The sequence below is a fragment of the Gluconobacter oxydans genome (assembly GCF_006539685.1).
GTDB lineage: Bacteria > Pseudomonadota > Alphaproteobacteria > Acetobacterales > Acetobacteraceae > Gluconobacter > Gluconobacter oxydans.
The window spans coordinates 1-90569 of the sequence record NZ_BJNM01000010.1 but is presented as its reverse complement, the minus strand read 5'-3'; the positions used below and the strand labels follow the sequence as shown (position 1 = coordinate 90569).

The 90569-nt window shown below is 61.4% G+C and carries 87 protein-coding genes, 5 tRNA genes and 1 other RNA gene; 43 read left to right on the top strand and 50 right to left on the bottom strand.

Annotation, left to right across the window (positions count from 1 at the left end; genetic code table 11):
* The 6 genes from GOX01_RS12990 to GOX01_RS06300 all read right to left on the bottom strand — a co-directional run.
* Window positions 1-702: MerR family transcriptional regulator (locus GOX01_RS12990; RefSeq protein ID WP_255314060.1), on the bottom strand; the 702-nt coding region annotated here is incomplete at its 3' end.
* A complete protein-coding gene (locus tag GOX01_RS06320) occupies window positions 692-1018 on the bottom strand; it encodes an integration host factor subunit alpha (protein ID WP_011251712.1) in 327 nt (108 codons plus the stop codon). The genes GOX01_RS06320 and GOX01_RS12990, both read right to left, overlap by 11 nt.
* Window positions 1019-1092: 74 nt before the next feature.
* Window positions 1093-2067, bottom strand: coding sequence for a beta-ketoacyl-ACP synthase III (locus tag GOX01_RS06315; RefSeq protein ID WP_011251713.1), 975 nt, complete (start codon window positions 2065-2067; stop codon window positions 1093-1095).
* Window positions 2068-2072: 5 nt separating this feature from the next.
* Window positions 2073-3182, bottom strand: a complete 1110-nt coding sequence (plsX, locus tag GOX01_RS06310) for a phosphate acyltransferase PlsX (protein ID WP_011251714.1) — start codon at window positions 3180-3182, stop codon at window positions 2073-2075.
* 72 nt (window positions 3183-3254) lie between these two features.
* Window positions 3255-3467 (bottom strand): 50S ribosomal protein L32, encoded by a 213-nt coding sequence (gene rpmF, locus GOX01_RS06305; protein WP_011251715.1) that lies wholly within the window; start codon window positions 3465-3467, stop codon window positions 3255-3257.
* A 153-nt stretch (window positions 3468-3620) separates the two neighbouring features.
* The gene (locus tag GOX01_RS06300) at window positions 3621-4202 is read right to left on the bottom strand and encodes a DUF177 domain-containing protein (protein ID WP_011251716.1); all 582 of its coding nucleotides are present in this window, start codon (window positions 4200-4202) and stop codon (window positions 3621-3623) included.
* A gap of 107 nt (window positions 4203-4309) precedes the next feature.
* On the opposite strand from GOX01_RS06300, the gene GOX01_RS06295 reads away from it, so the two are divergent.
* On the top strand, window positions 4310-4882 hold the full coding sequence (locus GOX01_RS06295) for an outer membrane protein assembly factor BamE (protein WP_062269748.1): 573 nt from the start codon (window positions 4310-4312) through the stop codon (window positions 4880-4882).
* A 6-nt stretch (window positions 4883-4888) separates the two neighbouring features.
* Here GOX01_RS06295 and GOX01_RS06290 read toward each other — a convergent pair whose 3' ends face one another.
* The 4 genes from GOX01_RS06290 to def are packed head-to-tail and all read right to left on the bottom strand — an operon-like array spanning window position 4889 to window position 7950.
* Window positions 4889-6280, bottom strand: a complete 1392-nt coding sequence (locus GOX01_RS06290; protein ID WP_011251718.1) for an ATP-binding protein — start codon at window positions 6278-6280, stop codon at window positions 4889-4891.
* Window positions 6258-6956 carry a response regulator gene (locus tag GOX01_RS06285; RefSeq protein WP_011251719.1) on the bottom strand — a complete coding sequence of 233 codons (699 nt, stop codon included), beginning with the start codon at window positions 6954-6956 and terminating at the stop codon, window positions 6258-6260. Before GOX01_RS06285 ends, GOX01_RS06290 begins: the two co-directional genes overlap by 23 nt.
* Window positions 6953-7426 carry a MarR family winged helix-turn-helix transcriptional regulator gene (locus tag GOX01_RS06280; protein ID WP_011251720.1) on the bottom strand — a complete coding sequence of 158 codons (474 nt, stop codon included), beginning with the start codon at window positions 7424-7426 and terminating at the stop codon, window positions 6953-6955. The genes GOX01_RS06285 and GOX01_RS06280 overlap by 4 nt, the downstream gene beginning before the upstream one ends.
* Window positions 7427-7437: 11 nt before the next feature.
* Complete coding sequence (def, locus tag GOX01_RS06275; protein WP_011251721.1) at window positions 7438-7950, bottom strand: peptide deformylase; 513 nt, start codon at window positions 7948-7950, stop codon at window positions 7438-7440.
* 188 nt (window positions 7951-8138) lie between these two features.
* Here def and rpsU point away from each other — a divergent pair, with 188 nt between their 5' ends.
* Window positions 8139-8342 carry a 30S ribosomal protein S21 gene (gene rpsU, locus GOX01_RS06270; RefSeq protein WP_011251722.1) on the top strand — a complete coding sequence of 68 codons (204 nt, stop codon included), beginning with the start codon at window positions 8139-8141 and terminating at the stop codon, window positions 8340-8342.
* Window positions 8343-8462: 120 nt separating this feature from the next.
* Here the strand turns inward: rpsU and GOX01_RS06265 are convergent, their stop codons facing one another.
* The 6 genes from GOX01_RS06265 to GOX01_RS06240 are packed head-to-tail and all read right to left on the bottom strand — an operon-like array spanning window position 8463 to window position 15517.
* Window positions 8463-10580 carry a prolyl oligopeptidase family serine peptidase gene (locus GOX01_RS06265; protein WP_011251723.1) on the bottom strand — a complete coding sequence of 706 codons (2118 nt, stop codon included), beginning with the start codon at window positions 10578-10580 and terminating at the stop codon, window positions 8463-8465.
* 52 nt (window positions 10581-10632) lie between these two features.
* Window positions 10633-11499, bottom strand: a complete 867-nt coding sequence (motA, locus tag GOX01_RS06260; protein ID WP_011251724.1) for a flagellar motor stator protein MotA — start codon at window positions 11497-11499, stop codon at window positions 10633-10635.
* A 26-nt stretch (window positions 11500-11525) separates the two neighbouring features.
* Window positions 11526-12461 carry a flagellar motor protein MotB gene (locus tag GOX01_RS06255; protein ID WP_011251725.1) on the bottom strand — a complete coding sequence of 312 codons (936 nt, stop codon included), beginning with the start codon at window positions 12459-12461 and terminating at the stop codon, window positions 11526-11528.
* A gap of 50 nt (window positions 12462-12511) precedes the next feature.
* Entirely contained in the window at window positions 12512-13912 is a 1401-nt protein-coding gene (locus tag GOX01_RS06250) for an ArnT family glycosyltransferase (RefSeq protein WP_024717282.1), read from the bottom strand.
* 4 nt (window positions 13913-13916) lie between these two features.
* Window positions 13917-15023 carry a glycosyltransferase gene (locus GOX01_RS06245; protein ID WP_062269746.1) on the bottom strand — a complete coding sequence of 369 codons (1107 nt, stop codon included), beginning with the start codon at window positions 15021-15023 and terminating at the stop codon, window positions 13917-13919.
* Between the two features lie 11 nt (window positions 15024-15034).
* Window positions 15035-15517 carry an Lrp/AsnC family transcriptional regulator gene (locus GOX01_RS06240; protein ID WP_062269744.1) on the bottom strand — a complete coding sequence of 161 codons (483 nt, stop codon included), beginning with the start codon at window positions 15515-15517 and terminating at the stop codon, window positions 15035-15037.
* A 98-nt stretch (window positions 15518-15615) separates the two neighbouring features.
* Here GOX01_RS06240 and trxB point away from each other — a divergent pair, with 98 nt between their 5' ends.
* Both trxB and GOX01_RS06230 read left to right on the top strand, forming a co-directional pair.
* A complete protein-coding gene (gene trxB / locus GOX01_RS06235) occupies window positions 15616-16590 on the top strand; it encodes a thioredoxin-disulfide reductase (RefSeq protein ID WP_011251729.1) in 975 nt (324 codons plus the stop codon).
* Window positions 16591-16708: 118 nt separating this feature from the next.
* Window positions 16709-17608, top strand: a complete 900-nt coding sequence (locus tag GOX01_RS06230; RefSeq protein ID WP_024717280.1) for a LysR family transcriptional regulator — start codon at window positions 16709-16711, stop codon at window positions 17606-17608.
* A 455-nt stretch (window positions 17609-18063) separates the two neighbouring features.
* Here GOX01_RS06230 and GOX01_RS06220 read toward each other — a convergent pair whose 3' ends face one another.
* The 3 genes from GOX01_RS06220 to GOX01_RS06210 form a co-directional block, all read right to left on the bottom strand.
* Window positions 18064-18369, bottom strand: a complete 306-nt coding sequence (locus GOX01_RS06220) for an integration host factor subunit beta (protein WP_062269742.1) — start codon at window positions 18367-18369, stop codon at window positions 18064-18066.
* 40 nt (window positions 18370-18409) lie between these two features.
* Window positions 18410-19246 (bottom strand): signal peptide peptidase SppA, encoded by an 837-nt coding sequence (sppA, locus tag GOX01_RS06215; protein ID WP_174787472.1) that lies wholly within the window; start codon window positions 19244-19246, stop codon window positions 18410-18412.
* A 198-nt stretch (window positions 19247-19444) separates the two neighbouring features.
* Entirely contained in the window at window positions 19445-19912 is a 468-nt protein-coding gene (locus tag GOX01_RS06210) for a MucR family transcriptional regulator (protein WP_011251733.1), read from the bottom strand.
* 544 nt (window positions 19913-20456) lie between these two features.
* Here GOX01_RS06210 and GOX01_RS06205 point away from each other — a divergent pair.
* Together GOX01_RS06205 and GOX01_RS06200 are read left to right on the top strand one after the other, a co-directional pair.
* Window positions 20457-21374: a UdgX family uracil-DNA binding protein gene (locus tag GOX01_RS06205; protein ID WP_231139137.1), complete on the top strand. Its 918-nt coding sequence runs from the start codon at window positions 20457-20459 to the stop codon at window positions 21372-21374.
* 27 nt (window positions 21375-21401) lie between these two features.
* Window positions 21402-23645, top strand: a complete 2244-nt coding sequence (locus GOX01_RS06200; RefSeq protein WP_062269739.1) for an FUSC family protein — start codon at window positions 21402-21404, stop codon at window positions 23643-23645.
* 25 nt (window positions 23646-23670) lie between these two features.
* Here the strand turns inward: GOX01_RS06200 and GOX01_RS06195 are convergent.
* Window positions 23671-23760, bottom strand: a tRNA-Ser gene (locus GOX01_RS06195).
* A gap of 290 nt (window positions 23761-24050) precedes the next feature.
* Here GOX01_RS06195 and rplU point away from each other — a divergent pair.
* The 4 genes from rplU to proB all read left to right on the top strand — a co-directional run bounded on the left by rplU (window position 24051) and on the right by proB (window position 26909).
* Window positions 24051-24365, top strand: coding sequence for a 50S ribosomal protein L21 (rplU, locus tag GOX01_RS06190; protein WP_011251736.1), 315 nt, complete (start codon window positions 24051-24053; stop codon window positions 24363-24365).
* A gap of 33 nt (window positions 24366-24398) precedes the next feature.
* Window positions 24399-24665: a 50S ribosomal protein L27 gene (rpmA, locus tag GOX01_RS06185; protein ID WP_008851550.1), complete on the top strand. Its 267-nt coding sequence runs from the start codon at window positions 24399-24401 to the stop codon at window positions 24663-24665.
* Window positions 24666-24765: 100 nt separating this feature from the next.
* On the top strand, window positions 24766-25776 hold the full coding sequence (gene obgE, locus GOX01_RS06180; RefSeq protein WP_011251737.1) for a GTPase ObgE: 1011 nt from the start codon (window positions 24766-24768) through the stop codon (window positions 25774-25776).
* Entirely contained in the window at window positions 25773-26909 is a 1137-nt protein-coding gene (proB, locus tag GOX01_RS06175) for a glutamate 5-kinase (protein ID WP_062269737.1), read from the top strand. The genes obgE and proB overlap by 4 nt, the downstream gene beginning before the upstream one ends.
* A gap of 24 nt (window positions 26910-26933) precedes the next feature.
* Here proB and GOX01_RS06170 read toward each other — a convergent pair whose 3' ends face one another.
* Both GOX01_RS06170 and GOX01_RS06165 read right to left on the bottom strand, forming a co-directional pair.
* Complete coding sequence (locus GOX01_RS06170) at window positions 26934-27530, bottom strand: hypothetical protein (RefSeq protein ID WP_062269735.1); 597 nt, start codon at window positions 27528-27530, stop codon at window positions 26934-26936.
* A gap of 69 nt (window positions 27531-27599) precedes the next feature.
* Window positions 27600-27866, bottom strand: coding sequence for a DUF2312 domain-containing protein (locus GOX01_RS06165; protein ID WP_011251740.1), 267 nt, complete (start codon window positions 27864-27866; stop codon window positions 27600-27602).
* Window positions 27867-28147: 281 nt separating this feature from the next.
* Here GOX01_RS06165 and zwf point away from each other — a divergent pair, with 281 nt between their 5' ends.
* Window positions 28148-29617: a glucose-6-phosphate dehydrogenase gene (gene zwf, locus GOX01_RS06160; protein ID WP_011251741.1), complete on the top strand. Its 1470-nt coding sequence runs from the start codon at window positions 28148-28150 to the stop codon at window positions 29615-29617.
* 6 nt (window positions 29618-29623) lie between these two features.
* Complete coding sequence (locus GOX01_RS06155) at window positions 29624-30094, top strand: hypothetical protein (RefSeq protein ID WP_011251742.1); 471 nt, start codon at window positions 29624-29626, stop codon at window positions 30092-30094.
* Window positions 30095-30118: 24 nt separating this feature from the next.
* On the opposite strand, the gene GOX01_RS06150 is transcribed toward GOX01_RS06155, so the two are convergent.
* Window positions 30119-31114 (bottom strand): alpha/beta hydrolase, encoded by a 996-nt coding sequence (locus tag GOX01_RS06150; RefSeq protein ID WP_062269734.1) that lies wholly within the window; start codon window positions 31112-31114, stop codon window positions 30119-30121.
* Between the two features lie 75 nt (window positions 31115-31189).
* On the opposite strand from GOX01_RS06150, the gene rnpB reads away from it, so the two are divergent.
* The 24 genes from rnpB (at window position 31190) to GOX01_RS06030 (ending at window position 59380) form a co-directional block, all read left to right on the top strand.
* Window positions 31190-31608: RNase P RNA component class A (gene rnpB, locus GOX01_RS06145), an RNA gene on the top strand.
* A gap of 290 nt (window positions 31609-31898) precedes the next feature.
* On the top strand, window positions 31899-32393 hold the full coding sequence (gene mraZ, locus GOX01_RS06140; RefSeq protein WP_011251745.1) for a division/cell wall cluster transcriptional repressor MraZ: 495 nt from the start codon (window positions 31899-31901) through the stop codon (window positions 32391-32393).
* On the top strand, window positions 32390-33361 hold the full coding sequence (gene rsmH, locus GOX01_RS06135; protein WP_011251746.1) for a 16S rRNA (cytosine(1402)-N(4))-methyltransferase RsmH: 972 nt from the start codon (window positions 32390-32392) through the stop codon (window positions 33359-33361). Before mraZ ends, rsmH begins: the two co-directional genes overlap by 4 nt.
* The gene (gene ftsL / locus GOX01_RS06130) at window positions 33358-34149 is read left to right on the top strand and encodes a cell division protein FtsL (protein WP_011251747.1); all 792 of its coding nucleotides are present in this window, start codon (window positions 33358-33360) and stop codon (window positions 34147-34149) included. Before rsmH ends, ftsL begins: the two co-directional genes overlap by 4 nt.
* Before the next feature lie 81 nt (window positions 34150-34230).
* Entirely contained in the window at window positions 34231-36216 is a 1986-nt protein-coding gene (locus tag GOX01_RS06125; RefSeq protein ID WP_011251748.1) for a peptidoglycan D,D-transpeptidase FtsI family protein, read from the top strand.
* Between the two features lie 8 nt (window positions 36217-36224).
* Window positions 36225-37685 (top strand): UDP-N-acetylmuramoyl-L-alanyl-D-glutamate--2,6-diaminopimelate ligase, encoded by a 1461-nt coding sequence (locus GOX01_RS06120; RefSeq protein WP_011251749.1) that lies wholly within the window; start codon window positions 36225-36227, stop codon window positions 37683-37685.
* Window positions 37682-39055 carry a UDP-N-acetylmuramoyl-tripeptide--D-alanyl-D-alanine ligase gene (locus GOX01_RS06115; protein WP_024717277.1) on the top strand — a complete coding sequence of 458 codons (1374 nt, stop codon included), beginning with the start codon at window positions 37682-37684 and terminating at the stop codon, window positions 39053-39055. Before GOX01_RS06120 ends, GOX01_RS06115 begins: the two co-directional genes overlap by 4 nt.
* A complete protein-coding gene (gene mraY / locus GOX01_RS06110; RefSeq protein WP_011251751.1) occupies window positions 39055-40146 on the top strand; it encodes a phospho-N-acetylmuramoyl-pentapeptide-transferase in 1092 nt (363 codons plus the stop codon). Before GOX01_RS06115 ends, mraY begins: the two co-directional genes overlap by 1 nt.
* Window positions 40143-41489 carry a UDP-N-acetylmuramoyl-L-alanine--D-glutamate ligase gene (murD, locus tag GOX01_RS06105; protein WP_024717276.1) on the top strand — a complete coding sequence of 449 codons (1347 nt, stop codon included), beginning with the start codon at window positions 40143-40145 and terminating at the stop codon, window positions 41487-41489. Before mraY ends, murD begins: the two co-directional genes overlap by 4 nt.
* 4 nt (window positions 41490-41493) lie before the next feature.
* Window positions 41494-42687 carry an FtsW/RodA/SpoVE family cell cycle protein gene (locus GOX01_RS06100; protein WP_011251753.1) on the top strand — a complete coding sequence of 398 codons (1194 nt, stop codon included), beginning with the start codon at window positions 41494-41496 and terminating at the stop codon, window positions 42685-42687.
* Window positions 42684-43781, top strand: coding sequence for an undecaprenyldiphospho-muramoylpentapeptide beta-N-acetylglucosaminyltransferase (gene murG, locus GOX01_RS06095; RefSeq protein ID WP_011251754.1), 1098 nt, complete (start codon window positions 42684-42686; stop codon window positions 43779-43781). Before GOX01_RS06100 ends, murG begins: the two co-directional genes overlap by 4 nt.
* A 39-nt stretch (window positions 43782-43820) precedes the next feature.
* Window positions 43821-45254: a UDP-N-acetylmuramate--L-alanine ligase gene (gene murC / locus GOX01_RS06090; protein WP_011251755.1), complete on the top strand. Its 1434-nt coding sequence runs from the start codon at window positions 43821-43823 to the stop codon at window positions 45252-45254.
* Window positions 45251-46171 (top strand): UDP-N-acetylmuramate dehydrogenase, encoded by a 921-nt coding sequence (murB, locus tag GOX01_RS06085; RefSeq protein ID WP_062269542.1) that lies wholly within the window; start codon window positions 45251-45253, stop codon window positions 46169-46171. The genes murC and murB overlap by 4 nt, the downstream gene beginning before the upstream one ends.
* Window positions 46168-47079, top strand: coding sequence for a D-alanine--D-alanine ligase (locus tag GOX01_RS06080; protein ID WP_011251757.1), 912 nt, complete (start codon window positions 46168-46170; stop codon window positions 47077-47079). Before murB ends, GOX01_RS06080 begins: the two co-directional genes overlap by 4 nt.
* Window positions 47079-48014, top strand: coding sequence for a cell division protein FtsQ/DivIB (locus tag GOX01_RS06075; RefSeq protein WP_011251758.1), 936 nt, complete (start codon window positions 47079-47081; stop codon window positions 48012-48014). Before GOX01_RS06080 ends, GOX01_RS06075 begins: the two co-directional genes overlap by 1 nt.
* Window positions 48011-49408 carry a cell division protein FtsA gene (gene ftsA, locus GOX01_RS06070; RefSeq protein ID WP_011251759.1) on the top strand — a complete coding sequence of 466 codons (1398 nt, stop codon included), beginning with the start codon at window positions 48011-48013 and terminating at the stop codon, window positions 49406-49408. The genes GOX01_RS06075 and ftsA overlap by 4 nt, the downstream gene beginning before the upstream one ends.
* A gap of 57 nt (window positions 49409-49465) precedes the next feature.
* Entirely contained in the window at window positions 49466-50998 is a 1533-nt protein-coding gene (gene ftsZ / locus GOX01_RS06065) for a cell division protein FtsZ (protein WP_011251760.1), read from the top strand.
* A 116-nt stretch (window positions 50999-51114) separates the two neighbouring features.
* Complete coding sequence (gene lpxC, locus GOX01_RS06060; protein ID WP_011251761.1) at window positions 51115-52146, top strand: UDP-3-O-acyl-N-acetylglucosamine deacetylase; 1032 nt, start codon at window positions 51115-51117, stop codon at window positions 52144-52146.
* Window positions 52147-52253: 107 nt separating this feature from the next.
* Window positions 52254-53114 carry an outer membrane protein assembly factor BamD gene (locus GOX01_RS06055; protein WP_226986660.1) on the top strand — a complete coding sequence of 287 codons (861 nt, stop codon included), beginning with the start codon at window positions 52254-52256 and terminating at the stop codon, window positions 53112-53114.
* Between the two features lie 45 nt (window positions 53115-53159).
* Window positions 53160-54881 carry a DNA repair protein RecN gene (recN, locus tag GOX01_RS06050; RefSeq protein ID WP_011251763.1) on the top strand — a complete coding sequence of 574 codons (1722 nt, stop codon included), beginning with the start codon at window positions 53160-53162 and terminating at the stop codon, window positions 54879-54881.
* Window positions 54878-56929: an NAD-dependent DNA ligase LigA gene (gene ligA, locus GOX01_RS06045; protein ID WP_011251764.1), complete on the top strand. Its 2052-nt coding sequence runs from the start codon at window positions 54878-54880 to the stop codon at window positions 56927-56929. Before recN ends, ligA begins: the two co-directional genes overlap by 4 nt.
* A 70-nt stretch (window positions 56930-56999) precedes the next feature.
* Window positions 57000-58349, top strand: a complete 1350-nt coding sequence (locus GOX01_RS06040) for a hemolysin family protein (protein WP_011251765.1) — start codon at window positions 57000-57002, stop codon at window positions 58347-58349.
* 36 nt (window positions 58350-58385) lie between these two features.
* The gene (locus tag GOX01_RS06035) at window positions 58386-58958 is read left to right on the top strand and encodes a nicotinamidase (RefSeq protein WP_011251766.1); all 573 of its coding nucleotides are present in this window, start codon (window positions 58386-58388) and stop codon (window positions 58956-58958) included.
* Between the two features lie 26 nt (window positions 58959-58984).
* Entirely contained in the window at window positions 58985-59380 is a 396-nt protein-coding gene (locus tag GOX01_RS06030; RefSeq protein WP_231139129.1) for an Ivy family c-type lysozyme inhibitor, read from the top strand.
* Between the two features lie 41 nt (window positions 59381-59421).
* Here GOX01_RS06030 and GOX01_RS06025 read toward each other — a convergent pair.
* The 3 genes from GOX01_RS06025 to gpt all read right to left on the bottom strand — a co-directional run bounded on the left by GOX01_RS06025 (window position 59422) and on the right by gpt (window position 60148).
* Window positions 59422-59498 (bottom strand) — tRNA-Arg (locus GOX01_RS06025).
* A gap of 18 nt (window positions 59499-59516) precedes the next feature.
* Window positions 59517-59593 (bottom strand) — tRNA-Pro (locus GOX01_RS06020).
* 48 nt (window positions 59594-59641) lie between these two features.
* Entirely contained in the window at window positions 59642-60148 is a 507-nt protein-coding gene (gene gpt, locus GOX01_RS06015; protein WP_011251768.1) for a xanthine phosphoribosyltransferase, read from the bottom strand.
* 70 nt (window positions 60149-60218) lie between these two features.
* Here gpt and GOX01_RS06010 point away from each other — a divergent pair, with 70 nt between their 5' ends.
* Window positions 60219-61445: an MFS transporter gene (locus GOX01_RS06010; protein WP_011251769.1), complete on the top strand. Its 1227-nt coding sequence runs from the start codon at window positions 60219-60221 to the stop codon at window positions 61443-61445.
* A gap of 70 nt (window positions 61446-61515) precedes the next feature.
* On the opposite strand, the gene GOX01_RS06005 is transcribed toward GOX01_RS06010, so the two are convergent.
* The 4 genes from GOX01_RS06005 to ispH form a co-directional block, all read right to left on the bottom strand.
* A tRNA-Asn gene (locus GOX01_RS06005) sits at window positions 61516-61591 on the bottom strand.
* A gap of 109 nt (window positions 61592-61700) precedes the next feature.
* Entirely contained in the window at window positions 61701-62153 is a 453-nt protein-coding gene (gene rnhA, locus GOX01_RS06000) for a ribonuclease HI (protein WP_011251770.1), read from the bottom strand.
* Window positions 62146-63096, bottom strand: coding sequence for a homoserine kinase (locus GOX01_RS05995; protein WP_011251771.1), 951 nt, complete (start codon window positions 63094-63096; stop codon window positions 62146-62148). The genes rnhA and GOX01_RS05995 overlap by 8 nt, the downstream gene beginning before the upstream one ends.
* A gap of 6 nt (window positions 63097-63102) precedes the next feature.
* Entirely contained in the window at window positions 63103-64113 is a 1011-nt protein-coding gene (ispH, locus tag GOX01_RS05990; protein ID WP_011251772.1) for a 4-hydroxy-3-methylbut-2-enyl diphosphate reductase, read from the bottom strand.
* Window positions 64114-64215: 102 nt separating this feature from the next.
* Here ispH and GOX01_RS05985 point away from each other — a divergent pair, with 102 nt between their 5' ends.
* A complete protein-coding gene (locus GOX01_RS05985; RefSeq protein WP_011251773.1) occupies window positions 64216-64809 on the top strand; it encodes a hypothetical protein in 594 nt (197 codons plus the stop codon).
* 132 nt (window positions 64810-64941) lie between these two features.
* On the top strand, window positions 64942-66825 hold the full coding sequence (locus GOX01_RS05980) for an OPT family oligopeptide transporter (RefSeq protein ID WP_228119088.1): 1884 nt from the start codon (window positions 64942-64944) through the stop codon (window positions 66823-66825).
* A 23-nt stretch (window positions 66826-66848) separates the two neighbouring features.
* On the opposite strand, the gene GOX01_RS05975 is transcribed toward GOX01_RS05980, so the two are convergent.
* From GOX01_RS05975 to GOX01_RS05965, 3 genes are all read right to left on the bottom strand, one after another.
* Entirely contained in the window at window positions 66849-67406 is a 558-nt protein-coding gene (locus tag GOX01_RS05975) for a hypothetical protein (protein WP_062269536.1), read from the bottom strand.
* A gap of 216 nt (window positions 67407-67622) precedes the next feature.
* Entirely contained in the window at window positions 67623-68195 is a 573-nt protein-coding gene (locus GOX01_RS05970) for a cob(I)yrinic acid a,c-diamide adenosyltransferase (protein WP_062269530.1), read from the bottom strand.
* Between the two features lie 16 nt (window positions 68196-68211).
* Complete coding sequence (locus GOX01_RS05965; protein ID WP_011251777.1) at window positions 68212-68802, bottom strand: DUF4142 domain-containing protein; 591 nt, start codon at window positions 68800-68802, stop codon at window positions 68212-68214.
* A 116-nt stretch (window positions 68803-68918) separates the two neighbouring features.
* On the opposite strand from GOX01_RS05965, the gene GOX01_RS05960 reads away from it, so the two are divergent.
* Entirely contained in the window at window positions 68919-69350 is a 432-nt protein-coding gene (locus tag GOX01_RS05960) for a DUF423 domain-containing protein (RefSeq protein ID WP_011251778.1), read from the top strand.
* Window positions 69351-69356: 6 nt separating this feature from the next.
* Here GOX01_RS05960 and GOX01_RS05955 read toward each other — a convergent pair whose 3' ends face one another.
* A complete protein-coding gene (locus GOX01_RS05955) occupies window positions 69357-69689 on the bottom strand; it encodes a hypothetical protein (RefSeq protein WP_011251779.1) in 333 nt (110 codons plus the stop codon).
* A gap of 89 nt (window positions 69690-69778) precedes the next feature.
* On the opposite strand from GOX01_RS05955, the gene GOX01_RS05950 reads away from it, so the two are divergent.
* Window positions 69779-70303 carry a thioredoxin family protein gene (locus tag GOX01_RS05950; RefSeq protein ID WP_228119089.1) on the top strand — a complete coding sequence of 175 codons (525 nt, stop codon included), beginning with the start codon at window positions 69779-69781 and terminating at the stop codon, window positions 70301-70303.
* Window positions 70304-70344: 41 nt separating this feature from the next.
* Here the strand turns inward: GOX01_RS05950 and GOX01_RS05945 are convergent, their stop codons facing one another.
* The 12 genes from GOX01_RS05945 to GOX01_RS05890 all read right to left on the bottom strand — a co-directional run bounded on the left by GOX01_RS05945 (window position 70345) and on the right by GOX01_RS05890 (window position 81981).
* Window positions 70345-72033 (bottom strand): M3 family oligoendopeptidase, encoded by a 1689-nt coding sequence (locus GOX01_RS05945; protein ID WP_024717132.1) that lies wholly within the window; start codon window positions 72031-72033, stop codon window positions 70345-70347.
* Between the two features lie 41 nt (window positions 72034-72074).
* Window positions 72075-73286 (bottom strand): pyridoxal phosphate-dependent aminotransferase, encoded by a 1212-nt coding sequence (locus tag GOX01_RS05940; RefSeq protein WP_062269528.1) that lies wholly within the window; start codon window positions 73284-73286, stop codon window positions 72075-72077.
* Window positions 73283-74485, bottom strand: a complete 1203-nt coding sequence (locus GOX01_RS05935; RefSeq protein WP_024717130.1) for a pyridoxal phosphate-dependent aminotransferase — start codon at window positions 74483-74485, stop codon at window positions 73283-73285. The genes GOX01_RS05940 and GOX01_RS05935 overlap by 4 nt, the downstream gene beginning before the upstream one ends.
* Window positions 74486-74636: 151 nt before the next feature.
* A complete protein-coding gene (leuB, locus tag GOX01_RS05930) occupies window positions 74637-75746 on the bottom strand; it encodes a 3-isopropylmalate dehydrogenase (RefSeq protein WP_062269526.1) in 1110 nt (369 codons plus the stop codon).
* Complete coding sequence (gene leuD, locus GOX01_RS05925) at window positions 75743-76369, bottom strand: 3-isopropylmalate dehydratase small subunit (protein ID WP_011251785.1); 627 nt, start codon at window positions 76367-76369, stop codon at window positions 75743-75745. The genes leuB and leuD overlap by 4 nt, the downstream gene beginning before the upstream one ends.
* Window positions 76369-77796, bottom strand: coding sequence for a 3-isopropylmalate dehydratase large subunit (leuC, locus tag GOX01_RS05920; protein WP_062269524.1), 1428 nt, complete (start codon window positions 77794-77796; stop codon window positions 76369-76371). The genes leuD and leuC overlap by 1 nt, the downstream gene beginning before the upstream one ends.
* A gap of 21 nt (window positions 77797-77817) precedes the next feature.
* Entirely contained in the window at window positions 77818-78210 is a 393-nt protein-coding gene (gene rplS / locus GOX01_RS05915; protein WP_011251787.1) for a 50S ribosomal protein L19, read from the bottom strand.
* 24 nt (window positions 78211-78234) lie between these two features.
* A complete protein-coding gene (gene trmD, locus GOX01_RS05910; RefSeq protein WP_011251788.1) occupies window positions 78235-78939 on the bottom strand; it encodes a tRNA (guanosine(37)-N1)-methyltransferase TrmD in 705 nt (234 codons plus the stop codon).
* Window positions 78936-79478: a ribosome maturation factor RimM gene (gene rimM / locus GOX01_RS05905; protein WP_024717129.1), complete on the bottom strand. Its 543-nt coding sequence runs from the start codon at window positions 79476-79478 to the stop codon at window positions 78936-78938. Before rimM ends, trmD begins: the two co-directional genes overlap by 4 nt.
* 28 nt (window positions 79479-79506) lie before the next feature.
* Window positions 79507-79854, bottom strand: coding sequence for a 30S ribosomal protein S16 (rpsP, locus tag GOX01_RS05900; protein ID WP_011251789.1), 348 nt, complete (start codon window positions 79852-79854; stop codon window positions 79507-79509).
* A 40-nt stretch (window positions 79855-79894) separates the two neighbouring features.
* Window positions 79895-81322, bottom strand: a complete 1428-nt coding sequence (ffh, locus tag GOX01_RS05895; RefSeq protein ID WP_011251790.1) for a signal recognition particle protein — start codon at window positions 81320-81322, stop codon at window positions 79895-79897.
* 128 nt (window positions 81323-81450) lie between these two features.
* The gene (locus GOX01_RS05890; RefSeq protein ID WP_011251791.1) at window positions 81451-81981 is read right to left on the bottom strand and encodes a Spy/CpxP family protein refolding chaperone; all 531 of its coding nucleotides are present in this window, start codon (window positions 81979-81981) and stop codon (window positions 81451-81453) included.
* A gap of 218 nt (window positions 81982-82199) precedes the next feature.
* On the opposite strand from GOX01_RS05890, the gene GOX01_RS05885 reads away from it, so the two are divergent.
* A tRNA-Ser gene (locus tag GOX01_RS05885) sits at window positions 82200-82289 on the top strand.
* Window positions 82290-82424: 135 nt separating this feature from the next.
* On the opposite strand, the gene GOX01_RS05880 is transcribed toward GOX01_RS05885, so the two are convergent.
* From GOX01_RS05880 to metX, 4 genes are all read right to left on the bottom strand, one after another.
* Window positions 82425-83720 carry a DEAD/DEAH box helicase gene (locus GOX01_RS05880; protein ID WP_011251792.1) on the bottom strand — a complete coding sequence of 432 codons (1296 nt, stop codon included), beginning with the start codon at window positions 83718-83720 and terminating at the stop codon, window positions 82425-82427.
* A 299-nt stretch (window positions 83721-84019) separates the two neighbouring features.
* Window positions 84020-84628, bottom strand: a complete 609-nt coding sequence (locus GOX01_RS05875) for a nitroreductase family protein (RefSeq protein WP_011251793.1) — start codon at window positions 84626-84628, stop codon at window positions 84020-84022.
* Window positions 84629-84757: 129 nt separating this feature from the next.
* A complete protein-coding gene (gene metW, locus GOX01_RS05870) occupies window positions 84758-85363 on the bottom strand; it encodes a methionine biosynthesis protein MetW (protein WP_024716992.1) in 606 nt (201 codons plus the stop codon).
* Window positions 85363-86553, bottom strand: a complete 1191-nt coding sequence (metX, locus tag GOX01_RS05865) for a homoserine O-acetyltransferase MetX (protein ID WP_011251795.1) — start codon at window positions 86551-86553, stop codon at window positions 85363-85365. Before metX ends, metW begins: the two co-directional genes overlap by 1 nt.
* Window positions 86554-86701: 148 nt before the next feature.
* Between metX and GOX01_RS05860 the strand changes: the two genes are divergently transcribed.
* Window positions 86702-90544: a glycoside hydrolase family 99-like domain-containing protein gene (locus GOX01_RS05860; protein WP_228119090.1), complete on the top strand. Its 3843-nt coding sequence runs from the start codon at window positions 86702-86704 to the stop codon at window positions 90542-90544.
* Window positions 90545-90569: the final 25 nt, after the last annotated feature.

The window sequence follows — 90569 nt, the reverse complement described above, 5'->3', positions numbered from 1 at the left end:
GGCTTCGGCTTCGGCTTCGGCTTCGGCTTCGGCTTCGGCTTCGGCTTCGGCTTCGGCTTCGGCTTCGGCTTCGGCTTCGGCTTCGGGGCTCTCATTTTCCACCGTGCTGTCAACCGTTTCCGTCAGCACGACCTCATGGGCCGCGGCAGGAACTTCCGGAAAAACAATGTCGTCAACGCTGGCTTCTGTCGGCGTCACCGGAGCGTCTTCATTCTCGACAGGCTCGGCCACCAACGTTGCATCCACAACAGGCGCAGAACTTTCTTCAGTCGCATCAACCGTGACAACCGGAACATGAACCGCTTCCGCAGAGGCTGCCGAAACCTCCTGCACCGTTTCAGGCACAGTCTCCGGAACAGCCTTCTGGGCGGCCGCACGCGCCTTCTCGGCACGGCGCTCTCTCAGAACCCGCAGAACCCCCTGCCCCTTATAGCCCTGCACATAGAGCAGATCCGAAATCAGCCGTAGCGTCTCGATATGCTCGGGGCTGTAATAGCGGCGGCCACTTTCCCCGCGAAAAGGCTTTACGCCCGGATAAATGGTTTCCCAGGACCGCAGACGGTGCTGGGGAATATGCAGCTCTTCAGCGACTTCGCTGATGGTGCGGTACGCCTCGGGCGCCTTCCTGACCTTTTCCGGAGCGGAAGCAAGGTCATCGTTCGGCGAAACCATGACGGCCTGGGATGTGGAATTATCTGTCATGGGTGGAAGCCTCGGCCGCTGCGCCATTGTCGGAACCGTTCATGCGGTCCCTCAGCAGTTGGGAAGGTCTGAACACCAGCACGGCCCGCGGCAGAATGGGAACTTCCACACCCGTCTTGGGATTGCGGCCGATACGCTCGCCCTTCTGGCGGACAGAGAATGTTCCGAATCCGCTCAGCTTCACGGATTCGCCTGCTTCAAGGCGGTCTGAGATCACACCAAGCAGGCTTTCAAGAATCATGGAGGAGTCATGCCGGGAAAGACCGACACGACTATAGAGATGCTCGACAAGATTCGCGCGCGTGACTGTGCTCATGTCACTTGCGTATCATGACGTTCAGAACAGTCAAAGGAATCAATCATTAACCTGCCCGTTGTCAGGGCACAGGCTTACATCCGGATAAGGGCGGATCCCCAGGTCAGACCACCACCCAGCGCTTCCATCAGCACCAGATCGCCCTTCCTGACCCGTCCATCCCGCACGGCTTCGTTCAGAGCAAGCGGAATCGATGCCGCAGACGTATTGGCATGACGGTCCACGGTCACGACCACCCGGTCCGCCGGAAGCGCCAGCTTCTTGGCCATCCCCTCAATGATGCGCAGATTCGCCTGATGGGGGACCATCCACTGGATATCCTGCCCAGTCAGACCATTGGCCTCGAGGGCCTCATCGACAGCCTGCGAAAGCTTGACGACGGCATGACGGAAAACCTCACGCCCCTGCATCCGCAGATGCTGCGATGTGGACGGGCAGCCCGCCGCACCATCCACATACAGGATATCGCCGGTCCGGCCGTCCGAATGCAGATGCGTGGACAGAACACCCTCGCCTTCCCCTGCACCGGTTTCCAGAAGAACCGCACCTGCACCATCGCCAAACAGGACGCAGGTGGACCGGTCGGTCCAATCCAGCAGACGCGAGAAGACTTCGCTGCCGATCACGAGGACCTTATTGGCCTGTCCGGACTGCATCAGGGCCGTTGCCGTCGCGAGGGCATAGACAAAACCCGAGCAGGCCGCACTGATGTCAAAGCCAAACCCCGCAGTCATGCCAAGGCACGCCTGCACCTGCACAGCCACGGCCGGAAAGACCTGATCCGGCGTCGCCGTAGCGACCAGAACGGCATCGACCTGTGACGCATCCACGCCGGCATAGTCCAGCGCCTGACGCGCAGCCTCGGCCGCCATGCTGGCCGTCGTCTCATCACCGGAGGCGATATGCCTCTGACCGATGCCGGTCCGGGTTCTGATCCATTCGTCCGAAGTCTCGATACCGAATTTCCGGGCAAGATCGTCGTTGGTTACGACGTCACGCGGAAGATAGCCCCCGACACCCGTCAGGCGGACACGAATGGGATCGGACATGTTTTTCAGCTCACAGGTTCAGGGGCGGCCTTGGCAGCGGCGGGAGCGACAGGCTCGGGAGCCCCCATTCCCAACTGCTCCAGGCGGGCGCGGATCTTGTCGTTCAGATGGTGCGTGACGGCATCCATGGCAACATCGACGGCCGCGGCAAAGCTCTCACCATCCGCACCGCCATGCGACTTCACGACAATACCGTTCAGGCCGACAAACAGGGCGCCGTTATAGCGACGCGGATCGATCCATTCCCGCATCCGCTCCAGACCCGGCTTGACCAGAAGATACCCCAGACGGGTCAGAAGATTGGTCTGGAACACGCGCTTCAGAAGGCTGAAGGCCAGCTTGAGAGCCCCCTCACCGGTTTTCAGGGCAACATTCCCCGTAAAACCATCCGTCACCACCACATCGGTCGTCCCGGCGGTGATGTCATGACCTTCCACAAAGCCGTGGAACTGGGGAGCCAGCGGGCTGGCCCGCAACCGTTCAGACGCCTGACGCAGACGGTCATCGCCCTTCAGTTCTTCCGAACCGACATTGAGAAGACCAATCGTGGGAGACGGAAGACCAAGGGCCGCCTGTGCAAAGGCTTCACCCATGATGGCAAATTCGACCAGATTGCGGGCATCGCAGGCGATGTTCGCCCCGAGATCCAGCATCACGATATCACCGCGTGCGGAAGGCTCGACAGCAATCATGGCCGGACGGGAAATGCCTGGCAGGGCTTTGACGATGATCTTGGCCAGCGCAAGCATGGCACCGCTGTTGCCAGCCGACACCACACCGCAGGCTTCCCCGGCGGCGACAGCTTCCATGGCCATGCGCATGGACGAGCCCCGCACGCGGAGCGCCGCAGTCGGTTTCATATCCATGGAGATACTTGCCGCAGCATGGCGGATATCACACAGACGGGCAGCTTTGGGATATTTTGCCAGAGCCGGTCTGAGAAGGGCCTCATCCCCGATCAGGAGAATACGGGCCTTCGGGTGCCGGTCGGCGGCCAGATCGAGTCCGGCAAGGACGATATCCGGGGCCCTGTCACCACCCATTGCATCGACGGCGAGGGCGTAAGGCCCGGAGGCCGCGATGTCACGTTCGGGCGTGACAGGCGCTTTGGTCATTGAGACAGTTTCCCGGACAGCATCACAGATGCGGGCCGCGCTCTCTGGAAGCTACGGACCCGCAGGTAGGGATCAGGCGCGGACGGCGGTCTTCAGGCCCTTGCCGCTGTTTCCAGCAGCGACCACTTCGCGGCCGTCATAATGACCACAGTGGCTGCAAACGTGATGCGGACGCTTCATCTCGCCGCAGTTCGAGCACTCTGCATGAGCCTCAACACCCAGGGCTTGGTGGCTGCGACGCATGCCACGACGGGACGGCGTAGTCTTTCTTTTAGGGACGGCCATGGCTTTTATGCCTCTTTCTGCTTCAGTGTCGGCACCCCTGCTCCGCTCCCCGCGGCATCCGGTGCCCTGTTGTTCGTCGTCTCGTAATTACGTCGAGTTCAGGCGGGCGGCTCTAGCAGAGCCCGGGGCAACCCGCAAGTCAGACGTGGGATTTTATTCTTTCCTGTCCCCGTTTTTCAGCACGGAAAGCGCCGAAAACGGATTGGGACGGCGCGGACCATCCGGCCCCTCGCCAGACAGATGTGCCCCTTCTTCCCCTTCTGCAGGCGCCACGTCAACTGCATTTTCCAGACCGGCGCCGGGTTTGCGCGGATACGGGTCCAGCATCAGGGCCAGCTGTTCAGCCGCCGCCTCACCGATATCGACAGCCTTTCCGTCATGCGGAACCTCGTCCGGTCCATCCAGATCCATGGAATCGATGTCGAATTCGTCTTCCGGCATGTCGGCTGCAGGAATGAACTTCAGGAAGAAGGTCTCGGCCAGCACGTCCTCGAAAGGCTCGGACGTAATGACACAGATCTGCGTAACCTTCGCCGAAAGATGCCCTTCCGCCAGAACACTCCGGTTCTCCGAAGGCGTCAGGCGGAACCGGCAGACCAGGGTTTCGATCTCAGGGATTCCGAGCCGGGCGGCGAGAGCCTTGCGTTCGGCGGCCGAGGCCTCGATCGTCTCGTCCAGTCCCGATCCCAGCCGATTGAAGGGGATGCGTCGGGAAAATTCGGGTGAATGGGACATTCAGGCACTCCAGCCCCCGGAATATGGGGGAAATCGTTGACATGCAGGCGCCGTTCGGGCACGCGCTCATTTGAGCGGTTCTCTTGCACAGGATAGTTTCCGGATCCATGAATAACGCATCTTCCCCGACGCCCCAAAGCAGAACACGCTTCCTTCGCCGTTTCGCACAGGCCGGAGTGGCATGTGTCCCGCTGCTGCTCGGCGGATGCTCGTTCTTTTCCCCGATTCCCGAGCCGCGCGGCTCCCTGATCGAAAAGACCGACTACGCGCAGCTCGTTCCCGGAACGAGCACACGCACGGATGTTCTGGATCTGCTGGGCTCGCCGACCGCCCACGCGACCTTCGACGACAACACATGGATCTACGTGTCCATGATCACGTCCCCGACGCCGCTGACCTTCCCGAGCGTGAAGAAGCAGCAGGTCGTGGTCCTGAACTTCGATAACGGCGGCGTCCTGCGCAAGATGGACACGCTGAACAAGAAGAACGCGATATATGTCGGCATGGTCGGCGCCAAGACCCCGACGCCGGGCACCAGTTCGTCCATCCTGCAGGAACTGCTGGGCAATGTCGGCCGCTACAACCCGATGAGCGGCATGAGCAGCCAGTTCGGTGGCAGCACCGGCCCGATGGGCGGTCAGGGCACCGGCAATGGCGGCGCTGGCAATACGCTGCCCTGAGCCTGACTATTTCGGGAGGCTGAGCACCACGCCCAGACCTCCCAGCGGGCTCTCCACCAGACGGATCGATCCGCCATGGGCATGAATGATGTCCCGCACGATCGTCAGCCCCAGCCCGCTGTTCCCATCCTGACTCGCCGTCGTGCCATTAAGCTCCGAAATTGCCGCCCGGCGACTGGCCGACAGACCCGGACCGTTGTCCTCAACCGTGATTTCAACGTTCCGCTCCCCCTCACGCAGGGAAAAGCGCATCGCCCCCCCGTGACGGCGGGCATTTTCCGCAAGATTTGTCAGCACACGTCGCAGGGCATCGGGACGCACCGTAGCTTCCACGCCCTCGCGCCCTTCCACGCCCAGAACCTGCCCCCCGGCCCTCACCGTGGCCGCCGCGACATCATCCAGCATGCCCCTCAGCTCAGTCAGAACAGGCTCTTCCGCGCCTTCCCCCCGGGCAAATGACAGATAGCTGCCGATCAGGCGCTCCATGTCTTCAATATCCGCAACCATATCTGCAAGATCCGGCTTCAGGGTCTCGGCGCGGATCGGCCCAAAGGTCGGGATCATGGCGACGGTCAGACGCAGCCTGGTCAGAGGCGTGCGCAGATCGTGCGACACCCCGGCGAGAACCGCCGTCCTCTGCGCCACGAAACGATTGACGCGCGCCTGCATACGGTTGAAGGCAATGGCAGCCTGACGGACTTCCCGCGCACCCTGCGGACGGATCGGTCCCTGGTCCCGCCCCATACCGAACAGTTCAGCCGCATGGCCCAGCCTGCGAATGGCCCGAACCTGATTGCGCATGAACAGACCGGCGATCAGAAACAGCACGATGGAACTGCTGACAGCCCAGACGACGAACAGCCAGATCGGCCCGATATTCAGACGCTTCACCGGCACCATGACAACCATCACACCCTGCGGAAGCTGGATGGACGCCCGGACGGTCTGCGGAGACTCCGACCAGTCTACATCATAGGGCCGGCCAAGATTCTGCCGGATGGAACGCGCGAAATCGTCATCCATCGGGCCGAGGACATGATTGGTGCCATACCGGGAAAGCGTTTCGCCGGGCTGGAATGAAAATCCGAGCTGGGTCCGGGACGACGCATCCTGAAGAACGAGCGTCCGCTCGGCCTCTGAAGAAGTGTGCTCGATCATGGCGATAACGAGCGAGACCTCACCTGTGACACCGTCCGAGAGGCGCCTGGAGACCACATTCAGGTAGGTGCCATAAAACAGGCCCAGCGCAATGGCCTGCGTAACCAGCAGCGGAATGAGGACGATCAGCATGGATCGCCCCATCAGGGAACGCGGGAGGATACGCCTCAGCGGGCGGTCCAGCTTCTGCCAGGCATCGTCCCGCTCCCCCACAGGCTCAGCGTCCCGGCTTGAGAACATAGCCCTTTCCCCGGACGGTATGAAGAAAACGCGGCTCCTTGGGATCAGCCTCGATCCGGCGACGCAGACGCGTAACCTGCACATCGACGGCACGCTCGCCGATCTCATCCATTTCAAGAGCGCGGGCGATGGCTTCACGGGAAAGCACCGTCCCGGGCTGACGGGTCAGCACCCCAAGAAGAGCGGACTCACCGCCCGTCAGATGGACCGCTCCCTGCGGCCCGCTGAGCAGGCCACGTTTGACGTCAAATTCCAGCTCTCCCAGACGCAGGACATCCGGAACCTCATCCACAGCCGGCAAAGACGGCACCATCCTGCGCAGATGCGCCCGCAGACGAAGCAGAAGCTCCCGCGGCTCGAAAGGCTTGCCCAGATAATCGTCTGCCCCCGCTTCCAGCCCACCAATCCGGTCCGCCGGCTCACCACGCGCCGTCAGAAGCAGGATCGGCAGCGACAGACCGTCCCTGCGCAGACTGTTCGTCAGGGACAGGCCATCCTCACCCGGCATCGTCACATCGAGGACAAGAGCATCCGGCTGAATGCGCTGCAGGACTTCCCGTGCCGTCTGCGCATCAAGCGCCGTACTGACACGATAGCCGTTTTCCGACAGGTAACGCTGAAGCAGCCGCAGCAGACGCGGATCGTCATCGACCACCAGAATATGTTCATCGCTCATCGTGCACGACTTTCCGCCGGAACCTGAAGGGGCGCCAGAACCCGCCGGAACCCCTCGACAGCCGTCATGCCGGCTTCGCGATATGCCCGGGTCATAACTTCGCGGATCATGAGAAAGAGTTCGCGCTCCAGCGCTTCTCCGCTCGCCGTCAGTCGCAGAGGCCGTTTGCGGCGATCATGACGGTCTTCTTCCTGAATAAGCAGTTTGCGCTCCCGCAGATCTCCCAGAGCACGCCCCAGAGACTGCTTGGTAATGCCCAGACTGTTCAGCAGAACACCGGGCGTGATCCCCGGATGGGCAGCCGTCAGGAACAGGATGCGATGATGCGCAGGCCCCAGCCCCTTTTCACGCAAAAGCGCCTCGCAATCGGCATTCAGGGTCCGCCAGGCCAGCATCATGGCTTCGTAGGACTGACGGATACGGTCTTCGCGCAGATAAAGATGCGCCGTGGCAGATGACGGAACGTCCATGAGACGGGAACTCACCGGAGAATTTCTTCCACATATCCGAATCGCGCGAAATCGGTAATGCGCTGCGGATAGAGAATGCCGTTCAGGTGATCGTTCTCGTGTTGCAGGACATTGGCGTGAAAACCTGTCGCCTCGCCTTCGAGCACCGCACCATTCTCATCCAGCCCTGAATACCGGACCTTCGCATGGCGCGGCACATCGGCCCGCAGACCCGGAATCGACAGGCAGCCCTCGCTGCAGACCATCATCTCATCACCGACAGGCGTGATTTCGGGGTTGATGAGAACGCGGGGCAGCAATGCCTCTTCGGGATTCGCCACGCGGTTCGTGGGAACGTGATAGACGAAAATCCGCAGGGGCTGATGAACCTGCGGCGCGGCCAGTCCCGCACCCCGGGCATCGGCCATCGTTTCCAGCATATCTGCGATGAGCGACTGGATTTCCGGGGCTTTCGGGTCGGAAACGGCCTGTGCTACCTGATGCAGGACGGGGTTGCCCATGCGGGCAATCTTGAGCAGGGGCATGAAAACGTCTGTCCTTCAAACGGGAGTGGCATCCGGGTGTCCCAGAGTGCGCGTTGGGAATAATCCATTCAAGCGTTCCTGAATGAATTGCGTTCCCCGCGAAAGATGTGTTAAGGGCACCATCCTTAGTTGGAATGCCATATCACGGGTGGCGCTGAAGAGCGGGCCCATAAGGAGTTGACGGCACCGTGCAGGTTCTCGTTCGTGACAACAATGTTGACCAGGCGCTTAAGGCGCTCAAGAAGAAGATGCAGCGCGAAGGCGTGTTTCGTGAGATGAAGCTGCGTCGCCACTTCGAAAAGCCCTCCGAGAAGCGCGCCCGCGAAGCAGCCGAAGCTGTTCGTCGCGCCCGCAAGATGGAGCGTAAGCGTCTGGAGCGTGAAGGCTTCTGAGCCTTCCCGTCCTCCGAACGGAAAAAGAGCCGCATCCTTAGGGACAGCGGCTTTTTTTGTGCCTGAAATCCGGCCCTCTCCCCTGCCCGTCACATTGAACGGACAGGGGCGTGACGTGATTTATGGCGCGTCCATCAGCTTGTGGCTGAGATAGATCGCTTCCAGAGCCCGCTCATGCGCGATCTCAGCAGCATTGACCGTACCCGCATGGCCACCTTCCACATCTTCATAATACAGGAAAGGCAGCTTCAGGCTTTCCAGCCGGGCCGCAAACCGGCGCGCATGGATCGGACCAACCCGGTCATCCCGCGTTGACGTGAAGATGAACGGCTCAGGATAGGACACACCGGCCTTCAGATTCTGCAGGGGCGACATCTTTTCCCAGAAGGCGCGCGGCCCCGGCTCGGAAATGCTGCCATATTCCGCAGCCCAGGATGCACCAGCCGCCATCTGCTCGTAATTCATCATGTCCAGCAGCGGGACACCAATGATCGCCGCATTCCACAGGTCGGGATGCTGGGTGAACTCCACACCCGCCAGCAAGCCACCATTGGACCGCCCCCGCAGCCCCAGATGCTTCGGGGACGTGATATGCTTGGCGATCAGATCGCGGGCCACAGCCGCAAAGTCGTCATAAGCTTTCTGCCGTCCTTCCCGCCGTGCAACATCATGCCAGGCCGGGCCGAATTCTCCGCCACCACGGATATTGGCCATGACGTAAACGCCACCACGGTCAAACCACGTGATCCCCAGATCCGGATGATAGACGGGCAGATACGAAAGCCCGAACCCGCCATAAGCCGTCATCAGGGTCGGACGGGCGCCATCCTTCTGCCAATCCCTGGCATGAACGATGAAATAGGGAATGGCCGTGCCATCCGTGCTGGTCGCCGACATCTGCTCCACGACCAGACCGGACGTATCGAACAGGTCCGGCTGACGATACAGCGGCTGCGCGGTCTGTGACGTCGTATTCAGGCTCCACAGCTGCGGCGGCTGAATGAACCCTTCAAGCTGAAGATAGGCCTGCGCAAGCTTCGGATCTGACGAGACGATTTCCGCCGCCATATTCTTGGGCAGCGCAATGGAACGCGCGGTCCATGCCCCACTCACCTCATGGCGGAAAAGCTTCAGGACAGGCTGGACGTTGTCATACACCACAACCACCAGACCATCCCTGGTCACCGCCACAGCGTCCCCCATACCATCCCCGATGGTCTGACGGGACGTCGGCGACAGGATCAGCCGGGGTTCAGACGGCTTTGCCGGATCCAGGGCAACAATGCTGTCCGCACGGAACGTCCGTCCGGGCAGGACCCAGTCCTGAAGCAGATGCAGGACCAGCTGACCATCCAGATAGGAGAGGCTGTCGTATTTCTCCGGAAGGGGCAGCCGACTCAGCTGATGGGTGACAGGATTGAAAAGACTGACTTCCGTGTGAAAGAAATCCCGGTGACGGCTGACAAGAAAAAGCTGCCGCCCTTTCTCATCACGCAGCCTCTCGGGCGAGACATCCATGTCCGTGGTCTGCCCACGGTAGATTTCGACCGCCTGAGCCAATGACTGCCCCCGCCGCAGCAGCCGGACCAAATAGGGATAACCTGACTTGGTCAGCCCCGCATCGCCCGCTCCCCAATCCCGCGAAACCAGAAGCGTATCGGCATCCACCCAGGTAACAGTCTGTTTTCCGGACGGCAGAGCGAAACCGTCTTTTACGAAACTGTCTGTCTGCGTGTCGTATTCCCGGACCACATGCGCATCTTCCCCTGCCTGGGACAGGGACATGAGGCAAAAGCGATCCTGCGGCGCAAGACACTCAAGACCCTCCATGACCCAGTTGGCATGTTCGGTGCGGGCCAGAGCATCGAGATCGAAGCGCGTTTTCCATTCCGGATGACCGGAATTGAAGGACGCGACCGAAGCGCTACGCCAGATCCCGCGGACATGAACATCGTCCTGCCAGAAGTTCCAGATTTCCCCGCCCTGCTGCGTGGGAACGGCAAGACGGACCGGAGACTGCTGGGCCGTCAGGATTTTCTGATACAGGGGTTTGTAGCGGGGATCAGATGTGAGGACCGCCTCTGTATGGGCATTCTGTGCCCTCACCCAGTCCAGCGCCTTCGCCCCGTCCGTCTGGCTCAGTTCGGCAGGAGACGGGAGAGAGGGCGAACCTGCATAGGCTGCCAGAGGCAGGATGGAGAGAGACAGGCACAGTGCTCTCGCAAGAACAGGAAACATGGAAAGCCTTTACGATACCAACAATATCGACATCGTAAAGACATCCGGCCGATCAGGCCACAGCCGCTGCGCTGACCGCTTCCTCGACTTCCTGAAAGCTCGGCATCAGGTCTGAAGGGATGCTTTTGCGCCCGATCTCAACGCTGACCTGCGGCGCATTACCCTGAAGATGCGCAACGATGACGGAGCGAACAAGATCGAGATAGGACGACTCTTCCTCAACCACGCCCCCCAGCCGGCTCGCGATCGGAGCCACAATTCCATACGCCAGAAGAATACCCAGGAATGTGCCCACCAGCGCGCCCGCAATCATTTCACCAAGCACGATCGGCGGCTTGCTGATAGACGCCATGGTCTTGATGACGCCCAGAACTGCCGCGACAATGCCCAGAGCAGGCAACGCATCGGAAACGGACTGAAGCGCATGGGGGAGATGCATTTCCTCGCGCATGTTCTTCTTGAGTTCGTTCCCCATCACTTCATCCATCTGGTACGGATCAGTGGCATTCATGCCCGCCATGCGCAGATAGTCGCAGATGAACGAACAGACATGGGGATTATCCCGGATTTTCGGAAAGGCACCGAAAACCGTACTGCCCTGCGGATCCTCGATATGAGATTCCAGCGCCATGAACCCCTTGGAGGATGCCAGTTTCGCAATATGGAACAGCAGGCTCAGAAGGTCGACGTAATCTGCCCGGCCGTACTGGGAACCTTTCATAGCCTTCTTGATTCCAGCGGGAAGATGTTTGACGGCGCCGAGGGAGTTGGCCATCAGGAAGGTTCCAACCGCCGCTCCCAGAATGGTCAGAAGCTCGAACGGCATTGACGAAACGAGCGGGCCGATAGCCCCGCCCGATGCGACGAACGATCCGAAAACACAGCCCAGAACAACGACCAGACCGATAATGATGAACATCCGAAAATTTCCTGACTGACTTGAATTTATTGAGAAATATCGGGCGACAGCACCAGGACGATGCGACGGTTCCGGGGATTGAGAGGCTGGGTGGGGTCAAAAAGATTGCGGTCGGCATATCCGCTGACGGATTTCAGCCGCCGGTCCGGAAAACCGCTCTGGACAACGAGATCCCGCACGGCCACCGCACGCGCGCTCGACAGGCTCCAGTTGCTCAACTGCCCGGGGCGATAGGGAGCGGCATCGGTGTATCCGGCGATGGAAAGCTTGCCGTGAAGCTTCTCAAGATACGGCACAATGGCCTTGATCAGCTGGACGGCATGAGGATTGGGCGAGGACTGCCCCATGGCAAACATCGGCTGGTGATCGGAATCCGCGATCTGGACATGCAACCCGTCATCACCAACCGTGACCGAGACCTGGGAACGGACATCCGCCAGTTCGGGCGTATTGCTGATGAGCGCCTGGATCTTCTGGGCGGCCTCAGCCCTGGCCTCCTGCTCGGCCTTCTGGGCAGAAGGCGTAACGGGGGGCTCGCCGGGCTGGATCTGGCTGTCATGCAGAACGACGATCTGCGCCGTATGCACGCTCGGCGCGGTCTGGTCCTTCCCCTGCTGGGACCCTGCTGCTCCCTGGGGCGCCTTGCCGTACTGGTCTTTTCCCGGCTTCAGGGCAACCGGCTTCGTCTCCAGAGAGACCGGCTCCGGGGCCGCGGGCAGGACATTGTCCACCGGCGGCGGCATATCCTTCCAGACCGCCATCGGATTAAAGAAATTGGCGATACCCTTGCGCTGATCTTCCGTCGTGGCATTGATGAGCCACATGACAAGGAAGAACGCCATCATGGCCGTTACGAAATCGGCATAGGCAATCTTCCACGCCCCGCCATGATGACCGCCTTCGACCACATCAAAACGTTTGATGATGATCTTTCGAGCTTCTTTGCCGTTCTGGTTGGACATCCCGCCTCCTGAATGTGTCCAGTATGGCGGGCAAGGTCTTAAGGAGAGGTTTAAGAACGCTTGGGAAGCTGCACACCGATCGTGAAACCTGGCGGGCTTACAGTGTAGCAGCGGATGGGTTGGGCGCGGACTTCCCGGCACAGTGTTGCGGATTTTTCGGGAACCGTGCCGTGCCGCTGCTCCTCGACCATGACGGCTTTTGCGCTTCCCGCTGCGGGAAGGCGGAAAAGGTGCCAGCGTGGATCCGTGCCGATTACGGGCAGGATGTTCTGCGTGAAGGCCAGTCTTGAGGCGAGGGCGTAATCCTCGGCGGCGAGCGCGGTTGCGCCTTCGCCTCTGGCCTTCAGGGCAAGCTGGCGGGAAAATGTTTCCCAGCCGCCGGTCAGGCGCAGCACCGGATCACGATGCGGCACAAGGTGCAGCGGCGAAAAAACGGCCTGAATGCAGACAATGAGGGTCAGGGCCAGCCCGCTGATGACGGGCCAGCGGATGCGCCAGCCTGTTTCAAGAGCAGCCAGGGCAAAGACCGGATAGATCACGGCTGGCCAGTTTGGCTGGACCCGGTCACCGAAGACATGCGTGACGAACACGGTCATTGGAACAAGAGCCAGCCAGGCCAGAAGGCGGTTGCGCCTGAGACACGCCCAGAGCCCGACCGCGAACAGAACGAAAATAAGCGGCGTGGCGAGACCGATCTGCCCTCCGATCAGCTCGCCCATGAACTGGACGGCACGGGCCGGATGCCAGTCTCCTGCCCTGCTGCCCTGTCTGAGGAAGCTGGCCCAGTGGTGATGCGCATTCCACAGGATGACGGGCGACATCGCCACGAACAGGGCCGGAATGGCCAGCCAGGGACCAGGCTGACGGCGCAGGCGTCCCGTCGTGAGGACAGCGCCTCCCAGTCCGGCACCGATCAGGACGGCGGTATATTTTGAATCGAAAGCCAGCCCCAGAAGAACAGCCGAACCGATCCACCACGGAAGAGCGGCGCGCGGTTTGAGCTCCGGATCGACAGCGCGGCTGAGCGTGTAGAGAAACAGCGTGATGAAGAACAGCAGCGGGGTGTCTGGCGTCATGGTCGCAGCGCCCAGACCCAGCATGAGCGTAGCATTGAGCAGCAGCGCTGCCTTAAGGCCGGAGGCCGGCCATGGGCAGGACGGCAGCAGACGACGGGCAGCGTGATAAAGCGCCCAGCTCCCGGGCAGAACGGAGAGCGGCCCCAGCAGACGGACACCAAGCGGTGTCTCCCCGGCGATCCATGTCCCGACACGGATCCAGAGGGCAACCATGAAGGGATGATCCAGATAGCCCGGCTGAAGATTGCGGGACCAGACCCAGTAATAGGCCTCGTCGGGCGTCAGCGGGACATTGGCCGCCAGACACAGCCGGATGATAGTCAGGACGGCAAGAAGCGCCCAGAACAGCCGGATTTGGCGAGGCGTATCACTCAAGGGATCAGCGCCAGACGAGCGTGGAGGAGACCGCGTAGTTCCAGACAACGCCGACGACGGCTCCGGCAGCGGAGGAACGGTCCCAGTGGCCATGGCCGGCGCTGTCCAGCATCATGCGGGCAATACCGATATTGGCGATCGCACCCAGCGAGCAGACGGCAATGAAAATGACCAGCCCGCGCCAGAGCTTCACCCCTTTCAGACGACGGTCATGATAGGTGAAGCGGTTGTTGAGCATGAAGTTCGTCAGGATGGCGACGGCGGTTCCGGCCAGCTGGGCCCAGGAAAAGCCCAGACCGCAGGCCCCTGCCAGATTCAGAACGGCCACATTGACGGCCACGCCAATCAGCCCGACCAGCGCAAAAGCCATGAAGCGCGTCGGCAGCCAGCCGCGGGTCAGCTTGTCGAGCAGCATGGTCGCAAACTGGATCAGGACCACGATATCGAGCTTGCTCTCACCGGCCAGTCGCGGACGAAAAACGAAGGGCACCTCGACGATGCGCACTGTCCGGGGCGCGGACATCACCAGATCAAGCAGGATCTTGAAGCCGGTGCCCGACAGTCGGGGCAGCAGGGTATCAAAGAGATCCCGGCGCATGGCGAAAAAGCCGCTCATCGGATCACTGAGCGGGTGCGGCATGATGGCCTGCGCGGCCCGGATGCCCGCATCCGAAAGCATGTGCCGCCAGTGTCCTGCCAGTCCGGCGCTGTCTCCGCCTTCGACATGTCGACTCGCCACGACGATATCCGCGCCGGACTGCAGTTCGGCCAGCATGGTGCACAGGACGGATTCATCATGCTGCAGATCGCCGTCCATGACCGCGACCCAGGGGGCACTTGATGAGAGAATTCCCTCGATCACGGCAGATGACAGGCCACGGCGCCCGACCCGGCACAGCACCCGGACCCGCGGGTCCAGACGGGCAATGCGGGAAACCTCGGCCGCCGTGCCATCCGGCGAGCTGTCATCGACGAAGATGACTTCCCATTTCCGGCCTTCGAGGGCGCTGTCCAGTGCGGCGACCATGGGCGCCACATTGGCGACCTCGTTGTAACACGGGACGATGACGCTCAGTTCGGCCGGAAGAGGCAGCAGCCGCGAGGCGGTCATGGGGTCAGCCGTCAGATCGGCACGCCGGCGAGATCACGGCTTGTATGGATGGTCTGGAGGGTCTGGACGCGGACGACATGCGGGCTGTCGGTCAGCAGGCGCGTCAGGGCGTTCTGGTGGGCGGCGTCGCGGGCGACAAGGCGCACGAGAAAATCACCGCCGCCACGGATCATGTGACATTCCCGCGTTTCGGGCCAGGCGCCGACCTGCGCCTCAAAGGCTTCCAGCACGCTGCCTTTCTGGCTCTCGAGGCCGATCAGGGCATAGAAATTCAGGGACCAGCCCAGCAGGGCCGCATCCACTTCCGCGTGGTAGCCCTTGATGATCCCCAGTTCCTCGAGCCGCCGGACACGTCGCAGGCAGGGCGGCGCGGAAATGCCGGTCCGACGGGCGAGTTCCACGTTGGTCATGCGTCCATCGGCCTGGAGTTCGGCAATGATCTGCCGGTCGATGGCGTCCAGTTCAATCGGTGCGGGGCGTGGCGGTACGTTCATTTCACTCTGACGTATATGGCAGGTGACATGATCCGCAAAGATGGCAGATGCGTCGGAAGTCTTTATATGGGGGACCAGATACCCATTGAGGACCCATCATGCCTGAAATCCATCATACGGATCTGCTGGTCGTTGGCGCCGGCCCTGCTGGTTACACCGCTGCGATCTACGCGGCCCGCGCGAGCCTCAAGCCGATTCTCGTCACCGGGATGCAGCCCGGCGGCCAGCTCACCATCACGACGGATGTTGAAAACTATCCCGGCTTTGCGACTCCTGTGCAGGGTCCCTGGCTGATGGAGCAGATGCGCGCGCAGGCCGAGCACGTCGGGACGCAGCTGGTTTATGACCTGATCGTACAGGCCGATCTGAAGAACGGTCCGGGGCCGGACGGATATTTCCGGCTGGTCGGAGACTCGGGAGACGAGTTCCGGGCACGCACGGTTGTGATCGCCACCGGGGCCCAGGCCAAATGGCTCGGTCTCGAATCGGAAAAGCGTCTTCAGCGCGGCGGTGTTTCGGCCTGTGCGACCTGTGACGGCTTTTTCTATCGCGGCAAGACGGTCGCCGTGATCGGCGGCGGCAATACGGCGGTCGAGGAAGCGCTGTACCTGACGCATCATGCGGACAAGGTGCACCTGATCCATCGCCGCGACAGCCTGCGGGCCGAGCGCATCCTGCAGGAGCGCCTGTTCTCCAACCCGAAGGTCGAAGTTCACTGGAACCAGGTCGTCGAGGAAATTCTGGGGACGGGTGAGCCGGAAGTCGTCTGCGGCGTGGCCCTGAAGGACACGCAGACGGGCGCTCTCTCCAGGCTGGACGTGGACGGTGTGTTCGTGGCCATCGGTCATACCCCCAATGCCGGTCCGTTCCGGCATGAAGTGGCCTGTGACAGCGATGGATATATCCTGACGGAAAGCGACGGCACGGGGACGTCCGTCAAAGGCGTGTTCGCAGCCGGTGACATCCAGGACCGGATTTTCCGGCAGGCCGTGACGGCAGCCGGAACGGGCTGCATGGCGGCGCTGGAGGCGGAACGATATCTTTCTGGCATACCTGCCATGACAAAAACTTGACCCTCGCCTGCGGTTCAGACAGTTTCGTCCATTCAACGACATATCTTGACGGATAACGCCGGGACGTATGGGCAAGAAGGACGAAGACCGTCGCATCGGCGAACGGGGAGAAAACCAGATGGACTGGGACAAGCTGCGGATTTTTCACGCCGTGGCGGAAGCCGGGTCCTTCACCCATGCCGGTGACCGGCTGGGGCTGAGTCAGTCGGCAGTATCGCGCCAGATTTCCGCGCTTGAAGATGTCCTGCGCGTGCCGCTGTTCCATCGGCATGCGCGTGGACTGATCCTGACGGAACAGGGCGATGTCCTGAACCGTACGGTGCGGGAAGTCTTCTCGAAACTGGCTCTCACCCAGGCTTTCCTGAGCGAAAGCAAGGAACGGGCGGCCGGCAAGATCAAGATTACCACGACGACCGGCTTTGGTCTGTCCTGGCTTTCTCCGCGTCTGAACCGGTTTCTGGAACTGCATCCCGATATCGAAGTCACGCTTCTGCTCGAGGATGCGGATCTGGATCTGGGAATGCGGGAGGCCGATGTTGCGATCAGGCTCCATCCGCCGACACAGCCGGATCTGGTCCAGCGTCATCTCGCGAACTTTCCCATGCCGATCTATGCCAGCGCCGAGTATCTTGAGCGCAACGGCACGCCGCATTCTCTGGAAGACCTCGCCAATCACCAGATCATCAGCTTTGCGGGCTGGCATCTGCCACTTCCCAACGTGAACTGGCTGCTGGATCTGCTGCGGCAGGAAGGCGTTGCCCGTCAGGGAAGCCGGCGACTGGCGATCAATAATATTTCCGCGGTTGCAAATGCCATTGCGGCCGGAACGGGGATCGGCTCCCTGCCCCTTTATGCCGCAACGGGCTATCCGGAGCTTGTCAGGATCCTGCCGAACCAGCAGGTCCCGCTGGTGGAGGCCTATTTCGTCTATCCGGAAGAACTGCGGACATCCAAGCGGATCGCAGTGTTCCGGGATTTCCTGCTTTCAGAAATCAGCAACCTCAAGGGACACGACTAGGGCAACCCCGGGAGACGGTTCCGTCTCCCTATCCCCGGCGTCCGTGCGCGTCGGGACAGGCATGAAGCCGGTTGCTGGAGCGGAAGACCGCTTCCCCGATCGGGGCAAAGCCACTTCCACGTCCGAGATGCCTGGCGCTGTTGGGCATCTGTTCCAGCACAATGACGCCGGATGCCATCCGGTAACAGATTCTCGCCTGCGCCGAGCGCGATCTGGCCGTGTGATGCAGCGATGTCCTAGCCGGAGATTTCAACACTCCGTGAGCCAGAGCGGCTGACGGAGCCAGAAGAGATCCTCCCGCCAGGCACAGGCTGACAGCCCAGGCAGACACAACCAGAAAATGCGGGACAGGTTTCATGGCCTTACAATACTGCAGAACCGGCCCTTCAAACCAGCCCCGGGCTTGACGCATGGCGTTCCTTGAACACGCCTGATGCAGCGCGGACACAGCCCGTTCAGTCACCGTTTTTGCGGGTAGACAGGCGCTGGTTGACGCGTTCCCTGAGTTCCTTGCCCACTTTGAAGAAGGGGACGCTTTTTTCCTCCACCGGCACGACATCGCCGGTCCGGGGATTGCGCCCCGTCCTGGCCGCCCGTTCGCGGGGAAGAAAGGCTCCGAAGCCCCGCAGTTCGACCCGGTCTCCCCGCGCAAGTGCCGCCCCGATCTCGTCAAAGACCGCGTGGACGATACGTTCGACATCGCGGGTAAGAAGATGTGGGTATGCGGCCGCCAGTTCGGCGATAAGTTCGGATCGGGTCATGACAGCTGTTCCACCTGACTCCGCCTTCTGAAACGGGCCATCAGAGTTGCAAAATCGCAACGGCTCCGTCAAGGCCTTCGCGATCGATCACACTTGAGAAAGTTCCACCCAGCAGGCCCTTCAGAAGCGCCTTTTTGCCGGGCCATTGATACCAGTACCGTGAGTGCTCGGGGATCAGTGGCACCACGGGATAAGAGGCATTGCCGATCTTCAGTTGTTTCCGGAGCCAGAGCCGGGCTGCATCTTCATCGCCAAGTTCGTCCACCAGGCCCAGGGCAATCGCCTGGCGGCCAGTGTAGGCCCGACCGTCCGCCAGAGAGCGGACCTTTTCCTCGCTCAGATGGCGCCCTTCGGCGACCATCGAAACAAACTGGCCGAACAGGTCATTCACAAGACCCTGAAGCATCTGGCGGCCTTCGGGCGTCAGGGCACTGGTGGGATCGGTCTGGTCTTTCATGGCACCGGACGTGATGGCATCCATGCCAATGCCCAGACGACCCAGCCCTACCGAGACATCGGGACGCTGGAAAAGAACGCCGATCGAACCGGTCAGCGTAGAGGGCAAGGCCACGATATGCTGGGCGGGCACGGACAGCATGTAAGCGGCAGAGGCGCCCATATCGCCCATGGAAACGGCGACGGGTTTGACGGCGGCAAAGCGCTTGACGGCTTCGTGCAGACGCTCCCCTCCCGTCACACCACCGCCGGGGCTGTCCACCACGAGCAGGAGGCCGGTCACATCCGACGCCTCGCGGGCCTGTTTCAGGGCACGTACAGTCTGGGAGACGTCATTTTTGATGATGCCGCTGATGGCCAGCCGGACGATATGCGGCCGGTGAATGGAATTCGCACTGACGGCACCGCCATGACCGGCCATCGAAATGACCACGGCGCCGAAAAATGCAACAAGAGCCCCGACCCGCCAGATCAGCAGTTGCCGGTGTTTGACCTGCCCCGCCAGAAAGGCATTCAGTTCAGCGTTAATGAAACCGCTCCCGTCCCTGTCGTCTCAAGAGAGCCGGCTGGCGATACGTCTCCCCTTTGGAAGAGTCCCACCAGCCTGCCCTGACGATACTCAGTCTTCCTTCTTGGTACGACGTCCGCGGGCACTATCTTTCTTGCCTTCGCCGGTTGCGGCACTGATCTTGCGTCCAAGACCGATCTCGCGCGCCAGGGCAGAACGGCGCTGGGCATAGTTGGGGGCGACCAGCGGATAGTCCGAGGGGAGACCCCACCGCTCACGATACTGTTCCGGCGTCATATCATAAGCGCTCTGAAGGTGGCGCTTGAGCATTTTCAGTTTCTTGCCGTCTTCGAGACAGATGATGTAGTCCGGAAAAACAGAGCGTTTGATGGGGACTGCCGGCTGCGGGCGCTCGGACTGGGGCTCTTCCTCGGGGACTCCGGCCTTGGCGAGGGCGTCGTATACCTGGCGGATCAGGGCGGGCAGTGCTTCTGCTTCAAGTGTTCCACGGGATGCCTGGGCAGCAACGATCTTGGCAGTAAGTTCCAGGAGACCTGTACTGGAAGTGTTTTCGGACATGATATTTCACCCCTCTGCTCTAATGTTTTTTCAGTTCCATAACGCCTGTAAAGGGTTAGGTAAATGCGGCATTTAAATATTTGACGCACACCTTTGCCGACTCAGGAATATCATCATATCAAAATAACCCGCAAACAAAAAAGCAAGCACCTTTTCCGGAGTATTCAGTCTTGCAGCTTACAACTGGGATGATGACATGAACCGCGAAACTGTTGTGCTCTCAACGACAAGTGATTTTTCCGGCTGGCGCGCCTGGTCACGAAAACTGCTTCACGAGAGAGTACCAGCCGAGTCTGTACGGTGGATCATAAAGACCCCGGCAGACCTTTACGCCCCTTCTGCCACGCGTGTTCTTCCTACCGCCCCTTCGACAACCAGCGTTCCCCGGTCTCTCGCGACTCTATTCCCTGCTATTTTCGTATCCGAGGCGCCCGAGCGGTTCCAGTTACTTTATATTACGCTTCAGACCCTGCGTGATGACCAGTCTGTTCCGGCTGAACTTGTAGAACAACTCACGAGACTCGCAATCGAGAGCCGGGAGCGTGTGCTTGACCTGCGTTGCCAGATGCCGGACGCCCGTAATCCTGAGTGGCAGGTAATCCGCACCTCCCATGCTTCCGCCCTCATCGACAGTCAGGCAGCCGCGCTTGCAGACCTGCGCCCCGCGCCCTGGGTCGTGATGGCTCCGGAGCGGACACTCTTCTGGAATGGTCAGGAGTACCGTTTCGGCCCGGGGCTGGAAGGCGATAGTGCCGACCCTGCCGAAGTCGTCGCGGCTGCACGCAATATTGCAACAGCCGGTGCCGGCAATGAATGGTGGGAGGGAATTGCTCCGGTCCGCCTGCATCCTGACGCCGCCGATATTGCCTCCTCTCCTTCCCTGGCCAGTCTTCGCGGAAAAGCGATCGACTGCCGGATGTGCGACCTCTGCGCGCCCGCAACACGGACCGTTTCGGGAGAAGGCAATCCGGAGGCCAGAATCATCTTTGTCGGCGAACAGCCGGGAGATCAGGAGGATCTTCAGGGACGGCCATTCGTGGGGCCGGCGGGGCAACTGTTCGATCGCGCCCTGAAAGAAGCAGGGGGAAACCGGGCGCAGGCGTGGATCACCAATGCCGTCAAACATTTCAAGTTTGTGCCAAGGGGAAACCGTCGTATTCACCAGAAGCCGGACGCGGCAGAAATAACCGCCTGTTCTCCATGGCTGGCAACAGAGCGCAAGGTTCTGGCTCCCAAAGTGACCGTGATGCTGGGCGTTACAGGTGCGAGCGCTGTTCTGGGGCGTCAGGTGACAGTGTCGCGTGAACGTTCAAGACCTATTCCGCTCGCGGATGGAAGTATCGGGCTGGTAACCGTACATCCGTCTTATCTGCTGCGCCTCCCCGATGAGGAGTCGAAGACACGCGAATATACAAAATTTGTAACCGATCTCAGAATGGCAATTTCCGCTCTCGCCGGATAATGCTGTTAGGGCTAAGAAACTCACGCAATGAGTGGCAGCACCATATCCTCGGGACAACCGACTCCGGATAATACGACCACACGGCCTGCACCTCTGCGGCCGCGCGCGCGTCCCTTTCTCTCGTGGCTGTACGCACCCAGCCCCTCCTCCGTCACCTTTGCCCTGCGCAACACCATTGCGGCCTGTCTGGCGGTCGGGATTGCGTTCTGGATGGAGCTGGACGATCCGGCCTGGGCTGCCATGACCGTCTGGGCTGTTGCACAGACCAGCCGTGGCGAAAGCCAGTCAAAAGCGAAATGGCGTATTGTCGGCACCATCAGTGGGGCTATCGCCGCCATCACCATCATGGCAGCCGCCCCACAGGCTCCATGGATGTTCTTTCCCATGATTGCCCTGTGGATCGGCCTGTGCAGCGGATTTGCGACATTCGTCAGTAACTTCCGCTCCTATGCCCTTGTTCTTGCAGGATATACCTGTTCGATCATCTGCATGGGCGCCGCGTCCAATCCGGACAATGTCTTCATGGTCGCGATGTCGCGCGGCACGTACATCGTGCTTGGCGTGCTGTGCGAAGCCTTCATGGGGCTCATTTTCGCGACGAGCCAGGAAAGACATGCCAGGGCACAGCTGCGGCAGAAGCTTGAATCCGCCCTGGTCCTCGTCACCACCACATTGTGCAGTCTTCTGGGTGAGGAGCGCGGTGCGCTGAATGCGGCACGACGGCAGTTCGGGACGATTCTGACGATCAATGACCAGATCGAGTTCGCTGAAGTCGAGATGGGACCTCACGGCCATGAAGGCGATCACGCACGTGCGGCGCTCGCAGCGGTTTCGGCCCTTCTGTCCCGCGGCTTCGGCATGGCCATGCGCCTTCAGGTGCTCAACCACAATCATCCGGCGTTCACGAAAACCGCTGACGAGATCCTCGCCTTCCTCAAGCAGTTCCCGCAGCGTCTGCCAGATCAGAATGCCGTTCCTGCCCTGCTTGCGGATCTTCAGCATTTTCGCGACATCTGCCGCCTTTATGCCGCCCCACATCGCGAAAGCGACGTCCGCTCGGACCTTGAACCCATTCCCGGCCTCGAACCCTTTGACCAGACCGATGAAGGTCAGGAAATGCAGGAAGACAGGCTGGATGAACGCATCCTGTTCGTTTCTCTGGGTGAGCTTCTGGGAGATCTGGAACAGGCCATCAAGGAATACGAGGCCAGTACGCATCGCATCAAAGGCGATCATTTCCATTTCCAGCTTGAAACCCATCGCGACACCCGTGAAGCGGTCCATAACGGTCTGCGCGGTGCCTGCGCTGTTCTGATCACGGCCTATATCTATGAAGTAACCGCCTGGCCGAACGGACCTGGCTTTATCGCCATTACGACGCTGGTCTGCGGCCTCTTCGCGACCAAGGAAAACCCGGTTCTTGGCACAACCGAGTTTCTCAAGGGAGCCGTCGCAGCCTGTATCGTGGCGTGGATCCTGGTTTTCGTACTCATGCCGAAAGTCACGACCTTCGAGACGCTGGCGCTTTTTCTGGGGCCGGCAATGTTTCTGGGCGGACTGGCGAAGGGCAATCCTGCGACAGCGGGTGGCTCAGCGGCTTACGGGCTTCTGCTTCCAGCCATGCTGGGGCTTGAGAACCATCACGTCATGAATGAAATCGCCTTTTACAATGGGAATATGGCGACTGTTCTGGCGGTGGCTGTCAGTGTCATCGTGTTCCGCAGTGTCCTGCCGTTCAGCAGCGATGCCGAGCGCTTCCGTCTGCGACGGATCATGCTCGGAGAACTGCAGCATCTGGCCCATCCGGGCTTCACGCCACGCATCAGCGTCTGGATCGGCCGCAATACAGATCGCTTTGCCCGGCTGATCCGTCATGCCGGTCCCACCCCGGCTCCGCTGATCGAAGCCTGTATTCTGGGCACGCTGGCAACATTGACGCTGGGCCTGAACGTCATCAGGCTCCGCGCCCTGCTGGACCGTGAATACCTGCCCGAAAGCGCGCGACGTCCGATCCTGCTGGTTCTGCATTATGTGGAACAATCCACGAAGCGGCATGACAAGGCGGCCCGTATTGCGGAAGCGGCGGTCAGGCGCCTGCGTGTTCTCGACGCCCAGGAAACGGATCTGGTGACGCGCCTCGAACTGACACGTGCCATCACCTATCTCGTCGTCATTGCCTACACGATGCGGACGAACGAGGACTTCCTCGATGCCAGCAAGCCTTTCCGGGGCGAGAGAAACAGCCGCCTGCTCAATTCCGGTCAGGGCTGATAGTTTTTAATGATTGAAAGTCGGATGGCGGAGAGGGTGGGATTCGAACCCACGGTACCCGCGAAGGCACAACGGTTTTCGAGACCGCCCCAATCGACCACTCTGGCACCTCTCCGTACGGCTCTGCTTTTGCGCTGAACCTGATCGACGGAGGGGCTTATGACGGGGTTTTTCGGACATTGCAAGAGGGCCAGAGGCTGTTCCTGAGAGAAAGATGCTCCGGGAAGGGTTTTTTCGCCGTTTCTGATTGACTGGAAGCCTTCATATCTGTATCGACCGCGGCTGTTCCGTGTTCCAATTCTGATTGGGCGACATGGAGCCAACGACAAAAAGCGACTGGGTCGCGCCAGATCGGGTCAACCCGGCAGAAGCGGCCACGAGATCGGAACAGAGAGAGTTTCCAGAATGTACGCAGTCATCCGCACCGGCGGCAAGCAGTATCGCGTTGCTCCCGAGAGCATCCTCAAGGTCGAGAAGCTCGAAGCTGAAGCCGGCAGCACCATCACCTTCACCGACGTCCTGATGGTTGGCGGCGAAGGCACCCTAACCGTTGGCGCACCGCTGGTCGCTGGCGCAACCGTGACGGCAACCGTGGTTGCTCAGGATCGTCTGCCGAAGGTGATCATCTTCAAGAAGCGTCGCCGTCAGAACAGCCGCCGCAAGAACGGCCACCGCCAGCCGGTGACCGTCCTGCGCATCAACGCGATCAACGCGGCCTGATCGGCCCGACACTCCAGGTAAGGATAAACAGCCATGGCACAAAAAAAGGCAGGCGGTTCGAGCCGTAACGGACGCGACAGTGCAGGTCGTCGTCTGGGCGTGAAGAAGTTCGGTGGCGAAAGCGTCATCGCAGGCAACATCATCGTCCGTCAGCGCGGCACGAAGATGAAGGCTGGCGCCAATGTCGGTATCGGCCGCGACCACACGCTGTTCGCTCTCGTGGACGGTCATGTGAAGTTCCAGCGCCGCGCAGAAGGCCGTGTCCACGTTTCCGTGGCACTGCCGGAAGCTGCTGAATAAGCAGCCCGCGTTTTCCAGCGCGAGCGGAAGGGGCCGGTCCTGTTCGGGACCGGCCTTTTTGCGTATAAAGCGCCCCTCACCTTTTCTTGCGGACAATACGATGAAGTTTCTCGACCAGGCCAAGATCTATGTACGTTCCGGTGACGGTGGGGACGGCGTGATCGCATTCCGGCGCGAGAAATACATTGAGTTCGGCGGGCCGGACGGCGGTGATGGCGGCCGTGGTGGCGATATCATTTTCCGCGCGGTTCCCGGCCTGAACACGCTGATCGATTTCCGCTACACGCAGCATTTCAAGGCCCGCAAGGGCGGCAACGGCGCAGGCTCCAACCGCACAGGTGCGGCTGCGGCCAATGTCACCATCAACGTGCCGGTCGGCACGCAGATCTTTGACGAAGACCGCGAGACCCTGCTGGCCGATCTGGATGCCGAGGGCAAGGAAGTCCTGCTGTGCCGCGGTGGCGATGGCGGCCTTGGCAACACCCATTTCAAGAGCAGCACCAACCGTGCGCCACGCCGGGCCGACAAGGGCTGGCCGGGCGAAGAGCGCTGGGTGTGGCTGCGTCTGAAGCTGATCGCCGATATCGGCCTCGTGGGTCTGCCCAATGCAGGCAAGTCCACCCTGCTCTCCGTCGCGTCCCGGGCCCGTCCCAAGATTGCCGATTATCCGTTCACGACCCTGCATCCGCAGCTTGGCGTGGTGCGGCTGAACAATACGGAAGAGTTCGTGATCGCCGATATTCCCGGCCTGATCGAAGGGGCCAGCGAAGGCGCTGGTCTTGGAGACCGCTTCCTTGGACATGTGGAGCGTTGCGCAACACTGCTGCATCTGATCGACGGCACAGAAAGCCAGATCGTCAAGCACTGGCGCCTGATCCGCAAGGAGCTTGAGGCCTATGATCCCGAGCTTGCGGCCAAGCCGGAAATCATCGTTCTGAACAAGTGCGATTCCCTCACCCCCACCCAGCGTTCTGCCAAGAAGCGGGCTCTGGCAAAGGCTTCTGGCGCGGAAGTGATGATGCTCTCGGGCGCGACGCAGGAAGGCCTGCCCGAACTGCTCCGGCTGCTTCAGGATCGCGTGACCGCTGCCAAAAGGGACCGTCAGGGATGACCGCTCCGGCTTCTGCTCCTCGTCTGGCGCAGGCCCGCCGGATCGTCATCAAGATCGGAAGTGCGCTTCTGGTCGATTCCGCGAATGCAAGCCTTCGTCTTGAATGGCTGCAGAGCGTCTGTGCGGATATTGCTGACCTGCGTTCCCGGGGCGCGGAAGTCATCGTCGTGTCCTCGGGCGCGATTTCCCTGGCGCGACATCGCCTCGGCCTGACATCCCGCCGCCTTCGGCTGGACGAAAAACAGGCCATGGCCAGTGTCGGCCAGATCGGACTGGCGCAAGGCTGGAGCGCAGCCCTCGCCGGCCATGATCTGGTCGCGGCCCAGCTTCTTCTGACCCCGGACGATACGGAAAACCGTGAGCGCCACCTCAACGCGCGCGCCACGCTCCAGACCCTGCTCGATCTGGGCTGCGTTCCCGTCATCAACGAAAACGATGCCATCGCGACCGGCGAGATCCGCTTCGGCGACAATGACCGCCTGGGCGCGCGTGTGGCCCAGATGACCGGGGCCGACTGTCTGGTCCTGCTGTCCGACATCGACGGGCTCTATACAGCGGACCCGCGACAGGATCCGTCCGCGCGGCATATTCCTGTTGTCGAACAGATGACGGACGAGATCATGGCGATGGGAGGCGAGCCGCCGCCGGGTTATTCGTCTGGCGGAATGCGCACGAAGCTCCTCGCGGCCCGGATTGCGACGCGCGCGGGTGCAAACATGGTGATCGCGGCCGGACAGGAGCATCATCCGCTCCGCAGACTGCAGAATGGCGGGCTGTGCACATGGTTCATGGCGCAGACCGATGCCGGCTCAGCCCGCAAGCGCTGGATCGGTGGCAGCCTTCAGCCCAAGGGGACACTTACGATCGATGCCGGCGCCCGTCGTGCTCTTGAAGAGAGCGCATCCCTTCTGCCAGCAGGCGTGACCGGCCTTGAGGGCAGTTTTGGGCGCGGCGACCTGGTACTCATCCGTGATGCTTACGGCAGCATTATCGGGCGCGGTCTGATCGCCTATGATTCCGAGGAGAGCCAGAAGCTGATTGGCCATCGCTCCGGCGAGATGGAACAGCTTCTGGGATATCGCGGACGTGATGCCCTGATCCATCGGGATGATCTGGCGCTCGATCTTCCCTGACGGGTCGGCCCTGCGCGCCGCTGGCTAGTCTCTGGGCGGCCAGCGGAGCTTGGGTTCGGAGCGAGGCCGGTAGGCGTCTTCTTCGACGACCGGTCTGTTGCCCTGCTTCCTGTCCATGCTGCGACCAAGGGGCTGTCGTCCCGTCGTCGAGACATCCTTTTCCCAGGGCGCCCGGGCCCAGGCGCGTTCGGTGACGTCGGACATCTCCTCCCGCAGGGCGGATTGGGAGGACTGACCGCGACGCGGCAGGGTTTCAGGATCCCCTGCTCCCGGACCATCTTCATAGGACGGCAGATCGGAACGCAGGCTTCGCGCCGGCATGAGATAATCCTCATCCGGCAGGCTCGGAGCTGAATGAGCCGCACGCGGTTCAACAGCCGCAACGGTCTGTCTGTCGGGTCCGGCAGGCACACTGTCAGGCCGTGTCGAAACGGCCAGCCGCATGTTGAGCGCCCGCAGTTCCGCCCGCAGTTCCGCGATCTGGAACTCCAGTTCCTGCAACCGCGGCTTGGTGCCGAAAACGGCGAAGGGCATGCAGAGCAGCGCCAGCGCAAACAGGGCGGCCACCACGGCCAGGCACCCGAAGGCCCAGCCCGGCAGCCATGAAAAATCAGACATCATAAGGAGGCCTGGTCCAGTCTGAAGATGGCGCGTTCGGGTATCCGGAGGCGGGAATTACATGCCCCGCAATTACATACCGAGGGCACGGCGATAGATATCGAGCAGGGTCTCCTGCTCCTCGATCTCGGCCGGCTCCTGCTTGCGCAGACGGATGATCTGCTTGATGACTTTTACGTCAAATCCGGCGGACTTGGCTTCGGAAAAAATATCCTTGATGTCCCCGGCCAGAGCCTTGCGCTCCTCTTCCAGACGCTCGACGCGCTCGATGATGGAGCGCAGACGGTCCGCAGCGATCCCGCCTGTGGCAGCGCCTTCGCTTTTGCTTTCTGCATCCATGTCCGGTTTCCTTCCTGAGGCGTAAGTCTTGGCTGTATTTTCCGGCGCTGCACGAACACAGCATCCGCCGCGCGGCTTATCGTGATGAGGGCCAGACGGTCAACGGAATTATGTGCACGTTTCATGAACGCGTGAAGATGACGAAGCTTTTCTCCCGAGGTCGTGCAGGGCCCGTCCCTTGACAGGAAGGGCCCTGACAGGGAACTAGACGGTGCCTGAAAAGGCCTGAACCCTAACCCTTTTTTCCCGGTCTGCGGGTTCGAGAGGTCAGAGAGTCTTCCATGGAACATTTCCAGCAGGTCGAGCCTTTCGACTATGTCATCTTCGGTGCCACTGGCGATCTCACGATGCGCAAGCTGCTGCCCGCGCTCTACAACCGCCTTCGGATGGGCCAGATTCCGGATGATGCGTGCATCATCGGAGCCGCCCGTACGGAGCTGGACCGGGAGGCCTATGTCGCGCGGGCCCGAGACGCCCTTGAGCGGTTTCTTCCCTCAGACATCCTGGGCCCGGGGCTGGTCGAGCGTTTCCTCGCCCGTCTCGATTACGTGACGCTGGACAGCAGCCGCGAGGGCCCGCAGTGGGACGCCCTGAAGTCCCTGCTGGCCAAGGCACAGCCTGACCGGGTGCGCGTCTATTATTTCGCAACCGCACCGCAGCTTTACGGCAGCATCTGCGAGAACCTGAACCGCTACGAGCTGATCACCCCCACGTCGCGGGTTGTTCTCGAAAAGCCGATCGGTACGAACATGGCCACCGCCACCGCCATCAATGACGGGGTCGGCCAGTATTTTCCGGAAAAGCAGATCTACCGGATCGATCATTATCTCGGGAAAGAGACGGTCCAGAACGTTCTCGCCCTGCGTTTTGCAAACCCGCTCATGAACGCTGCCTGGTCCGGCGAGCATATCGAGAGCGTGCAGATCACGGCGGTCGAGACCGTGGGCGTCGAAGGTCGTGCGGCCTATTACGACACGTCTGGCGCGCTTCGCGACATGATCCAGAACCACCTGCTCCAGGTACTGTGTCTGGTTGCGATGGAAGCCCCCGATTCCCTTGAGGCCGATGCCGTCCGCAACGCCAAACTGGCCGTCCTGAACGCCCTGCGCCCCATCACGGATGCCACAGCCGCCACCGAGACGGTGCGCGCGCAGTACACGGCAGGCGTGGTCGATGGCGAGAATGTTCCGGGTTATCTTGAAGAGCTCGGCAAGCCCAGCGCGACGGAAACCTATGCCGCAATCCGCGCCTGGGTGGACACGCCGCGCTGGAAGAACGTGCCGTTCTACATCCGCACGGCCAAGCGGTCCGGCAAGAAGGTCAGCGAGATCGTCGTGACGTTCCGCCCGGCTGCGACCACCATGTTCGGCGCCACCCCGGCCAGCAACAGGCTGGTCCTGCGCATCCAGCCCAACGAAGGCGTGGACCTGCGTCTGAACGTCAAGAACCCTGCGCTGGATGTCTTCAACCTGCGGACGGCGGATCTTGATACCTCCATCCGCATGGAAGGCGGCCTGCCCTTCCCGGATTCCTATGAGCGGCTTCTTCTGGATGCCGTGCGGGGTGATCCGGTACTGTTCATCCGCCGCGACGAGGTCGAGGCCGCATGGCGCTGGGTCGAGCCCATCCTTGAGGCCTGGAAACATGACAAGGCGCCCATGCAGACCTACAGTGCGGGTTCCTATGGGCCGGAACAGGCAACACAACTGCTCGCCAGCCATGGCGACACCTGGCATGAAGCGTCGGAGTAACCGCATTTGAGCGACGATAAAAGCGCAACGCCCCGCCTGGGTCGCACTCCGGGCCGGGGCACGCGCCGGCAGCCCCGCAGCTTCAAACAGCTCCTTCTGCGGCGGCTTCTGGTCGTCATCCCGGCTTTTCTGCTGATGTTCATCGCGGTCCGGACAGGTCTGCTGGACATGTCCTATGACAAGATCACGTTCAGCAAGCTGAGCTGGTTCGACAACACGGCCCTGGTGGAGCATCTCCGCCTGGCGGTCGTGAGAGACAACCTGACGGACCTGCCGCGCAACTGCCTCGTTTTCGTGGTCAACGGCAATGCGGCGGACAATACGCCGACGATGGATGTCCTGGGACGGCACGGTAATGGCTGCCCCGGCACGACACCTTCGGCGGACAAGCTGTTCAGCCTGAAGATCAACCGCTCGGAGCGGACCGTGCAGACAGATGCGGGAACACCCGGCGCGTTCCACGACCTGCCTCTTTAAGACATTTCAAGAAGGCGGAGCCTGTCAGCAGGCTCCGCCGTTCTTCTGTGCAAAGACTTCGCGCAGGAACATCCCCCCTTCCCGCAACGCCTGACGTCCGTCCCGGAACAGCGCATAGCCGTTCAGGAAACCATGAATCATGCGCGGAAAGTTCTTCAGCCGAACCGGCACACCTGCCTCATCGAGGCACCGGGCATAGAGCTCGCCCTCTCCCCTGAGCGGATCAAAGCCCGCGGTCACGATCATGGCCGGCGGAAGGTCCTGGAAGTCCTCCGCCAGAAGGGGCGAAAATGCCGGATCGAAAAGCTGCTCGGGGCTGCGCAGCGTCTGGCCGCAATACCAGTACAGAAGTTCCGCACTCAGCATGTAGCCCTCGGCATAGGCCTGACGTGAAGGCGGAATGAACGGACCGCTCAGAGCAGGGTAATAAAGAAGCTGCGCACTCAGTGGACGCAGGCCCTTTTCCCGCACCCACTGCGTGAGCGCCGCGGACATGTTGCCCCCTGCACTGTCTCCCGCAACCGCAACTGGCACATCCTCGCCAACGGTCCGGAAAATCCAGTCCAGCGCCGCCTTGGCATCTTCCAGCCCTGCCGGAAAGCGGTGCTCGGGTGCGAGACGGTAATCCAGCGAAACCACCATCGCGCCGGACGCAGCCGCAAGACGGCAGCAGATCCCGTGATGGGAGACCATATCGCAATGAACGAATCCGCCACCGTGCAGGAAGAGAACGACACCCCGGACCTTTCCGCGCGGCCGGTAAAGGCGCGCGGTGCGGAAGCCATCGGCTCCGGGCACACGGATCTCACGCCATCGACGGATCCGCAGCGAGGACAGGGCTACAGGAAAACTCGGGCGCCCCGTGATACGCCGGATCTGCTTCAGGATCGGTGCGGCGGGTGGCGCGGCGGGAATGGGCGGGATCTCTTCCAGGGCGATCATACGCGGCGTAACGCCGCGTCTCCGGCTCTGCCAGGCCAGCCAGGACAGGAAGATCCGTAATGTCAGGGTCGGGCGCATTTCACCATTATGCCGGGATCATGCCCAAAAGTCTGCCCTTGACCCCGCAGGCGTCCCGGAGCAGTGTCTGCGCCGCCAGACGGCTGGACGATCGCTGTGTGTGCGATGAGGATCGCATACAGGGAGGAAAGTCCGGGCTCCATGGGAAGACGGTACCGGCTAATTGCCGGCGGGGGCGACCCCAGGGACAGTGCCACAGAAAACAGACCGCCCGCCGGACTGTGCCTCATGCGTTCATTCGCGGGGGAACATGTTGCGGGTAAGGGCGAAACGGTGCGGCAAGAGCGCACCGCATCTCCGGCAACGGCGATGGTCATGGTAAACCCTACCGGGAGCAAGACCGAATAGGAACGGCAGGTTTCCGCAAGGAAACCGGGGGTTTCTCGCCCCGTCGTTCGGGTTGGTTGCGTGAGGCCTGCAGCAATGCAGGTCCCAGAGGAATGATCGTCCCGCTTTCGGGCGGACAGAACCCGGCTTACAGGCCGTCTGGCACCCTCTGGAAAAATCTGTTCTTCCAGTAATTGTTCCCCTCACCAAAGAAGAACAAAAACAGAACAAATAACGGCAGGTATAGATCCGCCTGAGCGATTATCCCTGATAAACCCTAACAAACCGCAAAAATTTCCGTCACATTTCCAGTTTTGAAAATGTCGCAGTTTTCTGCGGTTTTCTGACGATATCTGTTTGACGTCCCATGAAATCCCATGATATCCCAGTCAAGACCAAGCCAAATAACCAGAAGCCGCATTACCGGCTCTGAGCGCAGGAAGGAGGCACATCATCCATGAGCATGTTCCTCGGCACGCATCAGAACCGTTTCGATGCCAAGGGACGTGTTTCCATTCCTGCATCTTTCCGCGCCGCCCTGAAATCACAGGCCCAGCCGGGAGATCCACTGGTCATCCTGCGCCCGTCCCATCTCCATCCCTGCATCGAAGGCTGGACGGTCGGCGCTTTCGCGTCGCTTGCGACGCCGCTCGACGAATACGATCCCTTTTCGGAAGATCATGAAGATCTGGCCGCCAGCCTCTATGCGGACGCCTATCCGCTGGACAGCGACAAGGAAGGCCGCATCATTCTTCCCGAAAACCTGCGCACCCACGCAGCGCTGACCGACGAAGTCTCCTTCATGGGGCTTGGCCGCACATTCCAGATCTGGAACCCCGAAGCTGCGGCAGAACGGCGTCAGGCCGCCCGCAGCCGCGCCAGAACCCTCGCAACCAGCCGCCGCCCTGCCAGCGCGCCAGCCGCCGGCAACACAGCGGGAGCAGCGGAATGAACGCGATAACCCTGGTCCATTCCGGCCATGTTCCGGTCATGCTGCACGAGGTTCTCGAAGCGCTCTCCCCTCGCGCTGGCGGACGCTATCTGGACGGCACGTTCGGTGGCGGCGGCTATGCCCGCGCCATCCTGAATGCGGCCGACTGCACGCTCGATGCGATCGACCGTGACCCGGCCGCCATCGAGCGCGGAAACGCCATGGCCGTTCAGGCCAACGGACGGCTGCGGATGCATCAGGGCACGTTTGGCGACATGGAAGCCCTGGCCGGAGCAGAAGGACCGTTCGACGGCATCGTTCTGGATCTGGGCGTCTCGTCCTTCCAGATCGATCAGGCCGAGCGTGGTTTTTCGTTCCGTAATGACGGCCCGCTGGACATGCGGATGGGCTCGGATGGCCCCTCGGCGGCTGATCTGGTCAATACGTGCAAGGAAGCCGAGCTCGCGGACATCCTTTACCGCTACGGCGAGGAAAAGCTCTCCCGCCGCATTGCGCGCGCCATCGTGGCTGCCCGCGCCGAGGCCCCGATCACGACGACCGGCCAGCTCGCGCATATCATCCGCTGCTGCGTCCCCCGCGACCGCGCCAATATCGATCCGGCCACCCGCAGCTTTCAGGGGCTGCGGATTGCCGTGAACGACGAGTTGGGCGAACTGGAGCGGGCGCTGGAAGCCGCGCCGCGTCTTCTGGCTCCCGGCGGCATTTTCGTTGTCGTAACATTCCATTCCCTGGAAGATCGCCTGGCGAAACGTGCCATGGCCGTCCTTGCAGGCCGGACGGGAAATCCTTCCCGTTACGAACCGGCGCCGCTCCGTCAGGAAGCACCGGCTTTTTCCCTTCTTTATTCCCGTCCCCTCTCCGCCACGGATGAGGAATCCCGGGAAAACCCCCGCGCCCGCAGCGCCCGCCTGCGCGCACTGGTTTGCAACCCCGCCCCCAAGATGCCCGTCTCAGGAATGCCCTCATGATCCGGCCCTTCACCGTCGCCTGCGCTGTCCTCGCCGCAGGATCCGGCCTGTTTCTCTATACCAAGAAGCATGAGACCACGGTTCTGGACCAGAAGATCACCAAGATCGTGCAGGAGACGCAGCGCGTGCGTGGCCAGACCGCCATGCTGCGTACGGAATGGGCCCTGCTGAACCAGCCGGACCGCCTGAAAACCCTGGCGGCCCGCTTTGTCCCCGCCCTGCATCCGATGGAGCCGGACCAGTTCATCCGTATGGCCTCGCTCGAAGCACGCCTTCCCGCTCCGGGCTCGAAGGCGCAGCCGGCCGATCCGCGCGAAGGACTGCATGAGGTTGTGAACCGCGCTGCCGAAGCCGCTCACCTGCCCCTGCCCGCTCCGCAGGCTGTCGTACATGCTCCTGCCCCCGCCCAGCCGACGCCGGCTCCGCGTCCGGTGGCTGTCGCCATGTCGTCCCATCCCGCTGCGGCGCCGAAGCCGGCCGCCGCCCCTGCGCATGTCTCCCATGCCCGCAGCGCGGATATGCAGATCGCGTCTGCTGCGCCGCGCACGGTTTCGGCGCCGGTTCACGCCCATGCCGACAGCGCGCCCAGCGTCCGGTTGGTCAACTATCGTGAGAGCCATCCTGCTCCGCTCATGGTTGCCGCCTGGCACCCCCAGACCGTGCATGTCAGCCACAGCGCAGCCTCGACCCGTCTGGCCGAAGAGCCGCCCCGCACGCATCACACGCAACTTTCCGCTCTGGGAAATGCGAATGACGCATTGCCCGCGCCGGTGCCGTTGGCTAACTGAAAGCCTTCTCATCGTTAACCGCTCGTTCAGCATTCTCGGATAGCTTAGGGCGAGCCCTTCAACAGGACGCACCCCCGCACGATGCCCCAGGACGTGCCACCTTCTTCCGGTTCACAGCGTCCCGAGCGTCCGGATGTGCCGTCAGGGCGTTTCCGGCGGGGCGGCACGCCGCGAGGGTTCCGCAGGCTTAATCTTGACCAGATGCACGGACGCCTGCTCGGCGTCGGGATGGGATTTCTCGCGATTTATGGCGCCGTGGCGCTCAAGGCGACCGTTGCCACCGTCCTGATGCCGATGGAGCCGGAAAAGCGCCAGATCGCGCCTCAGGTTCCGGAAATCCCCAAGAGCGATCCGCGCGGGGAAATGTCAGGCGATTTCGTCCTGCCCACCGTCAAGCGCGCGACCATTACCGACCGCACGGGTCAGGCTCTGGCGCTCTCGCTGCCTGTCGCGCAGGTCTATGCCAACCCGATGGAGCTGATTGATCCGGCGGATGCCGCCGACAAGCTCCGCAAAGTGCTGCCGCAGCTCGACCGGGACGAGACAATCCGCCGCCTGTCGCTGAAAAAGCAGTTCGTCTATCTGGCGCGTGACATTTCGCCTGTTCAGGAAATCGCCATCAACAATCTGGGCATTCCGGGCATTTATTTCGAAGCAGGCGAACGCCGCCATTATCCGCTGGGCCGCACGGCCGCGCAGATCATGGGCAGCGTCGATATCGACGATCACGGCATTGCAGGCGTGGAGCGGTATTTCGACAAGCGCCTGAACTCCGACCGCACACCGCTGCGCCTGTCGCTGGACGTGCGCGTGCAGACCGTGGCGCATGACGAGCTTCAGGCTGCGAAGGATGAGTTCTCGGCGATTGGCGCAAGCGCCATCGTCATGGACGTCCGCACGGGCGAGATCCTGGCCATGGTCAGCCTGCCCGATTACGATGCCAACGATTTCGGTCACGCGCCCAACGACGCCCGCTTCAACCGGGCCGTTACCGGCATGTACGAACCGGGTTCGACCTTCAAGCTCCAGACGGCGGCCATGGGCCTGCAACTCGGGATCGTCCATCTGTGGGACCGCTTCTCGACCATTCCCATCAAGGTCGGCCGCTTCACCATCCGCGACATGAAGACCGACCATTTCGCCCCCTGGCTCTCCCTGCCCGGCGTTCTGGCCTATTCGTCCAACCCGGCAGCGGCGCATATCGCGCTTGATGTCGGCGCGACACGTCAGCAGGACTGGCTGCGGAACATGGGCTTTTTCAACCGTGTTCCGGTCGAACTGCCCGAAGCCGGACGGCCTCTCGTTCCCGCCTCGCGCAACTGGGGCATTTCCACGGTCATGACGGTCGGGTTCGGTCACGGTGTTGCCGAACCGCCGCTGGCCATCGTGCGCGGCACGGCAGCGACCGTGAACGGTGGTATCCTGCTCAAGCCGACCCTCGTGGCACGCGATACCGAGGACGACAGCAAGTCGGCACCGGATGCCGATGCGGCCCAGGTCCGGCCCGTGGCCTATCGACCGGGTACGGACACCGACGAGATCGGAGCCGAAACGCCGGTGGGCACGCGCGTCCTGTCCGAGCAGACCTCAGCGCTTTTGCGCAAACTGCTGCGCCTTGACGTCACGATGGGCAGCGGCAAGTCCGCCGAAGTGCCGGGCTATTATGTCGGCGGCAAGACCGGCACGGCAGAAAAGATCGGCGCGCATGGCGGCTATCTGAAGCACGTCAACGTCTCGGCCTTCACCAGCGTGTTCCCGATGAACAACCCGCATTACGCCGTCTATGTGATGCTCGACAGCCCGCAGGGCACGGTGGCGACGCATGGCTGGACGACGGCTGCCTGGAACGCCGCGCCGACCGTCAAGAAGATCATCTCGCGTGTCGGCCCGATCCTGAACCAGTTCCCGGATCTGGCGAACAAGGATGCGATCGACGCGTCTCTGGCCATTCCGATGAACCCGCCCGTGCCTCCCGGCTACCGCGCCCTGGGGCCCGGTAACGATCCGGGCGATCCGCGCAATCAGGCCCGCGCCTCCAAGACCCCGACCTCCCGAACACAGCACTGAACCGTTTGATGCGCCTCTCCCAGCTCTTCGCCCTTTGCGGCACGTCGCAGTCCCTGACAGACGATCCCGACATTCTGGCCGTGACCGCCGACAGCCGCCGGGCCGGCCCGGGGACGCTCTTCTTTGCCCTGCGCGGCGCGAAACAGGACGGAAGCGCCTTCATCCCGCAGGCCATATCGCAGGGGGCCGCAGCCGTGATCGTGGATCAGGAAACCGCGCGCCCGGATAGCGCAGTTCCCGTGATCGTACGGCCCGATGCCAAGCATCTGCTCGCCTGCATGGCGTCCGCGCTTGCCGGTCCGCAGCCCTCTTGCATCGCGGCGATCACGGGGACGAACGGCAAAAGCAGCACGGCCGATTTCCTGCGCCAGCTCTGGATCCTTCAGGGAAACCGGGCGGCCAGCCTTGGAACGCTGGGCCTCATTTCCGATACGGACGTGCCAGCTCCACCTAGCCTGACCACACCGGACCCCGTATCGCTGTCCCAGACCCTGGCCGCGCTGGCCCGCAACGGCGTGGAGCATGTCGCCCTCGAAGCCTCGTCGCACGGACTGGAGCAGCATCGGCTGGACGGCGTCACACTGACGGCAGCCGGCTTCTCCAATCTGACGCGCGACCATCTCGATTATCATCTGACGCTGGAAGCCTATCGCGCCGCAAAACTGCGCCTGTTTGACGAGGTGCTTCCCACGGGGGGCATCGCGGCAGTCAATGCGGACATGGACAGCGAGACCTTCTCCGCCCTTCAGGACATTGCAGCCCGTCGGAGCCTCAAACTCCGCAGCGTCGGGCGCAATGGCACCACGCTGCGACTGATCGAGGCCCGTCCCACGCCGTCAGGGCAGATCCTGCGTCTGGCCCTGCATGGCGAGGAACTGCCCGAAATCTCCCTTTCGCTGCCCGGGCGCTTTCAGGCCGACAACGTGATGCTGGCGGCTGCCATGTGCTGGCAAGATGATGCCGACACCCGGCAGGTTGTGGCCCTTCTGCCGCGCCTGACGGGTGTACACGGCCGGTGCGAGCGGGCTGTTGCGTTGCCCAACGGTGCTGCCGCCTATGTCGATTATGCCCACACCCCCGATGCGCTCGACTGCGTCCTATCCAGCCTGCGACCGCATACAACAGGGCGTCTGGTCGTGGTCTTCGGCGCGGGTGGCGACCGTGACCGCGGCAAGCGCCCGCTCATGGGAGCAGTCGCTGCGCGAATGGCAGATCTGGCGATCGTGACGGACGATAATCCCCGCACGGAAGAGCCCTCTTCCATCCGCTCCGAAATCCTGGCGGCCTGTCCAGACGCGCTCGAAATCGCGGATCGTCGTAGCGCCATCGCAGCGGGACTTGAGGCTCTGCAGCCCGGCGATATCCTTGTCGTGGCCGGCAAGGGACATGAGCAGGGTCAGATCGTTGGCACGGAAATTCTTCCCTTCGATGACCGTCTCGTCATTCGTGAACTGGCAGGTGTGGCATGAGCGTTCTGTGGAACAGTGCGGACCTTCGGGCCGCGACAGGCGGAACACTGAATGCTGACGTCCAGGTCACAGGCATCTCAATCGACACCCGGACACTGACGCCGGGCGATCTGTTCATCGCCCTGCGAGGCGAGACGAGCGACGGTCACGCCCATGTGCAGCAGGCTCTGGACAAGGGTGCCTCCTGCGCGCTTGTGCATGACACGGCTGGTCTGGACGATCCGCGCCTTCTGATCGTCCCCGACACCATGACTGCCCTTGTAGATCTGGGCCGTAATGCGCGCGCGCGTTTTCGCGGAAAAGTCGTCGCCATCACCGGAAGTGTCGGCAAGACGACGACCAAGGACATGCTGAAAGTCGCGCTGTCCGCCATCGGCCCGACGCACGCTGCGGTCGCCTCCTACAACAATCACTGGGGCGTGCCCCTGACGCTGGCCCGACTGCCGCAGGACGCCCGGTTCTGCATCAGCGAAATCGGCATGAACCATATCGGGGAAATTGCTCCCCTCGCTGCTCAGGTCCGACCCGATGTTGCGATCATCACCACGATCGGCACAGCACATCTCGGGCATATGGGCAGCATCGAGGCGATTGCGCAGGAAAAATCCGACCTGTTCAGCGCTCTTTCGGACAAGGGAATTGCCATCGTCCCCGACGACGCAGCCGGTCAGGAGCATTTCCAGACAGCCCTACCCGCAGGATGTGCCCTGTGGCGTTCGGGCTTCTCCGAGACGGCACAGCTCCGGATCGAAAATCTGCACTGCTCGGCAGAAGGCAGCCATTTTTCGCTACATCTGCCATCTGGCATTCAGAACGTGACGCTGACGGCGCCGGGAGAGCATCTCGCCCGCAATGCCGCTCTGGCCCTCGGCGCGGTTGCGGCTCTTGGCGAAGACGTCGCTGTTGCAGCCACCGCACTCCAGAACTTCGTGCCGGGTGCAGGACGCGGACAGATGCGCACGATCCTGAACGACGTGCGCCTTCTGGACGAAAGCTATAATGCGTCCACGCCCAGCGTCCGCGCGGCACTGGCAACCCTCGCGCTGCTTCCGGCCCAGCGGCACATCGCGGCCCTCGGGGACATCCGCGAACTCGGCACCTTCGCCGATGCCGAACACCGTTCGCTCGCAGACGCCGTTCAGAACGCCAAAGCCATTGCCTTCTGCTGCGGCCCCCATATGCGCGCACTCTATGATGCGCTTCCCTCCGAGCTTCAGGGCGGATACGCCGCTGACGCCGCGTCTCTGGCGCCTCTTCTGCTCAAAGCCCTTCGCCCCGGTGATCTCCTGCTCGTGAAAGGCAGCTTCGGCAGCCGGATGCGTGACGTGATCTCAGTCCTCGACAACGCTTCCAGCCCGGTTTCTGCCTGATGCTTTTCAATCTCATCGCCGCCCATGACACGTCCCATGGCGGGTTCTTCAACCTGTTCCATTACCTGACCTTCCGTTCGGGCTGCGCCTGCCTGACGGCGCTGGTCATCTCGCTGGCACTGGGCAACCCCTTCATCGCGCAGCTCAAACGCATCCAGCGCGAAGGCCAGCCAATCCGCACCGTCGGGCCCGAGCGGCATATTCTGGAAAAGGCTGGCACGCCCACGATGGGCGGCATGCTGATCCTGATTGCGCTGTTCTCGGCCACGCTGCTCTGGGCCGATCTGACGAACGGGTTTGTCTGGGCCGTCATGCTGACCACGGCAGCCTTCGGGGCGGTTGGCTTTGCCGATGACTACCTGAAGCTCTCTAAGCGCAACACGACTGGCGTCTCCAAGCGTACCCGGCTTGGCTGCGAGTTTCTGGCGTCGCTGATCGCTGGCATCTGGCTCCAGTCCCTGACGCCGCCGGAACTTCGCAACATGGTCGCCTTTCCGTTCGTCAAGGATGTGCTCCTTCCGCTGGGCTATGCCTTCCCGATCTTTGCGATGATCACCATCACGGGCTTCGGCAACGCCGTGAACTTCACGGATGGGCTGGACGGTCTGGCTATCGTCCCGGTCGTGATCGCCGCATTGGTCTTCGCCCTGATTTCCTATCTGGTCGGCAATCACGTCTTCGCCGACTACCTGCAGCTTCATCCCGTTCCGGGTACGGGCGAACTCGCAGTGTTCTGCGCGGCCCTGATCGGCGCAGGCCTCGGATTCCTGTGGTTCAACGCTCCGCCAGCCGCCGTCTTCATGGGCGATACCGGCTCCCTGTCCCTCGGCGGGGCTCTCGGAGCCGTGGCCGTCGCCACCAAGCATGAACTCGTCCTGTGCATCGTGGGCGGCGTTTTCGTTGCCGAAACCCTGTCGGTCGTGATCCAGATCTTCTGGTTCAAGCGGACGGGCCGGCGCGTGTTCCTGATGGCACCGCTGCACCACCACTTTGAGAAAAAGGGATGGCAGGAGCCGAAAATCGTGATCCGGTTCTGGATCGTCTCCATCGTGCTGGGCCTGTGCGGTCTGGCGACGCTGAAACTGCGATGAGCGGCTTTCCGTCCGACCTCCTCGCAGGCGAGCGTTATGCCGTCTGCGGTCTGGGGCGCAATGGCACAGCCGTTGTGCAGGCGCTGCTCGGGATGGGCGCAGAGGTTCAGGCCTGGGATGACCGCAATGCCGATCTTCCCGCGCAGCCGAACCTGACGGTTGCTCCTCTGACCGACCTGTCCGGCATGACAGCCCTGATTTTGTCCCCCGGCATTCCTCATCTGCTCCCCAAGGCCCATCCCGTCGCGGACCTCGCCCGGGCACAGGGGATCCAGATCCTGTCCGATGCCGAGATCCTGTATCGCGCCGTCCGTAAGTCTGGCTCAAAAGCCGCGTTCATCGCCGTCACCGGAACGAACGGAAAATCGACGACGACGGCGCTGATCGCCCATCTTTTTACGACAGCCGGACGTCCCTGCGCGGCGGGTGGCAATCTGGGTACGGCATCGCTGGCATTGCCGCTCCTGCCCGATGACGGCGTCTACGTCATCGAAATGTCGTCCTACATGCTCGAACGGCTGGATCGCTTCCACGCGAACGCCGCCTGCCTGCTGAACCTGACCCCCGACCATCTGGACCGGCATGGCGACATGGCGGGCTATGCCGCCGCCAAAGCGCATGTCTTCGATAATATGGGCCCGGACGATCTGGCCGTGATCGGTATGGATGATGACTGGTGCCGCGCCATCGCCTCACAGGTCGCATCACGCGGCGTACAGGTCGTTGAACTGGACGCAGACGCCCTGCCACCTTACGACGGCCCGGCCCTTCCCGGACGGCATAATGCCCAGAATGTCGGCGCGGCCCTGACCATCGCGAGCCATCTCGGCCTTGATGAGGCGGCAATCCGGACCGGCCTGAAATCATTCCCAGGCCTGGAGCATCGCCTGCAGAAAGTCGCGGAATGCGATGGCGTCTCTTTCATCAACGACAGCAAGGCCACGAACGCCGAAGCCGTCTCAAAGGCTCTCGCCGCCTATGACAAAGTCATGTGGATTGCGGGCGGTGTTGCAAAAGCCGGCGGTATCGAAAGCCTCGCGCCCTTTTTCCGTCACATCGCACAGGCTTTTCTGATCGGACAGGACGCGGATGTCCTGGCCGCGACGCTGGAAACGCATGGCGTACCCTTCCAGCAGTGCGGAACGCTGGAAAAGGCTGTTCCGGCAGCCTTCAAAGCCGCTCTCGACGAAAACATTCCTGTCGTCCTGCTTTCACCCGCCTGTGCAAGTTTCGATCAATTTCGCAGTTTCGAGGATCGAGGTTCACACTTCCTTCAGATTTGCGATAATATCGTAAAATCAGGCCATTCGGGCACCAACCCCACGCAGAAACAGGAGGATTGACACCATGTCGGGACTGTCCCGTGTCGATACTTCTGCGGTTGCCCGCTGGTGGCGGAACCTGGACCGTGTGACGCTGGCCTGCGTCGGTCTGCTGATCGGCCTGGGCTATGTCCTGATGCTGGCGGCCAGTCCTGCCGTGGCATCCCGTATCGGCGCTTCGCGCAATATGTTCATTCTCAAGCAGGTGATCTTTCTGGCGCTGGCCGGAGCGATCGTGCTTGGGACGTCCTACCTGTCCCGGCAGGCCATCAAGAAACTCGCGATTATCGGCGGCATCATAGCGCTCGGCGCCACCGCCATGACGCTGGTGCACGGCATGGAAATCAAGGGCGCGCGCCGCTGGATTGCGCTGCCGATGATGTCGGTCCAGCCCTCGGAGTTCCTCAAGCCCTGCTTTGCGGTCGTGACCGGCTGGCTGCTCTCGGCGCGCCGTTCCGTCGTGATGTGGGGCAATATCGCCTTCCCCGGCATGCTGATTGCCTTCCTGTGCTTCGGGGTCATTCTGATCCTGCTGAAATCCCAGCCCGATATCGGAATGCTGTCCGTCATCACGATGGTCTTCATGACCCAGCTGTTCGTGGACGGCCTCAAGCTCTACTGGGTTGGGCTGTGCGTGGCTGGCATGGCGGGGGCCTTTGCGGTCGCCTATATCGTCTTTCCGCACGTGCAGTCCCGCGTGCAGCGCTTCCTGCATCCTGATGTCGGTGACCACTACCAGATTGACACCGCATTGCGGGCGTTCGGAAATGGCGGCCTGCTGGGCCGCGGGCCTGGCGAAGGCCGCGTGAAGGATCTGCTGCCCGACGCCCATGCCGACTTCGTCTTTGCGGTCGCGGGTGAAGAATACGGTCTGATCCTGTGCATCGGGATCATCCTGCTGTTCGGGATCATCGTCCTGCGTACCCTGCTCAAGCTGATGCATGAGGACGACCCGTTCGTCATCGTGTCCGCTGCCGGACTGGTGACGGGATTTGGACTTCAGGCCTTCGTCAACATGGGTTCGACATTGCATCTGATCCCGACAAAGGGCATGACCCTGCCCTTCATTTCCTATGGCGGCAGTTCGGCAATGTCGGTGGCCCTGACCATGGGTATGGTTCTGGCGCTGACACGTCATCACGTCGGCCAGAGCCGGATTGGTCAGAGAACCTCTGCGCCTTACGGCCAGGGACCACTGTTTGAGAGGAACGCGCCGTGAACCGCCCCATCGTTATCGCCGCCGGTGGCACGGGCGGACATTTCTTCCCGGCCGAAGCCGTCGCAACCGTACTTGCGGAACGGGGTCACGACCTTGTCCTGATGACGGACGCCCGGCACGGACGACGCGAAACCGGCCTGTTCAAGGACCGTCCGCAATACGTGCTGGACGGCGCAGGTGTTGCTGGCAAGGGTCTTAGCGGGAAAGTCCATGGTGTGCTGGCCCTGCTGCGCGGCATGATGGAAGCCCGCCGTATTCTCGCTTCGCTTGATGCCGCGGCGGTCGTGGGTTTCGGTGGCTATCCGTCTATCCCGCCTCTGACTGCGTCACGCCTTCTGCCTTCCGCAAAGCGTCCGCAGATGGTCATTCACGAAGGCAATGCCGTGCTCGGACAGGCCAATGCCTTCCTGTCCCGCTTTTCTCCGCTGATCGCCACGTCCTACGCGAAGGTCGCCCGTCTTCCTGAAAATGCCCGGACAACCCTGACCGGCATGCCCGTCCGTGAAGGCATCGAGGCCCTGTTCGGTCATGTCTATGCCCCGCCCGAAGACAGGATCAATCTTCTGGTCTGGGGTGGCTCCCTGGGCGCACGCGTGTTCTCCGAAATCGTGCCACAGGCGCTGGCTGCCCTTTCCGAAGACTTCCGCAAACGCCTGAAAGTCACGCAGCAGATCAAGGCCGATGATCTGGAGCGCGTCCGCGCCATTTACGAAAATGCGGGGATCGAAGTCGAGGCTGCCCCCTTCTTCACGAATGTTCCGGCCTGTCTGAAAAACGCCCATCTCGTGATCGGACGCGCAGGCGGCTCTTCGGTTGCGGAACTGGCCATGGCCGGTTTGCCATCCATTCTGGTGCCGCTGCCCATCGCGGCATCCGATGAACAGGGTGCGAATGGTCAGGCGCTCGTGGATGCCGGTGCAGCCTGGATGATCCGACAGCCCGATTTCACGGCCGCAGCCCTGACGGCTCTGCTGACAGACCTGTTTTCCCATCCAGAAAAGCTCGAAAACGCAGCAAAAGCCGCTCATCTGTGCGCGCGCCCTCATGCTGCCGCAAAAGTCGCTGATCTGATTGAATCCGCCCTGCGGTCCTGATCCCTGTTTTTATCGTTCCTGCCCAAGAGTACCTGCCCCATGCGCGCCCTGCCCCTGAACATCGGAACCATTCACTTCGTCGGTATCGGCGGCATCGGCATGTCCGGCATCGCCGAAGTCCTGCACATGCTGGGCTACAAGGTGCAGGGTTCCGATATTGCCGAAGGTGCCAATGTGCAGCGCCTGCGCCAGGCCGGGATTGTCGTGCATATCGGCCATGACGCCGCCAATCTGGGCGACGCACAGGTTGTCGTGACCTCGACGGCCGTGAAAAAGGACAATCCGGAAGTCGTGGCCGCGCGTGCCAAGCTCATCCCGGTCGTGCGGCGTGCGGAAATGCTGGCCGAACTGATGCGCCTGCGCTGGTCCGTCGCCATCGGCGGCACACATGGCAAGACGACGACCACCAGCCTCGTGGCCTGCGTGCTCGAACATGCCCGTCTGGACCCGACCGTCATCAATGGCGGCATCATCGAGGCTTACGGCACCAACACTCGTATGGGTTCGGGCGACTGGATGGTCGTCGAGGCCGATGAAAGCGACGGGTCCTTCCTGCGCCTGCCCGCCGTGATCGCCGTCGTGACCAATATGGATCCGGAACATCTGGATCACTGGGGCACTGAAGAGGCCATGCAGGCCGGCTACGACCAGTTTGTTTCGAACATTCCGTTCTACGGCTTTGCCGTCCTGTGCGTGGATCACCCGCAGGTGCAGCAGATGATCCCGCGCCTGTCCGATCATCGTGTCATCACCTACGGCTTCAGCCCGCAGGCCGATATCCGCGCCGAGAAGGTCGTCATGGACAAACGCGGCGCGACATTCGAGGTCGTGGTCACCAACCGCCAGCGCAACCGCTCGCGCCGCGCCGGTCCGTTCCGCCTGCCGATGCTCGGACACCACAACGTCCTGAACTCGCTCGCCGCCATCGCCGTCGCGCTTGAAATGGAAATCAGCGATTCCGTAATCGCGTCCGCCCTGACGACCTTCAAGGGCGTCAAGCGCCGCTTCACGCGCACGGGCGAGTATAACGGCATCTCCATCGTCGATGATTACGGCCATCACCCGGTTGAAATCGCCGCCGTGCTCAAAGCCGCCCGTCAGGCCGGTGCGCGCAACGTCATCGCCGTCATGCAGCCGCACCGCTATTCGCGCCTGAAGGTCCTGTTCAACGAGTTCTGCACCTGCATGAACGACGCCGATACGGTCATCGTGGCCGATGTCTATGCCGCGGGCGAAACGCCGATCGAGGGTGCAGGCCGCGATGCGCTCGTTGAAGGCCTGCGTGACCGCGGCCACCGCTCCGTCGTGCCGCTCCCCGATCCGGCCCATCTGGCGGAAATGATCAACGCCATCGCCAAGCCGGGCGATTACGTCGTCTGCCTTGGCGCCGGCACCATCACCCAGTGGGCGCAGGCCCTTCCCGCCCAGCTCGAAGCCCTGAACCGCCAGCCCGCAACCGAAGGCGCGGCATGACGGGTAGCAGCGACTTTCCTGTCAAAGGCCTGCGCGGCAGACTGACCCCGAACGCCCCGCTCGGCCCCCGCGCCTGGTTCCGCGTGGGCGGTCCGGCGGACTGGCTGTTCGTTCCCGAAGACCAGGACGATCTGGCCCTTTTCCTGCGCGAAAAGCCGGCCACCATGCCGGTTACGGTTCTGGGCGCGTGCTCGAACGTCATCATCCGCGACGGTGGCATTGCCGGCACGGTTATCCGTCTGGCGCGCGGCTTTGCGGACATCACCGTTCAGGGCAACAGCATGATCGTGGGCGCAGCCGCGCTCGACATCACCGTGGCTGAACATGCCGCCGCTGCCGGTCTGGCAGGGCTGGAGTTCCTGGCTGGCATTCCGGGATCGATCGGCGGTGCTGTCCGCATGAACGCGGGCGCCTACGGATCAGATATCAACGCCGTTTTCGAATGGGCAGACATCCTGACAGCCGAAGGCGAACTCCGTCGTCTGTCCCATGACGAGCTCGGCTTTGCCTATCGTCATTCGGAGCTTCCCGAAGGCAGTGTGGTCATCCGCGCCAGCCTGCGCGGCACACCGGACAACGCAGATGCCATCCGCAGCCGCATCGCGGATATCCGGGCCTCGCGCGAGGCCTCGCAGCCCGTGCGGGCACGAACCGGCGGCTCCACCTTCCGCAACCCCGACGGCCACAAGGCCTGGCAGCTCATTGACGAAGCCGGGTGCCGTGGTCTTCAGATCGGGGATGCGCAGGTCAGCGAAAAGCACTGCAACTTCCTGCTCAATCTGGGACAGGCCAGCAGCGCGGATCTGGAAACGCTGGGCGAAACCGTGCGCGAAAAAGTGCTGGCCCAGAGCGGCGTGGACCTGCATTGGGAAATCAAACGTATCGGGCGCAAATCCGAAGGAGAACAGACGGTATGAAGGTCGCAGTCCTGTTGGGGGGAACATCCAGTGAGCGGCCTGTCAGTCTCGTCAGTGGCGAGGCCGCAATCGAGGCCCTGCGCGAAAAGGGACACGACGTCACCCCGATCGATGTCGGACCGGATATCGCAACGACCATCGCCAGCCTGAAAGCCGCCGCACCGGACGTCGTTTTCAACGCCCTGCACGGCCCCCGTGGCGAAGACGGTGCCATTCAGGGCGTTCTGGAATGGCTTGGCCTGCCCTACACCCATTCCGGCATCCGCGCCTCGGCCGTGGCAATGGACAAAGGCGCAACCCGCATCCTTCTGGCCGCCGCCGGTCTGCCCGTGGCGCAAGGACGTGTCGTGACGGTTGAAGAGCTGGCCGAAGCCGATCCGCTCCCCGCACCCTATGTCATCAAGCCGGTCGCAGAAGGTTCCTCCGTCGGTGTCGAGATCGTGCGGACGGGAGACAACCGTCGCGCCGAAATCGCGCGGACTTGGCGTTTCGGGAAAGAGGCATTGGTCGAGAGCTTCATTCCCGGTCGCGAGCTGACCGCAGGCGTTATGGGCGACCGGGCTCTGGCCGTTACGGACATCCTGCCCAGCGAAACGGCTGCGTTTTATGATTTCGAGGCCAAATACAAGGCTGGCGGCTCACGGCACGTGGTCCCTGCGGAGCTTCCGCAGGCGGTGACAGACCGTGCGCTTGATTACGCCCTGCGCGCCCATCAGACACTGGGCTGTCAGGGGGCCAGCCGCACGGATTTCCGCTACGATGAGGGCACCGACACGCTGGTCATCCTCGAGGTCAACACACAGCCCGGCATGACACCGACATCCCTGCTGCCGGAACAGGCCGCCTATTGCGGGATTTCCTATCCGGAACTGTGTGACTGGATGGTCCGGGAGGCACTGGCGCGCTGATGCGGGAGGATCCGTCCTTTCAGAGAGACGATTTTGTCCGGGAACGCTATTCCGGGGGCCTCCCGCCTCAGGAAGATCGTCCGTCACGGGCAAAGCTGTTCTGGCGCCGGCAACGGCGGCTGGTCCGGCCTGCGATCGTGTTTCTGGTTGTGATGGGAATTGCCGGGGCGGCCGGGCGCCTTCTGTATGATGCAGCCTCCGAAGAGCGCTTCGCCCCGCTGCGGGCACGGCTGGTCGAAATGGAGCCACTGCCCATCCGTCACATCGTCATCAACGGTCGCGGCATGACCAGCGAAGCCTCCATCCAGGAAGCGCTGGGCACATCTGTCGGACGTCCGATCTTTGGATTTTCCGTTGAAGCAGCCCGTCAGCGGCTGGATGAACTGCCGTTCATCGACCATGCAACGGTCGAACGGCACATGCCCGATACCGTCATCATCACGCTTGTGGAGCGCACGCCGATCGCCGTCTGGCAGGATCGCGGGCATTTCATGCTCATCAACCGGGCGGGAGAGGAAGTCTCCGATCAGGGCCTAACCGGGAAAAATGCACAGGCTTTTCTGCAACTGCCCCTCGTGGTGGGTGAAAGTGCCAATACGGCAGCCGCCAGTGTGATCGACGCCCTGAACAAGGAGCCGCTGGTCAAAAACCAGGTCACGGCCCTGATCCGGGTGGGCAACCGACGCTGGAATGCCACGCTCAAGGACGGCACGACCGTGATGCTGCCTGAGGGCGAGGAAGCTGCGGCATTCACCCGTCTGGCCCGCTATCAGCAGAGCATGCGTCTGCTGGAGCGGCCGGTCCAGTCGATCGATCTGCGCCTTCCGGACCGGATGGTCGTCCACCAGCCGCCTCAGGCAGCTCCGCCACCGGATGGCGCAAAGCCTGACCCATCCTCACCGACACCACCAGCAGACAGCACGAAGCAGCCATGAACGACCACAACTCCATGTCAGATCTTCCGGCATTCCGGCGCCGGGGCGGTCTCAGGGGCCGGTCCCTCATTCCCGTCGGCGGCGAACGTGACGTCAGCGTCAACCGCGTCCCGCGTGACATCCTGCCGCTTCCCCCCGAGGATACCCAGCGGAACGTCAGCTGGCGTCCGGGCATTTTCGGTGCGCTGGACATCGGCACGACGAAAATGACCTGCCTGATCGGCAAGGGCGAACCGGATGGATCCATTCAGGTTCTGGGCCATGGATGGCGCCGTTCCCACGGCATCCGTTCGGGGTCCATCGTTGATATCCGCGAGGCCGAAGCTGCAATCCGTGCCACCGTCGGACAGGCTGAGGAAGCTGCCGAGCGGCGCATGGACTCGCTCGTCGTCAACCTGTCCTGCGGGCGCCCGCTGAGCCGTCTGGTAGACGCGCAGATCCCCATCGGCGGCCGCGAAGTCACCGCCGGTGACGTGCAGCGCCTGATCGCCGAAGGACAGGCCCGCGCCTGGATGGAAGGCCGCGAAGTCATCCATACGCTTCCCATCGGATATGTCGTGGATTCCATTCCGGGAATTGCAGATCCGATTGGCCATCAGTGCGAAGAACTGGCCACCCGGATGCATGTCGTGGACATGAATTCCAGCGCATTGCGCACTCTGGATGCCGTCCTGCAGCACGCCGAACTGAAGCTGGACGGGCTGGTCGCGAGTCCCTTTGCCTCCGGCGTCTCAGTCCTGGCCGCCGAAGAGCGCGAACTGGGTGTGACCGTCGTGGAAATGGGTGGCGGCACGACGTCCCTGGCCGTTTTCTGTGAAGGCAAGCTACTCCACACCGCCCAGATCCGCGTCGGCGGCCTGCATGTCACGCGCGACATTGCCGGCGTGCTCTCGACGTCTCTGGAGACGGCTGAACGTCTCAAGACGATGTATGGCGCCGCCCAGATGGGCTCGGACGACCAGCGGGAAATCCTCTCTGTGCCGCTGATCGGCGAGAACAGCGACCGGCTGGTCCGCCTTCAGCGCTCCAAGGTCATTTCCGTCATCCAGCCCCGGATCGAGGAAACGCTCGAACTCGTGCGGCAGTCGCTCGATAATGCGGGACTGGGGCGCCTGGCCAATGGTCGGGTTGTGCTGACCGGTGGTGCATCGCTTCTTGAGGGAATCGTGCCCGTCGCAACGCGTATTCTTGGCCGGCCTGTCCGGATGGGAAAACCCCAGAACATTTACGGCCTGCCCGAGACAGCCGCGGCTTCGGCAGGATTTTCAACCGCTGCGGGGCTTCTGGCCTGGGCAGCGGGTGCGGATCGGGATTTCGGAGATATTTCCGTTCCTGAACCCAAACCTCGCGGACTTGTTAAACGTCTCGTAGGCTTCATACGCAACAATGTGTAGTCTACTACAGATCACAACGCCCACACCTGTCGCTTTCATGAAGTTCCGGACCAGATCATGACGCTGAACCTTACTCCTACTCCCAATTCCCACGTTGAGCTGGCGCCACGGATTACCGTGATCGGCGTTGGCGGCGGCGGCACGAATGCCGTCGACAACATGATCGCGTCTGAACTCAAGGGCGTGGAATTCGTCGTTGCCAACACCGACGCCCAGCAGCTTGCCCACTCCAAGGCCGAACGCCGCGTCCAACTTGGCCCGCATCTGACGCGCGGTCTGGGTGCAGGTGCAAAGCCGGAAATCGGTCGCGAAGCCGCCGAAGAAGCCGCACAGGAAATCGACCGTCAGCTCGAAGGCGCGAATCTGGTCTTCATCACGGCCGGCATGGGCGGCGGTACGGGCACGGGTGCGGCTCCGGTCATCGCGCGCATGGCGCGTGAGCGCGGCGTCCTGACGGTCGGCGTTGTTTCCAAGCCCTTCAATTTTGAAGGCCGCCGTCGCACGACTGCCGCAGAAAACGGCATTGCCGAGCTGCAGAAGCATGTCGATACGCTGATCGTCATCCCGAACCAGAACCTGTTCAATTCGGCAACGCAGAACACGACCTTCCGCGAAGCCTTCCGGATGGCCGACAATGTCCTGAACATGGGCGTTCGCGGCATTACGGACCTCATGGTCTCCCCGGGCCTCATCAATCTCGATTTCGCGGACGTCAAGGCCGTGATGGAAGAGATGGGCAAAGCCATGATGGGGACAGGCGAAGCCTCCAGCGAGGAAGATGCGGAAGACCGGGCCGTGCTCGCAGCCGAGCGCGCGATTTCCAACCCGCTACTGGAAGACGCGTCAATGGCAGGTGCGCGTGGCCTGCTCATCAACATCACCGGCGGCGAAGACTTGACGCTGTACGAAGTCAACGCTGCTGCGGACCGCATCCGTGAGGAAGTGGCCGACGACGCCAACATCATCTTCGGCGCGCTGATCGACGAAAAGCTGAACGGTCGTGTTCGCGTGTCCGTCGTGGCAACCGGCATCGACACACAGCCGCGTCAGGATCCTTCGGCTCCGAGCGCGGAAACCCGTCAGGCCGCTGCGCCGCAGACGAACGCCGGAACGGCAGCTCCGCGCGAAAGCGCCGGGACCCGCGCTGCAGCATCCTCGTTCCAGCCGGGTTCGACCTATGCCGGGGGCCCGCCGCGCCCGAATTTCGCGATTGATCCCCAGCAGCAGCCGGCTCAGAATACAGCCCCACAGCCGCAGCAGGAAGCTCCGGCGACCCAGCCTGCGGCCACTGAAACCCAGACGCCCCGTCAGGAAAACACCCACCAGCCTTCCCCCCGGGCCGGTCTGTTCTCCGATCCGTCCCGCCATGCCCCGCCGCTGCAGCCCGAAGCGCCGCGGAGCCTGTTCGGCATGGTCACGGGCGCCTTCCGCAGCCGTCCGCCCCAGCCGCAGCAGCCCCCGCAGACCACCCAGCGGACGGAGCCCAGCACCCGCGACGGATACCCCCAGCAGGCACCGCAGCAGCAGGAACAGCCGTCCGGCAATGCTGACGATTCCAACCTGGATATTCCGACCTACCTGCGCCGCTGATCGTCTTTCCCCCTCATGCACACCATGAGGGGGAAATATCCGGCAACAATCGTTGACTGGAACTGACGCCCGGTATCTGTTTTCTAGTCCTCGGAATCAGATTTTTCGGAGGCTTTATGCAGGTTACGCCAACGCATGGCGGCAGCACGGCGAAAGGCGTTGAGGCAGCACAGCCGGAGACGGTCTCTGCCCTCGATGGAACGCCTTCCCGCCCGGAGCGCGACAGCTCGAAAAACCTGCAGACAACCCTTGCCAACCCCATTCACTGTCAGGGCATCGCCCTGCACAGTGGCGTAACCGTTGATCTGGTTCTCTCCCCCGCCCCCGCGGATACCGGCGTCAGGTTCCAGCGTTCGGACATCGAGGGCTCCCCCTCCTTTCCCGCGCTCTACGACCATATCGTGGACACCCGTCTTTCAACGGTTGTCGGCTGCCCCACCGATCCCTCCCTGCGTGTTGCTACGATCGAGCATCTCATGGCGGCCCTCAACGCCTGCGAGATCGACAATATCCTCGTGGCGGTCAGTGACCCCGAACTGCCCGTTCTCGATGGTGCGTCGGATGCCTTTGCCTTCCTGATCCGCTGCGCCGGCCGCAAAACGCTGGACAAGTCCCGTCAGGTCATCGAGATCCTGCGCAATGTCCGGGTCGAAGGCGAGAACGGCGCCTTTGCTGAACTGCGCCCTGCTCAGCGCGGACTCTCCCTTGCCATTTCACTGAGCTTCCCGGCTCAGGCCATTGGAAACCAGCGCTACGCCATCCAGCTTGATGAACGTCGCTTCATGGAAGAACTCGCGTTCTGCCGCACCTTCGTCAACCGCAAGGACATCGAGTATCTGCAGAGTATCGGACTGGCGCGCGGTGGTTCCCTGGAAACGGCGGTCGTCGTGGATGGAGAAAATATCCTCAATCCGGCAGGCCTGAAAATCGAGCGCGAGTTCGCCCGCCACAAACTACTTGATGCAATTGGCGATCTCTATTGCGCTGGCCACCGGATGCAGGCCGGATTTATTGGTCACAAATCCGGTCATGCGCTCAATAACAGGCTTCTGCGGGCGGTTTTTTCCGATGCCGCCAACTGGCGTTTCGTCCCAACGGGCTCATCGCGAGCCGTTCCCAAGGCCCTGCGCGCGCGCGTTGCTGCCTGAGACACATGGCAGGTCTTTCGTCAGCGCATTCCCGTGATATAAGACGAGCTTCCACGGGAAGAGCAGGTATGACAAGCAGCACTCAGCGTCATTTTGAAGCATCGGTCATGAATGGTGGTTTCATTCTGAGAGCTGCGGCTGTCAGCGGGTTTCTGCTGCTTTCCGGCTGTTCGCTGTTCTCGCACCAGCATGAAAAGCCCGCGATTCCCAAAACCGCCGATGCCGAGACCCTGTACAATTACGGGATCGATGCCCTGCACACGGGCCATTACGAACTAGCCGGCGGTGAATTCGAGCTGCTGCAGCAGAACTACCCCTATTCCGGCTTCACGGGTAACGCCGAGCTGATGGAAGGGTATGCCTACTACCTTCAGGGCGAATACGCGCTTTCGGTCCAGCAGCTCGAACGCTATCTGCAGCTGCATCCAACCAGCCCGGACGCGGCCTATGCCTTCTATCTGCGCGCGCTCTGCTATTACGAGCAGATCGCAAACGTCGAGCGTGACCAGCAGGGCACCGTTGAAGCCTTGGATGCGCTGGAAGAGGTCATCACCCGCTTCCCGCAGACATCCTACGCCCGTGACGCCCAGCTGAAGATCGATCTTTGCCGCGACCATCTGGCGGGCAAGGAAATGCTGGTCGGCCGCTGGTACCAGCAGCAGCGCAACTATGAAGCCGCCATGACCCGCTACCAGCGCGTCGTGCAGGACTACCAGACGACCAACCACGTCGCTGAAGCGCTCGAGCGTCTCGTGGAGGTCTATCTGGCTCTTGGCCTGAAGGATCAGGCGCACCAGACCGCCGCCGTTCTGGGCTATAACTATCCCGACAGCCAGTGGTATCGTTATGCCTATAATGATCTTCGGGAAAACCACCTGCTCAAGAGCGACCTCAAAAAGCCGGTCATTCACCCGGAGCAGCAGGCTCACCGTGGCTTCTTCTCCCGCGTCTGGCACAGCGTCTTCTGATATCGTCTCTTTGAAACGGGACGACATGCTCCCAACATTGCTGTCATGCTGACACATCTCTCGATCCGCGACGTCGTTCTGATCGAAAAGCTCGATCTTGGTCTCGCCCCCGGTCTGACGGTCCTGACCGGCGAGACCGGAGCCGGCAAGTCCATCCTGCTCGACAGTCTGGGACTGGCCCTCGGGGAGCGTGCCAGTGGTGGTCTCGTCCGCTCGGGAGCGTCTCAGGCCAGCGTGTCGGCCATTTTCGAAATCGCCAGCGACCATCCCGTCTTTGCCCTGCTCGACGAGCACGGCATCGTGCGCGAAGACCCGACGGACCCGGTGGTCCTGCGCCGTATCGTCACGCCGGATGCCCGCTCCCGCGCCTATATCTGCGATCAGCCGGTCGGCGTCGGCCTGCTGCGCCGTGTGGGTGCCCACCTCGTGGAAATCCAGGGCCAACACGAACAGATGGGCCTGGCCGATCAGAGTACCCATCTCGATCTGCTGGATGCCTTCGGGATTGCTCCCTCCCTGCGGGAAAAAACGGCTCAAACCTTCCGCCAGTGGGCCGCGGCCCGCAGCGCCCTGAAAGCGGCGCGGAACGACATGGAAGCCGCAGCCCGCGAGGAAGAATGGCTGCGTCAGACAGTCGATGATCTGGAGCGTCTGGCCCCTCAGGAAGGCGAAGAGGATGCTCTCGCGGCAACACGCGTCAGCCTTCAGCGCGATGAGCGTCGCGGCGAAGCCGTTGCCGCCGCACTCTCGGAACTGACCCCGCGTGACCGCCGCTCTTCCGCCCCTGCTGCTGCCCTGCGCTCGGCCAGCCGCGCCCTTGCCCGACTTCTGCCCGCCCCTACGGAGACGGAAACGCTTTCCGACAGCCATCAGACACAGGCCCAGGACGCGCTCGACGCCCTTGGAAAAGCAGAAGAAGCACTGGCCGAAGCTGAAATGCTGCTGAGCCGTCTGGCTGCCGATACGGAAGGCGATCCCCGCCTGCTGGAGGAGACGGAAGAGCGGCTTTTCGCCCTCCGTGCCGAGGCCCGCAAACACAATGTCTCCGTTGCCGAACTTCCTGGTTTTCTTGCCGAGCTGAAAAGACGGCTCGCGGCCCTCGATTCCGGCAATGCTGAACTGGCGCGTCTGGAAACGGCCCTGACCGAAGCGCGCCTTGCCTATGAAGATGCGGCCCGCACGCTTTCTGCGGCCCGGAAAAAAGCCGCCGAGAAGCTGGAAAAGGCCGTCAGTGCGGAGCTGCGCCCCGTCAAGCTGGAGCGCGCCCGCTTCATCGTCTCGCTCCTGCCGCTTGAGCCCGACCACTGGAACAGTCAGGGCATGGAACAGGCCTCCTTCCTGATCGCCGCCAACCCTGGACAGTCGCCCGGACCTCTCGCCAAGGTAGCCTCCGGCGGTGAGCTGTCGCGTCTCATGCTTGCGCTGAAAGTGGTACTGGCGGAACGCTCCGATGTCGGGACGCTCGTCTTCGATGAAGTCGATTCCGGCGTTGGCGGTGCCACGGCATCCTCGATCGGGGACCGACTGCACAAGGTCGCGCAGGACGTACAGGTTCTGGTCGTCACCCACAGCCCGCAGGTCGCGGCGCGCGGCGACCATCATCTGCGGATCGCCAAACGTGTCCGCAATGACCGGACCGAGACCCTGGCCGAACCCCTGCCCCATGACGCCCGGCGCGAGGAAATCGCCCGGATGCTTGCGGGCGACATCATTACAGACGCAGCCCGAGGGGCTGCCGACAGCCTTCTGGGACATCAGATTTCATGACAACCGCCCCTGTTTCTGCCGCCGAGCGTCACGCTGCACTCGAAGCGGACCTCGCGCAGTGGGACGAGGCGTATCACGGACGCGACGAGCCGGAAGTTTCCGATGCCGTCTATGATGCTGCGCGGCGTGAGCTTCTGGCGCTGGAGGAAGCATATCCGGATCTCCGCTCCCAAGAGGGAGCCAGCCAGCGCGTCGGCGCCACACCCGATTCCGCTTTCGGCAAATATCGCCATCTCGTCCCCATGCTGTCGCTCGACAATGTCTTCGATCCGGAAGGATTCGATGGCTTTGTCTCGCGTGTGGGCCGCTTTCTCGGCCTGGACGAGGACGGACTTCAGGCCCTCCAGTTCGTGGCCGAACCCAAGATCGACGGCCTCTCCATCAGCCTGACCTACGAACACGGGCATTTCGTGCGCGGGACCACGCGCGGAGACGGCATCGAAGGCGAAGACGTCACGGCCAACCTGCTGACCCTGAAGGATATTCCACGCGAACTGCCCGGCGAAGCACCCGAACGGGTTGAAATCCGTGGCGAAGTCTTCCTCTCCAAAAGCAGCTTCCTGACCCTCAACGAACAGCAGGTCGCACGCGGAGCAAAGCCTTTCGCCAATCCCCGCAACGCCGCAGCGGGGTCCCTGCGCCAGCTTGATGCTGAAATCACCCGCAGCCGTCCGCTGTCCCTCTTCGCCTATGCGCAGGGATACACGTCCTCGCCGGTTGCGACGACACACTGGGACTATCTGGAAAAACTGCGGAGCTGGGGGTTCACGGTCAATCCGCTCTCCCAGATGATTGCCCATGCCCGCGACATTCCGGCCTATGTGGAGAAACTGGCGCGCGAACGCTCGGAACTGGACTATGACATTGACGGCATCGTCTTCAAACTGGACGATCTGAGCCTTCAGGATCGTCTCGGCTTTGCCGGCCGCGCCCCCCGCTGGGCCATTGCGTGGAAGTTTCCGGCAGAACAGGCCATCACGCGTCTGCGGGAAATCGAGATCCAGGTTGGCCGCACGGGCGCACTGACACCCGTCGCGCATCTGGAGCCCGTGAATGTCGGCGGCGTCATCGTCTCGCGCGCGACCCTGCACAACGAGGACGAAATCGCCCGCAAGGACGTGCGCGTCGGGGATCTGGTCCGCCTGCAGCGCGCCGGAGACGTGATCCCGCAGATCCTCGGTCCCGTCCCGAGCGAGGAGCCCCGTTCAGAACCTTTCGTCTATCCCGACCACTGCCCCGTCTGCGGATCGCTCGCCGAGCGCGTGCATGGTGAAGCCGTCCGCCGCTGCACAGGTGGCCTGACCTGCGAAGCGCAGATCGTGGAGCGCCTGATCCACATGGTGTCACGCAACGCGTTCGACATCGACGGGCTGGGCGAACGCAGCATCCGTGAGTTCTACGACGCAGGCTATATCCGCAGGCCCGGCGACATTTTCCGCCTGCGCCAGCACGAAGAGGCCCTGCTCCAGCGTGACGGCTGGGGACGGCTGTCGGTAGACAATCTCTTTCGCGCCATCGAGGACCGCCGTACCATCCCCCTGTCCCGGCTGATTTTCGGGCTTGGCATCCGCCGCATCGGAGAGCGCAACGCCCAGCTTCTGGCCCGGCATTACCAGACCTTCGAAAACTGGCGGACCGCCATGCTGGCCGCCCGGCCGGACTCCGAAGAACGCGCCTCCCTGGGCGCCATCATGGGCGTGGGCGATGCGATCGCCGATGAACTCTCCGCCTTTTTCTCCGAAAGCCACAATATCGAGACCCTCGATGATCTGGCCTTGGAGCTGAAGGACATCATTGCCGAAGAAGCCCCCTCGGAAGGGCATCTTTCAGGCAAGGTCATTGTCTTCACCGGCACCCTGACCACCATGAGCCGCCCGGAAGCCAAGGCCATTGCAGAGCGTCTGGGCGCACAGGTGACGGATAGCGTGTCGAAAAAGACCTCTCTGGTCGTGCTGGGCGAAAAAGCCGGTTCCAAAGCCAAGAAAGCCGCAGAACTCGGGATCGAGACCGTCGATGAAAGCGGCTGGCGCGTGCTGGCGGGGCTGTAACAGAACTGCAAAACCGGAACGCTGAGAAAGTTGGTAACATCCCACTTTTTCAGGGTATAACGCCTTCCGCATGTCAGTCTCCCCTTCCTCCCAGCACCAGATCGTTCTTCTCCTGCTGGGCCTTGTCGCCACGGTCGCGCTGATTGGCGTCTCCGTGCTGATCTCGCTGTCCGAAATCTCCTTTGCCGCAGCGCGCGACGTGCGGCTGCGCTCAAGGGCGGAAGCGGGCGACCCACGGGCCGTTGCGTTCCTGAAGCTGCGCCGCAACAGCGGTCAGGTCATCACGGTCCTTCAGATCTGCCTCAATGCCGTCGGTGTTCTGGGCGGTATCATCAGCGAATCCATGCTGAGTGACCCCATTGCGGAAGGCTTCCGTGCCTTGGGCACGGGCCCGTCACTCGCCAGCAAGCTCGGCTCCGCCTGCTCGTTCATCCTGATCACCGGCCTGTTCGTCCTGTTTGCCGATCTGCTCCCCAAGCGCATCGCGATGAACGCGCCGGACCGGATCGCACTCAAGGTCGGCTGGTTCCCGGCCGTCGCCCTCAAGGTTCTCTATCCGGCCGTTCTGGTATTCTCGAAGATTTCCGACTGGCTTCTCAAGCTCCTCAAGATCCCGGCCGCGGCCACCGTTGAGCCCGTAACACCTGAAGACCTGCGGGCCATTCTCGCGGCAGGAACAGCCTCGGGTGTGCTTCTGGAAGAAGAACACCAGATGATCCAGAACGTTCTGGGCCTTCAGGACCGCGCCGTGACGTCCGCCATGACCCCGCGCGATGAAATCGTGTTCCTCGACGTTCAGGAAAGCCCGGAAAGCCAGCGCGACAAGGTCCGGGTCCGTCCCTATTCGCGCTATCCGCTGTGCGATGGCGGTCTGGACAAGGTCATCGGCTCCATCCGTGCCGAAGACGTGCTGGTCGCTGTCGTGGACGAACCGCAGCCCAAAAGCACCGGTCTGGCACCCGTAGCCAGCCAGATTTTCAAGATGCGGCGTGATGTCCTGTCCCTGCCCGACACGCTGAACCTGTGGGAAACCCTGGCCCAGTTCGAAGCCCACTCCGCCGGCTTCGCGCTGATCGTCAATGAATATGGTCTGGTTGTGGGTCTCATCACCTACAAGGACATCATGGGCGCGCTGATGGACGGTCTGGTCAGCCCGTTTGAAGAGCAGGCCATCGTCCGCCGCGATGATAAATCCTGGCTGATCGACGGCGCCGCCCCCATCGGCGACGTCATCCGCGAACTGGACATTCCCATGTTCGACGATGCCCAGAACTTCGACACGGTTGGCGGCTTCGTCATGAACCGTCTGCGCCGCATGGCCCGCAAGGCGGACAGTGTGCAGTCTTCGGGCTTCCGCTTTGAAGTCGTTGACGTGGAAGGCTTCAGAATCAACCAGTTGCTGGTCACACGACTGAACTGACTTCCAGTCCTTAGCGGAGACTGCTTAGATCATACCATGACCGATCTCAGCCGCTCCGCTCTCATCCTTGTCGATATCCAGAATGACTTCCTGCCCGGCGGCGCTCTGGCCGTTCCGGACGGAGATGGTATTCTTGAAGCCGTCAATGCGCTTGCCAGACATCCGTTCAGGGCGGTCATCGCGACGCAGGACTGGCATCCTCCCCGACACTGTTCCTTCCGCACGCAGGGCGGTCCCTGGCCCGTTCACTGTGTTGCCGGAACTCATGGCGCGGATTTCCCACAAACGCTCCTGCCGGAGCCTGTGACGCATATCATCCGCAAGGGCGTGCTCCAGGGACGGGACAGCTATTCAGGCTTTCTCGATAATGACCGTGCAACCTCGACCGGGCTGGACGAGTTATTGAAGGGGCTGGACATAGAGCACGTCGTGATCTGCGGCCTCGCCCTTGATTACTGCGTAACGGCCACTGCGCTGGATGCCGTGAAGTGCGGCTATCGCACAGATGTGGTTCCACAAGCCTGCAGGGGTATCGCACCAGACCCCGGCGATGCGCTGAAAAAACTTGAAAAACAGGGTGTTCTGCTCAAAAGCCTGAACACTTTCTGAAGGTCGGAACAATGCGGATAACCAGAGTGCTTCCTGTCATTCTCGCACTTGCGACACTCCGGACAGTCTCGGCTGCGACACCACCGACAACGGCTGAACTGGTGGGCGAAAACGGGTTCAGACAGGCCTATCAGGCCATGTTGACCCTTCCGTCATGGGTGACGACAGCGCAAGCGACGTCCGTACCCGTCAGCACCTTCAGCCTCGGGGGCAAGCCTTACATTCTGGGCCATATGTGTCGCCCCCATGACTGTGCCGCGGAGCAACTGGAAGTCGTATTCGCGAAGGATCATTCAGCAGCCTGGGGCCTTCTGAGCCTCAAGGACGAGAGATCTCTCAGGCAGAACTTTCTGGGCGCACCGGACGCAGCCATGCAGAAGGTTCTTCTCAAAGCCTATCAGGATAATAATCCATCAGACTGAAATTAAAGGAAATCAGGCGCCAGTTGAGCCTGGGGAATGGCTGGCGCGCCCTACTGGATTCGAACCAGTGACCCACAGCTTAGAAGGCTGTTGCTCTATCCAGCTGAGCTAAGGGCGCATCAATGATGCCATTAACTGGTCGGGGCGCCCGGACTCGAACCGGGGGCCTCTTGTACCCAAAACAAGCGCGCTACCAGGCTGCGCCACGCCCCGAACCGGCCGGAACCTAGGATGTCTGACCGGTCGAGGCAAGGGGGTTTTTTATTCGCCTTCACTTCTCACGAGCGGAGGCACGAAAAGCGGCGCCGTATCCCACGGGAACAGGACCCAGGTGTCCTGAGCGACTTCCGTCACGTAATGATCGGTGAAGGGCTTGCCTTCGGGCTTGGCGTAGAGGCAGGCGAACACGGCCTTGGGCAGCAGTTCACGCACGATACGGGCGGTGACACCCGAATCCACGAGATCGTCCACGATCAGGAAGCCTTCACCATCGCCGGCGGCAACAGGCGGCTTGACGACCTTCGGCTCGTGCTGCGTGCCTTCCTCGCCGGCATAGCTGATGACCGAGACGCTCTCGATCAGGCGGCAGCCCATTTCGCGCCCGAGAATTGCGGCGGGGATCAGGCCACCACGGGTAATGGCGACGATTCCACGGAAAGGACCATGCTTCTGCATGAGGGTTGCGGCCAGAAGACGCGCGTCACGATGGAGCTGGTCCCAGGTGACGGTCGCATAATGAACGGTTTGGGGGGTCTGATTGGCTGTCATGGTCTTCCTCTGCCTTCCGTCTCGTAATTTTGCAATAAACTTGAGCGACGGAAATGCCTAAAGTGCCGCAATGATCGATCCGGCCCTGCGCTCTCTCCCCGGCCTTCCGTCCCTGATTGTCGGAAGAATTTTCTCACAGCTCTCAGCAACCACCATGACGATCGCCATCGGATGGCAGGTCTATGCGCTGACACATGACGTAGCGTCTCTGGGCTATCTGGGGCTGGCGCAGTTCCTGCCCATGGTGCCCCTGACCTTTGTCGCCGGTCATGTCGCGGACCGCTTCAACCGTCGCAGCATCGTCCTGATCTGTCAGGTCTGCGAAATCCTGGCCACTGCGACACTGGCCTTCGGGGCCGCGTTTCATCTGCTGACAACAGGCGCCATTTATACGTTCGGGGCGTTCTACGGTGTTCTGAGAAGCTTCGAGATGCCGTGCCAGCAGGCTTTCCTGCCCGCAATCGCGCCGCCTGCCCTTCTGCCCCGGGCGCAGGCCATGCTTTCGTCGCTGTTCATGACCTCCTCCATTGTCGGGCCAAGCCTGGGCGGTCTGCTCTACGGCATCGGACCGGTCGTGTGCTACGGGCTCTCCACGGCTGGGTTCACAGTGGCTTTTGCCGGAACATTCTCGCTCAGACTGCTTCATACCGTTCCGGCCAAGGAACCGATCACGTTTGCTTCGGTCTTTGCGGGTCTGTCCTTCCTCAATCGCCGCCGGGACCTTCTGGGAGCCATCACCCTCGACCTCTTTGCCGTGCTGCTGGGGGGCGCGACAGCCATGCTGCCCGTCTATGCAGACGGTATCCTGCGTGTCGGACCGATCGGTCTGGGGCTGCTGCGTGCGGCTCCAGCCGTTGGGGCGCTTCTGATGTCCTGGGGCCTGTCACGCTATCCGCTGAAGGGGCGCACCGGCCTCATCATGTTCATGGCTGTCGTCATGTTCGGCATTGCGACGATCGTCTTTGGCGCATCCCACACGGTCTGGCTCTCGATCGTAGCCCTGATGGTTCTCGGAGCTTCGGACGTCATCAGCGTGGTGATCCGCTCCTCACTGATCCAGCTGGCCACATCGGATTCGATGCGCGGGCGGGTCTCGGCGGTGAACACGCTGTTCATCGGCTCCAGCAATCAGCTCGGCGAATTCGAGAGCGGCATGCTCGCAACCGCGATCGGACCGGAAGCCGCCGTCATTGCTGGTGGCATTGGGACTATTCTGGTGGCGGCGGTCTGGACCCGCTTCTTCCCGCGCCTGTGGGCGCTCGACCGTCTGGAAGACATCTTTCCGGAAGAGCAGTAAGCCCAGAAACGCAAAAAGCTCCCGAGAGGGAGCTTTGTTTGCGGCCGAAGCAGCTTCCCAAAGGAAAGGCTGGCTCCCGAAGTAGGACTCGAACCTACGACCCAGCGATTAACAGTCGCTTGCTCTACCAACTGAGCTATTCGGGACCGGCGAGGTGGTATGTAGCCAAATGGTCGGGGTCGGTAAAGCCCCTAAATGAACTTTTTTGTCGATTTTTTCGTTTCTCTTCAAAGACCTGAGAAAAACCGTCATTTTTCAGAGCTCTTCACGCCCCCGGGTCGCGAGTTGATCCACGCGTTCGTTGTTCTCGTCGCCCGAATGACCCTTGACCCAGAGCCAGTCGATCTCATGCGGTTTCGCGGCTTCCAGGATCCGCTGCCACAGATCCATATTGGCCACGGGATCGCCTGCCGCATTGCGCCACTTCCGGCGCACCCAGCCCGTATGCCAGCGGGTGATGCCGTTGCGCAGATACTCACTGTCCGTATGCAGCGTCACGATGCAGGGACGTTTGAGCGCTTCGAGCGCCTCGGCTGCGGCTGTCAGTTCCATGCGGTTGTTGGTGGTTTCCGGGTCGCCGCCCAGAAGTTCCTTTTCCTGACCGCGGCAGACCAGAAGCGCTCCCCATCCACCGGGGCCCGGATTGGGTTTGCATCCCCCATCCGTCCAGATTTCGACCCGGGGACGTTCTCCAGACGCCTCAGACATGAGACGCGCTTTGGAAATGACGCAGGCGCCGCAGATAGGCCAGCGGATCCTTACGGGTCACCAGGGCATCAGCGGGGGTGTTGATCCAGTCGTAAAGCCGTGTCAGCAGAAAGCGGATCGCAGCGCCCTGACACAGGGTCGGTAGCGCGGCTTTTTCCGCGTCACTCAAGGGACGAACGCTCTCGTACCCCTGCATGATGGCGGCGGCGAAAGACGGCTCGAATGTCTTTTCGTCCCGGAAACACCAGGCATTCAGGCAGATCGCCAGATCGTAGGCCAGAAAATCCGTGCAGGCGAAATAGAAATCGATCAGCCCCGAGACCTGCCCGTTCTGGAAAAAAACGTTGTCCGGAAACAGGTCCGCATGGATCTGCCCGCGCGGCAGATCGGCTGTTGCCGGCCATGCAGCCTCGACGTTCTGAAGCGCCTTGCGGACTTCAGCAGTCAGACCGGGTGAAAGCTCGTCTCCACTCTCGCCGCAACTGTCGAGCAGCGGCCCCCAGGCTGCCGGAGACAGGGCATTGGGCCGGACGGCATCATACCCTTCACCAGCGATATGCAGCCGGGCCAGCACCTTGCCGAGTTCGAGACACAGGTTCGCGTCAAGCTGCGTTGCGGAAACGCCGGGAAGAAATGTCGTGATAGCGGCGGGACGGTCTGCAAGGCTGCGCAGGGCAGTCCCGCTCCGGTCCGATACGGGAAGCGGGCAGTTCAGCCCCCTGCCCGCCAGATACTGCATGAGCCCCAGAAACCATGGAAGTTCACGAGCATTCACACGCCGTTCGAACAGCGTGAGAATGAAATCCCCCTCCGTCGTCCGGAGGAGGAAGTTGCTGTTTTCGACACCCTCGGCGATGCCATGAAACGAGACCAGCGTCCCGATATCGTAAGTGCCAAGAAACGCCTCGAGCGTCTCGGCCGCCAGTTCCGTGTAGACGGCCATGAGAGATCAGTCGTCCTCGCCAGCCAGCGGACCGGGCAGACGGAAGTTGATGTTCTCTTCCTTGACGATCCGCTCTTCGATCTTGAGCGTGTACTTCCCGGCCAGAGCCGTCACCATTTCCTGCACGAGGCTCTCGGGAGCGGACGCACCGGCACTGATGCCCAGCGTCTCCACGCCTTCGAGGACGCTCCAGTCAAGGTTTTCGAGCTTCGGCACCAGCAGGGCACGACGCGCGCCGGAGCGCTCGGCGACTTCCCGCAGACGCTGCGAGTTGGACGAATTGGGTGAGCCGATCACGATCACCAGATCGCTCTCAGGCGCAATCGCCTTCACGGCTTCCTGACGGTTGGTCGTGGCATAGCAGATGTCTTCGCGCTTGGGGCCCTCGATGAGCGGGAAACGCGAGCGCAGGATGTCCACGATTTCGGCCGTGTCATCGACCGAAAGCGTCGTCTGCGTGATGAAGGCGAGCTTCGTCGGGTCTTCCGGCTGGATCGTGCGGGCTTCTTCCGCATCGTTGATGAGCGTAACGGCGCCCGGCGGGAGCTGCCCCATCGTGCCCACGACTTCCGGATGGCCGGCATGGCCGATCATCAGGATGTGACGCTGGTCCGGGCCACCGCCGGCAAAATGACGCTCGGCTTCACGATGCACCTTCGAGACCAGCGGGCAGGTCGCATCCAGATAGAGCAGATTGCGGCGCTGGGCCTCGGCCGGGACCGCCTTGGGAACGCCGTGAGCCGAGAAAACGACATGTCCGTCTTCGGGAACCTCGTCCAGTTCCTCGACGAAAATGGCGCCCTTGGCTTCCAGTCCTTCCACGACGGTCCGGTTATGGACGATTTCGTGACGGACATAGACCGGAGCGCCATAACGGCGCAGCGCCTCTTCCACAACACGGATGGCACGGTCCACACCGGCACAGAATCCACGCGGACCGGCGAGCAGGACGCGAAGGGTTTTATGGGCTTCCACACCGTCGGTGCGGGAAGGAGCGAAAGTCGTCTGTTCTGACATGGTGTTCCCCAAGCGGGCGGAGTTCGATATGTAGGACCAGTATCGACCGGATTGCCTCTCGTCGCAACGTCCGGGCCGCTTTGTTGGGAGTTTCTTCAGCTGATGCCAGCCATCCGGCGCCTCGCCTCGCCCCTGTTTGCTCCGGCTTTTGCCCTTGTGGCGCTTTCGAGTCTGGCCGGCTGCGACGAATCCAACCCGAGTTTCTTCGCACCTGCCTGCCCGACGCTCGATATCCCGGGTTCGGCAGCGGACCAGTTCGTCTATGACGGCAAGAGCGCGGATATCGGCAGTCTCGTCAGCCATGCCCAGATCGCCTCCCTCTCCGGGGACTGCGAACGTGGTCCGGATGGTCCGCACGGTCATCAGACGGTCCGCACGCGCCTGAGCCTTGCGATGAACCTGACCCGTGGTCCGGCTGCGACCAGCAGCACGATCGACGTGCCGTATTTCATCGTCATCATGCGTGACGGCAAGATCGTGGACAAGAAGGTCTTCACCGACAGCTTCCGCTTCCCGGCCAATGTCAGCACGCAATCGGTGCGGACGAACCTGCGCCTGATCGATCTTCCTGCCACGGACAACATGACGCAGGAAAATCCTTACACGCTCGAGATCGGCTACCAGCTGACGCATGGCGAACTCGGGTATAACCGCGAGCATCTCGCACCGGTCTCCTTCCACAGCCACACACAGTAACCAGAACGCCGGGTCAGCCTTTCAGACACAGGCGACAGCCCGTTATTTCATTATAACGGACTGCCGCGAATGGCCCGGCATACGGACACGGCGGAATGTTCCGTGCCGGCTATCATTTCGGAACAGAAACACATGGACAGTCGCGAACTGACCCTCCGCGGGATTATTCTCGGAGCCCTCATCACGGTCGTCTTTACGGCAGCGAACGTCTATCTGGGCCTCAAGATCGGCCTGACTTTCGGCTCGTCCATTCCCGCCACGATCATCTCGATGGCCGTTCTGCGCCTTATGGGCGGTGGGACCATGCTGGAAAACAACATGGTCCAGACCCAGGCTTCCGCAGCCGGAACCCTGTCCTGTGTGTTCGCTGCGCTCCCGGCCCTGATCATGGTCGGATACTGGCATGAATTTCCCTATGTCATCACGCTTCTGCTGACGATGGCGGGTGGCATGACGGGCGTTGTCTTTACCATTCCGCTGCGACGCGCGCTCGTGAGCAACTCCGATCTGCCCTACCCCGAAGGCACGGCCTGCGCGGAAATCCTGCGCGCCTCCTCCCCTGAAGGTGATGCCCGGAGCCTGAGATCCCTCACCCTCGGCACCATCGTTTCAGGTGCCGTTGCCTTCGCAACCTCGGGGCTACGTCTTTTGTCAGACGGGTTCTCAGCCGCAACCGTCGTGGGATCGTCCGCTTTCCGGCTGAATGGCAGCTTTTCACTGGCCCTGCTGGGAACGGGCTATCTGGTCGGGATCGGTGGCGGGATTGCCATGCTGCTCGGTGTGTTTCTGGCATGGGGCATCATGGTGCCGGTTCTGGGCCATCTCGCCCCTTCAGCCACCCCACTGGCAGACGCAACGGGCCTCTGGCTGCACAAGGTGCGGTTCATCGGCGCTGGCACCATTGCAGTTGCCGCGATCTGGACCCTGCTGGCCCTCGCGAAGCCCGTGGCCCAGGGGCTGAAGGAAGCGCTCTCCGTCACTCATCTGGCAACGGGAGATGACAGCGACCGCGATCTGACGCCCCGGACGCTGATTGCCCTGTGTGCAGGCCTCGCGGTGCTGCTGGCAGGACTGTTCGCCTATTTCCTGTGGCCTGTCATGCCGCATGGGGGTGCGCTGGCCACCCTGATCCTGCTGGGTCTGGTCGCCTGCTTCGGGCTGGGCTTTCTGGTCGCCAGCGCCTGCGGCTACATGGCCGGGATCATCGGATCTTCGTCCTCGCCCATCTCCGGCGTAGGAATCATTGCCATCATTGCCATTTCGGTCGCCCTGTGGGGGCTGGAAAGCACTGGACTGCTGAGCGTAGAACAGCGCCCCATGGCCATTGCCTTCGGGCTTTTCGTGCTGTCTGCCATTACGGCCTCGGCAGCTGTTTCCAATGACAACCTGCAGGACCTCAAGACCGGTCAGCTTGTCGGTGCGGCGCCCTGGAGGCAGGAAGTTGCCCTGCTGATCGGCTGTGTGGTCGGGGCGATCGTTATCCCCTGGGTGCTTCAGGTTCTGTATCAGGCCTATGGCTTTGCCGGAGCCATGCCGCGTGAGGGCATGGACCCGTCACGCGCGCTTGCCGCGCCGCAGCCTGCGCTGATGGCCGCCATCGCCACCGGTATCCTGACCCACCAGCTTGACTGGCTTATGCTGGAAATCGGAGCGGCCCTTGGCGTGCTTCTGGTCGTTCTGGATGTCGTGCTGCACCGGCGCAATCTGGCCCTTCCGCCGCTGGCGGTCGGGATGGGCATCTATCTTCCGGCAGATGTCTCGGTCACCATCGGAATTGGTGCGGGGTTGGGATGGCTGCTGCGTCGCTTCCCCAAGGAACAGGGAACGATGATCGCGTCAGGCTTCATTGTGGGAGAGAGCCTGATCGGCGTGGCGCTCGCTGCCATGGCGGGCGCGACAGGAAGCGCCGATACACTGGCGCTTCCTGTCCCGACCCTGCTGAATGCAGGGCTGGGATGGGCAGTTTTCTGTGGCGTCCTGCTCTGGTTCGGACGGCAGGTCAGACAGTCAGACTAAGTTCAGCCGGGTGAAGCCCGGGATCAGGCTTTCACCCACCACTGTACCGGCTCCTGCTCGGCCACTTCCATCTCTGCCATTTCCGCGGCTGCGGGAGCGGCTTCCTTGCGGGGGCGGCCGACAGGACGGGGCGCACGACGTGCAGCCTCGGCAGCCTGTTCGCGGGCCTGATGCAGGCATGCCTTCAGCGTCTGGATCGCATCCTGGTTTTCACGCAGTTCGCGGTTCAGTTCGGTGATCTGGATTTTCGCATGGGCTTCGCGCGTCTCGAACGCCTTGAGCTGGGAGCGGACTTCCATCAGGCTCCGCTCGGCTTCTTCCCAGCGGCGCTGCTCGCGCTTGACCGACTGACGCAGGCGCTCGATTTCTTCCTGGTCTTCCTGACTGGGATTGCGCGCGGCAATTCCGCGGCCTCCCTGATGTTCGACCACAACCTGTCCGTCACGGACGAAACGCCGGCGACGTTCGGGAGTGGGTGTGAGAGGCCGGGGCTTGGAAGAGCGGGAGGAGGCTCCTGCCCCCAGACGGGCCAGAGCCTGTCGCAGCTTGTCTTCTTCGTTAACCTGATGCTCGTCCTGCATTCTGTATTCTTCAACCAATATGATATTTGTAGATTTCGTCCCTGCCGGACAGGCCTGCCAAAAAGACAGAAAAGCTGACCGGACCTCGGCCCACCCAGCAACGACTTGCCCTGACAAGGATATGAAAAGTCGACTCGTCTGGAGGAACTCCAGCGTTCTGACGCGAGTTTCCTAGCACTTCACCGGCATTCTGTCATCAGGACAATAAGCGAAGGCTTATATTTTCTTCTGGTGCCAGCGTCCCGGAGACCAGAGAATATCCGTTGCACCATGATTATTGGCGTGACGGGCAAGAACAAAGAAGTAATCGGACAGTCTGTTCAGGAAACGAAGTGTTTCTGCAGGCACCTGTTCGAGCACAGCCACCCGGCGTTCGGCCCGCCGCGCGACGGTTCTGGCCAGATGCGCGTGCGCTGCGACGAGGCTTCCCCCGGGCAGGACAAAGCTTCTGAGTTCCTGCTGGGACTGGCGCATCTCCTCCAGCCGGTCTTCAAGCCAGAGACTGGCTTCCGCAGTCAGGCTGGGAGCGCGGTCCGGATCGGGCAGACAGAGATCCGCGCCGAGATCGAACAGGCAGGACTGGATCTGCCGGACTTCTTCTTCAAGACCGGAAGTCCGGGTGTCCTGTGCCATGTAACAGCACAGGACACCAAGCTGGGCATTGAGTTCATCAACAGTCCCCATCGCTTCGATACGGTCAGACGACTTGGACACGCGTGTCCCGTCTCCAAGTGACGTCTGTCCCCCGTCTCCGCCACGGGTCACGATCCTGTCGATGCGGATGCTCATGCCCTGATCCTGCTGCTTAGCGGCTTCTTTTATGCTTGGCGTGATGGCTGATCGTGCGATCGCCCATCAGGTCATGCGCACGGGACGTGTGATCCGTCAGCATCTTGTCCGTATCCGAAGCAAGGGTCTTCACATCCGCCGTACCGCCCGAAGCCTTGGCCGTCGTAATCGCCTTGGTCAGGTCTGCCGTGCGGGTGCTCACAACATCACGCAGGAACATGCGATCAAACGCTGCCCCATAGAGATGCGAGAACGAATCGACATGCTCCTGATCGGCCGCATCGATCTTGGCCGCCACGGTCAGGTTGCCATCCGAGGCGATCTTGGCGACGGCCTTCTGATTGGTCGTGTGATCCGCCTGAACGGTTGAGGCGAATGCCTTGATCACGTCGCTGTTGCTGTGCGTGGCGGCAAGTGTCGCAATGGCGATCTGCGTCTGGTCCATCTCATCAATCTGCTGGATGAAGGCCGCGTCCGCCGTGGTCAGCTTGTATGTGGATGCCACGCTCGGAAGAGCAGGAGCCGGCGGCGCATCCGGAGCATTACAGGCGGCCAGACCGGCAAGAAGGCCGGCGGACAGGCACAGACGGAGATACGAAACAGTCATCGAAGCTTCCTTTTTCAAACGCACCTGCCTTCAAAAGGACAGGCCGCGACAGACTGACACTCCACTCATGACAGTCTCTCATTCGCTGTTCAGACAACACATGATACATTCACGGCATGTCCGCAAATCCTGTCCGCGCCAGTCTGCCCGATCCGCTCCGGGGAAGTTTCATTTTCGCCACCCTTTCGGCGGCTTCCGGCGTCATGCTCGGCGCATTGTCCGCCCATCTTCCGGACAGGCTTTTTGCTGTTCCGGGTGGACGGGCCATGCTGCATTCCGCAGTCGAGATCCAGATGTGGCATGCGCTGGGCCTTTGCGTACTGTCCCTGAACGCATCCCGTCTCTCGCCGAAACTGATCCGCCTGTCCTGTCTGTGCATGGCGGTGGGCATGGTGCTGTTCTGCGTGCCGGTCACACTGCTCGCCCTGTTCAATCTGAAACTTGGCCCTATGTCCGTAGGACGGATCGCCCCTTATGGCGGGACGATGCTCATGATCGCCTGGTGCCTGGCCGCGGCATCCGCCCTGCGGCGTCCGTTCCAGGACTGAGTCCTGTCAGACGCGGTTTTTTCTGATTCGCTGAAAAATCAGCAGACCAATTGCCTGCACGCCAAGCGCCAGAAGGAAGCAGGCAATCATGATCCCCGTCAGGATAAGCTGTTCGCGTCCAAGACCGGATTCAATATGAAATAGGCTGTAGAGCTCCTGCCAGGCGGATGTTCCCGCCACATGCTGCGCAAGCTTGATCGCCGGCTGCCAGAAGCGGAACACCGATGCGAAGGCGAGCGTCAATGCCACGAGAATTACGGTCCGGATCAGGGTTTCCGCAACGCTGATCTCGCGCGGAGACGTCACGTCCGGGCGTGATGGTGTTTTTTTCAAACGCATGACCTTTCGTCAAAACTGGGCTTTAATCATCTGTTCCCGTCGTTCTGCGTTATGGCATGCAGAGGACAACATCAATGAAAGCCTTTTTCATGCGCCGTTCCCTTCTTGCCGCTGCCGGCCTCGGTCTGGCGCTTACCGCAACCCTTCCCGCTCATGCCGCGTCCACGGAAATGACCCCGACACCTGCTCCGCAACTGACTGAAACGTCGGCGCCCCCCGTCGCCACGCCCTATCCGGACACGACAGTCGCCCACGATCAGGTGGCGCAGGCCTTCGCTCTGGCGCAGAAGACGCATCGCAAGGTTCTGCTCGATTTCGGTGGCAACTGGTGCCCGGACTGCAAGATGCTCAGCGGCATTTTCGCCCTGCCCGACGCGGCACACTGGCTGGACAGCCAGTTCGTCGTCGTCCCGGTCAATGTGGGGCGCATCAATACCAATCTTGATCTGGCCGCACGCTATGGCGTGACCATCAAGGCCGTCCCGACCGTCATCATCGTGACACCGGACGGCCACGCCCTGAACAGCGACGGCTCCACGGCTCTGGGCAATGCCCGCAGCATGTCACCACAGGCTGTTCTGGACCTCATTTCCAGCTGGAACAAACGCGGCTAAGTCCCTGAGGCTCCGGCTTTTTCCGGAGCCTTACCCTGTGTTCAGAGGGCGAGAACCTGCTCGGCCTCATGCACGACTTCCGCCAGAACATCGGCCTCGAACGGAGAGGTCAGCCCGGCCTCGGACACAAGCTGCGCGAAAGGTTTTGAGCCTCCTTCAGCGCAAAGCCTGCGATAGGTTTCGAGCGTTCCTTCCCGGTCCAGACGCGAACCCAGCCAGAGCTGCAATGCGCAGCACTGGGCCAGCGCGTAATCGATGTAATAGAACGGCAGCCGGTAAATATGCAGCTGCGCCTGCCAGCGTCCGCCCTTCGCCGGATAGGCCAGATCGCCCCAGTCCCGCCACGGCATATAAAGCTTCTCCAGTCGCTGCCAGGTCTGATGACGCTCTTCCGGTGTCATCTCCGGACGGGCGTAAACTTCATGCTGGAAGTGATCCACGCAAACGCCATACGGGAAGAATGACAGCGCGTCGATCAGATGCATCCGACGGTACCGGTCCGCCGCACCATCCTCGACCAGAGCGCCAATCTGCGGCCAGGTCAGGAACTCCAGCCCCATGGAATGGATTTCAGCCGCTTCCATGGTCGGCCAGAGCTGGTCAATCCACGGCAGGTCACGGCTTTTCCAGTTCTGGAAAGCATGACCCATTTCATGGGTGAAAACGCCGATATCGTTATGGGTGCCATTGAAATTGGCGAAGATGTAAGGCGTTCCAACTGTCGGAAAAGACGTGCAGAACCCGCCCCCGGCCTTGCCCTCACGGTTCTTCAGATCAAGATAGCCCTGATCCCGCATCTGGGCGTAGAAATCGGCCATCTCGCCTGACGGATCGAGATCGCGGAACATGCCTTCCGCACGCGCGACCAGAAGATCATGATCCCCCGCCGGCCCGGGATTCCCCTGAAGGTCGATAAGCGCCTCATCCCACGCCATCACCTTGTCCCAGCCCATTTTCAGGCGTCGGCGTTCGACCAGCGAACTGATCAGTGGCGTGACATAGGCCAGGATTTTCTCACGGAAAGCCGCGACCTGCTCGGGCCCATAATCCGTCCGCCGCATCCGGCGATACCCAAGTTCGATATAGTTCTCGAAACCGAGCGTCTTTGCCATCCGGTCGCGCAGGGCGACGAGCTTGCCGTAAAGGGCATCCAGCTCGGCACCGTTTTCCTCAAAAAACGCCCAGCGCGCCGCCTCGGCAGCATGACGGACATCCCGGTCCATTCCCTGAAGATACGGCACCAGTCCCGACAGGTTGAGCGTCTTGCCGTCGAAAGGAATTTTCGCGGCTGCCAGAAGCGCCGTGTATTCCCCCGCAAGCCGTGCTTCTTCCTCAAGATCCGTGCTGATGCGCGGATCAAAGGTCGTCGTATCAGATTCCCAGAGCCGCACCACATGCGGCGTCACGATGGCTTCAAGCCCCTCGCGGTCAGGATCGGCCAGAAGGCGTTTTTTGACCGTCACCTCATGATCGGTCGCGACCGGGGACAGCCGGTCGGCATAGTCACGATCAGCCTTCGCCGCTTCATCCTGCGTATTGCGCGAAAACTGCAGATGCACATGCGAGGCCCACGACTCATACTCGCGCCGGACAGCATCAAAAGCGTGCAGGGCTTCCACACGGTCACCGGCATCAAGCAGGGACGCGATGGCATCATAACGGGCCTTGAGAGACTGTTCGTCAGGCCGGGGGAAAGACAGTTCGGAAAAGGGAGGGATTGTCTTCGTCATGGCATAATTCTGCCATTCCCCGGCGCTTGCGTCCATGCCTGTCAAACGGTCCGGATATCGCCCACAAACTGTGTGATACGACGGCAGGCTTCGACCAGCTGCTCATGCGAAGCAGCAAAAGACAGGCGCAGATACGGGCTGTATCCGAACGCCGAGCCCGGCACGGTCGCGACATGCGCTTCGTCCAGAAGTGCCTCCGCAAAAGCCACATCCGTGTCGAGCAACCGTCCCTGCCCCGATGTGCCACCAATCAGGGCCGCAACCCCCGGATAGGCATAGAACGCACCATCCGGCATCACACAGGTCAGACCCGGGACCTGCTGCAAGGCCCCCACGACCAGACCGCGTCGGCGCTCATAGGTTTCCAGCATCCGGGCGATCCCGTCAGCGTCTCCATCCAGAGCCGCGACCGATCCGGCCTGTGCGAGCGTGCACACGCCGGACGTGGAATTGCCCTGCACCGCGATCATGGCCTGGATCAGCGGGACCGGGCCACAGGCGAACCCCACGCGCCAGCCCGTCATGGCATAGGCCTTGGCCATCCCGTTTACGATCAGGATACGGTCCGCCAGATCCGGCGCGACACTCAGCAGGGAGAGGTGTTTCTTCCCGTCAAACGTCAGATGCTCATAGATCTCGTCGCTCATCACGAGGACATGCGGCGCTTCGCGCAGGACATCTGCGATGGCTTCAAGATTCTGACGCTCAAGAATGGCACCGGTCGGATTGTTCGGGAAATTCAGAACCAGCCATTTCGTCCGCGGCGTAATGGCCTCACGGATCGCTTCAGGGTCAGGGCGGAAGCCATTCTCTTCCCGGCAGCGGATCTCGACCGGAACTCCGCCCAACATCCGGGTAATCAGCGGATAGCTGACCCAGTACGGCGCGGGCACAATGACCTCGTCGCCGACTTCAAGAGACGCCATCAGCGCGTTGAAAATGACCTGCTTGCCACCATTCGCAACCATGATCCGGTCAGACGTAACGTCCAGAGCGTTATCACGACGGAACTTCCGGATAATGGCGTCAATCAGCGGCTTCTGACCGGGGATCGGCGGGTAACCGGTATCCCCAGCTTTCGCAGCGGCATAAGCGGCTTCGATCGCTTCGGGCGGCGACGGAAAGTCGGGCTGACCGAGTGCGAGCGAAATGACATCCGCCCCCTGCGCCTTCAGTTCACGCGCGCGTGCCGCCATTGCAATGGTTGCGGGACGGGGAAGATCAGCCAGACGGGATGCGATGGTGAAACTCATGAAAGCCCTCGGCAGAAATTCTGGACCCGGGTGCAGGCTTCCTTCAGAAGCTCCGTGCTGGTCGCATAGGATATCCGGAAATAGCCCGGCGTCAGGAACGCCGTGCCATGCACGGCCGCCACACCGGTTTCTTCAAGCAGAGCCGTCACGAAGGCTTCGTCCCCATCGATCAGGCGACCGCCTTTGCTCGTCTTACCCAGTGTTCCGGCAATAGACGGAAATGCATAGAACGCGCCTTCGGGAAGAGCGCAGGACAGACCCGGCGCCTCATTCAGCATCCCGATCACGAGATTGCGCCGCTCCTGATACACCGCGACCATTTCGGAAATGAAGTCCTGCGGTCCGGAGACAGCTTCCTGTGCGGCGGCCTGGGCAATGGAGCACGGATTGCTAGTGCTCTGCCCCTGGAGCTTGACGAGCTGTCGCGTAAGTTCAACGGGCGCTGCCGAAAATCCGATGCGCCAGCCTGTCATGGCATAGGCCTTGGACACACCGTTCATCGTCACGGTGCGCGAGCGCAGACGCGGCTCGACCTGAACCACGGTTTTGGCAACAGCCCCGTCATACAGGAGCTTGGCGTACATATCGTCTGTGAGGATCCAGATATCCGGATAGTCCAACAGCACATCCGTCAGCGCCTTGAGAGCCTCGGTATCGTAAGCCGCGCCTGTCGGATTGCAGGGCGAATTCAGACAGAGCCACTTTGTCCGGGGCGTGATTGCGGCGCGAAGCTGCTCAGCCGTCAGACGGAAGCCGTTTTCCGGGTCGGTCTGGACAATGACGGGCGTACCATCGGCCAGCGTCACGATGTCGGGATAGGAAACCCAGGCAGGAGCCGGAATGATGACCTCATCCCCTGCATTCAGGGTCGAAACCATGACATTGTAAATGACCTGCTTGCCGCCCGTGGAGACGCAGATTTCCTCGGCTTTATAATCAAGATCGAAATCAGCGTTCAGACGCGCCGCCACGGCCTTGCGCAGTTCGAGTGTGCCTGCCACGTCCGTATATTTGGTCTTGCCGGCCTCAATGGCCCGGATGGCCGCCCGCTTGATGAAGTCAGGCGTATCGAAATCCGGCTCACCTGCGGAAAGGCTGATAATGTCACGGCCTTCTGCCTTCAGAGCGCGGGCTTTCTGGGTCACGGCAATCGTCTGGCTGGGAAGGATACGGTTCAGACGGTCGGCAATAAAGGACATGACAGGTTTCCGGATCATTTCGATGTCGCGATCCTAGACATGTTCAGGCAGTTTTGACCACAGGTGGGCGGGCTTTGGGCAACAAAAAAGGCGCCTTCCCTGAGGAAGGCGCCTTGAGGCCGACAATGCGGGAAAGCCAGTCGTGGGAAAATCAGGCCAGCTTTTCCATTTCGCGAAGTACCGCCTGCCCCATCATTTCGGTGCCGACTCGAGCCATTCCCGGTGACATGATGTCGCCGGTCCGCAGACCCGAAGCCAGGACATTCGAAACCGCCATCTCGATCAGGTCGGCATCCTCGGCACGATTGAGCGAGTAACGCAGCAGCATGGCAAACGAAAGGATCTGGGCCAGCGGATTGGCGATCCCCTTGCCCGCGATGTCCGGTGCGCTGCCATGGATCGGCTCGTACAGGGCATTGCGCTTGCCATCCGCGCGAACCGGGCCAAGCGTGGCCGAAGGCAGCATGCCGAGCGAGCCCGTCAGCATGGAGGCCAGATCGGACAGGATGTCGCCGAACAGGTTGCCCGTAACGATAACGTCGAACTGGTTCGGGTCGCGGACCAGCTGCATCGCGCAGTTATCCGCCAGCATGTGAGACAGCTGGACGTCCGGATATTCACGCTTGTGGACATCGGTCACGACCTCCTTCCACAGAAGGCCGCTTTCCATGACATTGCACTTCTCGACCGAACACACGCGGTTGTCGCGCTTGCGGGCAAGATCGAAAGCAACCCGTGCCACACGCTCGATTTCGGACGTCGTGTAGACTTCCGTGTTGATGCCACGACGCGAGCCATCGGGCAGCGTCTCGATCCCACGCGGCTCACCGAAATAGATGCCCCCGACCGTCTCACGGACGATCATCAGGTCCAGCGCGCGCACCACTTCAGGCTTCAGCGCAGAGGCATCGATCAGGGCATCGAACAGCTTGGCGGGACGCAGATTGGCGAACAGTTCAAGTTCCTTGCGGAGCTTGAGGATCGCCACTTCGGGACGCTTGTCGAAGCCCACATGGCTCCAAGCCGGATCGCCCACCGAGCCGAACAGCACCGCGTCAGACTGACGGGCCAGTTCAATGACCTCATCACGGATCGGCACGCCATGGACGGCCAGAGAAGCCGCACCGACGAGTTCTTCCGTAATTTCAAGCTTCAGCCCGCGATGCGCACTCATCCAGTGCACGATCCGCGCGACTTCGCGCATGACTTCTGGACCGATCCCGTCTCCGGCCAGAACCAGAAGCTTGTATGCGTCGCTCATTTCACAGTCCCTATGGTAATTGACGGCACCCAGGCACGGCTCGGACGATGCTCGAAACTGGTGATCTCGGCATCATGCGCCATGGTCTGCCCGATATCGTCCAGACCTTCGAGCAGCATGTGACGGCGGAACGGATCGACATCGAACGGAATGCCCTCCCCGTTCGGGCGTACGATCACCTGACGCTCCAAATCCACCGTCAGGCGCGAATTCGCTCCCTGACGGGCATCATCCATCAGTTCGTCACAGATCTCGCGCGGCAGACGGATCGGGAGAATGCCGTTCTTGAAGCAGTTATTGAAAAAGATGTCGGCAAAGCTGGGCGCAATAACGCAGCGGATTCCGAAATCCAGCAACGCCCAAGGCGCATGCTCACGCGAGGATCCGCATCCCAGATTATCATACGTGATCAGGATTTCAGCGTGCCGGTAAGGCTCCTGATTGAGCACGAAATCCGGCTTTTCATTGCCGTCCGCGTCATAGCGCTGGGCCGCGAAAGCGTTCTTTCCCAGACCCGTCCGCTGGATGGTCTTGAGAAAGCGCGCCGGAATGATCTGGTCCGTATCGATATTCTCGGTCGGCATCGGCGCCGCAATGGCGGTCAGTTCCGTGAACTTGTCCATCAGACGGTCTCCTTCACCAGTTCACGCACATCGCACAGACGTCCCGTGACAGCGGCTGCGGCCGCCATGGCGGGCGAACACAGATGTGTCCGGCCATCCGGGCCCTGACGTCCTTCAAAGTTGCGGTTGGATGTCGAGGCGCAGCGCTGGCCCGGCGTCAGACGGTCCGGGTTCATTCCCAGACACATCGAGCATCCCGCCTCACGCCATTCGAACCCGGCATCCAGAAAGACCTTGTCCAACCCTTCAGCCTCAGCCGCATGCTTCACCAGACCGGAGCCCGGCACGATCATGGCGCGAACGCCTTCCGCGACATGCCGTCCGCGGACCACGTCCGCAGCAGCGCGCAGGTCTTCCAGACGGCTGTTCGTGCAGGAGCCGATGAACACGACATCCACCGGCGTCCCGGCGATCTTCTGCCCGGCTTCAAGGCCCATATAATCCAGGGCCCGCTGGATCTGGGCTGCACGAGCCGGATCGGGCTCATCGGACGGGGACGGCACGGAACCATCAATCGGCAGCACGTTCTGCGGGCTGGTGCCCCAGGTGACAGACGGGATGATCTCTTCAGCGGCGAGCGTGACTTCCGTATCGAAATAGGCGCCATCGTCAGAGGCAAGGCTGCGCCAGTAGTCGCAGGCCTGCTCGAACGCTTCGCCCTTCGGTGCAAACGGACGGCCCTTCACATAGGCGAAGGTGGTTTCGTCGGGTGCCACCAGACCGGCACGCGCGCCGGCTTCGATGGACATGTTGCACAGCGTCATACGGCCGGCCATGTCCAGACCACGGATCGCGGATCCTGCAAATTCAATGACATGACCGGTGCCGCCAGCGGTACCGATCCGGCCGATGATGGCCAGCATAATGTCTTTCGCCGTCACGCCGGGACCGACCTTGCCCTCGACGGAGACACGCATGTTCTTCGCGGGCTTCTGCAGGATCGTCTGCGTCGCCAGCACGTGTTCGACTTCGGACGTACCAATCCCGAACGCCAGCGAGCCGAGCGCGCCATGCGTGGAGGTGTGGCTGTCGCCGCAGACGATCGTCATGCCTGGCAGGGAAATGCCCTGCTCCGGCCCGACAACATGCACGATGCCCTGAGAGGCGGAGCGCAGCGGGAAATAGGGGACGCCGAATTCGGCGACATTCTTCTCAAGCGTTTCGATCTGGAGGCGGCTCTGCGGCTCCTCGATCGGCTTGGAACGGTCGGACGTGGGGACATTGTGGTCCGCCACGGCCACCGTGGCATCCGGACGACGCACGCGGCGCCCGGACATCCGCAGGCCTTCGAAAGCCTGCGGACTTGTCACCTCGTGGACGAGGTGCCGGTCGATGTAGAGGATGCACGTCCCGTCCTCGAGACGTTCGACGACATGATCGTCCCAGATCTTGTCAAAAAGGGTTCTGGGCGAATTGGTAACGGGCATCCTGTCTCTACTCCGGACGGTTTAGGAAGCGGCCATGCTGTCAGCCTTCGGCAGATCGCGCGGACGCTCTGCGATACGGGCGGACTTACCCGAACGGCCACGCAGGTAATACAGCTTCGCGCGACGGACCTTACCGCGACGCACGACTTCGATGCTGGCGATCGACGGTGCGTACAGCGGGAACACGCGCTCCACGCCTTCACCGTTGGAGATCTTGCGAACCGTGAAGTTGCTGTTCAGGCCCTTGTTGGAACGGGCAATGACAACGCCTTCGAAGCTCTGCACACGCTCACGCGTGCCTTCGACAACGCGGACGCCAACGCGAACCGTGTCACCTGCAATGAACTCGGGAACAGCGCGGACGCCGGAAAGACGCTCGATCTCGCGCGCCTCATACTGCTGGATAATGTTCATGATCAAACTCCTGAAAACAAAACTTCAATGGACCTGCTGTCGTGCCAGATACGCATCCCAGAGGTCCGGGCGGCGCGCCTTCGTGACGGCGATTGACTGTTCATGGCGCCAGCGGGCGATGGCACCATGGTTGCCGGAGAGAAGAATGTCGGGCACGTCCCGCCCGTCCCACACTGCCGGCTTGGTGTACTGTGGATATTCAAGAAGCCCGTCGGCGAAGCTTTCGTCCTGACCGCTGACGTCCGACCCCATGACGCCGGGAAGAAGACGGACGCAGGCATCCAGAAGCGTCAGGGCGGGAATTTCCCCTCCCGACAGTACGACATCGCCCATGCAGAGCTGTTCGATATCGTGCTTTTCCAGAACGCGTTCGTCCACCCCTTCGAAGCGACCGCAGAGAACGACGACCCCCGGACCGGACGACAGGCGCTCCGCATCTTCATGCGATATGCGCCGTCCCCGCGGTGTCGGATAGACGACCGGGCGGCCATCCAGCGCGGGAAGCGCCGAGAGGGCCGTATCCAGAACGTCTGCCCGCATCACCATACCGGCCCCGCCACCGAACGGCGTGTCATCCACGGCCCGGTGACGTCCCAGCCCGTGCTGGCGCAGGTCATGCGCCTCACAGGACCAGATCCCCCGCTCCAGCGCCCGGCCCGCGAGGGAAAACCCAAGCGGCCCCGGGAACATGTTCGGGAAAAGGGTCAGGATGTCCGCGCGCCAGCTCATGCCCGCACCTGGACCTCACCAGCCAGATCCCCCTCGACCTCGACTTCAACGGGCGGGATGAGAACCACTTCCCGTTTCGCAAGGTCTACTCGGGGCACACAGGCCAGCGTGAATGGCACGATCAGACCACGATCCACTTCGAGGCTGACGCCTGCGCCGTAATCGTGAACGACCGAAACCGTTCCCAGGACATCTCCGTCTTCGGAGACCGCCGTCATGCCGATCAGGTCAGCATGATAGAACTCGTCATCTCCGGTCTCGGGCAGGACCGCACGCGGGACATACAGCTTGACGTTGACCAGCCGCTCGGCAGCCGTACGGTCAGGAAGGTCCTGACCATCGGCATCCGTGAGCGCCGCCACGCCCGCTGAAATCCAGCGTGCCGTCCATGCCCTGCCCTGTTCGTCATGCAGCGCACCCAGCGTCTCGACCGAAGCCGGATCGTCGGTGGCAGCATGAAGATGCACCAGACCGCGAACACCGTGCGGGCGACCGACGGTAGCAATCAGGACATCACTGTCAGGGTTGAAGCGGGGCACGTCTCGGGCTTCCTTAAAAGCGGCTCAATCAGGCCGCGGCAGCAGCGTCAGCAGCGGCCTTGGCGCGCTCCTGAGCCTTCGCCTTCGGAGCGGACTTCTTCGGCTGCTCGTTGTAGGTCGGCTTCGGAGCCAGGCCAGCGTTGCCGAGGAAACGGGCAACACGGTCCGTGGCGAGGGCGCCGTTGGACAGCCAGTGCTTGATGCGCTCGTCAACCAGACGGATACGGTCAGCGTGGTCAGCCGGCAGCATCGGGTTGTAGGAACCAACCTTCTCGATGAAACGGCCGTCGCGCGGGCTGCGGCTGTCGGCGACAACGATGTGGTAGTAAGGACGCTTCTTGGCACCTGCACGTGCAAGGCGGATCTTGAGGCTCATGAAATACTCCTGAGAGACAGACTTGTAAAAACGGGACGGATCAGGCGAAAGGCGGGCGTCCACCGGGCTTACCCCCGGGGCCGCCCATGCCCTTCATCAGATCCGCCAGACCTCCTGCACCACCCATGCCGCGCATCAGGCCACCAAGGCCCATCTTGCTGATGCGTTTCATCATGGTGGACATGTCGTTGAACTGCTTGAGCAGACGGTTGATCTCCGGAACCGTAGTTCCCGAGCCCGCCGCGATGCGCTTCTTGCGGGACGCCTTGATGATCTCGGGCGTCTTGCGCTCCTGCTTCGTCATCGAGGAAATGATGGCCTTGTGACGCTTGAAGATCGACGTATCGAGCTCCTTGTCACCCAGCATATCCTTGATCTTTCCCAGCCCCGGCATCATACCGAGAATGCCGGAAATCGAGCCCATGCGGTTGATCTGGTCGATCTGGGAGACGTAGTCGTCCAGGTCGAACTTGCCCGCGAGCATCTTTTTGGCGACGCGCTCGCCTTCCTCGTGATCGAGGGTTTCGGCTGCACGTTCCACCAGCCCGGCCACGTCACCCAGGCCGAGAATACGGCCGGCAACACGCTCGGGATGGAATTCTTCAAGCGCTTCGAGGTTTTCACCCGAACCCGTCAGCTTGATCGGCGCGCCGGTGATGGCCTTCATGGACAGGGCCGCGCCACCGCGGGCATCGCCATCCATACGGCTCATGACAACGCCGGTGATGCCGACAGCCTCGTTGAAGGCCTTGGCCGTATTCACAGCGTCCTGACCGGTCATCGCATCGACGACCAGCAGCGTCTCGGCCGGCTTGGTGAGCGTGCGGATTTCCCGCACTTCATCCATCAGCGCCTCGTCGATCGACAGACGGCCTGCCGTATCGAGGATGACGACGTCATAGCCCTCAAGACGTCCCGTCTCGAGCGCACGCTTTGCGATCTGAACGGGAGACTGCCCGGAGATGATCGGCAAAGCCTGAACGCGGCCCGTCTTGGCGTTGACGCGCTCGGCCAGCTGCTGGAGCTGGAGCTGCGCGGCCGGACGCTGGACGTCGAGGCTGGCCAGAAGGACTTTCTTGTTCTCGCGACCGGACAGACGCAGGGCGATCTTGCCGGACGTCGTCGTCTTGCCCGAACCCTGCAGACCCACCATCAGCACCGGGACCGGCGGATTGGCGGACAGGTTCAGCGGAACAGCCCCTGCCCCGCCAAGCGCGTCGATCAGTGCATCATTGACGATCTTGGCGACGGCCTGACCGGGAGAAACGCTTTCCAGCACTTCCTGCCCGACAGAGCGCTCACGGACCTTGTTGACGAAGTCCCGCACCACAGGCAGCGCAACGTCCGCCTCCAGCATGGCGAGACGTACTTCACGCATGGCCTCGGTGACATCAGCCTCCGAAAGCTTCCCGTTCTTGGAAAGCCCATCGAGGACACCGGACATCTTGCCTGAGAGTTGTTCGAACAACGGGTCACCTTAAAGCAAACAGAAACACGCCACTGCGCGAGTCTTCGCGAGGTGGCGTGTCCGGAAACAGGACTGCTCTATCGTCTTGGTGCCGAAGCGTCAAGCGATAGAGGCAGAATCAGCAGTTTTCAGGGCATATCGTCCGGGTCGCCTTCCGGCGGCGGACCCATCAGGGCCTTCATCTGCTCATGGAGCGCCTTGATCTTGTCCATGGTTTCCTTGGCCTGCTGGCGCTGAGCCGGGGTTAGCAGATCGTGAAGCTGCTCCATGGTGTCGAGGTGAAGCGCGGAGACCTTGGCCTTGACCTCGTCTTCCTGCTTGCCCAGATCCGCCAGCGCGGCGCGATCCAGATCACCAGCCACGCTGAGAGCATCGTGAATCTTGCCCTCAATGGCGCGCCCTTCAAGACGCAGCGCATGTTCGTCCTGATGGGACTTCTCAAAAATGGTCTTGAGCTTTGCCTTTTGCGCCGTGGTCAGCGTGATGCCAGGCGGGATGCGCGGCATCATGAAGCCCGGGCCGCCATAGGACGCACCACCCGGCGGGGGACGATGGCCATCAGACCCATGATGCCCCTCGGCAGAAGCCGCTAGAGGAGCCACCACCAGACCGAGGGCAGCGATGACAGCAAGAAAAGCAGCGGGACGAAAGATCGTCATGGACGTCATATCCTTGGAGGTTATGGCAGCCGGAGACGCACAAAACGCCTCCATACGTTTCTAGATGGCACGTTTCAATGTTGCTGACCGCCCCCTTCTGCGTTTCAAAAAGTAAGCCCCCCCACCCCTATGTAACACGGCCCCTTGACGGCAGAAGTTTCCCGTCGCATGAAGCATCCGATCCAGGCAGAATCCTTCAGAAATGAAGCCTGCCGGATGGAGAGGTGGCCGAGTGGTTTAAGGCAGCGGTCTTGAAAACCGCCATACGTGAGAGCGTATCGTGGGTTCGAATCCCACCCTCTCCGCCACATTCCCCGTAAAAAATTCCGAACACGCCACCGCGCTCGGGACGCATTATTTTACTGCGTGCTGTCAGTCTGGAATGCAAAAAGCCCGCCCCTGCATTTGCAGAGACGGGCTTTTCAGTAAGCATTTGAATGAGATCAGCGCGCGCCTGGGCGGGGACCACCACGACCCGGGGCGCCACCACGGCCGCCACCTGGGCGACCACCCGAGGGCGGTCCCGAGCGACGGCGTCCGCCACCGCCGCCACCACGACCACCGCCCAGAACCGGCGGACGCTGCGTGGACAGTCGAGCCTCTTCGGAATGGAAGGGATGATCCGTTACAACCGGAATGGGCTTGCCGATCTTCTTCTCAATATCCTTGAGCCATGCGCGCTGTTCAGCGTCACACAGGGAGACTGCGCAACCCTCACGCCCTGCCCGGGCCGTACGGCCGATACGGTGAACGTAGGATTCCGGTACATTCGGCAGATCGTAATTGAAGACGTGGCTGACCTCGTCCACGTCGATACCGCGGGCCGCGATGTCGGTTGCCACCAGAGCCTTGATGGCGCCACTGCGGAAACCGGCCATAGCGCGCTCACGGGCACCCTGGGACTTGTTGCCGTGGATGGCTTCCGCGCGGATCCCGTTCTTGTTCAGGAACTCGGCAACCTTGTTGGCTTCATGCTTCATCAGCGTGAAAACCACAGCCCGGGCAACGCTCGGGCTTTCCAGCAGCATGAGAGCCGCATCTTTCTTGCTGCCCGAGTCAACGAACATGACAGCCTGATTGATGCGATCAACCGTGCTCGATTCAGGCGTGACCTGAACCGTTGCCGGGTTCTTCAGAAGCGAATGGGCCAGATCGCTGATGGACGGCGGCATGGTTGCCGAAAACAGCAGGGTCTGACGCTGCTTGGGAAGCAGGGCCATGATGCGCTGGATATCGCGCACGAAGCCCATGTCCAGCATCCGGTCGGCCTCATCGAGAACGAGGATTTCCAGAGTGGAGAGATCGATATGTTTCTGCCCGATCAGATCAAGCAGACGGCCGGGCGCGGCCACGAGGACGTCCACACCGCGACGGGTGGTCTCGATCTGGCGTCCCTGCCCGACCCCACCGAACACGACAGCATAGGAGAACTTCATGTGTCGCGCATAAGCGGCAAAGCTCTCACCGATCTGCGACGCCAGTTCACGCGTGGGCGCAAGAACCAAGGCACGGACGCCCTTCGGCGGCGCAGGGCGACGATTCGTGAAGATATGGTTCAGGATGGGAAGCGCGAATGCTGCCGTCTTGCCGGTTCCGGTCTGGGCCAGACCGAGAAGATCGCGACCTTCGAGCAGATAAGGGATGGCACCTGCCTGAATCGGGGTCGGCGTGGTGTAGCCTTCTTCCGCGAGAGCCTTCTGAATTGGCTCGGCAAGCTTGAGTTCGGCGAAACTGGTCATGGACCTCTCCTTTGAGACGGCAAGGTCATGCTCAGGCAACCGCACCGTTATATCCCCTGCCTGACCAACTGGCCGCAGGCATTTATGGCAAGCGACCCCATTTCCACCCTGCCTCACCTGTAAAACCGGGCCTGAAACAGGCCCGGACAGAACAGAACCGGCGGGTTATGAAGTCATCATCACACTTCAGCAGACTGGCCCTGAAGTGCCCGTGGGATGTAGGACAACACTTGTCCCATTGCAAGGAGACAGGGACCCTTAGCTGAAAAAAGCCATTGGTATTTCTTGAAATTTTGCAATCAAGAGAAGCAGTCGTACTGAACCACTGCATCAAGAGGCAAAAACCCGCCACGGGGTCGAGGCGATGATGCCTCACGTCCAAGCGCGACGAACATCACAATTTCATGATCCACTGGAAGATTGATGATCTCCCCAACCTGACCGAAGTCGAAACCATCCATAGGGCAGGTCTGAAGGCCATGCGCCGATGCCGCCATCATGAGCGCATAGGCCGCAAGACCACAGGACCGGATCCCCTCGTCCCGCTGCACCTGCTCCCGTCCTTCGTAATAGGAACGGATCATGCCGACATAGCCCTCGCGCACGGACTCGGGCGCATCTTTCCAGTAGCGGGCCGGATCTTTCTCCCAGGCCTTGATGTCAGCACACATGACAATCAGCGCGGCACAGTCCTCGACCTGCGGCTGGTCCCAGGCTGCGGCACGGATACGACGGCGCTGCTCCCGGTCCCGCACGACCAGAAAGCGATAATTCTGGATATTGAATGCAGTGGGGGCATGACGGGCGGCTTCGAGGATGGCCGTCAGTTCGGCTTCGGGGATCTGATATTCCGGATCAAAATGCTTGGTCGCGCGCCGGGATGCGATGGCCTGAAGAATTTCGCTCATGAATCGGCAACTCCACTCTGACGGTTATCAACCCGGACCCTGCGAAAAGCATACTCCGGCTTCAAGGTTTAACCGTACCGCAGAGCGAAGGTTGCGAAATATGAAAACGGGCCCATCAAAATAGCGCGGTCAGTGTCCCGCACGCTTGAGCAGGAACATGGCCTGTTCACCGAACAGATTGGCCAGCCGGATGGAACGACGCCACGGGGCACGGGCACCATCCTCATCGATCGCCAGCCACTGCTGAATGACATAACCCTCTTCCTCGCAGAGCAGGAGAAAGTCCCGGATCGTGCAGGGATGAATATTCGGTGTGGAATACCAGGGAGTATTCCACACGGGCGTCATCGGCATCCGCCCGGTCGTCAGAAGCTGAAGCCTCAGCCGCCAGTGACCGAAATTGGGAAAGGATACAATGGCATGACGCCCGATCCTGAGCATCTGCCTCAGAACCTCGCGCGGGCGTTCGACGGCCTGAAGCGTTCTTTGCAGTACGACGTAATCGAACGTGTCATCGGGATAGTCCGCCAGATCGTGATCGGCGTCTCCATGCATGACAGGCAGGCCATGCGCGACGGACTGCGTCACGTTCTGCATGTCGATCTCGATCCCCCGCGCATCGCAGGACCGCGTGCGGTACAGGTAATCGATCAGCGTGCCATCACCGCTTCCGACATCAAGGACACGGGCACGGGGCGCAATCATTTCGGCAATGAGCCGCTGGTCCACGCGCATCAGCGTTCTCCCGCCTTAAGGGCCGCATGTTCGGCCGCACCTGCGATGAAACCCCGGATGGTCCGGTCGAAGTCCGGCTCCTCCAGCAGAAAGGCGTCATGCCCGCGGTCGCTCTCGATTTCCACGAAAGAGACGTTCGCCCCTGCCCGGTTGAGTGCCCGCACCAGAAGGCGGGACTGTGACGTCGGGAACAGCCAGTCCGAGCTGAACGACACGACACAGAAACGGGTCTGCGATTTCCGGAACGGGTTGGCCAGATCACCGTCATGTTCTGCGGCCAGATCGAAATAATCCATCGCCCGGGTGATCGTCAGATACGAATTGGCATCAAAGCGCCGCACGAACGATGAGCCCTGGTGGCGCAGATAGCTCTCCACTTCGAACATTTCCCCGAACAGCGACGGACTGCTGGACGCGGGCACCGCTGTTGCCGCGTCATGCCGGACCCGCCGTCCGAATTTGCGGCTGAGAGCTTCCTCGGACAGATAGGTGATATGCGCCATCATGCGCGCCACCCCCAGTCCGCGGGCAGGAATGGCACCGAAATCCCTGTAATGGCCATCATGCCAGTCCGGATCGGCAAAGATGGCCTGCCGGCTGACTTCATTGAATGCGATGTTCTGGGCCGAATGGAAGGGCGACGTTGCGATCGGCATGGCAGCGAACACGCGGTCCGGGAAATCCGCCGCCCAGGTCAGCGCCTGCATTCCGCCCATCGAACCGCCGATGACCGCGAAAAGACGGTCTATGCCCAGATGATCGATCAGTTTCGCCTGCGCGGCCACGATGTCATGCATCGTGATTGGCGGAAACTCACTGTCCCACGCCTTTCCCGTCTCAGCACAGATCGATCGCGGTCCCGTCGTGCCCATGCAGCCGCCAAGGACGTTGGAGCACACGACGAAATAACGATCCGTATCGATCGGAAGCCCCGGCCCAACCATCCTGCTCCACCAGCCAGGTTTGCCGGTCAGGGGATTGCGTTCCGCCAGGTACTGGTCCCCCGTCAGGGCATGACAGACCAGGATCGCATTATCCCGTGCTGGTGAGAGCGTGCCGTAGGTGCAGTAGGCGACCTCCAGCGGCGCCAGATGCACGCCACATTCCAGATCGAGACCGCTGTCCAGCCGCACGGTCTGATGTGTGTAGACCGGCCCATCCGCGATACTCGGTGACGCGCTGATGTCCATCCCAGATACACCCCTGATGCCACACTGAGGCCTCATGCCTCCCGGGCGCCACGGTATGGCACTGCCTGCCGATACGATCAAATCCCCTTTTGGATTGACGATGAATTAACACCTTGAATAAAGTTAAAAAAACGTAAAAAAGTTATACATGCCGCATCCGTTCTCACATTCCTCTGTTGAAGATTCACGGATATCGCCGTTTCCGGCTGACGCCTCTCCCCTGCAGATTCTCGGGCATTCCGGCATTTTTGACGCATTTTATTATCTGAAATCCAACCCGGACCTGCACACGCTCGGAACCGCCGTTCTCCGGCATTATCATCAGCATGGATGGCGGGAGGGTCGCAAACCCAATCCCTTTTTTGATCCGCACTGGTATCTCAGCAAGAACCGCGACGTCATCGGTGATCCGTTGCTGCATTATATCCTGCACGGGGAACGCGAGGGGCGCCGTCCGATCGCCTGGTTCGATCCGGTGTGGTACGCGCGGATCTACCACGTCCCGGAACGGATGCTGGCCCTCGCCCATTACCTGAAGAACCGTCACAACACGCCGCTACGCCCGATCCCGGAGTTCGATCCGGACTTCTATCTGCGCGCCTATCCCGACGTCGCCAAAGCCGGCCTTGATGCGCTTGAGCACTACATGGTTCAGGGGTTTCGCGAGGCCCGCAAACCTTTCGACGGGTTTGATCCCCTTTATTACAGGCGGAAATACCTTCGGCATTCTCCGGACAGCAATCCGCTGCTGCATTATCTGGAAAACCGTAACCGGCCGGATATTCATCCATGCAGTCCCGAAACCGAGATATCGGTTTTTGGTGAAATCAAGCGTCGGAGCAAGCCAGGACCACTTTTTGAAAAAGCACGTCCGTTACCCCGAAGCGCTATCCGCCGCGCCCGTATTCTGGCCTATTACCTGCCGCAGTTTCATACCATTCCCGAAAATGACGCCTGGTGGGGCGAAGGTTTCACGGAATGGACCAACCTGCCCCGAGGGATTCCGCGCTTTTCGGACCATTACCAGCCCCGTATTCCACGGGATCTGGGGCATTATACCCTGAACACACCCGAAATCCTCGAGCGGCAGGCTACGATGGCTCAGGCCGCGGGGATCGAAGGCTTCATTTTCTATTTCTACTGGTTCAACCGCAAACGCCTGCTGGACCAGCCTCTGGAAATTCTGCTGTCCAACCCGCAGATCGATCTTCCGTTCTGCCTTATGTGGGCCAACGAGAACTGGAGCCGCCGCTGGGATGGATCAGCCGATGACCTGCTGATCGCGCAGGATTACCGTTCCGAGGACGACGAGGCCCTCGTGGACTGCTTTGCCCGGTATCTGCGTGATGCACGCTACATCCATTTTGATGGCCGACCAGTGCTCATGGTTTATCGGCCCGGGACCATCCCCGATGCTCCAGCCGCCTTCGTGCGGTGGCGTAAGCTGTTTCGCACCCGCCATGGGCTGGATCCGCTTTTTGTCATGGGACAGGCTTTCGGTGACGAGAACCCCGATCTCTTCGGTCTGGATGGCGCCATCGAGTTTCCACCCCACAAGGTTGTCTCGAACTGCAACCTGATCAATGACGAAATCACGCTGTTCGATAATGACTTCAGCGGTCAGGTCTATGACTACGGCGAAGTGGTGGATAAAGCCCTCGCCCAGCCCAGAACACCGTTCCCCCTGATCAGGACCGCAGCGCCTTCATGGGATAATGATGCACGTCGGCAGGGCAAAGGCCTTGTTCTGCATGGATCAACACCGGAACTCTATGAACGCTGGCTCAGCGGCCTGATCGAACAGGCTCAGTCCCGCACGTTTTTCGGAGACCCGGTCGTCTGCATCAACGCCTGGAATGAATGGGCCGAGGGCGCCTATCTGGAGCCGGACCAGCATTTCGGAAGCGCCTATCTCAACGCAACGGCACGCGCCTGTACCGGCGCCGGGAAAAACCGCTCGCGATCCGGAATCCTTCTGATTGGACATGACGCGTTTCCCGCAGGCGCACAGCGGCTGCTGCTCGAAATCGGCCGCACGCTGCAGCACTGCTTTGGCGCTGAAATCCAGTTTCTCCTCCTCGACGGAGGCGCCCTCCTCGACGAATATCGTAACGTGGCACCCACAGAGATCGTTACGGTGGAGTCAAAAACCACTACGGCGCGTCTGGAGTATCTCCGCCGGCAAGGATTTCAGTCGGCAATCCTCAACAGTGCGGCCAGTTCAGCCCTGGCGCCCCACCTTGCGGAAGCGGATATCGGCTTTCTATTCCTCATTCATGAGCTTCCCGCGCTCCTACGCAGTCGTAACCTGCACGCCCCCATGGAAAAGGCCTGTACGCTGGCACGCCATGTCATTGCACCGGCGCAAAGTGTAGCGAAAAGACTTGATCTGGCACCCCTGAACAACCTGAAGATCCTGCCGCAGGGTCTCTACACTGAGATGCCATTTTCACTGCAGGCACGACTGACAATCCGCAGGGAAATGGGTCTTGGGACAGTTGACCGGATCATTATCGGTGCCGGCTATGCAGACCTGCGTAAAGGCTTTGACCTTTTCCTTCAGCTCTGGCGCAAAATGCAGGGCGCAGTCCACTGTGTCTGGCTGGGCGATATCGACCCGTCCCTGAAGAACAACCTGCATGTCGAACTGAACGGCGCCCTCTCCAGTGGCACATTTCACATGCCTGGCAGGGTCGACAATGTGCCGGCATGGCTGGCTGCGGCAGACGTCTTTGCTCTCACGTCACGCGAAGATCCGTATCCATCAGTCGTCCTGGAAGCTTTGGCGGCCGGCCTACCATGTGTTGCATTCGAGGAAACCGGCGGAATTCCGGATCTCCTGCAACAGATCACTTCTGAAACAGATCATCGCAACAGTATCGTTCCCTTTGCGGATATACCCGCGATGGCGAACGCGGCAAACAAACTGGCGGCATGGTCCGCAGAACGCTCGCGCCGCGAACGACAGAAAATTGCTCGCGCGGCTGCACAACGCTTCAGCTTCAGACATTATGCCCAGGAACTTCTGAGCCTCGCCCTTCCCGCAATCCCGAAAATTTCCGTCGTCATCCCCTCACACAACTACGCTCACTATATGAGCCGCCGCCTTTCTTCGATTTTTGCGCAGACGGTACCGGTCTTCGAGATCATCGTGCTCGACGACGCCTCAGACGATAACAGCCTCGAAATTGCCCGACAGACGGCAAAAGACTGGGATCGGGAAACCATCTGCATCGAGAGTACTGTCCCCTCAGGCTCGGTCTTCAAGCAGTGGCACAAAGCCGTCAGGATCGCACGTGGCGACTGGATCTGGATTGCCGAGGCGGACGATTTCTGCGAACCGGAATTTCTTGAACGTATTCTGGACGGGATCAAGAACAAGCCCGCTGTCGTCATGGCATTTACGGACAGCCGGGCCGTCGACGAAGACGGCGCTCCAATTTTTCCATCCTATCAGGCCTATTACTCTGAGAGCGCAGGATTACTGATGGAAAATGACAGTCATTTTACAGGAGAAAGTTTTCTCCGGGGCTGCCTGTCGGAACGCAATCTTGTCCTCAACGTCAGTAGTGCACTTTTTCGAAAAAAACATTTACTGACAGCGATCAATGGTTGTCAGACAGACCTGAAAACCCTGCGTGTTGCAGGCGACTGGCGCATTTACCTTGAACTGCTCACGCAGAAAAACGTCGAGGTCATCTATCTGGCTCAACCACTCAATGTGCACCGGAGACATGGGATTCAGTCACCCATACACTTAGCCGGCGTAACCACATCGACGAAGTCGCCTACATGCATCGCCTTCTGGCAAGTCGCCTGGCACTTCCGGAAACACATATCAGCCGCCAGAAACACTATCGTGCAATGCTGGAACAGCAGTTCGGACTGGCTCCTCACAATGCTTCAGAAAAGGCATTGCCGCTTTCCTAAGCTATTGCACGACACAAAATCTCTCCCTGACCTGAATTTTATGCTCAGGATTTATAGCTAGGTGTTTGGTCCCGGGGTTTGATGGG

What these genes read in the sequence shown, in the direction of transcription:
- GOX01_RS06320 (WP_011251712.1), bottom strand. Translation starts at nt 1,018, where the DNA reads ATGAGCACAGTCACGCGCGCGAATCTTGTCGAGCATCTCTATAGTCGT.
- GOX01_RS06315 (WP_011251713.1), bottom strand. Translation starts at nt 2,067, where the DNA reads ATGTCCGATCCCATTCGTGTCCGCCTGACGGGTGTCGGGGGCTATCTT.
- plsX (WP_011251714.1), bottom strand. Translation starts at nt 3,182, where the DNA reads ATGACCAAAGCGCCTGTCACGCCCGAACGTGACATCGCGGCCTCCGGG.
- rpmF (WP_011251715.1), bottom strand. Translation starts at nt 3,467, where the DNA reads ATGGCCGTCCCTAAAAGAAAGACTACGCCGTCCCGTCGTGGCATGCGT.
- GOX01_RS06300 (WP_011251716.1), bottom strand. Translation starts at nt 4,202, where the DNA reads ATGTCCCATTCACCCGAATTTTCCCGACGCATCCCCTTCAATCGGCTG.
- GOX01_RS06295 (WP_062269748.1), top strand. Translation starts at nt 4,310, where the DNA reads ATGAATAACGCATCTTCCCCGACGCCCCAAAGCAGAACACGCTTCCTT.
- GOX01_RS06290 (WP_011251718.1), bottom strand. Translation starts at nt 6,280, where the DNA reads ATGTTCTCAAGCCGGGACGCTGAGCCTGTGGGGGAGCGGGACGATGCC.
- GOX01_RS06285 (WP_011251719.1), bottom strand. Translation starts at nt 6,956, where the DNA reads ATGAGCGATGAACATATTCTGGTGGTCGATGACGATCCGCGTCTGCTG.
- GOX01_RS06280 (WP_011251720.1), bottom strand. Translation starts at nt 7,426, where the DNA reads ATGGACGTTCCGTCATCTGCCACGGCGCATCTTTATCTGCGCGAAGAC.
- def (WP_011251721.1), bottom strand. Translation starts at nt 7,950, where the DNA reads ATGCCCCTGCTCAAGATTGCCCGCATGGGCAACCCCGTCCTGCATCAG.
- GOX01_RS06265 (WP_011251723.1), bottom strand. Translation starts at nt 10,580, where the DNA reads ATGTTTCCTGTTCTTGCGAGAGCACTGTGCCTGTCTCTCTCCATCCTG.
- motA (WP_011251724.1), bottom strand. Translation starts at nt 11,499, where the DNA reads ATGTTCATCATTATCGGTCTGGTCGTTGTTCTGGGCTGTGTTTTCGGA.
- GOX01_RS06255 (WP_011251725.1), bottom strand. Translation starts at nt 12,461, where the DNA reads ATGTCCAACCAGAACGGCAAAGAAGCTCGAAAGATCATCATCAAACGT.
- GOX01_RS06245 (WP_062269746.1), bottom strand. Translation starts at nt 15,023, where the DNA reads ATGACCGCCTCGCGGCTGCTGCCTCTTCCGGCCGAACTGAGCGTCATC.
- GOX01_RS06240 (WP_062269744.1), bottom strand. Translation starts at nt 15,517, where the DNA reads ATGAACGTACCGCCACGCCCCGCACCGATTGAACTGGACGCCATCGAC.
- trxB (WP_011251729.1), top strand. Translation starts at nt 15,616, where the DNA reads ATGCCTGAAATCCATCATACGGATCTGCTGGTCGTTGGCGCCGGCCCT.
- GOX01_RS06230 (WP_024717280.1), top strand. Translation starts at nt 16,709, where the DNA reads ATGGACTGGGACAAGCTGCGGATTTTTCACGCCGTGGCGGAAGCCGGG.
- GOX01_RS06220 (WP_062269742.1), bottom strand. Translation starts at nt 18,369, where the DNA reads ATGACCCGATCCGAACTTATCGCCGAACTGGCGGCCGCATACCCACAT.
- sppA (WP_174787472.1), bottom strand. Translation starts at nt 19,246, where the DNA reads ATGGCCGGTCATGGCGGTGCCGTCAGTGCGAATTCCATTCACCGGCCG.
- GOX01_RS06210 (WP_011251733.1), bottom strand. Translation starts at nt 19,912, where the DNA reads ATGTCCGAAAACACTTCCAGTACAGGTCTCCTGGAACTTACTGCCAAG.
- GOX01_RS06200 (WP_062269739.1), top strand. Translation starts at nt 21,402, where the DNA reads ATGAGTGGCAGCACCATATCCTCGGGACAACCGACTCCGGATAATACG.
- rplU (WP_011251736.1), top strand. Translation starts at nt 24,051, where the DNA reads ATGTACGCAGTCATCCGCACCGGCGGCAAGCAGTATCGCGTTGCTCCC.
- rpmA (WP_008851550.1), top strand. Translation starts at nt 24,399, where the DNA reads ATGGCACAAAAAAAGGCAGGCGGTTCGAGCCGTAACGGACGCGACAGT.
- obgE (WP_011251737.1), top strand. Translation starts at nt 24,766, where the DNA reads ATGAAGTTTCTCGACCAGGCCAAGATCTATGTACGTTCCGGTGACGGT.
- proB (WP_062269737.1), top strand. Translation starts at nt 25,773, where the DNA reads ATGACCGCTCCGGCTTCTGCTCCTCGTCTGGCGCAGGCCCGCCGGATC.
- GOX01_RS06170 (WP_062269735.1), bottom strand. Translation starts at nt 27,530, where the DNA reads ATGATGTCTGATTTTTCATGGCTGCCGGGCTGGGCCTTCGGGTGCCTG.
- GOX01_RS06165 (WP_011251740.1), bottom strand. Translation starts at nt 27,866, where the DNA reads ATGGATGCAGAAAGCAAAAGCGAAGGCGCTGCCACAGGCGGGATCGCT.
- zwf (WP_011251741.1), top strand. Translation starts at nt 28,148, where the DNA reads ATGGAACATTTCCAGCAGGTCGAGCCTTTCGACTATGTCATCTTCGGT.
- GOX01_RS06150 (WP_062269734.1), bottom strand. Translation starts at nt 31,114, where the DNA reads ATGCGCCCGACCCTGACATTACGGATCTTCCTGTCCTGGCTGGCCTGG.
- mraZ (WP_011251745.1), top strand. Translation starts at nt 31,899, where the DNA reads ATGAGCATGTTCCTCGGCACGCATCAGAACCGTTTCGATGCCAAGGGA.
- rsmH (WP_011251746.1), top strand. Translation starts at nt 32,390, where the DNA reads ATGAACGCGATAACCCTGGTCCATTCCGGCCATGTTCCGGTCATGCTG.
- ftsL (WP_011251747.1), top strand. Translation starts at nt 33,358, where the DNA reads ATGATCCGGCCCTTCACCGTCGCCTGCGCTGTCCTCGCCGCAGGATCC.
- GOX01_RS06125 (WP_011251748.1), top strand. Translation starts at nt 34,231, where the DNA reads ATGCCCCAGGACGTGCCACCTTCTTCCGGTTCACAGCGTCCCGAGCGT.
- GOX01_RS06120 (WP_011251749.1), top strand. Translation starts at nt 36,225, where the DNA reads ATGCGCCTCTCCCAGCTCTTCGCCCTTTGCGGCACGTCGCAGTCCCTG.
- GOX01_RS06115 (WP_024717277.1), top strand. Translation starts at nt 37,682, where the DNA reads ATGAGCGTTCTGTGGAACAGTGCGGACCTTCGGGCCGCGACAGGCGGA.
- mraY (WP_011251751.1), top strand. Translation starts at nt 39,055, where the DNA reads ATGCTTTTCAATCTCATCGCCGCCCATGACACGTCCCATGGCGGGTTC.
- murD (WP_024717276.1), top strand. Translation starts at nt 40,143, where the DNA reads ATGAGCGGCTTTCCGTCCGACCTCCTCGCAGGCGAGCGTTATGCCGTC.
- GOX01_RS06100 (WP_011251753.1), top strand. Translation starts at nt 41,494, where the DNA reads ATGTCGGGACTGTCCCGTGTCGATACTTCTGCGGTTGCCCGCTGGTGG.
- murC (WP_011251755.1), top strand. Translation starts at nt 43,821, where the DNA reads ATGCGCGCCCTGCCCCTGAACATCGGAACCATTCACTTCGTCGGTATC.
- murB (WP_062269542.1), top strand. Translation starts at nt 45,251, where the DNA reads ATGACGGGTAGCAGCGACTTTCCTGTCAAAGGCCTGCGCGGCAGACTG.
- GOX01_RS06080 (WP_011251757.1), top strand. Translation starts at nt 46,168, where the DNA reads ATGAAGGTCGCAGTCCTGTTGGGGGGAACATCCAGTGAGCGGCCTGTC.
- GOX01_RS06075 (WP_011251758.1), top strand. Translation starts at nt 47,079, where the DNA reads ATGCGGGAGGATCCGTCCTTTCAGAGAGACGATTTTGTCCGGGAACGC.
- ftsA (WP_011251759.1), top strand. Translation starts at nt 48,011, where the DNA reads ATGAACGACCACAACTCCATGTCAGATCTTCCGGCATTCCGGCGCCGG.
- ftsZ (WP_011251760.1), top strand. Translation starts at nt 49,466, where the DNA reads ATGACGCTGAACCTTACTCCTACTCCCAATTCCCACGTTGAGCTGGCG.
- lpxC (WP_011251761.1), top strand. Translation starts at nt 51,115, where the DNA reads ATGCAGGTTACGCCAACGCATGGCGGCAGCACGGCGAAAGGCGTTGAG.
- GOX01_RS06055 (WP_226986660.1), top strand. Translation starts at nt 52,254, where the DNA reads ATGAATGGTGGTTTCATTCTGAGAGCTGCGGCTGTCAGCGGGTTTCTG.
- recN (WP_011251763.1), top strand. Translation starts at nt 53,160, where the DNA reads ATGCTGACACATCTCTCGATCCGCGACGTCGTTCTGATCGAAAAGCTC.
- ligA (WP_011251764.1), top strand. Translation starts at nt 54,878, where the DNA reads ATGACAACCGCCCCTGTTTCTGCCGCCGAGCGTCACGCTGCACTCGAA.
- GOX01_RS06040 (WP_011251765.1), top strand. Translation starts at nt 57,000, where the DNA reads ATGTCAGTCTCCCCTTCCTCCCAGCACCAGATCGTTCTTCTCCTGCTG.
- GOX01_RS06035 (WP_011251766.1), top strand. Translation starts at nt 58,386, where the DNA reads ATGACCGATCTCAGCCGCTCCGCTCTCATCCTTGTCGATATCCAGAAT.
- gpt (WP_011251768.1), bottom strand. Translation starts at nt 60,148, where the DNA reads ATGACAGCCAATCAGACCCCCCAAACCGTTCATTATGCGACCGTCACC.
- GOX01_RS06010 (WP_011251769.1), top strand. Translation starts at nt 60,219, where the DNA reads ATGATCGATCCGGCCCTGCGCTCTCTCCCCGGCCTTCCGTCCCTGATT.
- rnhA (WP_011251770.1), bottom strand. Translation starts at nt 62,153, where the DNA reads ATGTCTGAGGCGTCTGGAGAACGTCCCCGGGTCGAAATCTGGACGGAT.
- GOX01_RS05995 (WP_011251771.1), bottom strand. Translation starts at nt 63,096, where the DNA reads ATGGCCGTCTACACGGAACTGGCGGCCGAGACGCTCGAGGCGTTTCTT.
- ispH (WP_011251772.1), bottom strand. Translation starts at nt 64,113, where the DNA reads ATGTCAGAACAGACGACTTTCGCTCCTTCCCGCACCGACGGTGTGGAA.
- GOX01_RS05985 (WP_011251773.1), top strand. Translation starts at nt 64,216, where the DNA reads ATGCCAGCCATCCGGCGCCTCGCCTCGCCCCTGTTTGCTCCGGCTTTT.
- GOX01_RS05980 (WP_228119088.1), top strand. Translation starts at nt 64,942, where the DNA reads ATGGACAGTCGCGAACTGACCCTCCGCGGGATTATTCTCGGAGCCCTC.
- GOX01_RS05975 (WP_062269536.1), bottom strand. Translation starts at nt 67,406, where the DNA reads ATGCAGGACGAGCATCAGGTTAACGAAGAAGACAAGCTGCGACAGGCT.
- GOX01_RS05970 (WP_062269530.1), bottom strand. Translation starts at nt 68,195, where the DNA reads ATGAGCATCCGCATCGACAGGATCGTGACCCGTGGCGGAGACGGGGGA.
- GOX01_RS05965 (WP_011251777.1), bottom strand. Translation starts at nt 68,802, where the DNA reads ATGACTGTTTCGTATCTCCGTCTGTGCCTGTCCGCCGGCCTTCTTGCC.
- GOX01_RS05960 (WP_011251778.1), top strand. Translation starts at nt 68,919, where the DNA reads ATGTCCGCAAATCCTGTCCGCGCCAGTCTGCCCGATCCGCTCCGGGGA.
- GOX01_RS05955 (WP_011251779.1), bottom strand. Translation starts at nt 69,689, where the DNA reads ATGCGTTTGAAAAAAACACCATCACGCCCGGACGTGACGTCTCCGCGC.
- GOX01_RS05950 (WP_228119089.1), top strand. Translation starts at nt 69,779, where the DNA reads ATGCGCCGTTCCCTTCTTGCCGCTGCCGGCCTCGGTCTGGCGCTTACC.
- GOX01_RS05945 (WP_024717132.1), bottom strand. Translation starts at nt 72,033, where the DNA reads ATGACGAAGACAATCCCTCCCTTTTCCGAACTGTCTTTCCCCCGGCCT.
- GOX01_RS05940 (WP_062269528.1), bottom strand. Translation starts at nt 73,286, where the DNA reads ATGAGTTTCACCATCGCATCCCGTCTGGCTGATCTTCCCCGTCCCGCA.
- GOX01_RS05935 (WP_024717130.1), bottom strand. Translation starts at nt 74,485, where the DNA reads ATGTCCTTTATTGCCGACCGTCTGAACCGTATCCTTCCCAGCCAGACG.
- leuB (WP_062269526.1), bottom strand. Translation starts at nt 75,746, where the DNA reads ATGAGCGACGCATACAAGCTTCTGGTTCTGGCCGGAGACGGGATCGGT.
- leuD (WP_011251785.1), bottom strand. Translation starts at nt 76,369, where the DNA reads ATGGACAAGTTCACGGAACTGACCGCCATTGCGGCGCCGATGCCGACC.
- leuC (WP_062269524.1), bottom strand. Translation starts at nt 77,796, where the DNA reads ATGCCCGTTACCAATTCGCCCAGAACCCTTTTTGACAAGATCTGGGAC.
- rplS (WP_011251787.1), bottom strand. Translation starts at nt 78,210, where the DNA reads ATGAACATTATCCAGCAGTATGAGGCGCGCGAGATCGAGCGTCTTTCC.
- trmD (WP_011251788.1), bottom strand. Translation starts at nt 78,939, where the DNA reads ATGAGCTGGCGCGCGGACATCCTGACCCTTTTCCCGAACATGTTCCCG.
- rpsP (WP_011251789.1), bottom strand. Translation starts at nt 79,854, where the DNA reads ATGAGCCTCAAGATCCGCCTTGCACGTGCAGGTGCCAAGAAGCGTCCT.
- GOX01_RS05890 (WP_011251791.1), bottom strand. Translation starts at nt 81,981, where the DNA reads ATGACGATCTTTCGTCCCGCTGCTTTTCTTGCTGTCATCGCTGCCCTC.
- GOX01_RS05880 (WP_011251792.1), bottom strand. Translation starts at nt 83,720, where the DNA reads ATGACCAGTTTCGCCGAACTCAAGCTTGCCGAGCCAATTCAGAAGGCT.
- GOX01_RS05875 (WP_011251793.1), bottom strand. Translation starts at nt 84,628, where the DNA reads ATGAGCGAAATTCTTCAGGCCATCGCATCCCGGCGCGCGACCAAGCAT.
- metW (WP_024716992.1), bottom strand. Translation starts at nt 85,363, where the DNA reads ATGCGCGTGGACCAGCGGCTCATTGCCGAAATGATTGCGCCCCGTGCC.
- metX (WP_011251795.1), bottom strand. Translation starts at nt 86,553, where the DNA reads ATGGACATCAGCGCGTCACCGAGTATCGCGGATGGGCCGGTCTACACA.
- GOX01_RS05860 (WP_228119090.1), top strand. Translation starts at nt 86,702, where the DNA reads ATGCCGCATCCGTTCTCACATTCCTCTGTTGAAGATTCACGGATATCG.